At 44.2% G+C, this 115,343-nt stretch carries 98 protein-coding genes, 1 other RNA gene and 1 pseudogene (2 of these 100 running past the window's edge); 67 read left to right on the top strand and 33 right to left on the bottom strand.

Features of this window, described 5'->3' with window-relative positions; all coding sequences use genetic code 11:
- The 3 genes from ppk2 to CBX98_RS19620 form a co-directional block, all read right to left on the bottom strand.
- Nucleotides 1-538: the 5' portion of a polyphosphate kinase 2 gene (gene ppk2 / locus CBX98_RS19630; RefSeq protein ID WP_109170046.1), read on the bottom strand. 239 nt of this gene lie to the left of the window's left edge; only the first 538 of its 777 coding nucleotides appear in the window; its start codon is at nt 536-538; the stop codon falls past the left edge of the window.
- Between the two features lie 70 nt (nt 539-608).
- A complete protein-coding gene (locus CBX98_RS19625) occupies nt 609-1,358 on the bottom strand; it encodes a copper homeostasis protein CutC (protein WP_172606002.1) in 750 nt (249 codons plus the stop codon).
- A 277-nt stretch (nt 1,359-1,635) separates the two neighbouring features.
- Nucleotides 1,636-2,247, bottom strand: coding sequence for a peroxiredoxin C (locus CBX98_RS19620; protein WP_005381738.1), 612 nt, complete (start codon nt 2,245-2,247; stop codon nt 1,636-1,638).
- 199 nt (nt 2,248-2,446) lie between these two features.
- On the opposite strand from CBX98_RS19620, the gene CBX98_RS19615 reads away from it, so the two are divergent.
- The 3 genes from CBX98_RS19615 (at nt 2,447) to aceA (ending at nt 7,022) form a co-directional block, all read left to right on the top strand.
- The gene (locus CBX98_RS19615) at nt 2,447-3,352 is read left to right on the top strand and encodes a hydrogen peroxide-inducible genes activator (RefSeq protein WP_005383681.1); all 906 of its coding nucleotides are present in this window, start codon (nt 2,447-2,449) and stop codon (nt 3,350-3,352) included.
- Between the two features lie 607 nt (nt 3,353-3,959).
- Complete coding sequence (gene aceB, locus CBX98_RS19610) at nt 3,960-5,588, top strand: malate synthase A (RefSeq protein WP_172606001.1); 1,629 nt, start codon at nt 3,960-3,962, stop codon at nt 5,586-5,588.
- A gap of 120 nt (nt 5,589-5,708) precedes the next feature.
- Nucleotides 5,709-7,022, top strand: coding sequence for an isocitrate lyase (gene aceA / locus CBX98_RS19605; RefSeq protein WP_005391585.1), 1,314 nt, complete (start codon nt 5,709-5,711; stop codon nt 7,020-7,022).
- Between the two features lie 124 nt (nt 7,023-7,146).
- Here aceA and CBX98_RS19600 read toward each other — a convergent pair whose 3' ends face one another.
- Nucleotides 7,147-7,596: a CBS domain-containing protein gene (locus CBX98_RS19600; protein ID WP_109170052.1), complete on the bottom strand. Its 450-nt coding sequence runs from the start codon at nt 7,594-7,596 to the stop codon at nt 7,147-7,149.
- 323 nt (nt 7,597-7,919) lie between these two features.
- On the opposite strand from CBX98_RS19600, the gene CBX98_RS19590 reads away from it, so the two are divergent.
- From CBX98_RS19590 to secF, 6 genes are all read left to right on the top strand, one after another.
- A complete protein-coding gene (locus CBX98_RS19590) occupies nt 7,920-9,086 on the top strand; it encodes a serine protease (protein ID WP_109170043.1) in 1,167 nt (388 codons plus the stop codon).
- Between the two features lie 270 nt (nt 9,087-9,356).
- Complete coding sequence (queA, locus tag CBX98_RS19585; protein WP_046874341.1) at nt 9,357-10,409, top strand: tRNA preQ1(34) S-adenosylmethionine ribosyltransferase-isomerase QueA; 1,053 nt, start codon at nt 9,357-9,359, stop codon at nt 10,407-10,409.
- 150 nt (nt 10,410-10,559) lie between these two features.
- On the top strand, nt 10,560-11,708 hold the full coding sequence (gene tgt, locus CBX98_RS19580) for a tRNA guanosine(34) transglycosylase Tgt (protein WP_005391577.1): 1,149 nt from the start codon (nt 10,560-10,562) through the stop codon (nt 11,706-11,708).
- A 166-nt stretch (nt 11,709-11,874) separates the two neighbouring features.
- On the top strand, nt 11,875-12,204 hold the full coding sequence (gene yajC / locus CBX98_RS19575; protein ID WP_005381725.1) for a preprotein translocase subunit YajC: 330 nt from the start codon (nt 11,875-11,877) through the stop codon (nt 12,202-12,204).
- A 21-nt stretch (nt 12,205-12,225) separates the two neighbouring features.
- On the top strand, nt 12,226-14,082 hold the full coding sequence (gene secD / locus CBX98_RS19570; RefSeq protein ID WP_006741889.1) for a protein translocase subunit SecD: 1,857 nt from the start codon (nt 12,226-12,228) through the stop codon (nt 14,080-14,082).
- Nucleotides 14,083-14,096: 14 nt separating this feature from the next.
- Nucleotides 14,097-15,044 carry a protein translocase subunit SecF gene (gene secF / locus CBX98_RS19565; RefSeq protein ID WP_005391572.1) on the top strand — a complete coding sequence of 316 codons (948 nt, stop codon included), beginning with the start codon at nt 14,097-14,099 and terminating at the stop codon, nt 15,042-15,044.
- A 196-nt stretch (nt 15,045-15,240) separates the two neighbouring features.
- Here secF and suhB read toward each other — a convergent pair whose 3' ends face one another.
- Nucleotides 15,241-16,044, bottom strand: a complete 804-nt coding sequence (suhB, locus tag CBX98_RS19560; RefSeq protein ID WP_012842115.1) for an inositol-1-monophosphatase — start codon at nt 16,042-16,044, stop codon at nt 15,241-15,243.
- A 231-nt stretch (nt 16,045-16,275) separates the two neighbouring features.
- Here suhB and trmJ point away from each other — a divergent pair, with 231 nt between their 5' ends.
- The 20 genes from trmJ to CBX98_RS19455 all read left to right on the top strand — a co-directional run bounded on the left by trmJ (nt 16,276) and on the right by CBX98_RS19455 (nt 35,060).
- Nucleotides 16,276-16,995, top strand: a complete 720-nt coding sequence (trmJ, locus tag CBX98_RS19555; RefSeq protein ID WP_109170042.1) for a tRNA (cytosine(32)/uridine(32)-2'-O)-methyltransferase TrmJ — start codon at nt 16,276-16,278, stop codon at nt 16,993-16,995.
- 125 nt (nt 16,996-17,120) lie between these two features.
- The gene (gene iscR, locus CBX98_RS19550; protein ID WP_005381720.1) at nt 17,121-17,627 is read left to right on the top strand and encodes a Fe-S cluster assembly transcriptional regulator IscR; all 507 of its coding nucleotides are present in this window, start codon (nt 17,121-17,123) and stop codon (nt 17,625-17,627) included.
- Nucleotides 17,628-17,655: 28 nt separating this feature from the next.
- Nucleotides 17,656-18,870 carry an IscS subfamily cysteine desulfurase gene (locus CBX98_RS19545; RefSeq protein ID WP_109170041.1) on the top strand — a complete coding sequence of 405 codons (1,215 nt, stop codon included), beginning with the start codon at nt 17,656-17,658 and terminating at the stop codon, nt 18,868-18,870.
- A gap of 38 nt (nt 18,871-18,908) precedes the next feature.
- On the top strand, nt 18,909-19,292 hold the full coding sequence (gene iscU, locus CBX98_RS19540) for a Fe-S cluster assembly scaffold IscU (RefSeq protein WP_005381718.1): 384 nt from the start codon (nt 18,909-18,911) through the stop codon (nt 19,290-19,292).
- 70 nt (nt 19,293-19,362) lie between these two features.
- On the top strand, nt 19,363-19,686 hold the full coding sequence (iscA, locus tag CBX98_RS19535; protein WP_005391554.1) for an iron-sulfur cluster assembly protein IscA: 324 nt from the start codon (nt 19,363-19,365) through the stop codon (nt 19,684-19,686).
- A 55-nt stretch (nt 19,687-19,741) separates the two neighbouring features.
- Nucleotides 19,742-20,257 carry a co-chaperone HscB gene (gene hscB / locus CBX98_RS19530; protein ID WP_109170040.1) on the top strand — a complete coding sequence of 172 codons (516 nt, stop codon included), beginning with the start codon at nt 19,742-19,744 and terminating at the stop codon, nt 20,255-20,257.
- A 21-nt stretch (nt 20,258-20,278) separates the two neighbouring features.
- Entirely contained in the window at nt 20,279-22,132 is a 1,854-nt protein-coding gene (hscA, locus tag CBX98_RS19525; protein ID WP_109170039.1) for a Fe-S protein assembly chaperone HscA, read from the top strand.
- Between the two features lie 13 nt (nt 22,133-22,145).
- Nucleotides 22,146-22,484, top strand: a complete 339-nt coding sequence (gene fdx, locus CBX98_RS19520; protein ID WP_005391548.1) for an ISC system 2Fe-2S type ferredoxin — start codon at nt 22,146-22,148, stop codon at nt 22,482-22,484.
- A 44-nt stretch (nt 22,485-22,528) separates the two neighbouring features.
- Entirely contained in the window at nt 22,529-22,723 is a 195-nt protein-coding gene (iscX, locus tag CBX98_RS19515) for a Fe-S cluster assembly protein IscX (RefSeq protein ID WP_005391546.1), read from the top strand.
- Between the two features lie 161 nt (nt 22,724-22,884).
- The gene (gene pepB, locus CBX98_RS19510) at nt 22,885-24,183 is read left to right on the top strand and encodes an aminopeptidase PepB (protein ID WP_005391544.1); all 1,299 of its coding nucleotides are present in this window, start codon (nt 22,885-22,887) and stop codon (nt 24,181-24,183) included.
- A gap of 94 nt (nt 24,184-24,277) precedes the next feature.
- Nucleotides 24,278-24,703, top strand: a complete 426-nt coding sequence (ndk, locus tag CBX98_RS19505; protein WP_005391542.1) for a nucleoside-diphosphate kinase — start codon at nt 24,278-24,280, stop codon at nt 24,701-24,703.
- Between the two features lie 376 nt (nt 24,704-25,079).
- Nucleotides 25,080-26,207, top strand: coding sequence for a bifunctional tRNA (adenosine(37)-C2)-methyltransferase TrmG/ribosomal RNA large subunit methyltransferase RlmN (locus CBX98_RS19500; RefSeq protein ID WP_005391540.1), 1,128 nt, complete (start codon nt 25,080-25,082; stop codon nt 26,205-26,207).
- A 435-nt stretch (nt 26,208-26,642) separates the two neighbouring features.
- The gene (rodZ, locus tag CBX98_RS19490) at nt 26,643-27,593 is read left to right on the top strand and encodes a cytoskeleton protein RodZ (protein ID WP_046874337.1); all 951 of its coding nucleotides are present in this window, start codon (nt 26,643-26,645) and stop codon (nt 27,591-27,593) included.
- A gap of 6 nt (nt 27,594-27,599) precedes the next feature.
- Nucleotides 27,600-28,718: a flavodoxin-dependent (E)-4-hydroxy-3-methylbut-2-enyl-diphosphate synthase gene (gene ispG / locus CBX98_RS19485; RefSeq protein WP_005391537.1), complete on the top strand. Its 1,119-nt coding sequence runs from the start codon at nt 27,600-27,602 to the stop codon at nt 28,716-28,718.
- A gap of 26 nt (nt 28,719-28,744) precedes the next feature.
- On the top strand, nt 28,745-30,013 hold the full coding sequence (gene hisS / locus CBX98_RS19480) for a histidine--tRNA ligase (protein WP_046874336.1): 1,269 nt from the start codon (nt 28,745-28,747) through the stop codon (nt 30,011-30,013).
- A gap of 126 nt (nt 30,014-30,139) precedes the next feature.
- Nucleotides 30,140-30,754 (top strand): YfgM family protein, encoded by a 615-nt coding sequence (locus CBX98_RS19475; protein ID WP_005391529.1) that lies wholly within the window; start codon nt 30,140-30,142, stop codon nt 30,752-30,754.
- A gap of 12 nt (nt 30,755-30,766) precedes the next feature.
- Nucleotides 30,767-31,927, top strand: coding sequence for an outer membrane protein assembly factor BamB (gene bamB, locus CBX98_RS19470; protein WP_005391528.1), 1,161 nt, complete (start codon nt 30,767-30,769; stop codon nt 31,925-31,927).
- 167 nt (nt 31,928-32,094) lie between these two features.
- Nucleotides 32,095-33,591 carry a ribosome biogenesis GTPase Der gene (gene der, locus CBX98_RS19465; protein WP_005391527.1) on the top strand — a complete coding sequence of 499 codons (1,497 nt, stop codon included), beginning with the start codon at nt 32,095-32,097 and terminating at the stop codon, nt 33,589-33,591.
- 59 nt (nt 33,592-33,650) lie between these two features.
- The gene (locus CBX98_RS19460) at nt 33,651-34,526 is read left to right on the top strand and encodes a metal-dependent hydrolase (RefSeq protein ID WP_046874358.1); all 876 of its coding nucleotides are present in this window, start codon (nt 33,651-33,653) and stop codon (nt 34,524-34,526) included.
- Between the two features lie 309 nt (nt 34,527-34,835).
- Nucleotides 34,836-35,060: a zinc ribbon domain-containing protein gene (locus CBX98_RS19455; RefSeq protein WP_047010185.1), complete on the top strand. Its 225-nt coding sequence runs from the start codon at nt 34,836-34,838 to the stop codon at nt 35,058-35,060.
- Nucleotides 35,061-35,073: 13 nt separating this feature from the next.
- Here CBX98_RS19455 and xseA read toward each other — a convergent pair whose 3' ends face one another.
- Complete coding sequence (xseA, locus tag CBX98_RS19450; protein ID WP_109170038.1) at nt 35,074-36,405, bottom strand: exodeoxyribonuclease VII large subunit; 1,332 nt, start codon at nt 36,403-36,405, stop codon at nt 35,074-35,076.
- Between the two features lie 231 nt (nt 36,406-36,636).
- On the opposite strand from xseA, the gene guaB reads away from it, so the two are divergent.
- The 5 genes from guaB (at nt 36,637) to CBX98_RS19425 (ending at nt 44,134) form a co-directional block, all read left to right on the top strand.
- Nucleotides 36,637-38,103: an IMP dehydrogenase gene (gene guaB / locus CBX98_RS19445; RefSeq protein ID WP_005391524.1), complete on the top strand. Its 1,467-nt coding sequence runs from the start codon at nt 36,637-36,639 to the stop codon at nt 38,101-38,103.
- 99 nt (nt 38,104-38,202) lie between these two features.
- Nucleotides 38,203-39,756: a glutamine-hydrolyzing GMP synthase gene (gene guaA, locus CBX98_RS19440; protein WP_005391523.1), complete on the top strand. Its 1,554-nt coding sequence runs from the start codon at nt 38,203-38,205 to the stop codon at nt 39,754-39,756.
- A gap of 165 nt (nt 39,757-39,921) precedes the next feature.
- A complete protein-coding gene (locus CBX98_RS19435; protein ID WP_109170037.1) occupies nt 39,922-41,445 on the top strand; it encodes a Na+/H+ antiporter NhaC family protein in 1,524 nt (507 codons plus the stop codon).
- Between the two features lie 212 nt (nt 41,446-41,657).
- Nucleotides 41,658-43,361: a chitinase gene (locus CBX98_RS19430; protein ID WP_109170036.1), complete on the top strand. Its 1,704-nt coding sequence runs from the start codon at nt 41,658-41,660 to the stop codon at nt 43,359-43,361.
- A gap of 182 nt (nt 43,362-43,543) precedes the next feature.
- A complete protein-coding gene (locus CBX98_RS19425; protein ID WP_005391518.1) occupies nt 43,544-44,134 on the top strand; it encodes a GPR1/FUN34/YaaH family transporter in 591 nt (196 codons plus the stop codon).
- Between the two features lie 99 nt (nt 44,135-44,233).
- Here CBX98_RS19425 and CBX98_RS19420 read toward each other — a convergent pair whose 3' ends face one another.
- On the bottom strand, nt 44,234-45,781 hold the full coding sequence (locus CBX98_RS19420; protein ID WP_012842106.1) for an alanine/glycine:cation symporter family protein: 1,548 nt from the start codon (nt 45,779-45,781) through the stop codon (nt 44,234-44,236).
- 307 nt (nt 45,782-46,088) lie between these two features.
- The gene (locus CBX98_RS19415) at nt 46,089-47,345 is read right to left on the bottom strand and encodes a D-amino acid dehydrogenase (RefSeq protein ID WP_109170035.1); all 1,257 of its coding nucleotides are present in this window, start codon (nt 47,343-47,345) and stop codon (nt 46,089-46,091) included.
- A 106-nt stretch (nt 47,346-47,451) separates the two neighbouring features.
- Between CBX98_RS19415 and CBX98_RS19410 the strand changes: the two genes are divergently transcribed.
- Nucleotides 47,452-48,369: a LysR substrate-binding domain-containing protein gene (locus CBX98_RS19410; protein ID WP_085343021.1), complete on the top strand. Its 918-nt coding sequence runs from the start codon at nt 47,452-47,454 to the stop codon at nt 48,367-48,369.
- A gap of 63 nt (nt 48,370-48,432) precedes the next feature.
- Here the strand turns inward: CBX98_RS19410 and CBX98_RS19405 are convergent, their stop codons facing one another.
- Nucleotides 48,433-50,178, bottom strand: coding sequence for an amidohydrolase (locus tag CBX98_RS19405; RefSeq protein WP_109170034.1), 1,746 nt, complete (start codon nt 50,176-50,178; stop codon nt 48,433-48,435).
- A 289-nt stretch (nt 50,179-50,467) separates the two neighbouring features.
- Between CBX98_RS19405 and CBX98_RS19400 the strand changes: the two genes are divergently transcribed.
- The 3 genes from CBX98_RS19400 (at nt 50,468) to CBX98_RS19390 (ending at nt 54,105) form a co-directional block, all read left to right on the top strand.
- Nucleotides 50,468-51,736, top strand: coding sequence for an O-acetylhomoserine aminocarboxypropyltransferase/cysteine synthase (locus CBX98_RS19400; RefSeq protein ID WP_109170033.1), 1,269 nt, complete (start codon nt 50,468-50,470; stop codon nt 51,734-51,736).
- A gap of 207 nt (nt 51,737-51,943) precedes the next feature.
- Nucleotides 51,944-53,275 (top strand): aspartate aminotransferase family protein, encoded by a 1,332-nt coding sequence (locus tag CBX98_RS19395; RefSeq protein WP_109170032.1) that lies wholly within the window; start codon nt 51,944-51,946, stop codon nt 53,273-53,275.
- Nucleotides 53,266-54,105, top strand: coding sequence for a 3-keto-5-aminohexanoate cleavage protein (locus tag CBX98_RS19390; RefSeq protein WP_109170031.1), 840 nt, complete (start codon nt 53,266-53,268; stop codon nt 54,103-54,105). Before CBX98_RS19395 ends, CBX98_RS19390 begins: the two co-directional genes overlap by 10 nt.
- Nucleotides 54,106-54,175: 70 nt before the next feature.
- On the opposite strand, the gene CBX98_RS19385 is transcribed toward CBX98_RS19390, so the two are convergent.
- The 4 genes from CBX98_RS19385 to CBX98_RS19370 form a co-directional block, all read right to left on the bottom strand.
- Nucleotides 54,176-55,543, bottom strand: a complete 1,368-nt coding sequence (locus CBX98_RS19385; protein WP_172605999.1) for a Na+/H+ antiporter NhaC family protein — start codon at nt 55,541-55,543, stop codon at nt 54,176-54,178.
- Between the two features lie 180 nt (nt 55,544-55,723).
- A complete protein-coding gene (locus CBX98_RS19380) occupies nt 55,724-56,311 on the bottom strand; it encodes a DedA family protein (protein ID WP_005391489.1) in 588 nt (195 codons plus the stop codon).
- Between the two features lie 204 nt (nt 56,312-56,515).
- Nucleotides 56,516-58,051, bottom strand: a complete 1,536-nt coding sequence (locus tag CBX98_RS19375) for a bifunctional GNAT family N-acetyltransferase/carbon-nitrogen hydrolase family protein (RefSeq protein WP_005391488.1) — start codon at nt 58,049-58,051, stop codon at nt 56,516-56,518.
- 120 nt (nt 58,052-58,171) lie between these two features.
- Nucleotides 58,172-59,053, bottom strand: coding sequence for a LysR family transcriptional regulator (locus CBX98_RS19370; protein ID WP_109170029.1), 882 nt, complete (start codon nt 59,051-59,053; stop codon nt 58,172-58,174).
- A 424-nt stretch (nt 59,054-59,477) separates the two neighbouring features.
- Here CBX98_RS19370 and CBX98_RS19365 point away from each other — a divergent pair, with 424 nt between their 5' ends.
- The gene (locus CBX98_RS19365) at nt 59,478-60,041 is read left to right on the top strand and encodes a porin family protein (protein WP_109170028.1); all 564 of its coding nucleotides are present in this window, start codon (nt 59,478-59,480) and stop codon (nt 60,039-60,041) included.
- Between the two features lie 541 nt (nt 60,042-60,582).
- On the top strand, nt 60,583-60,774 hold the full coding sequence (locus tag CBX98_RS19360; RefSeq protein ID WP_109170027.1) for an AlpA family transcriptional regulator: 192 nt from the start codon (nt 60,583-60,585) through the stop codon (nt 60,772-60,774).
- A gap of 34 nt (nt 60,775-60,808) precedes the next feature.
- On the opposite strand, the gene CBX98_RS19355 is transcribed toward CBX98_RS19360, so the two are convergent.
- Together CBX98_RS19355 and CBX98_RS19350 are read right to left on the bottom strand one after the other, a co-directional pair.
- Nucleotides 60,809-61,399, bottom strand: coding sequence for a hypothetical protein (locus tag CBX98_RS19355; RefSeq protein ID WP_109170026.1), 591 nt, complete (start codon nt 61,397-61,399; stop codon nt 60,809-60,811).
- A gap of 37 nt (nt 61,400-61,436) precedes the next feature.
- Nucleotides 61,437-61,769: a hypothetical protein gene (locus CBX98_RS19350; protein WP_109170025.1), complete on the bottom strand. Its 333-nt coding sequence runs from the start codon at nt 61,767-61,769 to the stop codon at nt 61,437-61,439.
- Between the two features lie 497 nt (nt 61,770-62,266).
- On the opposite strand from CBX98_RS19350, the gene CBX98_RS19345 reads away from it, so the two are divergent.
- Entirely contained in the window at nt 62,267-62,911 is a 645-nt protein-coding gene (locus CBX98_RS19345; protein WP_109170024.1) for an inovirus Gp2 family protein, read from the top strand.
- Between the two features lie 61 nt (nt 62,912-62,972).
- On the opposite strand, the gene CBX98_RS19340 is transcribed toward CBX98_RS19345, so the two are convergent.
- Entirely contained in the window at nt 62,973-63,419 is a 447-nt protein-coding gene (locus CBX98_RS19340; protein ID WP_109170023.1) for a hypothetical protein, read from the bottom strand.
- A 228-nt stretch (nt 63,420-63,647) separates the two neighbouring features.
- Nucleotides 63,648-64,640, bottom strand: coding sequence for a GTPase (locus CBX98_RS19335; protein ID WP_109170022.1), 993 nt, complete (start codon nt 64,638-64,640; stop codon nt 63,648-63,650).
- 98 nt (nt 64,641-64,738) lie between these two features.
- Between CBX98_RS19335 and CBX98_RS19330 the strand changes: the two genes are divergently transcribed.
- Nucleotides 64,739-64,969, top strand: a complete 231-nt coding sequence (locus CBX98_RS19330; RefSeq protein WP_109170021.1) for an AlpA family transcriptional regulator — start codon at nt 64,739-64,741, stop codon at nt 64,967-64,969.
- 93 nt (nt 64,970-65,062) lie between these two features.
- On the opposite strand, the gene CBX98_RS19325 is transcribed toward CBX98_RS19330, so the two are convergent.
- Genes CBX98_RS19325 through radC form a run of 3 tightly spaced genes read right to left on the bottom strand, consistent with a single transcriptional unit; the run spans nt 65,063 to nt 66,446 of the window.
- Nucleotides 65,063-65,500 carry a DUF2787 domain-containing protein gene (locus tag CBX98_RS19325; protein WP_109170020.1) on the bottom strand — a complete coding sequence of 146 codons (438 nt, stop codon included), beginning with the start codon at nt 65,498-65,500 and terminating at the stop codon, nt 65,063-65,065.
- A gap of 11 nt (nt 65,501-65,511) precedes the next feature.
- Nucleotides 65,512-65,982 (bottom strand): DUF2787 family protein, encoded by a 471-nt coding sequence (locus tag CBX98_RS19320; protein WP_109170019.1) that lies wholly within the window; start codon nt 65,980-65,982, stop codon nt 65,512-65,514.
- Nucleotides 65,979-66,446 carry a DNA repair protein RadC gene (gene radC / locus CBX98_RS19315; RefSeq protein ID WP_109170018.1) on the bottom strand — a complete coding sequence of 156 codons (468 nt, stop codon included), beginning with the start codon at nt 66,444-66,446 and terminating at the stop codon, nt 65,979-65,981. Before radC ends, CBX98_RS19320 begins: the two co-directional genes overlap by 4 nt.
- Nucleotides 66,447-66,685: 239 nt before the next feature.
- On the opposite strand from radC, the gene CBX98_RS19310 reads away from it, so the two are divergent.
- From CBX98_RS19310 to CBX98_RS19285, 6 genes are all read left to right on the top strand, one after another.
- Complete coding sequence (locus CBX98_RS19310) at nt 66,686-66,925, top strand: transcription factor (RefSeq protein WP_109170017.1); 240 nt, start codon at nt 66,686-66,688, stop codon at nt 66,923-66,925.
- A 39-nt stretch (nt 66,926-66,964) separates the two neighbouring features.
- Nucleotides 66,965-69,703 (top strand): type I restriction-modification system subunit M, encoded by a 2,739-nt coding sequence (locus CBX98_RS19305; RefSeq protein WP_109170016.1) that lies wholly within the window; start codon nt 66,965-66,967, stop codon nt 69,701-69,703.
- Complete coding sequence (locus CBX98_RS19300; protein ID WP_109170015.1) at nt 69,700-70,854, top strand: restriction endonuclease subunit S; 1,155 nt, start codon at nt 69,700-69,702, stop codon at nt 70,852-70,854. The genes CBX98_RS19305 and CBX98_RS19300 overlap by 4 nt, the downstream gene beginning before the upstream one ends.
- Nucleotides 70,847-73,966 (top strand): type I restriction endonuclease subunit R, encoded by a 3,120-nt coding sequence (locus CBX98_RS19295; protein WP_109170014.1) that lies wholly within the window; start codon nt 70,847-70,849, stop codon nt 73,964-73,966. The genes CBX98_RS19300 and CBX98_RS19295 overlap by 8 nt, the downstream gene beginning before the upstream one ends.
- Nucleotides 73,966-74,673, top strand: a complete 708-nt coding sequence (locus tag CBX98_RS19290) for a SprT family zinc-dependent metalloprotease (RefSeq protein ID WP_109170013.1) — start codon at nt 73,966-73,968, stop codon at nt 74,671-74,673. Before CBX98_RS19295 ends, CBX98_RS19290 begins: the two co-directional genes overlap by 1 nt.
- 314 nt (nt 74,674-74,987) lie before the next feature.
- On the top strand, nt 74,988-76,532 hold the full coding sequence (locus tag CBX98_RS19285; protein WP_109170012.1) for a hypothetical protein: 1,545 nt from the start codon (nt 74,988-74,990) through the stop codon (nt 76,530-76,532).
- 160 nt (nt 76,533-76,692) lie between these two features.
- Here CBX98_RS19285 and CBX98_RS19280 read toward each other — a convergent pair.
- The 3 genes and pseudogenes from CBX98_RS19280 to smpB form a co-directional block, all read right to left on the bottom strand.
- A pseudogene (locus CBX98_RS19280) lies at nt 76,693-77,940 on the bottom strand (integrase domain-containing protein).
- A 159-nt stretch (nt 77,941-78,099) separates the two neighbouring features.
- Nucleotides 78,100-78,467, bottom strand: a transfer-messenger RNA (tmRNA) gene (gene ssrA / locus CBX98_RS19275).
- Nucleotides 78,468-78,533: 66 nt separating this feature from the next.
- A complete protein-coding gene (gene smpB / locus CBX98_RS19270) occupies nt 78,534-79,019 on the bottom strand; it encodes an SsrA-binding protein SmpB (protein WP_109170011.1) in 486 nt (161 codons plus the stop codon).
- Between the two features lie 118 nt (nt 79,020-79,137).
- Between smpB and CBX98_RS19265 the strand changes: the two genes are divergently transcribed.
- Nucleotides 79,138-79,581, top strand: a complete 444-nt coding sequence (locus tag CBX98_RS19265; RefSeq protein ID WP_104974428.1) for an SRPBCC family protein — start codon at nt 79,138-79,140, stop codon at nt 79,579-79,581.
- On the top strand, nt 79,571-79,924 hold the full coding sequence (locus CBX98_RS19260; RefSeq protein WP_005391471.1) for an RnfH family protein: 354 nt from the start codon (nt 79,571-79,573) through the stop codon (nt 79,922-79,924). The genes CBX98_RS19265 and CBX98_RS19260 overlap by 11 nt, the downstream gene beginning before the upstream one ends.
- Before the next feature lie 105 nt (nt 79,925-80,029).
- On the opposite strand, the gene bamE is transcribed toward CBX98_RS19260, so the two are convergent.
- The 4 genes from bamE to nadK form a co-directional block, all read right to left on the bottom strand.
- Complete coding sequence (gene bamE, locus CBX98_RS19255) at nt 80,030-80,389, bottom strand: outer membrane protein assembly factor BamE (protein ID WP_005391468.1); 360 nt, start codon at nt 80,387-80,389, stop codon at nt 80,030-80,032.
- 330 nt (nt 80,390-80,719) lie between these two features.
- Nucleotides 80,720-82,384, bottom strand: coding sequence for a DNA repair protein RecN (gene recN / locus CBX98_RS19250; protein ID WP_109170010.1), 1,665 nt, complete (start codon nt 82,382-82,384; stop codon nt 80,720-80,722).
- A 166-nt stretch (nt 82,385-82,550) separates the two neighbouring features.
- Nucleotides 82,551-83,741, bottom strand: a complete 1,191-nt coding sequence (locus tag CBX98_RS19245; RefSeq protein WP_005391464.1) for a DUF3103 domain-containing protein — start codon at nt 83,739-83,741, stop codon at nt 82,551-82,553.
- A 265-nt stretch (nt 83,742-84,006) separates the two neighbouring features.
- A complete protein-coding gene (gene nadK / locus CBX98_RS19240) occupies nt 84,007-84,891 on the bottom strand; it encodes an NAD(+) kinase (protein ID WP_005391462.1) in 885 nt (294 codons plus the stop codon).
- Nucleotides 84,892-85,037: 146 nt separating this feature from the next.
- Here nadK and grpE point away from each other — a divergent pair, with 146 nt between their 5' ends.
- The 4 genes from grpE (at nt 85,038) to dnaJ (ending at nt 90,940) form a co-directional block, all read left to right on the top strand.
- Nucleotides 85,038-85,634, top strand: a complete 597-nt coding sequence (gene grpE / locus CBX98_RS19235) for a nucleotide exchange factor GrpE (RefSeq protein WP_012842091.1) — start codon at nt 85,038-85,040, stop codon at nt 85,632-85,634.
- Nucleotides 85,635-86,051: 417 nt separating this feature from the next.
- Nucleotides 86,052-87,326 carry a dicarboxylate/amino acid:cation symporter gene (locus tag CBX98_RS19230; protein ID WP_012842090.1) on the top strand — a complete coding sequence of 425 codons (1,275 nt, stop codon included), beginning with the start codon at nt 86,052-86,054 and terminating at the stop codon, nt 87,324-87,326.
- A 347-nt stretch (nt 87,327-87,673) separates the two neighbouring features.
- Nucleotides 87,674-89,587: a molecular chaperone DnaK gene (dnaK, locus tag CBX98_RS19225; protein ID WP_048626076.1), complete on the top strand. Its 1,914-nt coding sequence runs from the start codon at nt 87,674-87,676 to the stop codon at nt 89,585-89,587.
- A 204-nt stretch (nt 89,588-89,791) separates the two neighbouring features.
- On the top strand, nt 89,792-90,940 hold the full coding sequence (gene dnaJ / locus CBX98_RS19220; RefSeq protein ID WP_005391453.1) for a molecular chaperone DnaJ: 1,149 nt from the start codon (nt 89,792-89,794) through the stop codon (nt 90,938-90,940).
- 68 nt (nt 90,941-91,008) lie between these two features.
- On the opposite strand, the gene CBX98_RS19215 is transcribed toward dnaJ, so the two are convergent.
- Nucleotides 91,009-91,440 carry a type IV pilin protein gene (locus CBX98_RS19215; RefSeq protein ID WP_109170009.1) on the bottom strand — a complete coding sequence of 144 codons (432 nt, stop codon included), beginning with the start codon at nt 91,438-91,440 and terminating at the stop codon, nt 91,009-91,011.
- A 103-nt stretch (nt 91,441-91,543) separates the two neighbouring features.
- On the opposite strand from CBX98_RS19215, the gene CBX98_RS19210 reads away from it, so the two are divergent.
- The 6 genes from CBX98_RS19210 (at nt 91,544) to tadA (ending at nt 97,056) form a co-directional block, all read left to right on the top strand.
- The gene (locus tag CBX98_RS19210; protein WP_109170008.1) at nt 91,544-92,050 is read left to right on the top strand and encodes a GspH/FimT family pseudopilin; all 507 of its coding nucleotides are present in this window, start codon (nt 91,544-91,546) and stop codon (nt 92,048-92,050) included.
- Entirely contained in the window at nt 92,031-92,621 is a 591-nt protein-coding gene (locus CBX98_RS19205; RefSeq protein WP_005391448.1) for a hypothetical protein, read from the top strand. Before CBX98_RS19210 ends, CBX98_RS19205 begins: the two co-directional genes overlap by 20 nt.
- Nucleotides 92,618-93,928 carry a hypothetical protein gene (locus tag CBX98_RS19200; protein ID WP_109170007.1) on the top strand — a complete coding sequence of 437 codons (1,311 nt, stop codon included), beginning with the start codon at nt 92,618-92,620 and terminating at the stop codon, nt 93,926-93,928. Before CBX98_RS19205 ends, CBX98_RS19200 begins: the two co-directional genes overlap by 4 nt.
- Complete coding sequence (locus CBX98_RS19195) at nt 93,918-94,331, top strand: prepilin-type N-terminal cleavage/methylation domain-containing protein (protein WP_012842085.1); 414 nt, start codon at nt 93,918-93,920, stop codon at nt 94,329-94,331. The genes CBX98_RS19200 and CBX98_RS19195 overlap by 11 nt, the downstream gene beginning before the upstream one ends.
- A gap of 401 nt (nt 94,332-94,732) precedes the next feature.
- Nucleotides 94,733-96,292 carry an AbgT family transporter gene (locus tag CBX98_RS19185; RefSeq protein WP_005383758.1) on the top strand — a complete coding sequence of 520 codons (1,560 nt, stop codon included), beginning with the start codon at nt 94,733-94,735 and terminating at the stop codon, nt 96,290-96,292.
- Between the two features lie 215 nt (nt 96,293-96,507).
- Entirely contained in the window at nt 96,508-97,056 is a 549-nt protein-coding gene (gene tadA, locus CBX98_RS19180) for a tRNA adenosine(34) deaminase TadA (RefSeq protein WP_085343000.1), read from the top strand.
- Nucleotides 97,057-97,626: 570 nt separating this feature from the next.
- Here the strand turns inward: tadA and mltF are convergent.
- Nucleotides 97,627-99,204 carry a membrane-bound lytic murein transglycosylase MltF gene (gene mltF / locus CBX98_RS19170; protein WP_012842083.1) on the bottom strand — a complete coding sequence of 526 codons (1,578 nt, stop codon included), beginning with the start codon at nt 99,202-99,204 and terminating at the stop codon, nt 97,627-97,629.
- A 299-nt stretch (nt 99,205-99,503) separates the two neighbouring features.
- On the opposite strand from mltF, the gene purL reads away from it, so the two are divergent.
- Both purL and CBX98_RS19160 read left to right on the top strand, forming a co-directional pair.
- Entirely contained in the window at nt 99,504-103,397 is a 3,894-nt protein-coding gene (gene purL / locus CBX98_RS19165; protein ID WP_109170005.1) for a phosphoribosylformylglycinamidine synthase, read from the top strand.
- A 294-nt stretch (nt 103,398-103,691) separates the two neighbouring features.
- Nucleotides 103,692-104,000: a DUF3622 domain-containing protein gene (locus CBX98_RS19160; RefSeq protein ID WP_005391432.1), complete on the top strand. Its 309-nt coding sequence runs from the start codon at nt 103,692-103,694 to the stop codon at nt 103,998-104,000.
- A 90-nt stretch (nt 104,001-104,090) separates the two neighbouring features.
- On the opposite strand, the gene CBX98_RS19155 is transcribed toward CBX98_RS19160, so the two are convergent.
- The 3 genes from CBX98_RS19155 to CBX98_RS19145 form a co-directional block, all read right to left on the bottom strand.
- Nucleotides 104,091-104,534 (bottom strand): DNA-directed RNA polymerase subunit beta, encoded by a 444-nt coding sequence (locus tag CBX98_RS19155; RefSeq protein ID WP_109170004.1) that lies wholly within the window; start codon nt 104,532-104,534, stop codon nt 104,091-104,093.
- Nucleotides 104,535-104,652: 118 nt separating this feature from the next.
- Nucleotides 104,653-106,839: a TonB-dependent receptor gene (locus tag CBX98_RS19150; RefSeq protein WP_109170003.1), complete on the bottom strand. Its 2,187-nt coding sequence runs from the start codon at nt 106,837-106,839 to the stop codon at nt 104,653-104,655.
- Nucleotides 106,840-107,103: 264 nt separating this feature from the next.
- Complete coding sequence (locus CBX98_RS19145; protein WP_005391426.1) at nt 107,104-108,171, bottom strand: succinylglutamate desuccinylase/aspartoacylase family protein; 1,068 nt, start codon at nt 108,169-108,171, stop codon at nt 107,104-107,106.
- A gap of 329 nt (nt 108,172-108,500) precedes the next feature.
- On the opposite strand from CBX98_RS19145, the gene CBX98_RS19140 reads away from it, so the two are divergent.
- Nucleotides 108,501-109,040: a DUF3332 domain-containing protein gene (locus CBX98_RS19140; RefSeq protein WP_047010162.1), complete on the top strand. Its 540-nt coding sequence runs from the start codon at nt 108,501-108,503 to the stop codon at nt 109,038-109,040.
- Between the two features lie 62 nt (nt 109,041-109,102).
- On the opposite strand, the gene CBX98_RS19135 is transcribed toward CBX98_RS19140, so the two are convergent.
- A complete protein-coding gene (locus tag CBX98_RS19135; RefSeq protein ID WP_109170002.1) occupies nt 109,103-110,575 on the bottom strand; it encodes an aminoacyl-histidine dipeptidase in 1,473 nt (490 codons plus the stop codon).
- A gap of 1,025 nt (nt 110,576-111,600) precedes the next feature.
- Between CBX98_RS19135 and CBX98_RS19130 the strand changes: the two genes are divergently transcribed.
- The 4 genes from CBX98_RS19130 to crl all read left to right on the top strand — a co-directional run.
- A complete protein-coding gene (locus CBX98_RS19130; protein ID WP_006741838.1) occupies nt 111,601-112,890 on the top strand; it encodes an NCS2 family permease in 1,290 nt (429 codons plus the stop codon).
- Between the two features lie 264 nt (nt 112,891-113,154).
- Entirely contained in the window at nt 113,155-113,619 is a 465-nt protein-coding gene (tet(34), locus tag CBX98_RS19125) for an oxytetracycline resistance phosphoribosyltransferase domain-containing protein Tet(34) (RefSeq protein WP_005391418.1), read from the top strand.
- A gap of 91 nt (nt 113,620-113,710) precedes the next feature.
- Nucleotides 113,711-114,958 (top strand): esterase FrsA, encoded by a 1,248-nt coding sequence (gene frsA, locus CBX98_RS19120; protein ID WP_109170001.1) that lies wholly within the window; start codon nt 113,711-113,713, stop codon nt 114,956-114,958.
- 115 nt (nt 114,959-115,073) lie between these two features.
- A protein-coding gene (gene crl, locus CBX98_RS19115) for a sigma factor-binding protein Crl (protein WP_005391414.1) crosses the window boundary here: on the top strand, nt 115,074-115,343 show its 5' portion. The gene runs 120 nt beyond the window's last position; only the first 270 of its 390 coding nucleotides appear in the window; it begins with the start codon at nt 115,074-115,076; the stop codon falls past the right edge of the window.

Raw genomic sequence — 115,343 nt, 5'->3', positions numbered from 1 at the left:
CCCAGCGATGACGTGACTCTAAATCCATTGGGCTGAATTTCCAACGTTTGATCGGCGTATTAATTCGACCTAGAAAACGTTTTTCCTGCTCTTCGTCTGAAACCGAAAACCAATACTTAATCAGAATAATCCCAGAGCGTTGCAACATTCTCTCGAATTCAGGGCAAGAGCGTAAAAACTCCTCGTATTCGTCTGGAGTACAGAACCCCATGACTTTTTCGACACCCGCTCGGTTATACCAACTTCGGTCAAATAAAACGATTTCACCAGCAGATGGCAAATGAGCGACGTAACGTTGGAAGTACCATTGCGTTTTTTCTTTTTCTGTCGGTGCAGGCAGAGCCACTACGCGACAAACACGCGGGTTTAGCTTTTCTGTAATTCGCTTTATCACCCCGCCTTTGCCCGCAGCATCACGGCCTTCAAACAGAACCACCACTTTTAACCCTTTGTGTTTGACCCACTCTTGAAGTTTTACGAGCTCAACTTGAAGGTTTTTGAGCTCCTTTTCGTATTCCTTTTTCTTCAATTTAGACATACATCTTTCCTCACTCCTTGATAAACAATATGTTAGCACTCAAAAGCTATGCGTGTGAGGTTGCGGTGGTCTATTTGAGAGTTGCTACGACATCGGTAATGGCTTGTGTACTTGTGATGGGGATTAAGAAATCATCGACATCAGTTGCGCCCATTTTGCTTTGTTCAGCAATAAAGGTCATTTTACTCGGTCGAGTCGTTTTGCCTGACAAATGGATTTCAGGAACCTGAGTGTCTTCTACTAATGCACGTACGTTACTCGCATTAACGCCAGCACCCGCCATGATTGCAATGCGTCCTTGGGCTTGTTCAACAAGAGATTTAAGTACTTTCTGGCCTGCTGGCGCAGAAGGTGCGAGCCCTGAAGTGAGAATGCGTTCGCAGCCCAAACTGATGACCTCTTCCAATGCTGATTGAGCGTTTCTACATTGATCAAAAGCACGATGGAACGTTATGCCCAGCCCTAATTCCTGTGCGAATTCGCACAGTGCTGTTGCAAAGGGCATGTGAATATCCCCCTCTTGAGTGAGTACACCTAAAACCACACCATCCAAGCCCGATTGGTGAGCCGCTTCAATATCCCACCGCATCATTTCGATCTCTTCTTCATTGTAGAAGAAGTCACCTTGGCGTGGGCGGATCATGGCATAAACTGGAACACTAGAAAGCTTAGCCGCTTGCTGCATAAAGCCATAACTGGGTGTTAGTCCGCCTAAAGCCAAAGAGGAGCAAAGCTCAATCCGAGTGGCGCCGCCAGCAATGGCGTAGTGCAGAGATTCAATATTATCGATACAGACTTCTAGGTGAGTAACCACGTTCATTTATCCTGCTAACGTTACAAATAAGTGTTGTGGCTAAGATATTAACAGGGCCAGTAAGCAGAATCTGTATGGAGGGCATGAGAAATAGAGGTAAAGTTTACGCTGCAGCGTTACCTCATTTTGGCGGTTTATCTGAAGGTAAAAGAAAGCCCAGAGCATTTGCTCTGGGCTTTGATAGGACTTTACTTAGACTGATTGGCGTTTGCGGTTTTCCGCATTAGCTTTTTGCTTTATATACATCCAACCATCACACCCGTTGAGCTAGGGTGAAGGTCTATTATTTTTTGCCTAGGTCAGCTGCGTGCTCAGATAGGAACGCTGCAACACCTTTTGGAGATGCGTCCATACCTGCTTTACCTTCTTCCCATTGTGCAGGACATACTTCGCCGTGCTTCTGGTGGAAGTTAAGAGCGTCAACCATGCGTAGCATTTCGTCGATGTTACGGCCTAGAGGTAGGTCGTTAACTACTTGGTGACGTACAACGCCTTCTTCGTCGATTAGGAAAGAACCACGGAAAGCAACGCCTGCTTCTGGGTGCTCAACGTCGTAAGCTTTACAGATTTCGTGCTTAACGTCAGCAACTAGTGGGTACTTAACTTGACCGATACCGCCATCTTCGATAGCAGTGTTACGCCATGCGTTGTGAGAGAACTGAGAATCGATAGAAACACCGATTACTTCAACACCTTTAGCTTGGAAATCAGCTAGACGGTTGTCGAATGCGATTAGCTCAGATGGGCAAACGAAAGTGAAATCTAGTGGGTAGAAGAATACTACTGCTTTCTTACCTTTAGTGAACTCTGCAAAGTTGAAGTTTTCAACGATTTCACCGTTACCTAGAACAGCTGCTGCAGTAAAATCAGGGGCTTGACGACCTACTAGTACCATTTTTTTGCTCCTAAAAAGTATGGTTAGTTCCAAACCGAATTCAGTTGTGTCGGTTTGGTCCGTGTTTGTACGAGACAAACTATAGTACAGATTGTAGTATTGAAAAAAGCGAAATAAATAGATTGAGTTAATCGAAAAAAACGATAATAGCAAAACTCTAAACTCGATCACTGGAACGGCGGTAGATACAAATACAATTATGAATAAATGGCCCAGTTTGAAGCAGTTGCACTACTTAGTCACACTGCATGAAACAAGACATTTTAGTGACGCTGCAGAGCGTTGTTTTGTCAGTCAGTCGACTTTAAGTAAAGGTATTCAAAACTTAGAGGAATTGATTGGTTGTCCATTATATGAAAAGAAAGACAAGAAAAGTCCACTGGTTTTTACCCAAACGGGAGAAATGGTAGTAAAGCAGGGGCGAGAGCTGTTAGCAAAAGGGCAAGATTTGGTCGAGCTTGGACGTATGTGCCAAGGCGACGATATGCAAGGCCAGCTAAAAGTGGGATGCATACCAACAATTGCTCCGTTTTTACTGTGTGATTTGGTGCAAGAGGTTAACTACCGTTTCCCACAACTGAATCTTTTATTAAGAGAAGACACGACAACAAACTTACTTCAAGCGCTTAGACACGGTGAGTTGGATGTGCTCATTTTAGCGTTGCCAGTGGAAATTGACGGTATGGAAAGTCGAGTGGTGGGTAAGGATCCGTTTCGAATGGTTATTAGTGCGAATCAAGCCCAATCGGTGCCTGTGCCGATTCGTTACGCAGATTTACCTGACGAATCCGTCTTTTTATTAGAGAAAGAGCATTGCTTAACGGAACACGCGGTATCAGCGTGTAAATTAACAGATAAAGAAAAAATTAATCCGTTTACAGCAACCAGCCTTCATACTTTGGTGCAAATGGTTGCGAATGGTTTGGGAACAACGTTCATTCCTCAAATGGCTATCGACCACGGCCTGCTGCATAACCAGAATTTAGTCGTGATCGATCCCCCAGGAAAGCAAGCCTATCGCGAAATTGGCTTAGTTTGGCGTCCGAGTTCATCAAGAACTAAAACATTTAATCAGCTTGCAGAAGTCGTTTCCGAACTGCTTTAGCTATTAGTATTAGCCTCTACATCTCCATTATTTATCTAAAAGCGCACTGAAAACAGTGCGCTTTCTAGTATTTTATTCTGTTGGTGAACTTTGACTTGTAAAATTTTACAGCTCTTCTTTGATGAAGCTTTCATAAAATAGTGAAATTTCACAATGTTAATTTTACACAAAACCTTGTATGCCTTGTTTGACCCTTGTTTGAATCCACCTTGCCAGCCCTTGTGAATACAAGGCGTTTGTTTACCAGTCTATATTCATACACTCGTTTGAAATGATAAATCGACCTTAAAATTGATGTAATTTAATTACGTAATAAATTACAAAAATAGGTGTTCGATAGGCGGTTTTTACCCTGCCGAATAAAACTTCGAATTTTCTGTTTTGTTTATCTTGGGGGTTTCGTTAAACCCTTTGTTGAGATAGCTTATTTAAAAGGCCGATAAGACTTATGTCTAGATTGAAAATACACATAACATTACGCAATCTATCGACATGGCTAGACGAGTTGAACACAAAGTTAAAGGATGTAATTTGTTGTTCATAACTTACAAATGTAGCTTTACGCTGACTGCCCAAGATGGATAAAGCACGTTAAGGATGAATGATTATGCTTGCTCAGACAGAACAAAAAACACAACAACTAAAGCAAACCCAAGGCATGCTTGAGGTGAATGGAGTCGTTGCTCCAGAACATCAAGCAATTTTCCCTGTTGAAGCCCAAACCTTTTTATCTCTACTGTGTGAAAAATTTGCTGGACGTGTTGAGCAGTTGATGGAAGCACGAGAAGAGAAGCAAGCGCGTATCGATGCAGGTGAGCTGCCAGACTTTTTACCAGAGACACAAGACATCCGTGAAGGAAGCTGGAAGATCCTGGGAATCCCACAAGATCTGCAAGATCGCCGTGTGGAGATTACCGGACCAACTGATCGCAAGATGGTGATTAACGCACTGAATTCGAATGTAAAAGTGTTCATGGCAGACTTCGAAGATTCAATGTCTCCAGCATGGAGTAAAGTGCTGGATGGGCAAGTGAATTTACGCGATGCCGTGAATGGCACCATCAGTTACACCAACCCTGGCAATGGCAAGCATTATCAGCTGGAAGATGACCCAGCGGTGTTGATCTGCCGTGTTCGCGGCCTTCATTTAAAAGAAAAACACGTTACGTGGCACGGTCAGATCATTCCAGGTGCGCTATTCGATTTCGCTCTGTACTTCTATAACAACTACAAAGCGTTACTTCAAAAAGGCAGCGGCCCTTATTTCTACATTCCAAAACTGCAATCGCATCACGAAGCGAAGTGGTGGAGCGAAGTGTTCCATTTCACGGAAGACTATTTCGGTCTTGATACAGGCACCATCAAAGCGACTGTGCTGATTGAAACCTTACCAGCCGTATTCGAAATGGATGAGATTCTGTTCTCACTAAAAGAACACATCGTTGGTTTGAACTGTGGTCGCTGGGATTACATCTTTAGCTACATCAAAACCTTGAAGAAGCACCCTGAACGCGTACTGCCAGATCGCCAAGTGGTCACTATGGACAAGCCATTCTTGAATGCTTACTCGCGATTATTGGTGCGTACTTGTCATAAACGAGGTGCTTTCGCGATGGGAGGAATGGCCGCCTTTATCCCAGCGAAAGACCCGCAAGAGAATCAAAAAGTATTAGACAAGATCCAGACTGACAAATCGCTAGAAGCAAACAACGGTCATGACGGTACTTGGGTAGCTCATCCAGGTTTGGCTGACACCGCGATGGAAGTTTTTAGTGCTGTACTGGGCGAGCGCACCAATCAATTGGATGTGAGTCGTTCAGAGGATGCACCTATTACAGCGGCTGAACTACTCGAGCCTTGTGAAGGCGAGCGTACAGAAGCCGGAATGCGCCACAATATTCGTGTTGCGCTGCAATACATCGAAGCTTGGATTTCTGGTAATGGTTGTGTACCGATTTATGGCTTGATGGAAGATGCGGCGACAGCTGAAATCTCTCGCGCTTCTATCTGGCAATGGATTCAACACGGCAAGTCGCTCGACAACGGATTGAAGGTCACTAAGGATCTGTTCGAGCTCTATCTAAAAGAAGAGATTGAAGTCGTGAAACAAGAAATTGGCGAGCAGCGCTACCAAGCGGGTCGATTTGAAGAAGCGGCAGACTTGATGGCAAGGCTCACTACGAGCGATGAGCTGACCAACTTTTTAACAGTTCCTGGTTATGACTACCTGGATTAATAAAGAATAACTGTAACACCAATAACGTGAAGGATTTTCAAGGCAGATAGGGAAGTACTGCCTGAGAACGGAAACTCAACGCACACGCATAAAGTGCAAATTATAAAGAGGGATAGACCAATGACTAACTTAACTCGCCGCCAACAAATTGAAGCTCTGGAAAAAGACTGGGCAACTAACCCGCGCTGGAAAAATGTAAAGCGTACATACACTGCTGAGGAAGTGGTGGAACTGCGTGGCTCTATGGTACCAGCTAACACAATTGCACAACGTGGTGCAGACAAACTTTGGTCACTGGTCAACGGTAGCGCGAAAAAAGGTTACGTAAACTGTCTTGGTGCGTTAACTGGCGGCCAAGCTGTTCAACAAGCTAAAGCTGGTATTGAAGCGATTTACCTATCTGGTTGGCAGGTAGCGGCGGACAACAACACCGCTTCGACGATGTATCCTGACCAGTCTCTATACCCAGTAGATTCTGTACCGTCAGTAGTAAAACGCATCAATAACTCGTTCCGTCGTGCAGACCAAATCCAATGGTCAGCAGGTAAATCGCCTGAAGATGAAGGTGGTATTGATTACTTCCTACCTATCGTAGCGGATGCTGAAGCAGGCTTTGGTGGTGTGCTTAACGCTTACGAGCTCATGAAATCGATGATCGAGGCAGGCGCAGCGGGCGTTCACTTTGAAGACCAGCTAGCATCGGTGAAGAAGTGTGGCCACATGGGCGGCAAGGTATTAGTTCCAACGCAAGAAGCGGTGCAAAAACTGGTTGCTGCTCGTTTGGCTGCTGATGTGGCGGGTACAACAACCTTGGTTATTGCTCGTACTGATGCGAATGCGGCAGATCTCATTACTTCAGATTGCGACCCATACGATAAAGACTTTATTGAAGGTGAGCGTACTCAAGAAGGTTTCTACCGCGTTCGCGCTGGGATCGACCAAGCCATCTCTCGCGGCCTAGCTTACGCACCGTATGCAGATTTGATCTGGTGTGAAACAGCGACGCCATGTTTGGAAGAAGCACGTAAGTTTGCAGAAGCGATTCACGCTGAATACCCAGATCAACTGTTGGCGTACAACTGTTCGCCGTCCTTCAACTGGGAGAAGAACCTAGATGCAGAAACCATTGCTAAGTTCCAACAAGAGTTGGCAGACATGGGCTACAAGTACCAATTCATCACGCTAGCAGGTATCCATAACATGTGGTTCAACATGTTCGAACTGGCACACGCTTACGCTCAAGGTGAAGGTATGCGTCATTATGTTGAGAAAGTTCAGCGTCCTGAATTCCAGGCGGCAGAAAAAGGCTATACATTTGTTGCACACCAACAAGAAGTAGGTACAGGTTACTTCGATAGAATGACCAATACTATCCAAGGTGGTAACTCTTCAGTGACCGCATTGACAGGTTCGACCGAAGAAGACCAATTCTAATTGGCAGAGAAACACTTCCTTAATCAGCGTCAGTAATGGCATTTTGAGCGGCAACCCTGCCGCTCTTTTTTCGTTTAAAACGTTTAAGAAACGAAATTTACACCCAAGATAACGCGTTTGCGTATTATTCTTCTGGCTCGATTTCTTCGGGTTCCACTTCTTCTTGCAGTTCCAATAAGTTAATCGCAATGGTCACAAAGTCACTGTCAGTAATGATGCCTACCAATCGACCCTTAGTGACAACAGGTAAACAGCCAACTTTGTGCTTTTGCATGTAGATAGCGCTCTCTTTAAGCCCCGCGATGGGTTCGGCCGTCATGATGTTAGTGTGTATCATTTCGTAGAGCGGTGTATCTAGAGTAAAAGATTGTTCAGCCTCATCTGGGTGCAAGCTCGATTCTTGAGCAGCAAGAATGTCGCGTTGAGTCACCAAGCCTTGTAAGTGGTTATTGGCATCAACAACCGGAATATGTCGAATATCAAGCGCATCCATCATGCTTTTTGCATCACGCAAGGTGTGCGTGCGCAGTAAGGTATGAGGATTACGAGTCATCATGTCTTCAACCTTGATCATAGAGACCTCCAGCGGCATTGTCCTTCTCTTAAATATAGAGAATATTTTTCTGTATATCTGGGAGCTAACTCGTTTTTCATCAATTAAATAGCACAATACACTTGCTCTTCTTTTTGTCTGCGTAATCTGTGTCTTATCGACGTTTTTATTAATTTGAATAAGTAGGTTTGTGTGCGAGTCAGTTGGCATTTTGGGTTGATATTGAATGGACCGCTAAGGTAATCCAATGAATTGAATCGCACATTTTTATTCGCTGGATTTTCCAAGATTCGTCTCTCGAAGAAGATACGTTCAGGCTTACCAAATTGAAGACAGCAACCTAAATGAAAAGAACAACGTGTAACAAACTCATTGCGCTGGCAGTGGCGGCATTCAGTGTGCAATCAGCACAGGCGATTGTGTTAGGAGATGAACTAACCGACTCTGTTGATCGTGTTACTTTACGAGCAAGTAATATGGCAGAGTTCCCACTGTGTGGCGGCACCATGCTGACGGAGCAGTGGGTGTTGACTGCGGCACACTGCGTGGTAATGGGGCAGGGAACGAACGAAGCAAGCTACTATGTGACCCCGCCGGGCGAGTTGTCGGTGAATGCGAATGTGCATGAACTTAATTCAGCAGGGCTTGATAACTTCTATCCGGTGTCTCACGTTGTGGTTCACCCTGATTACACGCGGATTTCAAAAGCTGAGACCGACAGTAATGGTAACGTGAAACCTATACAAACCGGTTTAGACTCAGACATCGCGTTGCTGTATCTCACGCGCCCAGTGGCAAATGCGAGCTTTGCTGATTTAGCAAACAAAGCCGACATGGAGAGTATCGAAGCGCGGTTGGCTGCGGATTGGAACGATAATTACCTGACCAATCAACGTGTCGAAAATGTGCAAGTGTTTGGGTGGGGGACCACTCAGCCGGATGCTTCTGAACCTTCCAATACGCTCAAAACCACCATTAGTACATTTTTACCCATCGACAAATGTTATGAGCGTTTAGAAATTGGCAGCAGTTTTCCGGGGATCATCGACTCAAGAGAAAACCAAACCAAAATTTGTACGCTACCAACGAAAAACCGAGTATTAGAGCCGGATAGCCACACCCAATATGGCAACTCTGCATGTAAAGGTGACAGTGGGGGGCCGCTGGTCGATGTGGCGACGGGAAAACAGATTGGTATTGTTAGCGGTGGACCTCTCATTCTTCCGACTTGTGGCTCTTTGACTATTCCAAGCTTCTACACCAAGGTGAGCCAATATTACGACTGGGTACAGTCTTACATTACTGCCGATGCGCCACCAAGTAGCTACATCATTGCACCGAACTTTATTAAAGAGGCTAATAACGAAGTCGGCGGAGATAAAGAGTGTCACGACGGTATTGCAACCAATAACTGTGATTTCAAAGGGTCAGATGATGATGGTGGCAGTCTGGGTCTGTGGCTATTGGGTCTATTCGTACCCTTGGCGTGGTGGCGAAGGCGTGAGGCTTGATAGGGCGATTTGAATACCAAACGAGTAAGCAGCGTTATGCGCTGCTTTGCTTTTTAATGTTCCATTTCTGTCGGCTTAAACTGAAAAACAATGCCAAGTGATCGCGGTTTTTCACGTTTTATTACACTCTTCATCATGGCTTTTACAGTGATATTCTGGGGATTTGCTTGCTATTGCAGCATGTAAACATATACTAGTCTGCTGCGAAAAACTCGTCGCAATTTTATCGTCGTCCTAGACGTGATTTGACCAATATATAAGACAAGTAACATGCAAGTATCAGATTTCCATTTCGACCTTCCAGATGAACTTATCGCTCGTTACCCTCAGCCAGAGCGTACCGCTAGCCGACTATTACAAATGGACGGCAATACCGGAGAGCTAATTGATGGCACATTTACTGATGTATTGGGCCAAGTTCAACCCGGTGATCTCGTGGTGTTTAATAATACTCGTGTTATACCTGCTCGTCTTTTTGGTCGTAAAGAGTCGGGTGGTAAGCTAGAGGTGCTGGTGGAGCGCATGCTTGACGAGAAAAGCATCCTCGCGCACGTTCGCTGCTCTAAATCTCCAAAACCAGGTACAACCATCATTGTTGGCGAGAATGATGAATACTCAGCAGAAATGGTGGCGCGTCATGACGCTCTATTTGAACTGAAATTTAACGCTGATAAGACGGTATTAGAAATTTTGGAAGAAATCGGCCACATGCCACTTCCTCCTTACATTGACCGCCCAGATGAAGATGCAGATAAAGAGCGTTACCAAACCGTATATAACCAGAAGCCAGGCGCAGTAGCGGCGCCGACAGCGGGTCTTCATTTTGATGATGTTCTACTAGAGAAAATCAAAGCGAAAGGCGCAGAGTTTGCTTACGTCACTTTGCACGTTGGTGCTGGTACATTCCAGCCAGTAAAAGTAGAAAACATCAACGATCACCATATGCACGCTGAGTACGTAGAAGTACCGCAAGAAGTCGTCGAAGCAATTAAAGCGACGAAAGCGCGCGGTGGACGAATTATTGCTGTTGGTACTACATCGGTACGCTCACTTGAAAGCGCAGCGCAAGACGCATTGAAAAAAGGGACTGAGTTGGTCCCATTCTTTGGTGATACAGAAATCTTTATTTTTCCTGGCTACGAATATCAGCTTGTGGATTGCTTGATTACCAATTTCCACCTGCCAGAATCCACACTGATCATGTTGGTGAGTGCATTTGCAGGTTATGAGAACACCATGAATGCTTACAAGCATGCGGTAGAAAACAAATATCGCTTTTTCTCATATGGTGATTCAATGTTCATCAAGAAGAAAACGATTTAGTAAAAAATAAGATTTACGAGTGCTAGCAGTAAGCTAGGAAATAGAGCAGAACCTCTGCTTTATCTCTCGCAAGGAAAAGCGACCGCTCCTTAAAGTAGGGTAGAGCCCTAAACACTCAGTCAGACTGTTTCTCTGACACCCGGAGGCATCGTGAAATTAAAATTCGATCTTAAGAAGAAAAACGGCAATGCGCGTCGTGGTCAACTGACTTTCGAACGTGGCACTGTTCAAACCCCAGCGTTTATGCCAGTTGGTACTTACGGTACGGTTAAAGGCATGACGCCAGAAGAAGTGAAAGGTACGGGCGCAGAAATCCTACTAGGTAACACGTTCCACCTTTGGCTGCGTCCAGGTCAAGAAGTCATGAAAATGCACGGCGACTTGCATGATTTTATGAACTGGCACGGTCCTATTCTTACTGATTCAGGCGGTTTCCAAGTATTCAGCCTTGGCAAGATGCGTACTATTACCGAAGAGGGTGTGCACTTCCGTAACCCAGTTAATGGTGACAAGATTTTCATGGACGCAGAAAAGTCGATGGAAATTCAAAAAGACCTAGGTTCTGACATCGTAATGATTTTTGACGAGTGTACGCCATACCCAGCGACACACGATGAAGCGAAGAAATCGATGGAAATGTCACTACGTTGGGCACAGCGCTCACGTGATCACTTCGAGAAGCTAGAAAACCCGAACAACCTGTTTGGTATTGTTCAAGGTGGTGTTTACGAAGATCTACGTGATGTGTCGGTAAAAGGTCTAACGGAAATCGGTTTTGACGGTTACGCGGTTGGTGGCTTGGCAGTAGGCGAGCCTAAAGAAGACATGCACCGTATTCTTGAGCACACTTGTCCGCAGCTTCCAGAAGACAAACCTCGCTACCTAATGGGCGTGGGTAAACCAGAAGACTTGGTTGAAGGTGTTCGCCGCGGTATCGACATGTTTGACTGTGTAATGCCAACGCGTAACGCGCGTAATGGTCACCTGTTTGTGACTGGTGGTGTGATCAAGATCCGTAATGCGAAACATAAAACGGATACAACCCCGCTGGATCCGCACTGTGACTGTTACACTTGTCAAAACTACAGTAAATCGTACCTTCATCACTTAGAGCGTTGTAATGAAATTCTGGGTGCTCGTCTGAATACGATCCACAACCTACGCTACTACCAGCGTCTGATGGAAAGTATTCGTAAAGCGATTGATGAAGATCGTTTTGATGAGTTTGTTACCGAGTTCTATGAGCGTCGTGGCCGTGAAGTGCCACCACTAGCAAAAGAACAGTCATTGACGGACTAAAAAGAATTAAAGCCTTTGGCATGTCGCCAGAGGCTTTTGCTAATAAAGTAGGCTAACGCACGTTATTTTTGAGAGAGTGATCGCTATTAGTTACTCTCAGACTTGAATCTAAAATGCGAAAGCCCAACTTGTTGGATTATCAATAAAATATAATGAGGATGTTTTAATGTTTATTTCTCAGGCTCACGCAGCAGCAGAAGGGGCGCCAGCAGGCGGTGGTTTTGAAATGCTAATCATGCTTGGCATGTTCGCAGTGATCTTTTACTTCATGATTTACCGCCCACAAGCGAAACGTGTAAAAGAGCACAAGAACCTAATGGCTTCTATGGGCAAAGGCGACGAAGTTCTAACTAGCGGTGGCCTAGTGGGTAAAATCACTAAGATTGCTGAAGACAATGACTACATTTCAATCGAGCTTAACGCGAACAATGAAGTGGTAATCAAGAAAGACTTCATCACTGCAGTGTTGCCAAAAGGTACGCTTAAGTCTCTATAAAACAGCTAAAGGATCCTCGCTGTGCTAAACCGTTATCCATTATGGAAGTACTTGATGGTATTTTTTGCCATCATCACCGCTGCGTTATACGCACTTCCAAATATCTACGGTGAAGATCCGGCTATTCAAGTTACAGGGGCGCGTGGCGCCTCTGTAGATATGTCAACGCTGGATGCTGTCACTACTGCTCTTGATAAAGAGCAACTCTCTCATAAATCCATTGCTCTCGAGAATGGATCAATTCTTGTTCGTTTTAACGACACTGACACGCAAATCAGTGCTCGTGATGTCATCAGCGAAGCGCTTGGCAAAGACACAATTGTTGCACTTAACCTTGCTCCTTCTACACCCGATTGGCTAGAAGCGATTGGCGCGTCACCATTAAAGCTGGGTCTTGACCTTCGTGGTGGTGTCCACTTCTTAATGGAAGTAGACATGGACGCTGCGATGGAAAAGCTCGTTGGTCAGCAAGAAGAAGCTTTCCGTAGCGAACTTCGTGAGGCAAAAATTCGTTATCGTGCTATCCGCCCTTCTGGCAAAGAAGCGGTAGAGGTTCTGCTACGTAACGAAGAGCAATTAGCAGAAGCGAAAGCAATGCTAGAAAAGAATCACCCGGACATGCTCTTTGTCGAATCTGATTCAAATGGCCGTTACGCTCTTACTGCGACCTTTACCGAGCAACGTTTACAAGAGATCCGTAACTACGCTGTTGAGCAAAACATTACGATTTTACGTAACCGTGTAAACGAGCTAGGTGTTGCAGAGCCTCTCGTTCAACGTCAAGGTGCAAGTCGAATTGTTGTTGAGCTTCCTGGTGTTCAAGATACTGCTCGTGCAAAAGAGATTCTAGGTGCGACTGCAACGCTAGAATTCCGTGAAGTTGACGATAAAGCTGACCTATCAGCGGCGGCAAATGGTCGTGCGCCAGCAGGCAGTGAAATCAAAATGGACCGAGACGGTCGTCCGGTTGTGCTTAAGAAGCGTGTTATTCTTGGTGGTCAAAGCATTACGGATGCAAGCTCAAGTGTCGATGAATACGGTCGTCCACAAGTTAACATCTCGCTAGACAGCGAAGGTGGTAACAAGATGTCAGCGTTCTCTAAGAAGAACATCGGTAAGCTAATGGCTACCGTGTTTGCTGAGTACAAAGACAGTGGTCGTCGTACGCCAGAAGGCAAAGTCATCCTAGATAAGCATGAAGAAGTCATCAACCAAGCGACGATTCAATCGGCTCTTGGACGTAACTTCCGTATCACGGGTATAGACTCCGCAGCTGAAGCGCACAACCTTGCACTTCTATTACGTGCTGGTGCACTGATCGCACCTATCTCTATCGTTGAAGAGCGTACTATTGGTCCATCAATGGGCCAGCAAAACATCGATATGGGTATCCAAGCGTGTATCTGGGGTATGGTTGCCGTAATGCTGTTTACGCTGCTTTACTACCGTGGCTTTGGCTTGATTGCCAACATCGCTCTAATGGCTAACTTAGTGTTGATCATTGGTGTTATGTCGATGATTCCAGGCGCTACCATGACGCTTCCGGGGATTGCCGGTATCGTGTTAACGGTCGGTATGGCGGTTGATGCGAACGTACTGATCTTCGAGCGTATCCGTGAAGAGCTTCGTGATGGGCGTAGTCCACAACAAGCTATTCACCAAGGTTACGCGAATGCATTCAGTACGATTGCCGATGCGAACATCACGACACTGATTACTGCAATTATCCTATTTGCAGTCGGTACTGGTGCAGTGAAAGGTTTCGCGGTTACTCTATCTATCGGTATCTTAACTTCAATGTTCACCGCCATTATTGGTACACGTTGTATCGTGAACCTGATTTACGGTGGCAAACGCGTTGATAAATTGTCGATCTAAGGCTGGGAATTAATATGTTTCAAATTCTAAAAGCAGAGAAGACGATCGGCTTTATGCGTTGGTCGAAAGTAGCATTCGTTTTTTCAATCTTTATGATTGCTGCTTCTATCTTCACTTTGTCAACTAAGTGGCTAAATTGGGGCCTAGACTTCACTGGCGGTACGCTAATTGAAGTTGGCTTTGAAAAACCTGCGAACCTTGAAAAAATCCGAACCGCTTTAGATGCGAAAGGTTTTGGTGATGCGACAGTACAAAACTTCGGTAGTGCTCGTGAAGTAATGGTTCGTCTTCGTCCACGTGATGACGTTTCTGGTGAAACGCTGGGCAACCAAATCATTGGTGCTATCAAAGATGGTACTGGCGAAAGCGTAGAAATGCGTCGTATTGAATTCGTAGGTCCTAACGTTGGTGATGAGCTAACAGAAGCTGGCGGTCTAGCGATCCTCGTGTCGCTGATCTGTATCCTGCTTTATGTCTCGATGCGATTTGAATGGCGTCTAGCGGCTGGTGCGGTTATGGCATTGGCTCACGATATCATTATCACGTTAGGTGTTTTCTCATTCCTACAAATAGAAGTTGACCTAACCATCGTCGCGGCATTATTAACGGTAGTCGGTTACTCGCTCAACGATACCATCGTTGTGTTTGACCGTATCCGTGAAAACTTCCGTAAGATGCGTAAAGGTGAGCCAGCCGATATCATGGACGCTTCAATCACCCAAACGTTGAGCCGTACGTTGATTACCTCGGGTACAACATTGTTCGTGGTAATTGCACTGTTCATGCAGGGTGGTGCGATGATTCACGGCTTCGCAACCGCACTTCTACTTGGTATCACTGTAGGTACTTACTCTTCTATCTACGTAGCATCAGCACTAGCGCTAAAACTGGGCATCCAGAAAGAGCACTTGATGCCACCTCAAGTAGAAAAAGAAGGCGCAGAGTTCGACGAAATGCCATAAGGCAGGTTGAGAGTCGAAAACAAAAACCGCTGAGCAATCAGCGGTTTTTTTGTATCTGAATCGAGTTTTGTGCTTGCAGAGCCTCACGGTATGAAGAGCCTTACATTGCAGCTAAGTAGATACAAAAAAAGCCCCGCTCATTGAGCGGGGCTTTTTAAAGTCATCAGCGTGACGGGCTAAATATGACTTTCAAATCTTACTTAAGGATCGCGCTGTTACCGTTTTCGCGGATGTGCTTAAGGATAGATTTTACGCCACGAGCGCTTGAAGCAACAATGTTACCAGACTTCATGTACTCAGTGCCGCCAGCAAAGTCAGTTAGGATTGCGCCAGCTTCACGAGCAATAAGCTCACCTGCTGCCATATCCCAAGGTTTTAGACCTAGCTCGAAGTAACCATCAACACGGCCAGCAGCCACGTAACATAGGTCAAGAGCAGCAGAGCCGCTACGACGGAAATCAGCACATTCAGTGAATAGCGCACCAACGATCTTGATGTAAGACTCAGCGTGTTGTTTCTGTTTGAATGGGAAACCAGTAGCTAGAACAGTACCTTGAAGGTCTTTTAGTTGAGCAACACGGATACGCGCACTGTTTAGTTGAGCGCCTGCACCACGTTGTGCAGTGAATAGCTCGTTTTGCATTGGATCGTAAACACAAGCAACTTCAGTTTTGCCTTTGATACGAACAGCGATAGAAACCGCGAAGTGTGGGTAACCTTTTACAAAGTTAGTGGTGCCATCCAGTGGGTCGATGATCCATTGTACGTCTTTATCTTTACCTTCGATAAGACCTTGTTCTTCAGCAACGATACAGTGCTCAGGGTAAGACTGCTTGATAGTATCGATGATGATGTATTCTGCTTCTTTATCTACATTAGTGACAAAGTCATTAGTGCCTTTAAGAGTAGATTCTACTTTATCAGTGTTTTCTAATGATTTAGCAATATGATTGCCTGCCTTTCGCGCAGCGCGAATAGCAATGTTTAGCATTGGATGCATACGAATTTCCCAACGGATGTTAAAGAACAAATGAAAGCGGCGGCGAGTATACCAGAGATCAGTAAAAAGGGAAGTGGTTATTTTTTGTTCTAAAGTCAGTGGTTTTATTGTATTTAGCTTGAGGCGAACGAGAACAATGACCAAGAATGAGAAGAGAGGCCTGCTTCGCCCTAGGGTGTGTTAAAAAACTATGGTAACATTCTGCGGTTTTAATTTAGGTAGCAAACACAGATGTTGGATCAAGTAAAAATTGTACTCGTAGGTACCTCTCATTCAGGCAATATTGGCTCAGCAGCTCGAGCTATGAAAGTGATGGGTTTAAGCCAACTAGTATTAGTCGATCCACAATGTGAAGTGGATGAACAAACTCTTGCTTTGGCTGCGGGTGCTGGTGATATTGCTCAAAATGCAAAGGTTGTCAGTACACTAGAAGAAGCGGTTGAAGATTGCAGCCTTGTGGTGGGCTCCAGTGCTCGCTCTCGTACATTAGAATGGCCAATGCTTGAGCCACGTGAATGTGGTGAGAAATTTGCGGTTGAGGGTAGAAAACATCCTGTCGCGCTCGTGTTTGGTCGTGAAAGAACTGGTCTAACAAACGAAGAGCTGCAAAGGTGTCACTACCATGTTTGCATTCCTGCTAACCCTGAATATAGCTCGCTTAACCTAGCGATGGCTGTACAAACTCTGAGTTACGAAGTACGAGTTGCGCATTTGGACTTAGAGCAAAGCCAGTTTGCCCCAAATGAGCCGGAAGAGTACCCACGTCATAGAGAGCTCGAAATGTTCTTCGAGCATCTTGAAAAGGTGATGGTTGAGACCCAGTTTATCAATAAAGAGCAACCAGGGCAGGTGATGAATAAATTGCGTCGCTTGTTCTCTCGTGCTCGGCCAGAAACCCAGGAGCTCAATATTCTACGCGGCATTTTGACCTCGATAGAAAAAAAGCTCTGAGTAAAGAATAACCACTTTAGGTGTAAGGATGAATACCTGAGTAAAATGGTCAAATAAATACTTGACCAAATTACTCAGGTATGGAAAAATCTTAACCATTACAAACCATGTGGATACGGTGTGGTATGAAACTTACATCTAAAGGAAGATATGCGGTGACAGCCATGCTGGATGTGGCACTGCATTCGCAACAAAACCCTGTACCTCTTGCTGACATCTCAGAGCGTCAGGGGATCTCGCTCTCTTACTTAGAGCAGCTATTTTCAAAATTGCGTAAAGCAGGTCTCGTTGCCAGCGTTCGTGGTCCTGGTGGTGGTTACCGACTTGGTGCCGACGCACACAGTATCGCTATTGGTACCGTGATTGCAGCCGTTGATGAGTCAGTCGATGCAACCAAATGCCAGGGCAAAGGAGATTGCCAAGGCGGAACACGTTGCCTTACTCACACGCTATGGCGCGACTTAAGCTCTCGCATTAGTGACTTCTTGAATAACATCACTCTTGGTGAGTTGATGACAGACAATGAAGTCCTCGAAATTTCTGATCGTCAGGACATTGATCTGGCGGTAACCCATGGGCTATCAAACAAAAATACAACCGCCGCGCCCATCGGTGTAAACGTCCGCTCTTAGCGGTCAGCTTTTTACATTGGAGTAGAGAATGAAACTGCCGATTTATCTTGATTATTCCGCTACATGTCCAGTTGATCCACGTGTTGCTGAAAAAATGGTTCAGTACATGACAATGGATGGCACATTTGGCAACCCAGCGTCGCGTTCGCACCGTTACGGCTGGCAGGCAGAAGAAGCGGTCGATACTGCTCGTGAGCAAATTGCTGACCTTCTAAATGCAGATCCTCGCGAAATCGTATTTACATCTGGTGCGACAGAATCAGACAACCTTGCTATTAAAGGTGCAGCGCACTTTTACTCGAAGAAAGGCAAGCACGTAATCACTTGTAAAACAGAGCACAAAGCCGTTCTTGACCCATGTCGTCAACTTGAGCGTGAAGGCTTTGAAGTGACTTACCTTGAGCCAGAATCAAATGGCTTGCTCGATCTAGAGAAGCTTAAAGCGGCAATGCGTGATGACACAGTGCTTGTGTCTATTATGCACGTAAACAACGAGATTGGTGTGGTTCAAGACATTACTGCGATCGGCGAATTGTGTCGTGAGCGTAAAATTGTTTTCCACGTGGATGCAGCGCAATCTGCAGGTAAATTACCAATCGACGTTCAAGAGATGAAAGTTGACCTAATTTCGCTTTCTGCTCACAAAGTTTATGGCCCTAAAGGCATCGGTGCACTTTACGTTCGTCGTAAGCCTCGTATTCGTCTTGAAGCGCAAATGCACGGTGGCGGCCATGAGCGTGGTTTCCGTTCTGGTACACTTCCTACTCACCAAATCGTTGGTATGGGTGAAGCATTCCGCATTGCAAAAGAAGACATGCAAAAAGATTACGATCACGCTTTAGCGCTTCGTAACCGTCTTTTTGATGGCGTGAAAGACTTAGAAGCAGTGACGGTAAACGGTGACCTTGAGCAACGTGTACCACACAACCTAAACATCAGCTTCGCATTCGTAGAAGGTGAATCACTACTAATGTCGCTTAAAGATCTAGCGGTATCTTCTGGTAGTGCTTGTACGTCTGCAAGCCTTGAGCCTTCTTACGTTCTTCGTGCCCTAGGCATGGATGATGAATTGGCTCACAGCTCGGTTCGTTTCTCGTTTGGTCGTTTCACGACTGAAGAAGAAATTGATTACGCAATTGAACAAATCCGCGTTGCAGTGACTAAGCTACGCGACATGTCTCCTCTATGGGATATGTACAAAGAAGGGATTGATTTGAGCACTGTTGAATGGGCTCACCATTAATCTCAGGGATTGAAATAGAGGATTCGAGGTAATTTATCATGGCATACAGCGAAAAAGTAATTGATCACTACGAGAACCCACGTAACGTTGGTTCATTCGATAAAGAAGACCCATCAGTAGGTAGCGGCATGGTTGGCGCTCCAGCTTGTGGTGACGTAATGAAGCTTCAAATCAAAGTGACACCGGAAGGTATCATCGAAGATGCGAAGTTCAAAACATACGGTTGTGGTAGTGCAATCGCATCAAGCTCACTAGTAACTGAGTGGGTAAAAGGCAAGTCAGTTGATGAAGCAGCAGCAATTAAAAACTCTGAAATTGCTGAAGAGCTAGAGCTTCCACCAGTGAAAGTTCACTGTTCAATTCTTGCTGAAGATGCAATCAAAGCAGCGGTTGCAGACTACAAGAAAAAACACCAAGAATAATTATTCCGTAATATAATGGGAGCTTTGACGCTCCCATTCCAATCGAAATTTAGACAGACTAAGGTGCAGTATGGCCATCACAATGACAGAATCAGCGGCAAGTCGCGTAAGAGCATTCCTAGATAACCGAGGCAAAGGTATCGGTTTACGTCTTGGAGTGAAGACGACTGGTTGTTCAGGCATGGCATATGTACTTGAGTTTGTTGATGAGCTTAACGAAGAAGATGAAGTTTTTGAACTCTCTGGAGTGAAAATCATCATCGACAAAAAAAGCTTAGTGTACCTAGACGGTACCGAATTGGATTACGTGAAAGAAGGGTTGAATGAAGGTTTTGAATTCAACAACCCTAACGCGAAAAGTGAATGTGGTTGTGGTGAAAGCTTCAACGTCTAATTGATTGTCCTTCTGGGCAAGCGAGTCCGGAAGGCTTTACTAGGACCCGAACTTAATGAATCACTTTGAATTATTTGGGCTACCAAGTCAGTTTAAGCTGGATGGTAGCCTTCTTTCTTCTCAGTTCCGAGAACTACAAAAACGCTTCCACCCGGATAACTTTGCAACGGGATCTGAACGTGACCGTTTGATGGCGGTGCAAAAGGCAGCGCAAATCAACGATGCCTATCAAGTTCTGAAAAATCCTATCTCCCGTGCCGAGTACATACTCGCAGAGCAGGGAGTTGAGATCCGAGGTGAACAGCAGACAATGCAAGATCCAATGTTCTTAATGGAGCAAATGGAGCTGCGCGAAGAACTGGAAGAAATTGCTGACAGCACCGATCCTGAATCGGCGCTTTTTGACTTCGATTCTAAGGTCAGCAAAATATACAAACAGCATCTGGCAAGCGTCGAGCAAGAGCTTGATGATGGTCTTTGGGCTGAAGCCGCAGACCGAGTTCGTAAGCTAAAATTCATTGCCAAACTAAAGAACGAAATTGAACTAGTCGAAGACAAACTCCTCGGCTAGTTAGCGTGACAAGGACCTATCATGGCACTACTTCAAATCGCAGAACCGGGCCAAAGCTCGGCACCTCATGAGCATAAGTTAGCAGCGGGTATCGACTTAGGTACTACCAACTCTTTGGTTGCTTCTGTACGTAGCGGCGATGCAACTCCACTTGCGGACGAGCAGGGCCGTACTATTTTACCTTCAGTCGTTAATTACGCTGAGGAAACGTTAACGGTCGGCCACGAAGCCAAAGCTAAAGCAGAGTTTGAACCAGAGAACACGATTATCTCTGTAAAACGTTTGATTGGTCGTTCATTAAAGGACATTCAGTCCCGTTACTCTTCACTTCCTTATCGTTTTAGAGAGAGTGAAAATGGTCTTCCAATCCTGCAAACGCCTCAAGGTGACAAAAACCCGATTGAAGTATCTGCGGACATTCTAAAAGCGCTAGGTAAGCGAGCAGAAGAAACGTTAGGTGGTGAGTTAGCGGGTGTTGTGATCACTGTTCCTGCTTACTTTGATGATGCTCAGCGTGCAGGTACGAAAGACGCCGCGAAATTAGCAGGTCTTCATGTTCTCCGTCTGCTTAACGAACCAACCGCCGCGGCAATTGCTTATGGCCTAGACTCAGGCCAAGAAGGTGTGATTGCGGTTTACGATCTAGGTGGCGGTACATTTGATATCTCTATTCTACGTTTGTCGAAAGGCGTATTTGAAGTATTAGCAACAGGTGGTGACTCTGCGTTAGGCGGTGATGACTTTGACCATCTGTTAGCGGATTACCTAATGGAGCAAGCGGGTCTCGAAGCCCCACTTTCTGCTGAAAAAAACCGTACGCTACTGAACATTGCTACTGCGACTAAGATTGCTTTCTCTGAGCAAGACAGCGTTGATGTTGACGTGTTTGGCTGGAAGGGCACCGTTACTCGTGAGCAGTTCGAAGATCTGATTCGCCCATTAGTGAAGAAAACACTAATGTCTTGTCGTCGTGCATTAAAAGATGCTGATGTTAACGCAGACGAAGTACTCGAAGTTGTCATGGTTGGTGGTTCAACACGCACATTGCTGGTTCGTGAAATGGTAGGCGAGTTTTTTGGCCGCACACCGCTAACAAGCATTAATCCTGATGAAGTTGTCGCAATCGGCGCGGGTATCCAAGCCGACATTCTAGCGGGTAACAAGCCTGATTCAGAAATGTTACTTCTTGACGTGATCCCACTGTCGCTTGGTATTGAAACCATGGGTGGTTTGGTTGAGAAGATCATCCCTCGCAATACCACGATTCCTGTTGCGCGTGCGCAAGAATTTACCACATTCAAAGATGGCCAAACGGCCATGAGTGTTCATGTGGTACAAGGTGAACGTGAAATGGTTGATGATTGTCGTTCACTGGCTCGTTTCTCATTGAAAGGCATTCCACCGATGGCGGCGGGTGCGGCACATATTCGTGTGACTTACCAAGTTGACGCTGACGGTCTTCTTTCTGTTACGGCAATGGAAAAGAGCACCGGTGTTCAGTCAGAGATTCAAGTAAAACCTTCTTACGGGTTAAGCGATAATGAAGTGGCGGATATGCTGCGTGATTCAATGACTCACGCTAAAGAAGACATGCAAGCTCGTGCGCTAGCTGAGCAGCGTGTTGAGGCCGACCGTGTGATAGAAGGCTTGATTGCAGCCATGCAAGCTGATGGTGACGAACTACTATCAGAACAAGAGAAACAAGACCTGATAAAAGCCATCGAAGCCTTGATTGAGCTGCGTAATGGTGATGATGCAGATGCGATTGAGCAAGGCATTAAAGATACCGATAAAGCGAGCCAAGATTTCGCATCGCGCCGTATGGATAAATCGATTCGAGCTGCGCTGTCAGGTCAATCAGTAGACGATATATAAGAGATAAGTAGTTATGCCTAAGATTATTGTATTACCACACGACGATTTGTGCCCAGAAGGCGCAGTGTTGGAAGCAAACACTGGTGAAACCGTTCTGGACGTAGCGCTAAAAAATGGTATCGGTATTGAACATGCGTGTGAAAAATCATGTGCTTGTACCACCTGCCACGTGATCATCCGTGAAGGTTTTGATTCGCTAGAAGAAAGTGAAGAGCTGGAAGACGACATGCTGGATAAAGCGTGGGGTCTAGAGCCTGAATCACGTCTAGGGTGTCAGGCGAAAATTGCGGATGAAGACTTAGTAGTAGAAATTCCTAAGTACACGCTAAACCACGCTTCAGAAGATCACTAAAACTATCTTCCCAATATAGGGAAGAAGCAAAAGGAAGATGAGCAATGAAATGGACAGATTCTCGCGATATCGCGATTGAACTTTGTGACAAGTTTCCAGATGTTGATCCGCAAACGGTGCGTTTTACCGATCTTCATCAATGGATCATGGAGTTAGATGAGTTTGAAGATGACCCAAACCATTGTAACGAAAAGATTCTGGAAGCTGTTATCATGTGCTGGATGGATGAAGCAGACTAAGTCTGTAAAACACAGCCTAGTTAACAATTCTTACTAAAAAAAGCGGACCTTTAGGTCCGTTTTTTTATCCAATTGACATTTTTGCCCTACATAATGCTAACATCCGTGAGTTATTAAAAAGAAGCAGCGTAGGCAACGCTGCTATAAGACAAGGAGAAACCATGTCTACACAGATGTCTGTATTTTTAAGTCAAGAGTCGGCAGCACCACATTGGGGCGAAAAAGCACTGCTTTCATTCGCTGAAAACGGCGCAACCATTCATTTAGGTGAAGGTCACGATCTTGGTGCAATTCAACGTGCAGCTCGTCAGCTAGATGGCCAAGGAATTCGTTCTATTTTTCTTTCCGGTGATAACTGGGATTTAGAGAGCGTTTGGGCTTTCCACCAAGGTTACCGTAACCCAAAAAAACATGGCTCAGTTGAGTGGTCTGCATTGTCTGAAGAAGATCAAGCAGAGCTTCAAGCGCGTATTACTGCGACTGATTTTACCCGCGATATCATCAATAAAACCGCAGAAGAAGTTGCCCCTCGTCAGCTAGCGACAATGGCCGCTGAATTCATCAAATCTGTTGCGCCTAAAGGCACAGTGACAGCTCGTATCGTCAAAGACAAAGACTTGTTGGCAGAAGGTTGGGAAGGCATTTACGCCGTAGGCCGTGGTTCTGAGCGCACTTCTGCGATGCTCCAGCTAGACTACAACCCGACAGGTGACGAGAACGCACCAATATTCGCGTGTCTTGTCGGTAAAGGTATCACCTTTGATTCGGGTGGTTACAGCTTGAAGCCTTCTAACTTCATGAGCGCAATGAAAGCAGACATGGGTGGCTCAGGCACCATCACCGGTGGTCTTGCACTGGCGATTCTTCGTGGTTTGAACAAGCGTGTAAAACTGATCCTTTGTTGTGCAGAGAACATGGTTTCTGGTCGCGCACTCAAGCTTGGCGACATCATCACCTACAAAAACGGTAAAACCGTTGAAATCATGAACACCGATGCAGAAGGTCGTTTAGTGCTTGCTGATGGCCTTATCTACGCTAGTGAGCAAAAACCTGAGTTAATCATTGATTGTGCAACACTAACAGGTGCGGCGAAGAATGCGTTGGGTAATGATTACCACGCACTAATGAGTTTCGATGACGAGTTATCGCATCAAGCGCTCACTGCGGCAAACCAAGAAAAAGAAGGTTTATGGCCGCTACCACTTGCTGACTTCCACCGTGGAATGCTGCCGTCAAACTTTGCTGACCTATCGAATATCAGTTCTGGCGATTACTCTCCGGGTGCAAGCACAGCAGCAGCATTCTTGTCTTACTTCGTAGAAGACTACAAAAAAGGCTGGTTGCACTTCGACTGTGCGGGTACATACCGTAAAGCCGCGTCTGATAAATGGGCTGCGGGAGCTACGGGTATGGGCGTTCGTACACTTGCTCGTTTCCTCAATGAGCAAGCTGGTAAATAAGATTGATTTCAGCACTCCTTGTTTGAGTGCTGCTCTTACCCAGTAAGTCACTTTAAAAACACAACTATTATTACAAGTACAGAAAGGAAATTTTATGGCTCTAGAAAGAACATTTTCAATCATTAAGCCGGATGCGGTAGAGCGAAACCTGATTGGTGAAATCTATAACCGTATTGAAAAGGCTGGCCTACGTATTGTCGCTGCTAAAATGGTTCACCTGACTGAAGATCAGGCAAGCGGTTTTTATGCAGAGCATGAAGGCAAAGAGTTTTTCCCTCCACTAAAAGAGTTCATGACATCTGGTCCTATTATGGTTCAGGTACTGGAAGGTGAAAATGCGATTGCACGTTACCGTGAGCTGATGGGTAAAACTAACCCAGAGGAAGCGGCATGCGGCACTTTGCGTGCTGATTACGCACTTAGCATGCGTCACAATTCAGTTCATGGTTCCGATAGCCCTGAATCTGCAGCGCGTGAAATTGAGTTTTTCTTCCCTGAGTCAGAGGTTTTCTCTCGCTAATTAGGCGTGATACTTCACTTGTTAGTGATGCTCTGATACAGAAAAGCCTCGGAACTTTCCGAGGCTTTTTCATTTCATATACCTAAGTTGAGGGCAATGTTGACTGCATAAGTGATCTCTTACACGCTAACTAGTCTGACTATATAATGGGCTTTAAAGCCCAGTAACGTGAGTTATTTTTAGTCTTTTCCCTTTACGATTTCTACGCTTTTACTTTTGATAGTGTAATAGCCACTTATAGCACAAGGGGTGCTTAAAATTTAATCATTTTGATTTTAATGCCTTAGCAAACTCAGGGTTTTACACCCCTTGTTGTAGCTGCATAAAGGCTGTACAATTCGCGCCCTTATTCTTGTTTCAGTCATTGAGAGGCAACATGACCACTGAAAAAATCAATCTACTCGACTTTGATCGCAAAGGCATGCGTCAGTTTTTCGCAGAAGAACTCGGCGAGAAAGCGTTTCGTGCCGATCAGGTTATGAAGTGGATCTACCATTTCGGTGTAGATGACTTCGAAAAAATGACAAACATTAACAAGAAGCTGCGCGAAAAGCTTTTACACAAGTGCGAAATCAAGGCACCAACAGTCGCAGAAGCTCAGCACTCTTCTGATGGTACAATCAAGTGGGCGATGAACGTTGGTGATCAGGATGTGGAGACGGTTTACATTCCAGAAGATGACCGTGCAACGCTTTGTGTGTCTTCTCAAGTAGGTTGTGCGTTGGAATGTAAGTTCTGCTCAACCGCACAGCAAGGCTTTAACCGTAACTTGAAAGTTTCAGAGATCATCGGTCAGGTGTGGCGCGCTGCACGTGAAATTGGTCTTGAGAAAGAAACAGGTCGCCGCCCAATTACTAACGTCGTGATGATGGGGATGGGTGAACCGCTTCTAAACATGAAGAACTTGATCCCGGCATTAGAGCTAATGCTGGACGACCTTGGCTTTGGTTTGTCAAAACGTCGTGTGACTGTATCTACATCAGGTGTGGTTTCTGGTCTTGATCAGATGACAGGCAAAATCGATGTCGCGTTGGCAATTTCCCTTCATGCGCCAAACGATAAGTTGCGTAGTGAAATCATGCCAATTAACGATCGTTGGGATATTCAAGATTTCCTAGCATCAGTTCGTCGTTACATCGCTTCATCGAATGCAAACCGCGGTAAGGTAACGGTTGAGTACGTACTTCTTGATCATGTGAATGATGACATGGACCATGCTCGTGAACTGGCTGAGCTGATGAAAGACACACCATGTAAGATTAACTTGATTCCGTTTAACCCGTATCCAGGTTCACCTTACAAGAAACCAAGTAACTCACGTATTGATCGCTTCCAAAAAACATTGATGCAATATGAGCATACAGTAACGGTTCGTAAGACTCGTGGCGATGACATTGATGCAGCGTGTGGTCAGTTAGTCGGTGATGTGATTGACCGAACTAAACGTACTGCAATGTTAAAAGCGTCGCGCGGTGCTGATACCATTGAAGTAAAAGCGGTATAAACGACCGGAATTCAAAAATAGCCAGAGCCATTTGCTCTGGCTATTTTGTTTATCGATAAGAGCATTTCTGCCAAGATTTATGACGACAACTCTCCAACTCGAGGTTATTTGGGTATAATTTCGAATTCCTTTGTCAAAGTTTGGACAAAAGCTTGAGCTATCTGTTAGTTTGAGTGTAAAGAGTTTTTGTCTTCGTTACACATTCGCTTATCATGATATGTGACATTAACGATGACACCGATAATTCTCAGCATTTTCTCACATACGCTTTGCTGATTTTTGCAAAACGGGTATTCACACTCAAATCGCTGAGAGTTTCTTAAAATTATTATTTTGGTTAACGCGTTTAGGCTAGCTATCTTTTAAAGAGGCTTAAGAACAATAACGAAAATACATAACCACGTTAGCCACTAAAACAGATTAAATACCACCATTATGACAGAACACGAAAATACGAATGAAGTGCCACTTTCTATTGAAGCTGGCACATTACTGAAAAACAAACGCGAATCTCTTGGGATGAGTCAAAAGCAAGTTGCTGATCGCCTGAGGCTTCGCGTTTCTGTTATTGAAGATATTGAAAATAACCGATTTGAGTCTCAACAAGTTGCGACATTTACGCGTGGTTACTTGCGTTCTTACGCGAAGTTCGTGGGCCTTGATGAGAAGATGGTTTTGACTGCGTTAGAGCAGACAGCAGATGTACAGCCGCAAGAGCAAGAAATTGAAATGCAGAGCTTCTCTCGCAAAACAAAAGATGAGAAGCACAATAGCCGTATCATGCTCCTGACTTGGGTTATCGGGTTGGTCATTATTGGTATTTCTGCAGCTTGGTGGTGGCAAAACCAGCAAGAGAATAGCCTAACGAAGGAAGTTACGGATTCAAGTGTTGAAGCGCCGAAGCCCACAGCGCAAGAGTTAGCTGATATCGATTTAATGACGGCTGAGGAGTTAATCGCAAGTACTCCTGAAGAAGTTGTTTCAACAAGTAATGATGTTGTTGAAACGAGTGAAGTACCAGTCGAGCAGGGTAGCGATCCTCTGCTTGCTGAAACTGAAAATACAACAAGCGTAGATTCTGAAGAACCTGTTGCCGTGATTGAAACTGCGGAAGAGGAACAGCCTGCGCCAGTCGTACCTGAAGGCATGACACTTCTTACTATGAAGTTTAAAGCGGACTGTTGGATTCAAGTAAAAGACACCAATGGTAAAACGCTGGTAAGTGGTACTCATAAACCAGGACAAGATGTAGAACTTACCGGAAAAGCGCCGTTTAAAGTGATATTAGGCGCACCGGAAGGGGTTACAATGACATTTGCAAGTGAACCTGTCGACCTTTCTGGGTATACTTCAGGCAAAGTAGCTAGATTCACTCTACCGTTATAAAAAATTATGCAACACGAATCTCCAATTATTCGTCGTAAATCGACGCGTATTTATGTGGGTGATGTGCCAATTGGTGATGGTGCGCCAATTGCCGTACAGTCAATGACTAACACTCGCACGACTGACGTAGAAGCGACAGTCGCTCAAATCCGAGCACTAGAAAAAGTCGGTGCAGATATCGTTCGAGTTTCTGTACCTACTATGGACGCAGCAGAAGCTTTCAAACTGATTAAACAGCAAGTTTCTGTACCATTAGTGGCTGATATTCATTTCGACTATCGTATCGCGCTGAAAGTGGCGGAGTACGGTGTTGACTGTTTACGTATCAACCCAGGTAACATCGGCAATGAAGAGCGCATTCGCGCTGTTGTTGACTGTGCTCGCGATAAAAACATCCCAATCCGTATTGGTGTCAACGGTGGATCTTTGGAAAAAGATTTACAGATGAAATACGGTGAACCAACGCCGGAAGCTTTGGTTGAATCGGCGATGCGTCACGTAGATCATCTCGATCGTCTTAACTTTGACCAATTTAAAGTTAGCGTGAAAGCTTCAGACGTTTTTCTTGCGGTGGATTCATACCGTCTACTAGCAAAGAAAATCGATCAGCCGCTTCACTTGGGTATTACAGAAGCGGGCGGTGCTCGCGCTGGCGCTGTTAAGTCATCTGTTGGCTTAGGTATGCTGTTGTCTGAAGGGATCGGCGATACGCTGCGTATCTCTTTGGCTGCCGATCCAGTTGAAGAAATCAAAGTCGGTTTCGACATTCTTAAATCTCTGCGCATTCGCTCTCGAGGCATCAACTTTATTGCTTGCCCAAGTTGCTCGCGCCAAGAATTTGATGTAATTGGCACGGTGAACGCACTTGAGCAGCGTTTAGAAGACATCATCACGCCAATGGATGTGTCTATCATCGGTTGTGTGGTAAACGGCCCTGGTGAAGCAGAAGTTTCTCACTTAGGTCTAGCTGGTAGTAACAAGAAGAGCGCATTCTACGAAGATGGTAAACGCCAGAAAGAACGCTTTGATAACGATGACCTTGTGAATCAGCTAGAAGCTAAGATCCGTGCGAAAGCAGCCATGATGAATGGCGAAAACCGCATCGAAGTTAAAGTACAAGATTAATCTCAACGAGAATTACGGTAAGTATTGTGGCAAAAACAATTCAAGCAATTCGAGGCATGAACGATTGCCTCCCAACTCAGTCGCCACTGTGGCAAAAACTAGAAAACACAGTGAAAAATGTAATTAGCGCATACGGTTATAACGAAGTGCGCATGCCAATCGTTGAAGAAACAAACCTATTCAGCCGCGCTGTTGGTGAAGAAACAGACGTCGTTTCAAAAGAAATGTACACCTTTGATGACCGTAACGGCGACAGCCTAACACTTCGCCCTGAAGGTACGGCGGGTTGTGTACGTTCATGTATTCAAAATAGCCTTATCAACCGTGATGAACAGCGTCTGTGGTACATGGGGCCTATGTTCCGCCATGAACGTCCGCAGAAAGGTCGTTACCGTCAATTCCACCAGTGTGGTGTTGAGGTGTTTGGTCTAAATGGTCCAGATGTTGATGCAGAGCTTATCATGATGACGGCGCGTCTATGGCGTGAGCTAGGTATCAATGAACATGTTCGTCTTGAGCTGAACTCTATCGGTTCTCAAGAAGACCGCGCAGACTACCGTACTGCACTGGTTGCGTTCCTTGAGCAACATATTGATGTGCTAGACGAAGATTGTAAGCGTCGCATGCACACGAACCCACTGCGTGTTCTGGATACGAAGAACCCTGACGTTCAAGCTATTTTAGGTGATGCACCTCGCCTTTCAGATTACTTAGGTGAAGAATCTAAAGCACACTTCGCAGGTCTATGTGAACTTTTAGACGCCGCAGGTATCGAATACACAGTTAACGAACGTCTAGTTCGTGGTCTGGATTACTACAACCGCACGGTATTTGAATGGATCACTGAAAGCCTAGGTGCTCAAGGCACCGTTTGTGGCGGTGGACGTTACGATGGTCTTGTAGAGCAATTAGGTGGTAAACCAACACCAGCAGTTGGCTTTGCAATGGGCCTAGAGCGTCTTGTTCTGATGCTAGAAACACTAGAACTAACAGACGTTCGTCGCAGTGTGGATGTTTACGTAGTAACAGCAGGCGAAGGCACCATGATGGCAGGAATGAAGCTAGCAGAGCAGCTTCGTGAGTCTATTCCTGGCGTTCGTGTGATGAATCACTTCGGTGGTGGTAACTTCAAGAAACAGTTTAAACGCGCAGACAAAGTTGGTGCTGTTGTAGCATTAGTTCTGGGTGAAAACGAAGTTGCGGATAATACCGTAGTACTGAAAGATTTGGCCGGTGGTGAGCAAGAGACTTACAACCAAGCAGAAGTTGCAGAAAAGATCGCAGCACTGATTTAAGTCTTTTAGTAATCTAACAAAATTACATCCTAGTTCGTAAGCTAAGGCTCCCAAATGTGGAGCCTTTAAACGAAATAGGAACAATGGCATCTAAGCTGCCATTTACATGTTTTAAGAGGACAGGAAGTGGAACTTTACGATACTGAAGAACAACAAGTTGAAGCCATTAAAGACTGGTGGAAGGAAAACGGCAAAGCCGTCATCATCGGTGCGGTTGTTGGCTTAGGTGGTCTATTTGGCTGGCGTTACTACCAGGATTCTGTGATTCAGGCGAGTGAAGCAGCTTCTCAAAGCTACACGACAGCAATGAATGCTTTGCAAGACAAAGGCACTGATGCTCAAGCTGACGTGAAAGCTTTCATTGAGTCAAATGAAGTAAAAGAATATTCAGTATTGGCTGCGCTACAACTTGCTAAAGCACAAGTTGAAGCTCAAGATCTTTCTGCTGCATTAGAGCAATTGAAGTGGGCGCAAAGCAACACTCAAGATGCTGCGCTGTTACCATTGATTAGTTACCGCATTGCGCGCATTGAAACGGAAATGGGTAACTTTGACGCTGCAACGGCTGAACTAAGTAACGTCACTGATGCTGCATGGACAGGTCGTATTGCTGAACTTCGTGGCGATATTGCGATTCGCCAAGGTGACAAAGATGCCGCATATGCTGCTTATACTGAAGCTCAGCAAGCGGCAGACGCAAGCCCGACGCTACAAATGAAATTGGACGATCTGGCGAAATAAGGACCGCATTGGATGAAAAGAGTCTTTAACAAAGCCTTGTTAGGGGCGTTAACAATGGGAATTCTTGCCGGTTGTGCTGGTGAGAAAGATACCATTGTAATGGCGCCGCTACCTCAGGTAGACAGTGAGTTTACAACCAGTAGTGAGTGGAGTACATCGGTTGGCGATGGTGTTGGTCATTACTTTTCAAAGCTATCCCCTGTATTTGCGAATGATACATTGTTCGTGGCAAGTCGCGATGGCTTAGTAAAAGCGCTGGATCCTGAAAACGGTAAACAACGTTGGCAAACGGACCTAGAAGAAGATGTAATTGCTCGTCTCTCTGGTGGTATCACAGCAGCATACGGAAACCTTTACATTGGCTCTGAGAATGGTGAAGTCATCTCTCTTGACCAAGAAACAGGTGAAATTGTTTGGCGTGTAAAAGTTGGTGGTGAGGTACTGGCGAAGCCAGTTGCAGACTCAGGCCTTATTATCATCAATACTAGCCGAGGCATGTTGATTGCCCTTAATGAGAGTACTGGTGAGCAACGCTGGGCATTGAGTACAGAAGTGCCTAACCTAACTTTACGTGGCGACAGTACTCCGACTGCAATTGGCGGCGGTGTATTTTGGGGAACGGCAAATGGCCGACTCGCAGCTGCTATCGTTGAGCGTGGTCAGCTGATTTGGCAACAGCCTGTTGGTACGCCAAAAGGCGCGACAGAAATTGATCGTTTGGTTGATGTTGATTCATCGCCAATTGTGTTAGGCGGTACTCTTTTCACCATTGGATACAATGGTCAACTTATCGCCATTGATTTGCGTTCAGCGAACCCGATTTGGAAGCGTAATTACTCATCTGCAACAGACATTTCTACAGATGGTAGCCGCATCTTTGTGATAACGGAAAAAGATCATGTTGTTGCCGTTGATTCACGAAGTGGGACTGAGTTGTGGGAAAACAGCTTGCTTGAGCACCGACAACTTACAGCGCCAGTTATTGTCGGCAATTATCTCGTTGTCGGTGACACGCTTGGTTACCTTCACTGGATGGATCGTTCAACAGGCGAATTTGTTGCGCAGCAGTTTATCGATGATAGCGGCTTGGCCGTTGGCCCGACGTTATTATCGGATGGTTATGTGATTACAACTCGCAACGGCGATGTAAAGAAACTAACCATTAACGAATAATATCGTGATATAATTCACATTCGGCTCCTGGCTGGTGACAGCTAGGAGCCGTTTTGTTGTTTGAATTTATTAACCCTGACGTGGTTATAGGTAAAAAGCTGGTTTGATTTGGCATCGAGCAAGTCGTTACCTATAACTACAGAAGAAAGATTATTGTAGAGGTTGTTATGGTACCTGTTGTAGCTCTAGTAGGGCGTCCGAACGTAGGTAAATCTACACTATTTAACCGATTGACTCGCACTCGTGACGCGTTGGTTGCGGACTTTCCAGGCCTAACGCGAGACCGTAAGTATGGCCAGGCGAGACTTGGTGAAGAGCACGAATTCATTGTGATTGATACCGGCGGTATTGATGGCACAGAAGAAGGCGTGGAAACAAAGATGGCAGAACAGTCATTAGCCGCGATTGATGAGGCTGATGTTGTATTGTTCCTTGTTGACGGTCGTGCTGGTCTGACACCTTCAGATGCAGCAATTGCTGCGCATCTGCGTAAAATTGAAAAGCCAGCGATGCTGGTGGTAAACAAAATAGATGGTATTGATGCCGATGCAGCGTGTGCTGATTTTTGGCAGCTCGGTGTGGATGATATGTATCAGATTGCGGCCGCTCATGGCCGTGGTGTGACCGCTTTGCTTGAGCGTGCTTTATCTCCATTCTTTGATGATCTATTAACAAGTGAATCTGAAGAAGGTGAAATTGAAGACCTGACTGGATTCGAAGACGAAGAGCCTCTTGTTGAAGATTACACTGAAGAAGACGCAGAAGCTGAATTCAAGCGCCTTCAAGAGCAGCCGATTAAGTTGGCGATCATCGGTCGTCCGAACGTAGGTAAATCGACACTGACTAACCGTATTCTGGGTGAAGAACGTGTAGTTGTATACGATATGCCTGGTACAACGCGTGATTCTATCTACATCCCGATGGAACGTGATGGACGCGAATACGTACTAATTGATACCGCAGGTGTTCGTCGTCGTGGTCGTATCAATGAAACGGTTGAAAAGTTCTCTGTTGTTAAAACGCTGAAAGCGGTAGAAGATGCAAACGTCGTTCTACTGGTGATTGATGCACGTGAAAATATTTCAGACCAAGACCTAAGCTTGCTTGGTTTTGCACTGAATGCTGGCCGCTCAATTGTCATCGCCGTTAACAAGTGGGATGGTCTAGACAGTGACGTGAAAGAAAGCGTGAAGAAAGAACTGGACCGCCGTCTAGGATTCGTCGATTTCGCGCGTATCCACTTTATCTCTGCGCTGCACGGTACTGGCGTTGGTCACTTGTTTGAATCTATCCAAGAAGCATATAACTCGGCGACAACGCGTGTGGGTACGTCAGTACTGACGCGTATCATGAAGATGGCAGTGGATGATCACCAACCGCCAATGGTTCGTGGTCGTCGTATCAAACTCAAATACGCACACGCAGGTGGTTACAACCCACCGATCGTTGTTATCCACGGTAACATGGTTCGTGAATTGCCAGATTCGTATAAACGTTATCTGATGAACTACTTCCGTAAGTCTCTGGAAATTATGGGAACACCGATTCGCATTAACTTCCACAACAGTGATAACCCATACGAGAATCGTACGAATAAGCTTACGCTATCACAAGAGCGTAAACGTAAGCGTATGATGTCGATGGTGAAAAACCGCAATAAATAATGAAATTCGAATACCCAAGTTTCTACTTGGGTATTTTTTTATCAAAAGTAATCGTAAAAATGACTATCACAGCAACAAAGACTCGTTTTTGTCATCAAATATGGCAATTAGAAGCACAAATACAGCTCGTTCAATCTACGGAAGAAGTGACTTACGTTATTACAGATGTCACGCCGTTCCATCCCGTTAGTCACATATGGCCGGATCACCCTGCAGACAAAGGAACGTTGAAGGTGAATGGGGCTGAGCATGACGTGGTAGATTGCCAAGTTGGAGCAGTGGAGCAGGAAAGTGGTGCTCTGTATGTGGGTAGTGACATTCCTGTAAAGCGTGATGCTGAAGGTTGGGTGTTTGTCGTCGTCCATGTTTTATCACGTACGGAATCACTTGCAATTAATGACTTGGTGACATTAGCGGTAGATAAAGACTATCAAAATGCTTTGAGCCGAGGCCACACTGCAGGACACTTAGCGTATTTGGCGTTGAATAAAGTACTAGCGGAAGACTATTGGCGAAAAGACGCAGACCGCAAAGACCCACATGGTTATTATGACTTTAATAGCTATGCGCAAGTTACGAGTTATGTCACTCCAGACAAGTGCCTCGATACGTACCGTTTAGGCAAAACACTCCGTAAAAGAGGATTAAACAGTGCAGATATGCTGAATGACCTCCAGGCGATTGCAGAAAAAGTGAATGGCCAACTGGTTGAATGGCTTCAAAGAGATACGATGATCACCATGGAATGCCACGGCGACAGATTAACGGATTCTCGCTATTGGAAGTGCGATTTAGGAGAAGGTCAATTAGCGGTAATCCCTTGTGGTGGAACGCATGCGAGCCATTTAAATGAGTTTGCTTTTATCCAAGTTAAACTCGTTGAGCTCGACGCTCAAACTATCGAAATGCACACCAATGTAAATGCTGCTTTCTGAATAAGATCTTTTTATTAAATTCTGATTTTGTGTTTAATTAAATCAGCTTAAGGATTTTTATTCTGCACTAAATCGGAATGCAGAATATGTAACTTATGCTTTCGGTGTGTGGTTATATAAATATTCTTTTAAGGGGTGATCGCTGATCAAGGAGTAAATATCAGACGATCAGTATAAGATCCTACGTATCAAGTATGGTTAGCGCCTCGTGAAACTTGTTGGGGCGGTGATGAAGATCAACATACTTGTTCGTTATTTTGAGTAGCATGCGTTACTCGAAATTGCTTAGTTTAGAGAGAGGAACGGGATATGCAGCAGAACATTTGCCCGACTTGCAATGTCGAACTGGAATGGACAGGACAATATCATTGCGCACAGTGTGAATCGGATTTTAAAAAAGTAGGTTTTTGCCCTGATTGTGAGGCGGAGCTGGAGAAGCTGCAAGCATGCGGTGCTGCGAGTTACTTTTGTAATGTGTGTAATGAACTCAAATCAAAATCACGTGTCCGATTTGAGTTCCAGAAAGTCACTTAACCAGAGTTTGTATTCAGTTAACGGTAGAACGAACGTCGCCTTCGGCTAATCGAGTAATCAATACATCTCCCGATTTTACATCTGAAGATTGAGTAATCACTTTACCTTGCTCAGTTTGAGTAATTGAGTAACCTCGTTTCAATGTCGCTAGCGGGCTGACGGTGTCTAACTTCTCTGCAGCAATCGCGAGTTGATGGCGCATAGTCAGTAACTTGCGATCCATTGCATCCATGAGCTTTTGCTCAACACGTTCTAGCTTCGACTTCTGCTCGCTAAGGCGTGTTACAGGAGAGTTCAATTGCAGCCGATAATGTTGACGCTCGATTCGCTGTTGACGCAAGGCAATAAAACGACTCATCGCTCGCTGTAAGCGCATGTCCAACTCATCTAACTGTTGCGTCTGACGTTGCAAGCGATAGCTTGGGTGCTGTCTCTCTAGACGGTGCACTAATTGCGCAGATTGCTGCTTTTGTTGTGCTAGGTAGTAACGCATCGCGCTCGCTAACTTATGCTGGCGGGTAACTAAAGCTTGATCTTTGTGGCTGTTATCACGGCTTACTAGCTCAGCTGCTGCTGATGGAGTAGGCGCGCGTACGTCGGCGACAAAATCAGCTATTGTCACGTCGACTTCATGTCCAACGGCGCTAATAATAGGAATTTGGCTTGCTGCAATCGTGCGAGCTAATATCTCGTTGTTAAAGCACCATAAGTCTTCCAATGAACCACCACCTCGGCCCACAATTAGCACATCACATTCATCACGGCCGTTAGCGCGACCAATGGCTTGTGCGATTTGAATGGCTGCATCTTCACCTTGTACCACTGTCGGATAAATCACAACGGGTAGGGAAGGATCACGACGTTTCAATACGTCTAAGATATCGTAAAGCGCGGCACCAGTTTTCGATGTGATGACGCCAACACGTTTTGGGTGTTCAGGCAAAGGTTGCTTATTGGTTTGAGCGAACAACCCTTCTGCGGCAAGCTTCATTTTCAGCTCTTCAAACTCTTGCTGAAGACGGCCGTCACCTTCCGGTTGCATGCTTTCGATGATCAATTGGTAGTCACCGCGAGGCTCATAAAGAGAAAGACGAGCTTTTACTAGGACTTGATTACCGTTAGCGGGCTTGAAAGTAACGCGGCGATTGTTACCACGAAACATGGCACATTTAACTTGAGCGCGAGAGTCTTTAAGAGTGAGGTACCAGTGACCAGAGACAGGAGCTGAAAAGTTGGATATCTCTCCGACGAGCCAAACGATCCCCATTTCGTTTTCAAGGAGTAAACGAACTTCTGCGTTGAGACGAGAAACAGTAAAGATGTTTTGATTGGTCTTGGAGAGCACAGCTAATCTCTTAGACGTGAGTATGGAAATTAGCGGCAATATAATACATAGCAAGGGGGTAATTGCAAGAAAAAAATTAAAAAATTTGTGGTCAAGCGATTGCGTTAACCGTATAATCCCTCCGCAATATCTAATCCAAATGTAGCTTGTTGCTAACACAGGTTACCCTCATTATGCGAAACGATGAGATTGGATTGTTCTTTTTACTCCTCTAATTGTGAGATATTGCAAATGCTAAGAATTGCCAAAGAAGCGCTGACATTCGATGACGTACTACTTGTGCCAGCACACTCCACCGTTCTCCCAAACACAGCTGATCTTCGCACTCAGCTAACTAAGAACATCACCCTAAACATCCCAATGATTTCAGCGTCTATGGACACTGTTACTGAAGCTCGTCTAGCGATCGCGCTAGCGCAAGAGGGTGGCATTGGCTTTATCCACAAGAACATGTCTATTGAGCAGCAGGCAGCCGAAGTTCGTAAAGTTAAGAAGTTCGAAGCTGGTATGGTAACTGACGCGGTTACTGTAAACCCTGACGCGACCATCGCTGATGTTGTTGCGCTCACTGAAAAGCATGGTTTTGCAGGTTTCCCTGTTGTCACTGAGAGCAATGAGCTTGTTGGTATTATCACTGGTCGTGACGTTCGTTTTGTGACGGACCTTTCTAAGAAAGTATCTTCAGTAATGACGCCAAAAGAGAAGTTGGCAGCGGTTAAAGAAGGTGCAACACGAGAAGAAGTGCAAGAGAAAATGCACGAAGCTCGCGTAGAGAAAGTATTGGTTGTGAATGATGAGTTCCAACTAACCGGTATGATTACTGCGAAAGACTTCCACAAAGCAGAACGTAAACCAAACGCATGTAAAGATGAGCGTGGTCGCCTACGTGTTGGCGCAGCAGTTGGTGCTGGTGCTGGTAACGAAGAGCGAGTTGCTGCACTAGTTGAAGCTGGCGTTGACGTTCTACTTATCGACTCTTCACACGGTCATTCTGAAGGTGTTCTAAGCCGCATTCGTGAAACACGTGCTGCTTACCCAGATCTAGACATCATCGGTGGTAACGTAGCAACAGGTGCTGGTGCTAAAGCGCTAATCGAAGCTGGCGTAAGCGCAGTGAAAGTTGGTATCGGCCCTGGTTCTATCTGTACAACTCGTATTGTAACGGGTGTGGGGGTTCCACAAATCACTGCAATCGCAGATGCGGCAGAAGTGGCTAATGATTATGGTATTCCAGTTATCGCAGACGGTGGTATCCGTTTCTCTGGTGATATCTGTAAAGCAATCGTAGCGGGCGCATCATGTGTGATGGTTGGTTCTATGTTTGCAGGTACTGAAGAAGCGCCGGGTGAAGTGATTCTATACAACGGCCGTTCTTACAAGTCTTACCGTGGCATGGGTTCTCTTGGTGCAATGTCTCAAGGTTCTTCTGACCGTTACTTCCAGTCTGACAACGCAGCGGACAAGCTAGTACCAGAAGGTATCGAAGGTCGTATCGCATACAAAGGCCGTCTAAAAGAGATCGTACACCAACAAATGGGTGGTCTACGTTCAAGCATGGGTCTAACTGGTTCTGCAACTATCGAAGATATGCGTACGAAAGCTGAATTTGTACGTATCTCTGGTGCTGGTATGCAAGAGTCTCATGTACACGATGTTCAAATTACTAAGGAAGCACCGAACTACCGTCTAGGGAACTAATTACCTAAGGGAAACGTTTGCTTTTTCCTTGAAGCATTAAGAAGAGGCGAGTACACTCGCCTCGGTTTTAATCACTTAGCCTTAAAAAGACTGCTCAAAATGACTAAAAATATCCATGACCAACGTATTCTGATCTTGGACTTCGGTTCTCAGTACACTCAATTAGTAGCACGCCGCGTACGTGAAATCGGCGTTTACTGTGAACTATGGAGCTGGGATGTAGAAGAAGCGGATATTCGCGAATTCAACCCAGATGGCATTATCCTATCTGGTGGTCCAGAAAGCGTAACGGAAGAGAACTCTCCACGCGCGCCTCAATATGTGTTTGATTCTGGTGTTCCTTTACTTGGCGTATGTTACGGCATGCAAACTATGGCGGAACAACTAGGTGGCAAAGTAGCAGGCTCTAACGAACGTGAGTTTGGCTACGCTCAGGTTAAAGTTTCTGGTGAATGTGCCTTATTTAAAGATCTTGAAGCTACTCAAGACGTTTGGATGAGCCACGGCGACAAAGTAGTAGAGATCCCAGCCGATTTCGTAAAAGTTGGTGAGACAGACACTTGTCCTTACGCTGCGATGGCGAACGAAGAGAAGAAATACTACGGCGTTCAGTTCCACCCAGAAGTGACACACACAAAAGGTGGCTTACAAATGCTTGAGAACTTTGTTCTTGGCGTATGTGGCTGTGAGCGTCTATGGACATCGGAATCTATCATCGAAGACGCGGTTGCTCGCATTAAAGAGCAAGTGGGTGACGACGAAGTTATCCTAGGCTTATCTGGTGGTGTGGATTCATCTGTTGTTGCGATGCTGGTGCACCGCGCAATTGGCGACAAGCTAACGTGTGTATTTGTCGATAACGGTCTACTTCGTTTAAACGAAGGCCAACAAGTGATGGATATGTTTGGCGATAAGTTCGGCCTAAACATCATCAAAGTTGATGCAGAAGATCGTTTCCTTGAAGCTCTGAAAGGCAAGTCTGACCCAGAAGAGAAGCGTAAGACTATCGGTCACGTATTCGTAGATGTATTCGATGAAGAGTCTAAGAAGCTGAAAAACGCGAAATGGCTAGCTCAAGGTACGATTTACCCTGATGTAATCGAGTCTGCGGCATCTAAGACTGGTAAAGCGCACGTGATCAAATCACACCACAATGTGGGCGGTTTACCAGATGAAATGGAAATGGGTCTTGTTGAGCCACTACGTGAGCTGTTCAAAGATGAAGTACGTAAGATTGGTCTAGAGCTAGGCCTGCCTTATAACATGCTTTACCGCCACCCATTCCCAGGTCCAGGTCTAGGTGTTCGTGTTCTTGGTGAAATCAAGAAAGAATACTGTGACTTGCTACGTCGTGCTGATGCTATATTCATTGAAGAGCTTCACGCTGCAGACCTTTATGACAAAGTATCTCAAGCGTTCACGGTATTCCTACCTGTTCGCTCTGTAGGTGTAATGGGTGATGGCCGTAAATACGACTGGGTTGTATCACTGCGTGCAGTAGAAACCATCGACTTTATGACGGCACACTGGGCGCATCTACCATACGACTTCCTAGGTAAGGTATCTAACCGTATTATCAACGAAGTTGATGGCATCTCACGTGTTGTTTACGATATTTCAGGTAAGCCACCAGCGACAATCGAGTGGGAATAATTTTCCTCTAGATTGTTGAGTTTATAAGAACCAGCCTCCGGGCTGGTTTTTTTGTGCTTCAAATTTGTGAATAGGAGACTCAACTTTTTTACAGGGGATATATACATGCGTTAAAATTAAATATATATTCACTTTAATTGTTTGAATATTATAAATGGTATTGCTATGGAACAGGCTGAAGTTACCTCTCTCATTCCCATCCTTATTACTCTTTTCCTCGCGCTGACCACGAGAAATGTCGTTGTTGGTTTGTTCGCCGGTGTGGTTAGTGGTGTCGCCATGCTTGAAGGCACCTTTGTCGAAAAAGGGCCGCTAGAATCGTTTAGTGCATTGATGAAAAGTTACCTGCTTCCGCAACTTACCGATAGCTATAACGCTGGTGTGATTTTATTATTAGTGTTCATCGGTGGTTTTGTTGCTCTTATGGAAAAGTCAGGCGGTGGTGTTGCCTTTGCTAAAAAGGTCACTCAGTGGGTGGCGAGTAAATGCCAAGCTCAGATCTCTGCATGGTTTGGCGGTGTTGTTATCTTCTTCTCAGACCTTGGTACACCCTTGATTGTTGGCCCGGTGTTCCGGCCTTTATTTGATAAGCTAAAAGTATCACGTCAAAAATTAGCTTTTATTATCGATTCCACATCTTCTCCCGTCGCAATCTTGATCCCTTTTATCGGGTGGGGCGTTTACATCATGGGTTTGATTCAAAAGGAGTTTACGGCTCTAAATGTCACGATGAGTGATTGGGATGCTTTCATTGGTGCCATTCCGTACCAGTTTTACGCCTTTCTAGCGATTGCGATTGTACCGATTGTCTCTTTCTTCAAATTAGATTTCGGACCGATGGCGAAGGCTGAACAACTAGCAGAGCAGGGTTCCGACTTTGGGAAAGTGCAGGAGTCCATGAATGTGTTTGCGCATAAAAATGCAAAATCTAGTTTTGTATGGGCACCTTTGCTCGTTATGCTGGTGGTTTTATGTACCATCCTCGTACCACACGGTTTTCCATTTCAAAAAGTAGCAGGCTCAACGTTCAGGGCTGCACTTTCTTCGGCATATTTCTTCGCAGCCTTTACTTTGATTGCGCTGATGGCGTTTTATGGCGTAAGAAAACTCTCTGATGGCATTCAGGTTTACCTAAAAGGGATGTCGAACATGATGTCTGTAGCCGTGATTTTGGTATTGGCTTGGGCACTTAGCTCGGTTGGGAAAGAATTAGGTGCAGCTGCATACATTGCTGAACAAGCTCAAGCCGGTTTCCCGTATTGGCTATTGCCAGCAGTCGCCTTTTTGCTTGCTGGTATTATTTCGTTCGCTACGGGATCATCTTGGGGGACATTTGCCATCATGATGCCACTAGTGATCCCAACGGCCGTCGCGATTGATGCTCCATTGTTAGTTTGTATTGGTGCGGTGTTATCTGGTGGCCTGTTTGGCGATCACTGTTCTCCAATCTCTGAAACCACGATTCTGTCGTCGACAGGGGCAGGGTGTGAGCAGTATGAGCACTTCCGAACTCAGTTACCTTACGCATTACTCAATGGAATGATTGCATTAGGGTGTTTCCTTTTAGCTGGAATCAACGCCTCGCCAGTGATTGTGCTTGCCGCCATTGTTGCCCAGTGTGTGGTTTATTTTGTGTTGTCTAAACAAAAATCAACCGCGCAGCTAGACGTGGTTTCGGCAGAACAATAAAGATAGAAATATCATAAAGCGGAGGCTCATTGGGTCTCCGCTTTTCTTTTGAGTCAAGGTAACATTTTTCTTGTGACAAAATGTGTGCGAGGACTTATTTATTCATTTTGTCTCGCAGAATCAACGCACTTAGCTCGGCGTTTTGTATATATGATCCACTATATGTCTAGTTATTCCTTGTATATTGTATTGTTAAAATCCGGAGACTAGACATGTTTGCACTCAAACATCTTCCTCTTGCATTGAGTTGTGTCCTAGCTACACAAGCGAATGCGAGTATGAATATCCAGCCCGATCCGCAGAATCCAAACGGTTATGTCATTGCTCGTGGTGACGTTCAAGCCGTAGAGCAAAGCAAAACCTCTGACCCTATGTATGCCATTTGGTCACAAGCATTAGAGACGCGCCCGAACTCAGTGGTGGAGGCGATTGTTCCTGGAGCGGCAACCAATCCAGAAAACGTGAAGCGTGTAGAGCGTGTGTTCCCTGAAAGTGAGTGGGACTTCCTGACTCAAATGGCGGCACCTGAATACACTTACACGCGTTTCCTACGTGCAATTGGTAAGTTCCCAGCATTCTGTGGTGAGTACACGGATGGTCGAGATTCGGATGCGATTTGTAAAAAATCGATCGTGACTGCCTTTGCTCACTTTGCGCAGGAAACTGGTGGTCATATTTCGATTGATAACGTATCGGATAACCCTCTTGGATTGGAAGAGTGGCAGCAAGCTTTGGTTCATGTGCGTGAAATGGGCTGGTCAGAAGGTCAAGAAGGTTACACGACAGGTTGTGGTCAGAATGACTGGCAAAATAAGCGTTGGCCATGTGAACCAGGACAAGGTTACTTTGGACGTGGTGCTAAACAGCTTTCTTACCATTTTAACTATGGCGCGTTCTCTGAAGTGATGTTTGATGGTGATGCATCTGTATTGCTAAAAAATCCAGGCTTGGTTGCGGATTCATGGCTGAACTTGGCATCGGCTATCTGGTTCTTCCTAACTCCACAAGCACCGAAACCTGCAATGCTGCATGTGATTGACCGTACTTGGGTGCCTTCACAGCGTGAGCTTGATGCTGGCATTGGTTACGGCTTTGGTACCACCATCAACGTGATCAATGGTGGTATTGAGTGTGGTGAGCAAAACAAGGATAAAGGTCAACCTGTTAACCGTATTCGTTATTGGGAAGGTCTTGCCGCCCATTATCAAATTCCAATTGAAGCTGATGAAACAAACACTTGTTGGCAGCAGACGCCTTACGGCAGTCTGAACCTAAATGGTGCGACAGACGTGCTTTACACCAACTGGGATGGTAACTGGAAATACTACTCAGATCGTCCGGGAGGTCACTCATTTGAATGTGAGCTGGTTGGTTTCCAAACTGCTTACTCTGCGCTAGTTGCGGGTGATTATGAGAAGTGTTTAACTAACTTTTACCAATCTCATGCGGGGTGGCCAGAAGTTCGTGTGGTTGAAAAACTAGACCCTGTTGATCCGGTCGATCCACCTGTAGGTGGCGTGGCGGCTTGGGATGCAGGTAAAGTGTATAACACAGGTGATCAAGTCTCTTACCAAGGTGCTGTTTATGAAGCGAAATGGTGGTCACAAGGTAATGAACCCACGCAAGGTGACCCGTGGAAGTTGGTCTCAGGCACTCCGACAGAGCCGCCAACAACGGAACCTGAACCGCCGGTGACTGAGCCAGAACCGCCCGTCACAGAACCTGAGCCACCAGTAACCGAGCCAGAACCACCAGTGACAGGTAATTTTATTCAGTGGGAGCCGGGCGTAACGCAAGTCGCTAACGGCGATAAAGTGACGTACCAAAACAAATGTTTTGTTGCGAAAAATGGTCCAGGTGTGTGGGAAAGCCCAACGCAAAGTAACTGGTTCTGGGACGAGATCTCTTGCCTGTAGTTGATTGAAAAATAGTCTAACCATCTATAAAGACTCTGCTTTTTAGCGGGGTCTTTTTTTATTTGAGCGGTTGCTTATTTATGGAATCTAAGTTTTCAATAACAGTTTTTCTCTTTTGTTCTGGCGCCCATTAAAATTCGCGCGCATTTTTTATCAACATTTTTGAAAAAAGGTATTTGTACATGTCGACAAAATTGGCTAACCCAGCACCGCTAGGTCTAATGGGTTTCGGTATGACCACTATTCTGCTTAATATTCATAATGCAGGATTTTTCCCAATTGACTCTATGATTCTAGCGATGGGCATCTTTTACGGTGGCCTTAGCCAAGTAATCGTTGGCATCATGTGCTTTAAACGCGGTGACACGTTCGGCACAACTGCGTTTACTTCTTACGGTCTATTTTGGCTAACATTGGTTGGTCTAATCGTAATGCCTCACATGGGTCTTCCTGCAAGCCCTGCAAGCTTTATGGGTTGGTACCTAGCGCTTTGGGGCATCTTCACTGGTTTCATGTTCATTGGTTCTCTATGCTACCCAACAGCGAAGCAAGTGGTATTTGGTTCTCTAACTATCCTGTTCTTCTTGCTTGCTGCTCGTGATTTCACTGGTAGCGAAGTGATCGGTGCTATCGCTGGCTTCGAAGGTATCTTCTGTGGCGCAAGTGCAATTTACTTCGCAATGGCGCAGGTACTAAACAACGAATTTGGTCGTGAAGTTCTACCTGTAGGTAAAGCAAAAATCGCTCGTAAAGTTGAAGCTGTCGCTGCTTAATCCTTTACACATAATGCAGAAAAGGGGATTAACCAATGGTTAATCCCCTTTTTTATGCCCTTAAACGGACCACTGCTTTTTCTTGTTTATGCGTTAAGGCTATGTTGATGGTTGTTCTACAGTTTCTGTAGTACTGTTGTCTGCCGTTGGTGCCTTACCCGTTTTACGCTTGTACTTATCTTCCCAGTAATCTGCGCCTTTAATGCCTAGCGCTACAGGGTTGAATGTAAAGTCGGTCACACCACGTTTTTGTTGTTCTTCGTAATCGTTCAATGCTTTGAGAGCTGGTTTCGACATAAAGAAGATGATCAAAATACCGACGATGTTAAGCCATGCCATTAGACCTACACCTACATCACCCATCGCCCAGGCTAAGTTGGCGGTTTTCACGGTTCCGTAGAACACGGATGAAATAATAATGACTTTCAGAATAAACATCAGCCCATTTACTTTGAATGTACGACGAATGTAAGCAATGTTCGTTTCTGCAATGTAGTAGTAAGCCAGAATGGTTGTAAACGCAAAGAAGAAAAGTGCGATTGCGATGAATGGTTTACCCACGCCAGGTAGTGCACTTTCGATCGCCATTTGCGTAAATACAGGACCATTAGCACCAATATCAGCTGGGAGGTTTTGAATTAGGAACGTGCCTTCAACTGCACCATTTACGTTGTACGCGCCAGTGATAAGAATCATAAACGCGGTTGCTGAACACACAAGTAGTGTATCGATGTAAATAGAGAAAGATTGAACAAGACCTTGCTGAGCTGGGTGATCAACACTCGCTGCAGCTGCAGCGTGAGGACCTGTACCTTGACCTGCTTCGTTGGAGTAAACGCCACGTTTTACACCCCAACCGATTGCCGCACCAACACCTGCCATTGGTGTGAACGCGTCACCAATGATCATGCCGAAAATGCGTGGAACCTCACCAATGTTTAGTAGGATGATGACAAATGCAGTGATGATGTAAGCCAGCGCCATAAATGGCACAACGATTTGGGTAAAGTTTGCAATACGTTTTACGCCACCGAAGATGATGAAGGCCAGAATGACACAGACAACCGTACCAGTGAAAATTTTAGCAAAACTGAAGGTACCAATAGCGGTTTCAATCATGTCACCTGAGCCAAATGCTGCTTCTACTGCGTTACCGATGCTGTTCGATTGAACGCCAGGAAGTAGAACACCACATGCAAAGATGGTCGCGATAGCGAAGATCCAAGCGTACCATTTTTGTCCCATTGCTTTTTCAATGTAGTAAGCAGGACCACCACGGAATTCACCTTCGTCTTCTTCTTTATAGATTTGCGCAAGTGTCGACTCTGCGTATGCGGTTGCCGCGCCAAAGAAGGCAACGACCCACATCCAGAATACGGCGCCTGGGCCACCGAAACCGATAGCGGCAGCAACACCAGCAATGTTACCTGTACCTACACGGCCAGATAGTGAAACGGCAAGTGCCTGAAATGACGATATCCCTTTTGTTGAACTCTTCCCTGAAAGTAATAAGCGCCACATCTCAAAGAAGTGACGAATTTGTACAAAACGCGTCATGATTGAATAGAACAAACCTGCGCCAAGGCACAGATAGATCAGTACCGGGCTCCAAATAATTCCATTCAGAAAATCAACTAATGACTGCATGAGTATTTTCCCTGTTAGTTGTGTTTGTGGTTGTTTTTCACACAATACATTACCCTTTATGTAATGCAAATGTTAACTTTTTTGGCTATAAATCCTTTGTAGCGTGATGGTGAACACAGAATGGAGAGTGATTGTTAAAATTTAGTTCTTGTTGCTTATTTACTCCTTTGAGGTAGAAGATTTGTCTGATGATTAAATATGCAGCACATTGTCATTAAAATGTGCTGCATATTTGATGAGTTAAAAATGCCAAATAATATGCGTTTTGTGGAGTAAAGGCCTGTTTGTTTTTTATGCAGATATGTCCTTATGCATAACGGCAAAGGTTAAGCTCTGTGTCATCCATCACTTTCGCTTTTTCACCAGCCATAATGCTCGCTAGTAATTGACCAGAACCACAAGCCATAGTCCAACCCAGAGTGCCGTGTCCGGTGTTAGTAAAAAGGTTATCGTATTTAGTTGCACCAATAATCGGTGTGCCATCAGGCGTCATTGGTCTAAAGCCACTCCAAAACTCGGCTTGGCTAAAGTCGCCGCAGCGAGGGAAAAGATCATGGATGACCATTTCGATGGTGTTTTTTCGTTTTTGCGGAAGGGAGGCATCAAACCCTGCTAATTCTGCGGTGCCCGCTACGCGAATTCTGTCATCAAACCGAGTCATGGCGACTTTATAGGTTTCATCCATCACAGTAGAGCGAGGAGAGAAGTGCTCATCTTCCATTGGGATGGTGAGCGAATAGCCTTTTACTGGATAGACAGGAATCTCAATGTCGATTTGCTTGAGTAGCGCTGTAGAATAGCTGCCAGAGGCAACTACATATTGGTCCGCTTTAAACTGTCCTCGATTCGTTTGGACACCTATGATCTTTTTGCCTACTGTAACCCAATTGCTTACTTCGGTGTCGAACTCGAACCTCACGCCATGGGCCTTAGCGAGCTCTGTTAGTTGTTGGCAAAACTGATAGCAATCGCCTGTTTCGTCATCTGGCAGGTGCAAGCCACCAACCAGTTTATCTTTCACAAGATCCAGTCCAGGTTCTTGTTCAATGCAGCGTTCTACGTCCATCAACTCAAACCGAGTCCCGCTTTGCTCTAGAAGCTGCATATCCTTTTCAATGGCTTGCAGCTGTTGAGGCGTTCGAAATACTTGCAAGGTGCCGAACTGGCGACCTTGATATTCAATGGCATGTTCTTGACGTAATTGTTCCAGACACATACGGCTGTGGTTAGCGATAGAAAGCATGCGAGCTTTGTTGACTTGATAGCGAGACAGGGTGCAATTGGCCACCATCTTACTTGCCCAACTGATCATATCGGCATTGAGGGTTGGCTTGATTTTGAGTGGAGCATGCTCTTCCATTAACCACTTTATGGCTTTAACAGGAACACCAGGCGCAGCCCAAGGCGAAGAATAGCCATACGAGATCTGCCCAGCATTAGCGAAACTTGTTTCCATTGCACTGCTTGGTTGACGGTCAATAACGGTAACTTGATAGCCTGCTTGAGATAAATACCAAGCAGAGGTTAAGCCGATGACGCCGCTGCCTAATACGATGACTTCCATTGATGTACTCCACACATTTATCTGAGTGGTTAGTTTCTTTTCTTTACCTTTTGTTAACAATCGATATAAATTACATACAGCGTTTAGAAAAACTATAGGCTCAAGGATGAGAAGTAATTTAATAAGTGGCTTGTGTCTGTTTAGCCAAGTCGCGGAACACAGCAGCTTTACTGGCGCGGCTAAGTTTTTGCACCTCACTACGGGAGCCGTGAGCCAACAAATTATTCATTTGGAAGCGTTATTAGGTTTTACTTTATTTGAACGCCATTCCCGCGGTATTCGTTTAACCGCTAAAGGCACTCAGTTACACCAAGCGACGCAGTTTCACTTTTCCGAGCTGAGCAAACTGCTTGATGAGCTCAAAGTAGAAAAGCACACCAATGAGATTCGCTTAAAATTAACGCCTTCTTTTGCTTTTAAATGGTTAGTCCCAAAGCTGGAAAGTTTTCATCACGAGAACCCGGATATCCAAGTGCAAATCTTCGCGGAAGGGGCGTTAGTGAATAGTGAGATAAAAGATTATGACGTCGCGATAGACTATGGTCTTCATCCTTACCGAAATGCTAACGCGGAGTTGATTTTGGATGAGCAACTGCTGCCCGTAATGAGTCCGAAGTACCTTGAGGATCATGGTTGGCTAAAAGTGCCTTTTGATGAACAAGAATCCTCAATGTCAGTGAAGAAATGGCAGGAGGCGACGCTACTACACGATGCGATGCCATGGGAAAAAGCGACGCGTGACTATGAGTGGCTATATTGGGCGTCAGCAATGGGATTAGACTTTAAAACCGATGTTGGACACTTTTTCAATAGAACGGATATGGCGATGTCTGCGGCGGAAGCAGGAGTTGGGATTGCGATGGCACGAATGGCACTGATTGAGGATGAATTGACGACAGAGCGTTTAGTTTCTCCCTTTCAGCCGGTTCCAGCCAATGCAGGGTACTACTTGATCATGAACACACGAAGCCAGTCCACAAACAAGTTTCGTACTTGGTTATTACAGCAGGTGGAGAGTAAATAGATATAGTGCTTGGTGAGTCAGATAGAAAACACCGCCTCGATGACGGCGGTGTTTTATTTTGGATTACTGTCGTTGATAAACCGACTCGCCTCGGCTGATAGTTTCTTCCACGTTTAGGTCTTTTAGCGCCTTAGGTTCAATCTTCATCGGGTTGTTATCGAGGATGATTAAATCCGCATTCTTACCCACCTCGATAGAACCTTTATACGACTCCTCAAAGTGTTGGTAAGCCGGCCAAATGGTCATGGCTTGCAGCGCGGTGTACGTGTCAACGCGCTGATCTGGCCCCAGTACTTTATCGGTTCTGGTGGTGCGATTGACGGTCGCATCCAATACTCGGAATGAACTTGGCAGCGCCACAGGTGCGTCATGGTGTGTACTGAATTTTAACCCCGCCTTTCTCACCGCTTGGGTTGGTGAAATGAAATCGGCACGAGGATGGCCGAGTACCGAGTCCACATGCCAGTCACCCCAATAGAAAGTATGCATTGGGAATAGAGAAGGGAAGATGCCTTGCGCAGCTAAGCGATCCACTTGGTCTTGGCGCATGGTTTGGCCGTGAATGAGTACAGGTCGGCGGTCTTGCTTTCCTAGCTTTTCATTTGCTTTGGTTACCGCATTGATAAATTGCTCGATCGCCGCGTCACCATTGGCATGCGTCAGCACTTGCCATTCATTTTTAAAGGCTGTTTCTACGTAATCGTAAGCTTGTTGATCTTCGAAAGTTGGGTAGCCAGCGTAGTCTTTATCTTGTCCATGTGGTGGGTGGAAGTAAGGCTGACTTAGCCATGCCGTTTTACCTTGTGGAGAGCCATCAAAGTTCAGCTTTACGCCACCGATGCGGAAATGGTTGGTGTACTCTGGCGTGTTGTATTCCGAGTCCATAAAATCACTGCTCGATACCATATCGGCGTAAGCAACCAAGTCGATCATCAGCTTGTCGTTTTTCGACGCGCGTTTCATCGCTTCATAACCTTCTGATGTTGCTCGTCCTTCTTGAGCCGTGGTATAGCCATATTTCGCGTACATACCTTGCGAGGCTTCTAACATGCGATCTTGAAGTTCTGAATCAATCAACTTATTGAGGTTGAACAGCATTGCAAAGTGCGCGTTTTCTTCTAGAACACCATTTGGCTCTTGGCTGTTTTCCATTCGGCGGATAATGCCACCTTTTGGATCGTCCGATTCTGCCGTGATACCTGCTAGCTCTAACGCTTTACAGTTTGCGACACTCAAATGCCCCGAAGTGTGGATGATTAATACAGGCTTATCTGTGCTGACTTTATCGAGATCCGCTTTGGTAGGGTAGTAATCCAGTTGGGCGTCGTCGTAACCAAAACCTAAAATCCAACCCGTTTTCTCAATGAATAGGCGTTGCGTATTATTGTTCGCGGCATTTTTCAGAGTTTCTATGATTTTCGCAACGGTATCGGCTTCGCCATCAGGAGATGGCAGCACGTTTGCGACCATGGCTTGCAGACCAACACCATACACATGACTGTGCGGATCAACAAAGCCAGGCAACATAGTTTTGCCTTTTAAGTCGACCAACTGTGTTTTACCGAACTTGTGTTCCATCGCTCCATCTTTGCTGCCGACATAAATGATTTTCTCGCCTAATGTCGCGACGGCTTCGGCGTACTCTGGTTTATCGCCTGCCATGGTTAGGATGTCGCCACCATAATAAATTTTGTCTGCGGCGGTTACTTTGAGTGGCTCGGCGACGGCTTCTACTTCTTTCGCTTCTTCAGAAAAACACCCCGTTAAAGCAAGCCCAGATAGGGCAATGGGGATCCAGTTTTTGTTCATCGGTCATCTCCATACAGAGTAAGTTTTTTGCCTATTGCTCCCATCTCAATGAGTTTGAGAACTCAATAGGTCAAATTCACTTTAGTTCATATTGAAGGAGGATTATCAACAAGATTAAAGACTTTCAATCAAGCGCAAGTTATACCTATCGATGAATATCAAAAATGTTACCTTTTCCCATTTCATAAACGTTTCTGGACTTGGGCAATGTGACCCATAACGAGGTTCTGTGGTTAAAAAGTCGGCATGATAAGTCCACGATTTATCTCGATGACGCTCAAGGAAGAACATGAAAGACGAAACGCTATCCATCCATTTTGGTTACGAAACTGACCCTACCACTAAATCTGTCGCGACACCGATTTATCAAACGGTCGCGTACGAGTTTGATAACGCGCAGCACGGCGCTGATCTGTTTAACTTGGAAGTGCCGGGGAATATCTACACTCGCATCATGAATCCGACTAACGATGTTCTGGAAAAACGCATGGCGGCGTTAGAAGGCGGCATTGCCGGGTTGGTCGTGAGTGCGGGGAGTGCAGCGATTAACTATGCGATTCTGACGTTAGCACAAGCGGGTGATAACATCGTCTCTACGCCGCAACTTTATGGCGGTACTTACACCTTGTTTGCGCACATGTTGCCAAATCAGGGGCTTCAGGTGAAGTTTGCCAAAGATGACAAACCAGAAAGTTTGGCTGAGTTAATTGATGAAAATACCAAAGCGGTGTACTGCGAGAGCATTGGTAACCCAGCCGGTAATATCATTGACTTAGAACGCGTAGCGGAGCTTGCTCACGCACAAGGCGTACCTGTGATTGTGGATAACACCGTCGCGACGCCAGTGCTGTGCAAACCCATCGAGTTCGGTGCGGATATCGTCGTTCACTCCCTCACTAAGTACGTTGGTGGGCATGGCACCACATTGGGTGGCGTGATTGTGGATTCCGGTAAATTCCCTTGGGCAAAGCACAAAGACCGCTTTCCTGTTTTCAACCAACCAGAACCTTCTTACCACGGCGTGGTGTATACCGAAGCGTTTGGTGAGGCGGCATTTATCGGGCGCGCGCGTACCGTACCATTGCGTAATACCGGTTCGGCATTATCACCGATGAATGCATTTATGCTTATGCAAGGGCTAGAAACGTTACCGCTGCGAATGGAACGCCATACTGAGAATGCACTCAAAGTGGCTGAATTCTTGGAACAGAATGACAAAGTCAGTTGGGTGAGTTATGCCGGCTTGCCAAGTTCTGAACACTTCCATCTCGCCGAAAAATACATGAAAGGTAAGCCTTCTGCGATTTTGTCGTTTGGTTTAAAAGACGGTTATGACGCAGGTGTGCGCTTTTATGATGCTCTGAAAATCTTTAAGCGTTTGGTGAACATTGGCGATGCAAAATCATTGGCTTGCCATCCAGCATCGACGACTCATCGTCAGTTGAGCGAAGCAGAACAAAAACAAGCTGGTGTGTCACCAGAGATGATTCGTTTATCGGTGGGTATTGAGCATATTGACGATATCCTAGCCGATTTAGAACAGGCACTAAACGCGTAAACGATTCTTTTTTTAGCTTTTGGTTACCCATAGGCCAGCCTTTAAAAAGGCTGGCCTGTTTTTATTTTATTATTTAAATATCAAAGGCTTTGGTGCTTTTGGTTTGTGGTATTCCAAAAGCTCATAGAGGGTGAAATTTATTCCCTTGTAACGTTTGGGGTTGTTCCTGATGATGTGTGCAAATATTACACATTGGAAGGGACTCAAATGTCTTACGTATTTCACCGTCATTGCCATGCCACGCTACCAATCATCGATAGAGGTGAAGGTGTTTATCTATTCGATAAACAAGGAAAACAGTACCTCGATGCTTGTGGCGGCGCTGCGGTATCAAACCTTGGCCATAGCCATCAAGCCGTTAAAAAAGCCATGCTGGAACAGCTTGATCGAGTGCCGTTTGCTCATACTGGATTTTTTACTAGTGACAGCAGTGAGCGCCTAGCGGAATTGATTTGTCAGTACATGCCTGAGCAGTTCAACCATGTGTATTTAGTCAGTGGCGGGTCAGAAGCGGTAGAGTCGGCACTAAAAATGGCGCGGCAGCATTTTGTGGAATCAGGTAAGCCAGAGAAGAAGCAATTCATCGCGCGTCAGCAAAGTTATCACGGCAATACGTTGGGAGCTCTGGCGGTCGGTGGTAATGAATGGCGACGTGAACCGTTCAAGCCTATCTTGCATCCTAGCCATCACATTGCCCCTTGCTATGCTTATCGTTATCAGCAGAGTCATGAGTCGGAATTGGATTACTCATTGCGAATGGCGAATGAACTTGAGGCAAAAATTCTTGAGTTGGGGGCTGAGAATGTAATGGCTTTTGTCGCCGAGCCTATTGTGGGAGCCACCGCTGGAGCTGTGCCAGCGACTCAAGGTTACTTCAAACGTATTCGCGAAATATGCGACCAATACGATGTGTTATTGATCTTGGATGAAGTCATGTGTGGCGTTGGGCGAAGTGGCAGTTTTTTTGCGTTTGAGCAAGAAGAGGCAGAGCCCGATCTGGTTTGTATGGCTAAAGGGCTTGGTGCGGGTTATCAACCTATTGGCGCGGTGGTTGCGAATGATCGAGTCTATCAAGCTATTGCTGATGGAAGCGGTTTTTTCCAACACGGTCATACCTTTATGGCGCACCCTGTGGCGTGCGCTGCTGCAGTGGCAACAATTGAAACCATCTTCCAAGATGATTTATTAACAGCGGTGAATCAGCAAAGTGTTTTGCTGCGTAAAGAGCTTACTTCTGCATTGGCCCATTTACCATACATTGGCGACATTCGTGGTAAAGGCTTGTTTTTGGGCATTGAGCTGGTGGCGGATAAAGAAAGCAAGGCGCCTCTGAGTCAAGCCACATTGGCAGACAAACGCATCAAACAGCGAGCAATGGAAAATGGCTTAATGTGCTATCCAATGGGCGGAACGATTGATGGCGTTAATGGGCACCATATTTTGCTCGCACCGCCATTCATTATTCAGTCTCATCATATTGATGAACTAGTCGGTAAACTCTCACTGACATTAAAAGAGGTGGCGGAGACATGGAAGTAGCAAACCAATATTTGCGAGAACCTATCGCTATTATCGTGGCTCCAAACGGCGCAAGAAAAACCAAGCACGATCACGTCAACTTACCCATGACAACAGACGAACTGGTTGCAGAGGCTATTGCTTGTCAAACGGCAGGGGCTGCCATGATCCATTTGCATGCTAGAGACGCCAACGGACGTCATTCATTAGACATCGACGACAACATGGAAATTTACCATGCCGTGAAAGAAGCGGTGGGAGAAACCATGATGGTTCAGCTCACCACAGAGGCGGTGGGCTTGTATTCTCCGGCACAACAGATGGCGTTAGTTAAAGCAGTGAAACCAGAAGCGGCTTCTTTCGCATTGAGGGAGTTAATCCCCGATCGCGCAAGTGAGAAAGAAGGGCATGCCTTTTTCCATTGGTTGGCAGAGAACAGCATCGTGAGCCAAATTATTCTCTACGATGCAACCGACATTGAACGTTATCTTCAACTGCGTGATGCGGGCGTGTTACCTAAAACGTATCAGCATGCATTAGTGGTGTTAGGGCGTTATCACCAAGCTCAACAGTCGTCGCCATGGGATTTACGAGGCTTGAATTTGGCGCGTTTTGTCGAGGAAGAAATTCGATGTGCCATTTGTGCTTTTGGCGCGCGAGAGCAAGACTGTTTAGCGAGTGCGATGTTACTTGGATTCGATGTGAGAGTTGGTTTTGAGAACAACCACTTCGATGTGACAGGCGAGTTAGCAATCAGTAACGCGGCTCAGGTGGAAGCTCTACGCGATGTGGCTAGGCACTTCGCGATTCCTTTACACAGTGCGCAAAGTTTGCGTTCAGTTTTGAAGTAAATCTGTTCGCGGCAAGGAAAATAAAGAAGAAAGTAAAAAGGCTCCATCGGAGCCTTTTCGGTATTTGTCGTTAGTTTTCGGTTTGCACTGCGGGTTGGCGTGCTGGGTGTTTGATAAACACCGCAACAACAGCCGCTATCGCTAATGCAAAGCAGTAGTAAGAATTAGCAACTACTTCAAGTGGCGATAGGTTGAATACGGAACCTAGCAGCAGTACTTGAGCACCGTAAGGCAACACGCCTTGCACCACGCATGAGAAAATGTCTAACAAGCTTGCTGAGCGGCGAGGAGAGACATTATTCTCTTCCGCCAGTTGGCGAGCAACGCTGCCCGATACAATGATGGCTACGGTGTTGTTCGCCGTACAGCCATTGACTATCGACACCAAGCCTGCGATACCTAGCTCACTCGCGCGGCTGTTGGCATGCTTAGAGTGGCTAGAGCCAAACGCGTGGATAAGGCTGCTAACGAAATTGGTTAGGAAAGCAAGACCGCCTTGACGACGCATCAGTTCACTCAAACCACCAATTAGCATGGACAACAAGAAGATCTCTTGCATGTTACCAAAGCCTTTATAAACGTCTTGGGCTAGATTAGTCAGTCCGTAATTGTCAATCGATGCCAAGCTCACGCCGCCAGTCAAAAGGATACCAATCGAAAGAACCACAAACACATTCACACCGGATACCGCTAGGATCAAAATAGTGATGTACGGCAAGACTTTTAGCCACTCAATATCGCCAGTTGCAGGCACTTGAGTCGCTGTACTGTTGAAAGCGAACACTGCAATCGCGATCAACGCCGCAGGCAAAGCAATACGAATGTTCTCTTTAAACTTGTCTTTCATCTCACAACCTTGAGAGCGTGTCGCCGCGATGGTGGTGTCAGAGATGATAGAAAGGTTATCACCAAACATAGCGCCGCTCAGCACAACGCCTGCGGTTAACGGTAAGCTCATTCCTGCTGATTCAGCAATCCCCAACGCTACGGGGGCAACGGCTGCGATAGTACCCATCGAAGTGCCCATCGCTGTTGCGATAAAAGCAGAAATCAGAAAAATGCCCGGCAAAATCATGTTGGTTGGAATTGCGGATAAACCAAGGTTCACCGTTGCATCAACACCGCCAGAGGCTTTTGCTACCGCAGCAAAAGCACCAGCAAGCAGATAGATCATACACATTGCGATGATGTCTGGGTGGCCAACACCACGCATGAAGTGTTCGATTGAGCGGTTAAGTTTCTCTTTACTTAAAAGAAACGCAATGATGATGGCTGGTAATACCGCGATGGGTGCAGGCAGCTGGTAGAAGGCAAATTCAACGCCTTGCAAAGATAAGTAAGTGCCTACGCCAATAAACAGCGCAAGGAATACAATCAATGGGATCAGTGCGACCGCAGAAGGTGCAACTGTTTTAGTTGTTTGTTGGGAACCGGACATGTAAACGACAATGTTAATAATAAGAGAGAAGAGCAGACTAATATCACATTTACGCATTGTCAACGTCTAGACGTCTAAATGGCCGTTTAAATTTTGCACGTAAAGAAAAAGATAAAAGCTCGTATTACGTATCTCACTGATACCACGAGCTTTAGTTATGCGCTAATGAAGAGACTGTCGTTATTGCATTGATTTGGCTTTTTTGCGTTTAACAATACCTAAAACCATCCACGTAAATAAGACAGCAGCAAATGCCCATACCAGATATTTGTATTCGGTGTACAGGTTGCTCAACACGCTTAAATGTTCAAATGCAAAGTGAGTTAACAAGCTGAATACCAATACCCAAACCGTCGCCGCGAGGGCGTTACCGAGCAAAAACTCTCTACGTGGCATTTTCGCGATACCGCACGCAAGAGGCATAAATTGCTTCATTCCTTCAATAAAGCGACTGACGACCAAGCACGTAGGGCCGTATTTCTGGATAGTCAGTTGAAGTGTTTGCATCTTCGGGCCAGAGATATAGCCTTTTTTATCCAACCAGCCTTCAAAGTAATAACCGATTAGGTAACCACAGGTATTCCCAAAAAAGCAGCTTAGCCACGATACCATCATAACCATACTTAGGTTCATGACTTGTTCTGAAGAGAGCAAAGATGCCGCGATCATCAGCGATTGACCAGGCATCGGTACACCTATCCCTTCTAGAAATATACTGACAATCAGCGCCAAGTAGCCGTATTGCTCGAGCAAAGGCTTCATTGACATGAGAAGTTCGTTAATGTGTTCCAAAAGCTTTCCCCTAATAAAAGCGGAACGAAGTTGGAGTGATACTCCGAATGTCCTACTGGGTCAATTCTTGTTTCTCACCGCTGAGAAAAACTGACATGCCTCTGATTATTGTGCGGAATCAATCTGCTGCTTGTTTTATTCGCCGCCACGCTCCCGTGTGGCGGCGAATAAGGCACACCATTATGACTCTTTAGCTTTAGTAAATGCGCCATACAAATCAAGACGTCGGTGACGTAAGTTGGTTACTGAGCCCTCGGTATTAAGTTGCTTCAACTTAGTCAAATCAACATCGGCGAAGATCATCATTTCGGTGTTGGCGCTTGCTTCTGTCAAGGTCGCATCGTGCGGGAAGTAGATATCCGACGGTGAGAATACGGCAGATTGTGCGTACTGGATGTCCACGTTATCAACACGAGGTAAGTTACCAACACTGCCACCGATTGCAACATAGCATTCGTTTTCAATGGCACGCGATTGGGAACAAATTCGTACTCGTTGATAGCCATTTTTTGTGTCCGTCCAGAAAGGAACGAATACAATTTGTGCGCCTTGTTCTGCTAACATTCTTCCCAACTCTGGGAATTCGCTGTCATAACAAATCAGTATGCCGACTTTGCCCGCATCGGTTTCGAACACTTGAACATTGTCACCACCGTCGATCACCCAGTCTCTTTGTTCATGAGGCGTGATGTGGATTTTATATTGAGCGTTAATTTCACCATCTCGTTGCAGCAAGTAGGCCACATTATACAGTTTGCCATCTTCGATAACGGGCATACTGCCTGCAATAATGTTGATGTTGTAGGTGACCGCCATCTGCGAGAAACGGTTTTTGATCTCTTCTGTAAAGCTAGCCAAAAAGCGGATTGCTTCAACGGAATTTTTGTCGTTTTGCAAGCCCATCAGCGGTGCGTTAAAGAACTCAGGGAATAGGGCGAAATCGGCTTTATAGTTCGCAAGAGAAGAGATGAAGAACTCAGCCTGATCGAGCAAATCCTCCAGGTCATTCATCGCGCGCATTTGCCACTGTACGACACCAATCCGAATCAGCGTTTTTTCTACATCGTGTACGGATTGAATATCCTCTTCGTAGAAAAAGTTATCCCACTCCAGCAGTGTCGCGTAACCTTTAGAAGCGCTATCCTCTGGCAAGTAGCCGCGCATGATTCGTTTTACATCGAAGTCGTTAGCAAGCTGAAAAGACAAAATAGGGTCATGAAGCTCACGGCGTTTTACTTTGTCGATGTACTCTGCAACGCTCAGTTCATCTGCGTATTGGTGGTAATTAGGAATGCGACCACCGGCTAAAATGGCTTTGAAGTTCTTACTACGGCAAAGCTCTTTACGCGCATCATATAAACGGCGACCTAAACGTAGCCCTCGATAGTCTGGGTGGACAAATACATCGAGACCATACATTGCATCACCGGTTACTTGATTCTGTATGACGTTGTTTTCGGTAATGATGTCGGTATACAGGTGAGGAAGAGAGAAGCGGTTGTAGTCCACTTTAATGGTTAATGCTGCACCGACTATTTTGCCGTTATCCTCAATACAGATTTGGCCATCAGGAAACTGATGAATGAGATCCATAATCGTCAGCCGTGGCCATGAGCCGCCAACATCAGGAAACACTAAGTCCATTAGTTCTGCAAGCTCAGGGTAATCCGTTGGCTCAATGGTACGTAATGAGAGTTTGGGCGAATTGCTGTCCATATCTTTCAATCCATTTATCCTTTTGAAACAGTGTTAATGAGAATGCCACAATTTGGAGTAGACAGATACTGAAGTCTTTGAGTTGTTTTGGTTTACCAAAAGCATTTCAAGAAAACAATATTAGCTTAGTTTGCTCTTCAACCATTCGTAAAACGCCGCCACTTTCTTAGCCGATAGGCGATAATTAGGGATCATCACGTAATAACCATAACCACTCTGTAAAGATAGGTTGAGAATACGTTGGATATCCCCTCTTAAAATGGAATTCTGCGCCATAAAATCAGGAAGTAAGGCGAGTCCTTTTCCCATTTTGACGGCTTCGTAAGCTAGGTAAAAATGTTCAAAGCCTACAGAGTGATAGGTAACGGTTGATTCTACTGCATGTGCAGCCTTAAATTGCTCCCACAACTGAGGACGAGTGATTTGAGGTATCAGCGGATAGTCGCTAACAGCGTGCACATTCTTGAGTGCAGGAGCGTTAGTACAACCGACTAATAGTAGTATTTCTTCGCATAGTAAGTGGCTGTATTCATAATGCGTGGACAATGGAAGACAACGAATATGCAAGTCGTTTTCACCGCTTGAACCTTTGACGTTCCCATCTCCGGTACAGATTCTGACACGGATATTGGGATGTCGCTGGTGGAAGTCATCAATATGAGGTACCAACCAAAGGCTAGCGAAAGAAGGAGTAACATCCACGGTGAGCAATTCTTGCTTTGAATCTGATTGGATTAAGTTAGCGGTTGCATTCTGAATAAGTTCTAGTGCTTCTGTGACTTGCGGTAGGTAGCGTTTTCCTTCCTCAGTTAACTCAATACCATTCGAGCCTCTTTGTATTAAAGGTAAGCCCACTAGTTGTTCAAGCGCGGCGATTTGTTTGCTTACTGCGCTTTGTGTAATGCATAGGGCATCCGCCGCTTTAGAGAAGCTGAGGTAATTTGCAACCGCGACAAACGTCCTTAATGCTCGGATAGAAGGGTACTCACTGCCTTTTAACATACTTCAGTCCCATGGAGATAGCCTCTTCACAGAGTAGGAGATTTACCTATTGAAGCAAAGAGAGAAAAAGCCGATGTGTGATTACCTTCCTTACTCGTTCATAAAGAATCCAGACCAAAAATTAAGAATCCTAAATATAATGGGTATGTAAATAATTGATGATTGGGGTTTGTTTATTGATTTCTCATATCTTTTGAAAAAACTACAAATAAAATAGAATGTTTTACATCATTAGTATTTACACAAATCTAATATTGTTTTCTCAAGGTAAATAAAACGGTATAACTTTTATTTTTGTTGTTTTAATTTCAAAATAATGTCAATTTTTTATAAAGTAGAAAATGTTTTTCATTAAATTAAAATTGGCATTGCATTTGCTTTGTATAATTCGAACTTTCAATGGCACTTATATTAGGAGAACGAAATGAAAAGCAATGTTGTTACTTTGATTGGCCTTTTTTCTTTAGCAACGTTTAGTACTTTATCTCACGCAGCGGACTCCAAAGATCATGGTGTTTATGTCGGCGCCAACTATGGTTACTTAAAAGTTGATGGACAAGATGACTTTGATGATGACAGCTATGCTATTCAAGGTTTGGTTGGTTACCGTTTTAACCCTTACTTAGCGTTAGAGGGCGGTTACATTGACTTTGGTAGCTATGGTAATAACCTAGCAAATGCCGAAACGGACGGTTACACCGCAGCACTAAAAGTTACAGCCCCTATTGCTGATCGTGTCGATCTTTACGCAAAAGGCGGTCAAATGTGGTACTCGACGGATTACAACGTTGCGGGCTTCCAAGGCAACAAAGATGACGAAGGTGTATTCGCTGGTGCCGGTGTTGGTTTTAAAGTTACTGATAACTTCTTAGTTAACGCAGAATATATGTGGTACGACGTAGAACTGAATGCAGAGAACGTCGCGAATGGTGCAAGCACAAAAACTGATTTTAACCAAGCATCGCTAGGTGTGGAATATCGCTTCTAATATTGTTAACCATGTTAAACCCAATAAAAATGCGAAGCTAAATGGCTTCGCATTTTTATTTTTTAAGAGATTTAATTATCTGCATAAAATTACTAATGAATAAAATATTTATAAAGTTGGAAGTGTTGATTATTAGAGATCGTCTGCTTATTTTTCTATAGGCTATAAAAGAAGCCGTGCACTAATAGAAAGTAACATCGTAAAAGTAGATCGTGTACTGTTGCAACATAAGTACGGATAGCAGATACAAAAAAGGCCACCCGAAGGTGGCCTTTTCCAAACGTTTGGTGGGCTGGCGTCATCTGAAATGGCTACTTAATAGTATGATTTTAAAGGAGTTGTAGTTTGTTCAGATTTTTAAGTACTACTACTGGTACTACTAAGAGATTGTGTTGGTCCATGTGACAACTGAATTCCACCAGCTCTATTCAGAATGGATAAATTATTCTTCATCGTGTGCAGGCGAGCTAGAAGTCAATTCAAAAATCACATAGGCATATATTACCGAACTGAACATATCAATCAGCCGCGAGGTAATGACATGCAAAACGAACCAATAAGGCTTATCACTCTACGTGAGGTTATTGAACTAACAAGTCTATCAAGATCTTCTATTTATAAATACATAAGTGAGAATAAATTCCCTCAACGGATCTCTGTTGGCGAACGATCAGTAAGATGGGTCGAAAGTGAAGTTCAAGAATGGATTAATAGCAGGGTAGCTTTGCGTTAAGATTTAGGGAGGATATATCTCTCCCTAAAACTAACTATTGGGAAATGATTTCTTTATATTTCTCGTCAATTATATGCTCTATCGTTTTAGTATGGCTTTTGGAAATATTTTTAGATATAAGCTCAAGCTTTTTCAAAGTAGCATTGTTTAAGTTGAAGTTTTCGATTTTTAAACTATCTCGATATAGTTTCTGCTTCCATGACTTCTTCATTTTTGCAATTAGAGATTTTTTATCTATGTTATAAATTATAGATTTATCATGTTCACTCCATAAATCTAGTGCACTTATAATAACGTGATACATTTGACATTTGTTAGTGTGCACAGGTATGAAGTCTATTGATATTGTGCTTTTATATAGATAATCAATTATCCATTGTAGCTGCTCTAGATTATTTTCATTAATCCAATTGTACTTTTCTTTTTTTGCTATATCAGACCAAATAAGATAAATATTACTTATAAGTTTTTCTTTTTCATCGATAGTAAGGTTAACGTCATCGATATAATTAATTATTAATGTATGTATTTCATTTATATTACAAGGGTTGTTGTGTGGCTTTAATTTCGCATAGACTAATTCTTCATTAAAAAAATTAACTCCAAAAATTGTTGAGAAACTCATTAAAGAGTTTGATTTTTTATCTGAAAAAATGCTTGGATTATATTCGATTGTTTGTTTGTTTGATTTTATCTTTATTATCTAACCTGAAAAAAGACCAGATAAAATAACATAATCTTTTATTTTCTTTTTCTATCCAGCTCAATTTATTATCTGGTATAAGGTTTGTTTCTGCTTCCCTCTTTAATGATAGTAAGTCTTGTTTAATGTCTTGATTCTCTTTCTCCATAATCTTTGTTAGGAGGTTGTTTATATTATCTAGTCTGAAATCTATATCCGCATTGTCATAGCTTTTGCTCTCTCCATTTACAAAATATGAGAACTTTTTTTCATAGTATCGGAGTTTTCTTAGGTTAGCGGTTTTTATTTTCATGATTCAATTTACTGTCTTTTTGGGTATCCTTTTTGTAGTAATTGTGTAGTAAATTGATAGTTTTTGTATGTGATTACTGTAGAAAAATAGAGTAAAAAATGTAAGGTTTAAGTGTTGTTTTTCAATGAATGACTGGTGTGTAGGCTTTCTTAATGGAAAAATCTCTTGGTTTTCTTATTGGCTTGTAAGTAAGACGATAAATGTTACAGCGTGATTTTTTTCCGGAGTGGAGTGGTTGGTGTTGAGATAGTAGAAGGCAGTAGATATATAACTCTGGACTGTTCACTCGTAACGTAATGTGATTGGTATAGTAATATATAGATCTACTAATATATAGATCTACTAATTATATATAGATCTACTAATTATATATAGATCTACTAATATATAGATCTACTAATATATAGATCTACTAATTATAGGTTAGGTAAGTTTAACTAATTAAAAATTACAGTAGTAGATACCTCTATGAAGAGAAACTAACTATAGAGGTTAACATGCATAAAAGACTATTCACTAATACCAATCTATCATTGTTTGAGGATGAGTATTATAAAAATATTCCAGTGCTAACGAATTCTGGCCCTTTATCTGAACCATATTTAGAAAAGATAAAATCTGTATTTGATAAGACTCTAGAAGAGTATTCTAGAGTGTATGTATTAAGGTTTGACTTACGTTTTCCTCAGGGATGCTTTACGTTTGATTCTGACCATATATCGAAATTCATTGAGTCAATAAAAGCAAAGATGGATGCTGACTTGAATAGAAAAAATAAGAAAGGAATGTGTCATCTAAGATATGTATGGGCTAAAGAGCAAGACACCTCGGACAATCCACATTATCATGTTGCCATATTTTTAAATAAGGATGTGTATTTTGTTCATGGAGAACTAAGTGCTCATGAAGGAAACCTATCAGCAATGATAAGACAAGCTTGGGCTAGTTCATTAGGTTTGTCATTTCATGAGATTGTTGGATGTGTTCACTTTCCTAAACACTGTGGCTACTGGGTAGATAAAAATAGTATGTTTTTTATTGGGCAGTATAATGATTGCTTTCAAAGATTGAGTTATTTGGCTAAGGTTGAGACAAAGATATTTCAATGTGGACTGAAAAATTTTGGCAGTAGTAGGAGATAACTTCGGCATATCCGATTCGAAGAAAAAAGAAAGGTCAGTCCGGCCTTTCCTTTTTATTCCTTTAATTTGATATATATCGATAAACCCCATTGCTGGATGATATAACGATTTCATGGACTCGACATTTGGTGGTCGTAACATACCCTGTAGATTGGCCATATTGTAACCCTACCGGTTCATAAGCGTGCCAAACAACACCATTGAACTTCGACTTTACCTGTGTCTTTTTGTAATGAGGATTACTTAAGTTCTTAAGTAACTCGTCGGATTGATTGTATTTATTTTTACGGGTACTTATTTTTGGCATCTCAGGCCAAGCAAGTTGACAGTTACCGCGGTTAACATCAACTTTGTAGATTGTTGTGGAATCGAACAATGAAGTAATAAATAACTTTGTCTTTGTACCCCATTGCGTATTGATGTCTTTGAATTCGACTTTAAAACCTTCCGCATTTGCTGTATTTGTGAATAACAGGAGAGCAGCAGAGGCCATGATGAATTTTCGCATGTGTATGTCCTATTTATCTGATTTTAAATAACAATGATTGTCGAGCGCCGTTTATCATTTATGGCATCGATAGTACAAATCCATGTGTTAACTTGTGTCGTACCGACATCGATTGTTGGGCTATGGAAATATTGGGAATGGTATGTGTGACATGGTGGGCATAGGCGCACTGTATAAGCCTTAGTGCGCATTAGATGTCAATGTGAATAACTAGCATTGCTTTAACCTTCAGAAGCCAAATAGGTACTTTAGCCCTCCAGATAGAGCACCAACCATGCCGCCGACAAATCTCCCTACTTTTTCACCAGCAGTGCCGAACAGCATGCCTACTTCTTCACCGATATCTGCACCTTTGGTTGTGGAATCAACGATTGCTTCCCAAAAACTCTCGCGTGTTTTGTTGTTGTAGTCGATATGCTTATCGTCATCGCACCAATGGGTTTTCTCCGTCGATAGGGTCCTATCTGCGAGGATTACTCTTTTATTTTTTGGTAAATGTTCAACAATTAAAAACAGTAACTTGGAGAGGTTGTATGGACGCTGTTTCTCTTGGCCATCGGTATAGCCAGCAACGTAATAGATAGGGGCAATATTGACGCCTGTGGCTTCTTTGATGCGCGCTTGTACTGATGACACCTTTTCATCAAGAAAGCGTTCAGCTTGTGGTGTGGGGCGGTTGTGCTGGTGATCCCAAGCATGAGGCCCTTTGAGTGCTACGTCGGCTTGATTAATGGCAACAAGTAACCGTTGTTCTGGGTGTTGGCCAAGATTAGGAATAACCACATCATTAATGAGTTTGGTTGCCGTCCCTAAATCTCTTGTACTGCCATCGATAATGACGAGAACCAAATCAATCACTAGATCGCCTGCTAAGTTCGTCTCCTGTAATTTGTGCTTAATCGCGGATGCATGTTGGCGATCTTGTTTTATCCCATCGCCTAATCCGGGACTGTCCCAAAGCACCATGTTGTTCAAAGTGTAATTTGAGATTACTGATGTTTGAGGATCGCATCCGGTTCCTACTTTAGCCATCGACATATCGAACAAAGCGTTAATCGTGCTGCTTTTACCAGCTCCTGTAGCACCAGTGATTAATAGGTTGAGTTGTGTGTTTTTGAGGTGATCCAGGTTACGCAGCAGTACTGTGCGTGCTTGGTTACTCAGGGAGGCCTGTTCAACGGCTTGAGCGATGATGTGTAATAGGTTGTCATGCTGGTTCATGTGGTTTTCCTTAGGGGGAATGTATGGCTTTGGAATTGAGTGCGTAAAAATTACAGATAGCGACTCCCTTATGAAGAAGAACTCATGAGGAATGAAAAATGAAACTAATTCGACAAAAAGAAGTAACTGAGATGACTGGTGTTAGCCGTGCAAGCGTGTACAAATTAATGGCTGTTGGTCGCTTCCCTAAATCGGTTTCGTTAGGCGAGCGAGCTGTTGCATGGGTTGAGAGTGAAGTGCAGGAGTGGATTTTAGAGAGAATTGCTGAGCGCGATGAACAGCAATCAGGTTATGCGAGTTCATCTAGCTCAGACAGTATTGTTTGCTAGTCTTTCTGTCAGGAATCTGGATTGGTGAGCAAGTGTCTTAGTGAGATAAGAGGAGTTGTTGCAAATTATCAAGAAAGGAATGATTGACGGGAGTTACTGAGGACTTATTTGTACTTCATCAAAGGCTCCCATGTTCACATAACTGATAAAGTTACGCTCCCACAATTGGTATAGGTCATCTATACCGGGTGACTGGATGCTTTGCCAACCGGTTGCAACGGTAAACGCGACTTGATTGCCAAAGTCGAAATCCAGACTACGTTCCAGCTCAGGATAATAGTTACCCATAAAGGCAAAATCGGTGATATAGAGAATATCAAAATGACCATCGCCGTTCCTTTGTAGACCGATCTCGACAGGATGAAAGCCACCATTCTCAGCACTATAGCTTGAATCTCTAAAATTCAAGGTAATGTGTGAGCTGGTGGCTGTTCCTTCTTTAGTTAGCTCTTGAGTAATCAGTGTATGTAGCTTTTCTGAAACGGATAGGGCGCAGGGGGTGAACTCAATAACTGGATTTATAGCGGCCATGGATTATCTCCTTACGGTTTAATACAAAGTGCGTTATCTGTGGTGTCTATGTGGTACTTCATGATGGTGAGGTTGATTTCATCGAATTGATGGTTATTGAGATGAGAAAGGAAAGCGCTTTGCCAGGCTTGAAAGAGCAGTTGGACTTTTGGTTGCTCTATCTCACAGTAGCCAATATCAGGTTGGTAGAATTGCCTCTTGATACTGTCGAATAACAGCTCAACATCAAGGTTGCTTGATGTCGGCTCTTCATAAGCAAAGCTTGCGATTAAGCATAAGTGCCAGAGATTGTCTTTCGGTTTTCGTTCCAGTTGAATTTCTGATGGATGAGGCCCCAAACGGGTATGAAAATAGTCTTGGTGATTGAAGATAATAGCAAGCTTGGTGGTTATATGGTCGGCGCGATTAAGTTGGCGTGTAAGCACTGAAGAAAGTTCTGGTGCAATTATTAGATGTGGTGGCTGGAGTAATTGAGGGGTCATAGATACCCCCGCTCAGCAAATGAAATCGGCTCTTTTCCCACAACAATATGATCTAAAACGCGAACATCAATCAGAGCGAGTGCATCTTGTAAGCGTTTCGTGATCTGTCGATCTGCCTGTGAAGGTTCGGCATCACCGGAAGGGTGATTATGAGTAAAAATTACGGCTGCGGCGTTGGCATTTAATACGGCTTTGACGACTTCTCTAGGGTAAACACTGGCTGAATCAATCGTACCCCAAAACAGCTCTTTGAAGTCCAGCATATGGTGTTGATTGTCTAGTAACATTACTGCAAAAACCTCTCGCTCATAGCTACCTAATTTGCAAGACAAGAAGTCTTTTGTCGCATTCGGATTACAATATTGATCACCTCTGAAGCCGCGTGCTGCAAGGATTTCTGCGGCCGCGTCGAGCACCCTGTCTGCTGTCACAGGACCTTCAAAAAAGTAGTTGTTTTTATGCATAGTGAGCTCCTAGAAATGAATTGATTAGGGTATGCATGAAGGTGATATATATCTGAATTTATTTATGGGAATGGTGTTAAGCTGGCTACAGCTTATAGGAGTAACGTTAGTGTTCTGATTGTTTGATTTTGAGTCTTTTGTCCTATGCTTGTCGAACGAATTACTACATTACACTTGCAACCCTTAAGCCACTTAGCTAATTTAGCTAAATTTTCTAATCTCAATCTGAGTAAGATGCCTTGAACGAGCAAAAAATCTACGATTGCATCAAGCTGGCTCTTAAAGAAGCTCCGCGCAACCAATACACCGCAGAACTGCACTTACAGATGATCAAATATGCCGATGAACTTAAGCACATCACCGCTAAAGAGTTTTGCGATGAGGTAGGTCTTCGCCAGAGCTTTGGTACGGAGTTCAGCAAGATGCGAAACCTCACTAAACGGCTGAAAGCTGCTGGGCTTGATACCAACCAGCTCTAACAAAATTGAAAAACAGAAGACGTATTAACGGAAGCCCTTATGGCCATTAAAAAAACAGAACTATATTCTTCTCTCTGGGCAAGCTGTGACGAGCTGCGTGGAGGAATGGACGCCAGCCAGTATAAAGACTACGTCCTTTTCATGCTGTTTATTAAGTACATCAGTGACAAGTATGCAGATTCAGATGACTTTGCTCCACCGGTAATAATACCTAAAGGAGCTAGTTTTAAAGATATGTTAGCACTTCGTGGTAAAGATGATATCGGTGATAAAATTAATACCCAAATCATCCAGTCTCTCATTAATGCTAACGCACGACTTGCAAGAAGTGATTTCCCTGATTTTAATGATCCTAATAAGCTTGGGGAGGGAAATGCTAAAGTAGAGCGTCTGACTAACCTGATTAATACTTTTAACGATCCCAAGCTCGATTTCTCTAAAAATCGAGCCGATCATGATGATATCTTGGGCGATGCCTATGAATACTTGATGCGTCATTTCGCTCAAGACAGCGGTAAAAGTAAAGGACAGTTTTATACACCTTCCGAAGTCAGCCGAGTGCTTGCTAAGGTTTTAGGTCTCAACCCTAAAAACGCAGTAGCAGCAACGACGGTCTATGACCCAACGTGTGGTTCAGGCTCACTGCTGCTAAAAGTTGCAGCAGAAGCAGGTAAACACATCACTCTGGAAGGCCAGGAAAAAGATGTAACGACGGCCGGTTTGGCACGTATGAACATGATTCTCCATAATTTCCCGACGGCGAACATTCAGACAGGCGATACCCTAGCATCACCGAAGTTTAAGGAAGGAGAAAGACTGCGCACTTACGATTATGTTGTCGCTAATCCTCCATTCTCGGATAAAAAGTGGAGCACTGGACTTACGCCATCTAACGATCCGTATCAGCGTTTTGAATGGGGCGAACCACCTGCCAAGCAAGGTGATTTCGCATATTTGCTGCATATCATTCGTTCTATGAATAATAGTAAAGGAAAAGCTGCGTGTATTTTGCCTCATGGCGTTTTATTCCGTGGGAATGCAGAAGCTACGATTCGCAAAGAACTTATTCGTTCAGGGATACTTAAAGGCATTATCGGTTTACCTGTAAACTTGTTCTACGGCACAGGTATCCCTGCCTGTATTTTAGTGCTTGATAAAGAGAACGCGGCAGCACGAAAAGGCATTTTCATTATTGACGCTTCAAAAGGCTTTATTAAAGATGGCAATAAAAATCGCCTGCGCGAGCAAGACATCCACAAAATAGTCGATACTTTCCGGAAAGGCGAAAAGGTTAATGGTTATGCGCGAATGGTACCATTGGAAGAAATTGCCAATGAAAAGAATAACTACAACCTGAATCTACCACGATACATTGATAGCGCTGATTCCGAGGATATTCAGGATATTGATGGTCATCTACGTGGCGGTATTCCTCAAAGGGATATTGACGCACTACAGTCGTATTGGAAGGAAATGCCAGGACTACGCCATAACCTATTTGAAAGTGCTGGGCGTAATGGTTACTTACAACTCCAAATGCCAATCGCAGATATCAAGTCTACAATTTTAGATCACACAGAATTCACCGCATTAAAACAAACTATTGCTGCTCGCCTGGTTTCCTGGTCTCAAAGCAACATTAGTAGGCTAAAGCACTTCGATAAAGATGAACAGCCTAAAGAGCTGATCGATACGGTGTCTGAAGAGTTATTAAGCTCTTTCCGCGGAGCTCCACTGTTAGACTGTTATGATATCTATCAGCACCTTATGGACCTGTGGGCAAACAGTATGCAGGATGACTGTTATATCATTGCTGCTGATGGCTGGAAGGCAGAACCTCGACGCATTGTTGAAGAAGTAAAAAGTGGTAAAAAGAAAGGTGAAATACAGGATAAAGGGTGGACCTGTGATCTTATCCCTAAACCTTATATCGTAGCGCGCTATTTTGCTAAAGAGCTGGCAGAAATTAACAGTTTGCAGGCGAAGTTAGATGAAATCACCGTTAGTTTAGAGGCATTACAGGAAGAACATGGTGTTGATGATGGAGTGCTGAAAGATGTTTCTAGCAAAGGAGATGCACAAGAAGCTTACATTTCTGCCTTGACAGCCGTTTGGAGTGAAGATGATAAGCAGGCCTTTAGCCGTTATAGCAGCTTGGTAGAACAAGCTGCAGCACATTCGGCTGAGCTGTTAACCTTGACTGATCATCACTTGATATCAGTTCTTAAAAATAAAAAAGGCAAATTAACGCTAAAAGCCGTTAAAGACCAGCTATCTGTCGCTTATGATGCAGAAGAAATACAAGTACTACAGTCTTTCCTCGCTGCAGACCAAGCACAAAAGCAAAAAAGCAAGCAGGCTAATACATTACTTAAGCAAGTAGAAGGTGGCTACTTAACGCTGCTAAAACAACAGCCTGACGCTGCAAAACTAGTGGATTTACAAGTCGCCATTCAGTATATAGCGTTACTGGATAAGCAAAGCAGCCTTAAGAGTCAAATTAAAGTGTTAGAGGCAGAGCTGGACGATAAGGCATATGCCCAGTATTCGAAACTTACTGTTGATGAAATTAAAACCTTAGTCGTTGACGATAAGTGGATAGCAACTTTGACACAAAATATAGATGCGGAAATCGAAAATGTGTCACAGCGCTTGATGATCCGTATCCGTCAATTAGCTCAACGTTATGCGAATCCTCTGCCAAAACTTGTTGAAACAGTAAGGCTATTCTCGGACGTCGTTGAAAAGCACCTTTCTAACATGGGGGTTGTAAAATGACCCAATGGAAAACGGCCCCACTTGGGGAAATAATCACTTTCCAGCGTGGGTATGACTTACCTCAACGGCTTCGACAAAATGGAGAAATACCAATCATTAGTTCGGCAGGTGTCATTGATTATCACTGTAAGGCTATGGTTGATGCTCCTGGAGTTGTTACAGGTCGATATGGCACGATTGGTGAGTTATTTTTTATTAATGAGCCTTTTTGGCCATTAAATACGACGTTATTTATTCGTGATTTTAAGGGCAATGATCCTAAATTTATTTACTACTTACTTCATCAATTTGATTTCCAATCATTTAGTGGGAAAAGCGGTGTACCTGGTGTAAATCGAAATGATTTACACGAAGAAATTGTCAGCATACCAAGTAGTGTTGTCGAACAGCGGGCCATCGCTAAGGTCTTATCCGATGTAGACGGCCTTATCACAAGTTTGGGTGAGCTAATAACTAAGAAAAAAGATCTTAAGCAATCGGCTATGCAGGAGTTGCTTACAGGAAAAAATCGATTACCTGAATTTGAGGGAGAATGGCGTACAGTAGAGCTGGGCGAAATCATTAATCACTGCTCTAGTGGTGCTACTCCGTATCGCGGTAGATCTGAATTTTATGATGGTGATGTGAAATGGATTACTAGTGGTGAGCTTAACTATAACGTCATATATGACACTATTGAGCATATATCGCACGAAGCTACCATTAAAACGAATTTGAAAATTCACCCTGTAGGTACATTTTTGATGGCTATCACTGGCTTAGAAGCGGCTGGTACAAGGGGAGCGTGCGGGATTGTTGGCTCGCCCGCGACCACAAACCAGTCATGTATGGCCATTTACCCATCTGATGAACTGAAAGTTGAGTATCTCTATTACTACTATGTGTATCGTGGTAATGAACTCGCTATTAAATATTGTCAAGGCACTAAGCAACAAAGTTATACTGCTAAGTTAGTTAAAAAATTACCTATTGAGATACCTCCAACGGTAGAAGAACAAGGCGCTATTGCAGCTATTCTTTCTGATATGGACTCTGAAATTGAGACTCTTGAACAACGCCGCAATAAAACCTTAGAGCTAAAACAAGGTGTGATGCAAGAGCTGCTGACTGGTAAAACACGCTTGGACAACAAGGAGATTATTGGTGTTTGATAAACCACATCTGGAACGTGTAACTCAAGAGCGTGTTATTGCCCTTTTCTGCGACAAAAACTGTCCGGACTACTTAGGATATGAGTTTCTCGGTAACTGGTCAAAACGCGCCAATAACCGAAGTATCGAAACTGAATTAGTAAAAGCCAACCTGAAGAAGCGCGGTTATTCTGAAGATTTAATTGCCGCAACATTACAAAGACTCGAAGTGGCAGCTGACGGTACTGGGGTTACCCCCTACCAGGCCAACATGCGCACCTATAACTTACTGCGCTATCCTATTCAGGTTCAGGTTGCGGCCGGTCAACCTCACCAAGATGTCAAACTTATCGATTGGGAAAAACCAGATGATAACGATTTTGCCATTGCAGAAGAAGTCACGTTAAAGGGCGGTTATGAACGCCGCCCTGATCTTGTTCTCTACATTAATGGTATTGCGGTTGCCGTTATTGAACTCAAAAGAAGCTCTGTCGATATTGCTGATGGCGTACGCCAGCTGATTACCAATCAGGAAGCCATTTTTAATCAACACTTCTTTACCACGATACAATTGGTGTTGGCAGGTAATGACTCCCAAGGACTTAAGTATGGCACCACGGGGACGCCTGAAAAGTTTTTTGTCCAGTGGAAAGATGAAAATCGTGATAGTGAACTACCTGACGAAGTCGCCCATAAGGCTATCCAGTCGGGAGAATATTTGGATAAGCCTTTGGCACAGATGTGCAGTAAGGGCCGTTTACTCGATTTAATTCGCAACTTTGTTATCTTTGATGCGGGGCAAAAAAAAGTACCAAGGCAACATCAGTACTTCGGGGTAAAAGCAGCACAGGTCCGTATTTGTCAACGTGAAGGTGGGGTAATTTGGCACACTCAAGGAAGTGGTAAAAGCATTCTGATGGTACTGTTAGCCAAGTGGCTAATGGAGTTTGATCCAGACGCACGAATTCTTATCGTAACTGACCGAGATGAACTTGATAAGCAAATCGTCGGGGTAATGCGTAATGCAGGTGTGATTTCTGAAGATTCACCCTCCCCAAGAATTACAAAGCGCTCTCAATTCAAAGAGAAACTAAAAGCATCCACTCCACGTCTTTTATGTGCGCTTATACATAAGTTTGATACTACTGATTTGAAAGGTAAGGTGCCACCTATCAGTGGACGTTTCTATGTTTTTGTTGATGAGTGCCATCGTACACAAGGTGGCGATATGAACAAACAGATGAAGCGCTGGATGCAGAATGCCATATTTATCGGGTTTACTGGCACTCCTTTGTTACGAAAAGACAAAAAGACAACTCGCCAGGTGTTTGGTACTTATATTCATACATATAAATTCCACCAAGCTGTGGCAGACAAAGTCGTGCTGGATCTTAAATATGAAGCTCGTGATGTTCCGCAACGCCTTACAACACAAAAGGCTATCGATAATTGGTTTGATGAGAAAACAAAACATTTAAATAATTATCAAAAGGCAATTATTCGAAAAAAGTGGGCGACACTGGAAAAACTTATGAGTGCGGGAGAGCGTAAACAACGTATTATTGCCAGCATCATTGAAGACTTTAGCTTACGCCCAAGGCTGAATAATGATCGTGGAACTGCTATTTTAGTAGCAGCTTCTATCTACGATGCTTGCCATTATTATCGACTCTTTCAGAATTCAACTTTTGGTCAATACTGTGGCATCATTACATCCTATGAGCCCAACCACAATAAGATTTCTCGTGAGCCTCCGCACAGTGACGAGCGCTATAAATTCGATACCTACACAAAGTATGTACTTAATAATGCTCAAACAACAACTCAATATGAAGAAGAGATTAAGCGCCGCTTTATAAAGGAGCCAGCCAATTGCAAGCTACTAATTGTGGTTAGTAAGCTGTTGACTGGTTTCGATGCGCCTTCATGTACTTATATTTATTTAGATAATGAATTGCACGACCATAATTTATTTCAGGCTATCTGTCGAACCAATCGCCTGGATGGAGATGATAAAGATTATGGTTACATCGTTGATTTCAAAGAGCTATTTGGTGATGTGCAACATGCTATCTCTGTATACAGTTCAGATGAGCTGGACCTGGATGACGGTGGAGATATCGAGAATAACGTACAGATCAAAAACTGGCACGAAGAAGGTAAGAAGAAGCTCGAAGCCGCACGAGAAACGCTGAAGTATCTGTGTGAACCTGTTGTAGCACCGCGCGGCCTTGAACAGCATATTCTTTACTTTTGTGGAGATGCAAACAATCCAGATGCTTTAACCGAAACCGAACCTTTGCGTATTGCATTCTATAAATCGGTCACTAAGTTTGTACGCGCTTTTGCCGAGGTTTCCCAGGATCTGCAAGAAATTGGCTACAGTGAAAAACAAACTAAAGAGCTTAATCAAGATGTTGAGTTCTATGCCGACATCAGGGAAGCGATAAAACGTTACTCCGGTGAAGAGTTAGATATAAAACCTTATGAGTCAGATATGCGTCATCTCTTGAATACATACATTCAAGCTGAGCCAGTAGATCCATTAGGGGAAATCGACAAATATTCACTTGTAGAGCTCATTATTCAAACTGGCATTCATGATGCGATTGCCAAAAAACTGAACCAAAAAGGCAAGCTATCTAAAAATACAACAGCTGAAGGTGTTATTAACAATATACGTAGCATACTTGTGCGTAATCAGCTGACAGATCCTAAGTTTTACTCGGAGATGTCTGAGCTTCTGGATGAGCTGCTACAACAGAAGCGTGATGATACTGAGTCTTATGAAGAGTTTCTGCGTAAAGCTGAAGAATTAGTGAAGAAGCTTGCAAGTAAAGGAAATAACCATGATTATCCGATTATTCTTCATGGTCATGCTGGTGCGATTGCTATTTACAACAACTTGAACGACATTGAATCAGAAACTTTCGTTTGTCCAGATAATGAATTAGGAAGAGCAAATTTAGTATTAGAAATTAACAAGGCAATGCGAGAGCAAGCCCCAGCTGGATGGAAAGGAGATGATGCACGAGAAGCTCAAGTATTGAATGCTCTTTTCCCTTTAATGCAACGTGACCGGAAGGCGACTATCGCCATCTTCGAGATTATCAAAAAGCAGGAATGTTATTGATGTCGGAAGTCATTGCGCTGGGCGATATCCTAATTCAAGTGACTCGCAAAGATATTAAGAATGTGCATCTTACGGTGCACCCGCCTAATGGTCGAGTAACTCTGGTCGCACCAACTAACTCCCGTCTTGACATTGTTCGAGCTTACGCAATATCAAAACTTGGATGGATAAAGCAGCAGCAAGAGCAGTTTCAAGGTCAAGCCAGAGAGGCACCTCGTAAGTTTATAGAGCGAGAAACACATTATGTGTGGGGGATGCATCGTCTTCTGACTATTGTAGAAGACGACGTAAAGCCGTATGTCACTCTTGATCATAAAAGGATCATTTTGCATCTTCGTCCAGGTAGTAGTATGGAAAAGCGAGCAAAGCTCATTCATGAATGGCATAAGAGTTTGTTACATGATCTAATCCCTCAGCTTATTGCTAAATGGGAACCCAAGCTTGGGGTAAAAGTATCTGCTTACTACCTACAGAAGATGAAGACTAAATGGGGTAGTTGTAACCATGAATTGGGAAACATTCGCCTTAATACTGAATTGGTGAAAAAACCTAAAGACCTAGTTGAATATGTGGTAGTACATGAAATGATTCATTTACTAGAGCCTACCCACAATGAAAGATTTGTTTCTTTGATCTCAGAATATTACCCTTCTTGGAGGGAAGCACGGGTGGAGCTTAACGAATTGCCGTTATCTTCAGAGGTATAAATAAATCAGTGTAACTCTTCAAAAAACATTGGATTTTATGTCATAAAATCCTACTAATTTGTTGAAGAATGGCGATTGTCTATAGACTATCGCCATTTTTTATTTGGTTTATTTGTACCGCTTAAGACGAAGTCGTTTGGGCCCTTACTCTTTTACAGTATTGATTGAAATTTCAGGTTTTGGCCAGGTGTTTACCCTGTGTGTGGTTATTCTCAGTTATGTAATTTTATCAATGCTTATGGTTGAATATGGAAGCTATCACCCCCAATTAGATGTAGTAGCTTAAACATCTGATACTCGTGAGGGATATGTGCATGAAATTTGGTTTTTTCTTTGGAGCTGGGGCCGAGGTTGGGTACGGGTTGCCAATTGGTGGAAAGTTCGCGATTGACTTATTTCGGCAGGATGTTAGTGATCATAAGCAGGCTCTTAGGCAACAGTTACGTGATCTCGATCCATATACCCCTTACGTAACTGGATGGCTACCTGAAAAATATGCCACCCAGAGAATTCATGCATTTGGTAAAAACGAATTTACAAACCTTATAGAATCTTCGATCGAGTATCGTAAATCTGAGATCGTACGTAGACTGAATGATTTTGACGCTGAAGCTGAACGAGCGTTAGCTGACTTGGGTATCGAAAAACAAACGCTGATTGAAAAGTTTAATGAACAAATGGGCACAGCATTTGGAGAACACCTTTTCTCTACAGCTGTGCAAATGAATCCATTACTTGCAGACGAAGTCCGTCTTTTTAGTAGTGAAATGTATTCAGCTATATTAAGTGTATTGCGAACAAGGGAAGATGTTGCTGATCTTCAACGTTATGCAGGAGCTTTTCTGCAACTTTTGGTCGGAGCACACGGTCAAGAATTGGTACAACGATTAAATCAAGAACTTTTTGAGTCTGCGCCTGATGATATTCCTATTTTTGATGACGTGTCGGGCATGTTTAAAGTTGAGTTCAGTCAAGCTGGACTCAGTGCGCTGGAGCTTTTAATGGAGTCAAAGCGCCAGTATGATGTAGAAAATGGTTCAATTAGTGAGCTGTTGTCGGCTTTGTCACAGCAATTGCTAGAAAATATATTTACCACTGTCTTGGATTATCAGTCGTTGATAGACAGTCATTTTCGCTACCTATACTCTCCTCGCACCGAGTGGGCCAAGTTTTCAAAGATGGTGATTTTTCTTTGGGCTACTAGGAAATACATAAAAAATCAGTTAGAACAGGCTGGTGATTTACCCGAGAGTGGCTATTATCATGACTTACAAAGGTGCACTGAACTTGGAGTAGAGATAGCTGCAGTTGGCACCGCTAACTATAATAATTTGATTGAAACAGTTTCAACTCAATTAGGCTTTGCTATACCTGAAATTCATCACCTGAATGGTGGCGTTTGTGATTATTATAACCCTTATAAAAACTCGGTAATTTCTTGTGATGATGACGATGAAGTACCGACTGACCAAATCCATGTTCCTTTCATCCTCACCCAGAGTGGTTTAAAACCTCTTACTTCAGTTGATATGTCCCGGCGCTATGTAAGCTTATACGACAACTATTCAAACTGTGATGCAATAGTTGTTGTGGGATATGGCTTTAATATTGATGATAGCCATATCAATGGATTGTTTAGACAGCTAATTGAAGATGAAAGTAAACCTTTATATTGGGTATGCTTAAATATTGACGGAACGGCAGAAGAGCAAAAAAGAAAGCTTGTTCAGAAGCTTCGTATTAGTGCTGTGAATCGGAATAAGGTCCATGTGGTACCAGTGAGTCCAGATGTAAGATTATATACAGATGAGATTAACTGGTTGCAGTTCATCCACCACTCAGTTCAACAATCAATGTAGCAGCTAACTTATACAATTAGTTATTATTGTCTACTTAAACAAGTTATTGGGGAGCATATCCTATTTATGCTCCGCTTTAGCTGGTTGATGAAGAGTAAGGTTCTTACGCGAGTTGTTTCTTGGATGAATACTCAACAGCTGATGCGTTATCTATGTTAGCTTAACAGTCATTTACAACGCTTAAGTGTTTATTTATAGAGGATAAGCCAAAATTCCCAGTAGCTGCAGTATCAATGTGGTTACTCCACCATTCCATTATTTTTTTTTCGCCTTTCTAGATAGTTTGCACGGTTGTAGGCGCGACGTACTTCATTTCTGTCGCTGTGGGCCAATGCAGCTTCGATCACATCGGGATCGTGACCTTGCTCATTGAGAGTGGTACTGGCTAGTGCTCTAAGTCCGTGAGATACAAGGCGGCCACCAAAGCCCATGCGCTTTAGTGCCATGTTAGCGGTTTGGTCATGGGTATGTGTTTGTGGGTTTCTATCTGATGGGAAGATGAATTCGCGATGAAAGCTAATCGGCTTCATTACATCCAAAAGAGCCAATGTCTGTTGAGTTAATGGTACGATATGCTCTTTACGTTTTTTCATTCTACTCGCAGGGATAATCCATATAGCATTCTCGAAATCTATTTCTTTCCAACGAGCACCTGACGCTTCACTTGGGCGAACCATAGTGTGAAGCTGCCATTCAATGAGGCAACGAGTTGTGCGTTTTATGCTGGCATTGTTGATGGCCATCATAAGGTCAGGAAGTTCCTCTGGCCTCAGTGTTGGCATATGTTTTTTCTTAGGAGCTTCAAAAGCGGCTTTAATGCTTATCAAACGGTTAGCATCTACCAAGCCAGTATTAACGGCATAAGTCATAATTTCGTTTAAACGCTGTGATAACCGTTTAATGGTCTCTAAGTTGCCTTTGTGAGCTAAAGGCTTCATGGCATCAATAGCGTGATGTGGGCGTAAATCATGAATTGGGATGGTCCCCAGAGAAGGGAAGATATGCAGTTTTAATGAGTTCCAGATGTCGTCCGCATAGTCGGGCGTCACTTTTTTTTAAGCACAAACCAGTCTTTGGCAACAACTTCAAGCGTTGTTCTACTCTTTGCTGCTTGAGCGGTGGCTTTCTCGATTTTATATTCCTTGGGATCAATGTTTTGAGTGAGCAGTTTACGAGCTTCATCTCGTTGGGCTCTAGCTTCTGCGAGAGAGAGCGTAGGGTATACACCAAAACTCAGGCTGGTACGTTTTTTGGTGTGAGGACGGTAGTAATCAAATAGCCATAGCTTGGAGCCGTTAGGTTTTACTCGCAATGCAAGTCCTTGCCCATCGGAAAGGTTATAAACTTTTTCTCTAGGTTTGGCCTGTTTGATTTCAGTGTTGGTCAGTGGTTTAGTCGTCCTTGCCATAGTAGTACCAATCTGCTCACTTTTTGTCGGTACTACTAAGCGTACTACTAAAAATTGGAGCTGTCGATGACATCAAGAGACGTTAGGAGACGGGTAAACTATTGATTTTGATATTGCAGAAAATAAAAAAGACGTCCTGAGACGTCTTTTTCTTTGATTTGGTGGAGCTGGCGGGAGTTGAACCCGCGTCCGAAAACCGTTCATCATTGGTACTACATGCTTAGTCGATCTTTAATTTCGCCGCCCACCTGCGAACCGACACGCTAATGAATGACTAGCCTGAATTAAAATTCGCCGTTCATCTCTCAGGCGGGAGAATCCGGGCTAGCGCGTTTGGGTTTGATCCCTCGTTATTCCCCGTCTTACGTGCGGAAGCTAGGGCGAGAGAGCTCTGAGCAGGTTATTAAGCTGCTAGTGCGTAGTTTTCGTCGTTTGCGACTATTTTTTTGCGGTTTGTTAACGAGGCCTACCGCACCTCGGCATGCACCTCAGACTTCTGAATTCCCGTCGAATCCTAAATCAGCCCCAGGTAATATTCGCATAGTAACAGAAAAGCATTGGCTGTCCAGTACTATGCGTTTAAGTGGTCAAGATTAACGCAGTGTACTCTTCATGACGCGTGCTTTCTCTCTTGCCCAGTCTTTTTCTTTTAAATCCGTACGTTTATCGTGCAGCTTTTTACCTTTTGCTACGCCAATTTTTAGTTTCACCCAAGAGCGAGACCAGTACAGAGAAAGGGCCGTTAATGTCATACCTTCACGGTTCACACGTCCGAATAGGTTGTCTAGTTCACGACGACTCATTAGTAGTTTACGCACACGTGTGGGGTTCGCCACAACGTGTGTCGATGCCTGATTTAAAGGAGTGATTGTCATGCCACTCACAAAGGCTTCACCGTCACGCATAAATACGTAACTTTCAGAAATATTGGCTTTACCTTGGCGAAGGGCTTTCACTTCCCAACCTTGGAGCTCCAAGCCAGCTTCGATTTCATCATCGATGAAATACTCGTGGCGAGCTTTTTTATTCAGCGCGATAGTATTGCTACCCGCTTTTTGTTTCATTTTTTTCTTTGCCATAATAGCGACATTATACGGGTTGGATATCGGATAGGAAATCCTTTTATTTGCGCAATCGTGGAATAAAAGTAAAATTGGCAGGAGCTTTAAACCTGTACATGTATCGATAGGAGTATGTATGAAGCAAGTCAGCCGTTCTGCGCTTGTGTCTTTTAGTGCTGAACAGATGTTCAATCTGGTTAACGATGTTGCTAAATACCCTGAGTTTCTGCCTGGTTGCTCGGGCTCTAGAATCATTGAGTCTTCGGGTAATGGTATGGTGGCTTCTGTCGATGTGGCGAAGGCTGGTATCAGCAAAACGTTTACTACTGCAAATGAGCTGATCCCAGGCCAAGCAATTATGATGAACTTGGTGGATGGCCCGTTTAAGACGTTGCGTGGTGGTTGGATTTTTACCGCGCTAGATGAGCAAGCTTGCAAGGTTGAGCTAAAGCTTGAGTTTGAATTCTCAAGTAAAATGATTGAGATGGCCTTCGGTAAGGTTTTTAACGAGCTTACCAGTAACATGGTTAATGCATTCACTAAACGCGCAAAACAGGTCTACGAGTGCTATGAGTATTGAGTCAGATATGATTCACGTAGAGGTTGTCTATGCTCTTCCTCATGAACAACGTGTATTTAATTTAGTGGTGAATAATCACGCAACGGTAGAAGAGATCATTCGACAATCTGGCGTGTTAGAGTTATACCCTGAAATTGATTTATCTAAGAATAAAGTGGGTGTGTTTAGTCGTAATGTGAAGTTAGATGCGACCGTTCGAGATCGAGATCGAATAGAGATATATCGTCCGTTACTCGCAGACCCGAAAGAGATTCGTCGTAAACGGGCGGAGCAGGCTAAAGCCGAGGGGAATGCAGACCCAGTCACCGGTGGTAAGCCTAGCTCTGTACGTAAGAATAAGTAGACTTAATATCAGTCTCAATGGATGGCGTCATTGATTCAAAGTGTGATTGCGCGATATCTAGATAATAAAAAACCTCTCATGTGAGAGGTTTTTTGCAAAAGTCGTTTACTGAATCTGTTCGTAAAAAGCGTCACTTTTTGGGAAGTCACCACTGATATCTGCGAGTGTGCCTTGATCGTTAAAGTTAACGATCAGGTCTTTTTGCACTGGATCACCGTGACCAGGAGTATGGTGATAAATATAGTACCAAGTGTTCGGGTAGCCGTTTTCAATAAGCATTGGTGACCCTAGTACGAAGCGAACCTGTGCTTTAGTCATCCCAAACTTTAATTTATCTACCGCACTTTGTTCTACATAGTTGCCTTGGTTGATATCAATGCGATAAACCAGTTTTTCCAATACCGAACATCCTGTCAGCAATGTCATTGCTAATGGTACGGCAACTAACCACTTCTTTAATTGCATAATAATTTCTTAGTAACCTTTAAAATACTGCGCTGATAATAAACAAGCTCGACGCAGATGTAAAAAGCTATGCGTCGTATGATAGGAAATCTGACAACGAATTTTGAGTTGAGTTGCATTTATTGATTCTCTCACATGTATGTTTATGTCGATGAGCGATTTTCTATCCAGTTTAAGCGGTAACTAATGACAAATAGCCAAGTTATTGAGCTATGGGGTGGCACTGACCATTATTTCGAAAGGGAATCAGAACCCAAGCACTTTGATATGGTGATGGGGGAGGTAGAGTCACGGAGTAGTGTTCGTGACTCTATCTTTGAAAGAGCATGGCTAAGCGGCGATGAGGAGCTCTTTGGCGTTTGCAAGGGTAGAATCTGTAATTTGGCTACCTCCAAGTAGGCGAGCTAATTCTGCCACACGTTGTTGTTCATCTAATGCGTGCATTTGTGTTTCGGTTTGGCCAGCTTTTGTTTGTTTAGCCACGAACATTTGTTGATGGCCACAACCCGCAACTTGAGGGAGGTGAGTGACACACAATACCTGAGTAGACTCGCCAAGCTTGCGTAGCATTTTGCCGACGACTGCTGCTGTTGGACCACTAATACCGACATCCACCTCATCGAAGATCAAGCTTGGTGTATCCACTTTCTGAGCGGTAATCACTTGAATAGCTAATGAGATGCGTGATAGCTCACCGCCTGACGCAACTTTTGCTATAGGTTGCAATGGTTGCCCTGGGTTGGTCGATACTAAGAAGCACACACTGTCCATGCCAAGTGGTGATGGGTGCGTGTTTTCATTGCTGACTTCGATATTGAATACCGCTTTTTCCATGCTCAATTCGTGCATGCTTTGTGTGATCAGTTTGTTCAGTTCTTTTGCGTAACGGCTGCGTGATTTGTGTAGTTTTTCTGCTTGGTTTAGGAAGCTTTGGTACTTTTGTTCCACTTCTTGCGCGAGTTCATCTAAACGTTCATCAGAGCAATCTAACGCTTCTACTTGGGCCAGAAGATCTTGGTGATGTTGATATAGTTCCTCTGGCATTACGTGGTGTTTGCGAGCAACAGACATCACTTTAGAAAAACGTTCTTCTACATAAGCCATACGAACAGGATCCACATCGACGCCATCTAAATAACTGCGTAATTCGTTCTTCGTTTCTTCCAGTTGAATCATCGCTTCTGACAACATGTTGGGTAGCTCAGATAGCTTTTCATCTAACTCAGCTAGTTGAATTAGGGAGTGATTGGCCGATTGCAAAATACCAAGCGCATTGACTTCTTCACCTTCGTAAATAAGTTCGATGGCTTGCTGACAGGTAGTGGCGAGTTCACCACTATTGGATAGTCGTTTGTGCTCTTGCTCGAGCTCTGCAAATTCTTCTTCACCTAGCGATAACTCATTTAGTTCTTTGATTTGGTATTCAAGCAACTGTTTTTGCGCCTGGTTTTGCTGGCTATTTTCTTTTAGTTGCTTGAGGTTATTGTCTGCCTGACGCCAATGCTGGTAAGCACTTCGTGTGCTTTTTAGTAGGTTTAGATGACCTGCATATTGGTCGAGCATAGCCATTTGGTGTTCGCTTTTCATCAATTGATGATGAGCGTGTTGCCCATGGATATTGATCAGCAGTTGCCCTAGAGATTTGAGTTGTGATAGTGGGACAGGACTGCCATTAATGAAGGCTCTTGAGCGACCTTCTTTTGTGATGATGCGACGCAAAATACATTCACTGCCATCAAGCAGATCGTTATCTTCTAGCCAACGCGTTGCATGTAGGTTGTTGTCCAGTAAAAAAGCGGCACTAACTTCGGTTTTTTCTTCACCTTGTCGAACCATGCCAGCTTCGGCTCGTCCGCCTAAGCAGAGCCCAAGTGCATCGATAGCAATGGATTTACCCGCGCCTGTTTCACCTGTGATGGTGGTCATGCCCTTAGACAGCTCGAGTTGTAAAGACTTAACAATCGCAAAATTATTAACACTTAGATGAGCCAGCATTTTTATTTACCTGTATAACTGAACAATACTGTATAAGAGAACAGTATATACTGTTTCTTTATACAGTAAAGACAGGTGAGAAAAAATTTCTGTGTGGGGTGCTTTTTTGTGATGAAGTGGGAAAATGAGCCGAAGTGATTACAACGACTCATTAAAATTGAACAGGTTACGGACGAGTTGGGTTAATCGTGAGCGGCTCTAATGTGACTACTGCATTCACACCAGCACCTGGATGATCCACGTATGATGTGTCTTGCATTAGTGTGTAGTAAACGTCAACGAAGTCATCATCATTCGTTAGGACGCCGTCAGGGATCGTGTCGATGATCTTATTCGTGATTTGCGGAATAATCGCGTAAGCCTGAACTTCTGGATCTGGAATCGCTTTCAGCACTTCTCCAGCAACTTGAACAAGGAGTTTTGCCAACTGTTTATAGTCTGTACCATCATCTTGTTCCATGAGCACGATGTCCGCAGCGCCCCAACGGTAACGAGACCAGTGAATAATGATCTGATTTGGGTAGTAATCTTGGTTATCGTAGTCTAAGTATGGAAGCTCTACTAAATCGAGAGTAGGTTCATCACGACTTGGATTGACGCCCGTTACGATAGCGTAGATTTCTGCCTTGCCAGAGATCCAAGGTTCTTTGTCATCGGCTAGACGGATCTTTTTCAACTGCGTTGTTTGAATTGGAGCCGCTTCGCCCACTGTGCTACTTGACAATAGCGGTGCATTTTGGCGTTGTTCATCAGCAATATATGGTTGAACTAAAGCTGGCTGACCGAGTTTTTTCATCTCAGCTTGCATAGCTTGCAAGCCTGCTTTTAGCTCTGCAGAGCTGTTGTTATCAACAACGAGTACAGGTACCTCAGGGAGTTGGTAAACATCGAGTTGATGGATGTTGCCATACACATCAAATGCTTCGATATATTGCCAATTCTCATCATCACCACTTGGTTCAAATGCAAATAATGGCTCGACCTCGCCACTTTGCCATGCTGTTATCATGCTCTCATTCGCTAAACGAACTTCCAGCAACTGATCTGAGTATTCAGAAATACCTTTCCAGCTACGAATTTGAGTGTCAGCTTGTACAAGCTGACGGCTAAACTCGGAGTTGGGGTTTTGTTGAACAAATGCTGATACAGAGACGCTAGTCTGTTGTGGAGTAATATCTCTTCTCAACATGGGTTCAATGGCAGCATAGTTCTCACTCAATTGTTGAGCGAGGGCACGCTTCGTCTTAGTGATATCTTCCGCTTTTGCGTTGGATACACTGTTGACTTGCGTTTCCTCTGATTGGCAGCCAATAAGTGCTAATGTACTGAGAACAGACAGAATGATGGTTTTCTTCATAATATGTCCTTTATTGATTTTATGAAATAGAGTTAATACTCTATTCATGGTGAGAATATCACCGGACATAGATCATTGAATTTGCTTTTCTATCTTTTGTGTAAACTTTGCCCACAGGATCAAAATTTATAAACTTCTCTTTAATGACAGCAAATATCGTGTCGCCTCACTACTTTGTGTCTATTTCTTGTCTAAGAAAGCCAAAAGCCAGTGGCAATTAAGCTACTGGCTTTTTTATTGAAGTCATTTCCCTGAGTAACAAGTGTTAGAACAATTTACTAGACCAACCAAGCTTGTTACGTAAAACGTGATAGTAGCTGTAGTCTTTGGGATGGATGAGTTTGAGCACATTTGGACTTTGATAGATGTGGATTTCGTCTCCTGGAGAAACAGGGAGAGACACTTGTCCATCACAGCTAACTTCTTGTGTTCCTCGGTTCTCTGGTGACACCACCAATTTAATTCGACGCTTTCCATCAACCACCAAAGGTCGACTCGACAAGGTATGAGGAAACATTGGCACGAGTGAAATGGCATTCAAGCTAGGCGAAAGAATTGGACCACCGCCAGAAAGCGAATATGCGGTCGAGCCCGTTGGTGTGGAGACAATCAAACCATCGGCTCGTAAAGAGAAGGCGAAGCTTTCATCAATGTACACTTCAAATTCAATCATATGGGCAATTTGCCCTGGGTGAAGTACAGCTTCATTTAGCGCAGCGTTGTGGCTTTTAATTTGCCCGTGACGGTGTACTTCCGCTTCTAAGAGAAAGCGCTCTTCTTCAATATACTCACCGTCGAGTACCGCTTGCAGAGACGCTTGGAACTCGTCTGGGTTTAAGTCAGTTAAGAAGCCCAGGTTTCCACGGTTCACCCCTATGACTGGTACATCAAATCGGGATAAAATTCTTGCCGCGCCTAGCATGTTGCCATCCCCACCAACCACAATGGCTAGATCGGCATTTTTTCCTAGTTCAACTAAACTGGCAAATTGACTCTGCGGGATATCATCCAGTATTGCGGCAAGGCGATCGTCAATAAATACTTTATAGCCTTCAGAGGTCAGCCATTGGTACAACTCTTTATGAGTTTGAATTGCTTGTTGATCTCTTGGTTTTCCGATAATCGCGATCACGTTACATGGATTTTTCATAGCATTTCCGCATTAAAGAGGCTTGAATCAGGAATCTTCATCCCCATAATAATGGCAAGTCACCTAAATATGCGAATTTTTATGTGGTTAAAGCCCGCAAAAACGCGCATGGCTTTAAGGGCATTATGTTGAATTCTGGAGATATCATGAGCAACGAAGAAAACAAAGTTACAGAAGAAGAGCTTGATCAAATCATCGAAGAGGCTGAAAAAGTAGAAGCTGAAGCACAAGAAGTAGAAGCTGAGCTTGAAGAAATTGGTGATGAGACAGACGCTAAGATTGCTCAACTAGAAGCGGCACTATTGTCTAGCGAGGCAAAAGTAAAAGAGCAGCAAGATGCGGTGTTGCGTTCTAAAGCTGAAGTAGAAAACATGCGTCGTCGTACCGAGCAAGAGATCGATAAAGCACGTAAGTTTGCGTTGAACAAGTTTGCCGAAGAGTTGCTTCCTGTTATTGATAACCTAGAGCGTGCAATTCAAGCGGCAGATACAGAGAATGAAACGGTTAAGCCGTTCCTAGAAGGTGTTGAGTTAACACACAAAACGTTTGTCGACGTTGTGGCGAAATTTGGCTTGAAAGCAATCAACCCTGAAGGTGAAGCATTCAACCCAGAGTTCCATCAAGCGATGTCGATTCAGGAAAGCCCAGATCATGAATCAAACACAGTTATGTTTGTTATGCAAAAAGGTTACGAACTAAACGGCCGTGTGATTCGTCCGGCAATGGTAATGGTTGCTAAATAACCTTAACTGCCTGTTTTCAAGTATAAAGCGCCCATCATTTTTTGATGGGCGCTTTTTTGTTTTAAACGTAAGTTGTTGTAATGAGCTTCATTGTATATCGATAAAATGGAAGTTTGATCCCCTTCATATTTTTTCTTATTGGTTAATTATTTTCCTATAGGAGATTTCTTCTCATCTCACTGCGTGTTTATGAACGAAGAGGGCTATAAGTAATTGTAATTATTCGTTGTGTGAATGTTTGTCCTGCATAGGAATGTAAAGATAGTCATTTTTTCTACAATAGTTTCGTTAACAAAAATGTAAATTATCACTTTATTTTGTAACCTTCGTGTGTATGATTTGCGACTAATGCTTTAAAAGTAAGCATATATAACTACAAAGATGTAAATAGCAAACACAACATATCGGAGATTTATAATGGATAAATCGCTTTCTAGTAAGATTTTTATAGGCTTGTTTGCCGGCCTTGTGCTCGGAACAGCAATTCAGTACTTATTTAGCGGTATTGCGATTTTTGATACATACCTACTTGGAGCAGCAGAAGGCGTTGGCGGCATGTTTGTCTCGCTGATCAAATTGCTTGTTGTTCCTTTAGTTTACGTTTCAATCGTATGCGGCATTGTTGACTTGAAAGACATCAGTGCATTTGGTCGTCTTGGTGGAAAAACTTTTACCCTCTACATTCTTAACACCATCATTGCGATTACGGCGGCTTTGACTGTTGGTTTGATTTTCCAGCCAGGAGCTGGTGCTAATCTGGCAGGAACGGTATCTGAGGCCGTACAGCTGACGACGACAGAAACGCCGGACATTTTCTCTCTAGTTGTTAACATTGTTCCTAGCAACCCAGTACAAGCGTTTGCTAACGGCGACATGCTGCAAATCATCTTCATGGCAATTCTGACAGGTCTTGCAATTCAAGCTTTGGATTCTCGTGGTGGTCCTGCCATCCGCACGTTCAAAATGGCAAATGAAATCATGATGAAACTGGTTGGGTTAGTGATGAGTCTTGCGCCATATGGTGTGTTCGCACTAATGATTCAATTGGGTGCAACGCTAAACGCCAATACATTGATGTCCGTGGCTGGTTATGTGGCCTTGGTGGTTGCGATGTTGGTGTTCTGGATCTTCTTCTTCTATCCAATGGCAGTAAGTCTTGCGACAGGGACCTCTCCAAAGACTTTCCTACGTGCAACTCGTGAGCAGATTCTGTTCTCTCTATCTACCGCGAGCTCAAACGCGACTATCCCGGTAACGATGCGTACACTGACAGAAAAGCTTCAGGTCTCTAAATCGGTTGCTGGCTTCGGTGTACCACTGGGCGCAACGATGAACATGTCTGGTGTGTCTATCTATATTGCTCTAGCAACGATGTTTGTTGCGAACGCTTTTGGCCAGCCAATTAACACCGCAGACATCTTCACGCTTGGTTTAACTATTCTTCTATTATCTATTGGTGCTGGTGGCGTTCCTGGAGGCGGCGTGGTAATGGTAGGCGTTTTGCTTCACCAACTAGGCTTACCACCTGAAGGCTTGGCAATTATTGCTGCGGTTGACCGTATTAATGACATGTTCTGTACGTCTTCAAATGTTGTGGGCGACACGGCGGTAAACACCATTGTTGCAAAAACAGAAGGTGAGATTGGTAAAGAAGAAGGCGTTGACGCTGAGCCTGCTCAAGCGAACGCATAATGTCTTGAATTATTTATTTTAACCCTAATATTGAAGCGAGCTCTTATGAGCTCGTTTTTTGTTTAGGAAGAGTCGGGCATAAATAAATTCATCTGGGAAATGGCGTTTTGTTGCGCTACAGCAGTGTGACGAGTTCCCAACTAATCAGAAAGAAACACATAAATTTCGAAAAAAGACGCTTTTTTTTAATTCTGCCCTTGAAAAGCATTTTGCCGCCCTTATCTATGTGGCATAGAGAAGCAAACATTGATTATTTTTGTTTGTGAGCAAGGGTTGAAACCCGATTCTCCTCCCCCCACATTGGGGTTATAACCAAACGAAAATAGAATTTATTCGGAGATAGCCAGATGGGTAAAATCATTGGTATTGACTTAGGTACTACTAACTCATGTGTTGCTGTATTAGACGGCGACAAACCACGTGTAATTGAAAACGCAGAGGGCGAACGTACTACTGCATCGGTTATTGCTTACACTGACGGTGAGACGCTAGTAGGTCAACCTGCGAAACGTCAAGCAGTAACTAACCCAGAAAACACGCTATTTGCAATTAAGCGTCTAATCGGTCGTCGTTTTGAAGACGAAGAAGTTCAGCGTGACATCCAAATCATGCCTTACAAAATTGTTAAGGCTGACAATGGTGACGCTTGGGTAGAAGCAAAAGGCCAAAAAATGGCGGCTCCTCAGGTTTCTGCTGAAGTTCTTAAGAAAATGAAGAAAACTGCTGAAGATTTCCTTGGTGAGGAAGTAACTGGCGCAGTTATCACAGTACCTGCTTACTTTAACGATGCTCAGCGTCAAGCTACAAAAGATGCTGGCCGTATCGCAGGTCTAGAAGTTAAACGTATCATCAACGAACCAACAGCAGCAGCGCTAGCTTACGGTCTTGATAAGAAAGGCGGCGATCGCACTATCGCGGTATACGACCTTGGTGGTGGTACATTCGATATCTCTATCATCGAAATCGATGAAGTTGAAGGCGAGAAAACATTCGAAGTTCTAGCGACTAACGGTGATACTCACCTTGGTGGTGAAGACTTTGATAACCGCCTAATCAACTACTTAGTAGACGAGTTTAAGAAAGAGCAAGGTATCGATCTTAAGAACGATCCACTAGCAATGCAGCGTGTTAAAGAAGCAGCAGAAAAAGCGAAAATCGAGCTTTCTTCTACTTCTCAAACTGACGTAAACCTACCTTACGTTACTGCAGATGCAACTGGTCCTAAGCACATGAACATTAAAGTGACTCGTGCAAAACTAGAATCTCTAGTTGAAGACCTAGTACAACGCTCTCTTGAGCCACTAAAAGTAGCTCTAGCTGACGCTGATCTATCAGTAAACGACATCACTGACGTAATCCTAGTTGGTGGTCAGACTCGTATGCCAATGGTTCAAGCGAAAGTTGCTGAGTTCTTTGGTAAAGAAGCGCGCCGTGACGTAAACCCTGACGAAGCAGTAGCAATGGGTGCTGCAGTTCAAGGTGGTGTACTTGCTGGTGACGTTAAAGACGTACTACTACTAGACGTAACTCCACTGTCTCTAGGTATCGAGACAATGGGTGGCGTGATGACTAAGTTAGTTGAGAAGAACACAACTATCCCAACTAAAGCGAACCAAGTTTTCTCTACAGCGGAAGACAACCAGAGCGCGGTAACTATCCACGTTCTACAAGGTGAGCGTAAGCAAGCGATGTACAACAAGTCTCTAGGCCAATTTAACCTAGAAGGCATCCAGCCTGCACCACGTGGTATGCCACAAATCGAGGTTACTTTTGACCTTGATGCGGATGGTATCCTACACGTGTCTGCGAAAGACAAGCAGACTGGTAAAGAGCAGAAGATCACTATCCAAGCTTCTGGCGGTCTAAGCGATGAAGACATCGAGAAAATGGTTCAAGAAGCAGAAGCTAACAAAGAAGCGGACAAGAAGTTCGAAGAGCTAGCGACTGCACGTAACCAAGCTGACCAAATGATTCACGGTACTCGTAAGCAAGTAGAAGAAGCTGGTGAAGCGCTACCTGCAGAAGAGAAAGAGAAGATTGAAGCAGCAATTTCTGAGCTAGAAACAGCACGTAAAGGCGAAGACAAAGAAGCTATCGATGCTAAAGTTCAAGCACTAATGACTGCTTCTCAAAAGCTGATGGAAATCGCTCAACAACAAGCTCAAGCGCAGCAAGCACAAGGTGCTGACGCAGGTGCACAGTCTAAAGAAGACGACGTTGTAGATGCTGAGTTCGAAGAAGTTAAAGACGACAAGAAATAATATTTCTTAACCAGATGGCTGCATAGCCATCTGGGGTCGATAAGACTTCGTGTGCGGGCGTTTGGGGCAACTCTTACGCCCGTCTGTTTGTAAACGCTGTCTTTCTAGTTAAGTATGTTGCAGACAAGTGCACTTACCTAGAACGATACAAACACCAAGCGGTGAATCGATGCCGTTTGTAGTAATTAACTGGTGACGAAGAACATGTCAAAACGTGATTTTTACGAAGTATTAGGCGTAAGCCGTGATGCCTCAGAGCGCGATATCAAAAAGGCGTACAAGCGTCTAGCGATGAAATTCCACCCAGACCGAAACCAGGGTGATGAGTCTGCGGCGGACAAGTTTAAAGAAGTAAAAGAAGCGTACGAAGTTCTGACCGACCCTCAAAAGAAAGCGGCGTACGACCAGTACGGTCATGCTGCTTTTGAACAAGGCGGCGGTGGTTTCGGTGGCGGCGGCTTTGGTGGCGGCGGTGCTGATTTCGGCGACATCTTTGGTGATGTATTCGGCGACATCTTTGGTGGTGGTCGTCGTGGCGGTGGCGGTCACCGTGCTCAACGTGGTGCGGACTTACGTTACAACATGGAACTGACGCTAGAAGAGGCGGTTCGTGGTGTAACGAAAGAGATCGAAGTGCCAACACTAGTACACTGTGATACCTGTGATGGTAGTGGTGCGAAGAAAGGTTCATCTGCTGAAACATGTGGTACCTGTCATGGTCATGGTCAAGTACAGATGCGCCAAGGCTTCTTCGCGGTGCAACAAACCTGTCCAACCTGTCACGGTAAAGGCAAGATCATTAAAGACCCTTGTAATGAGTGTCATGGTCAAGGTCGTAAACAGAAAACCAAAACACTTAACGTTAAGATCCCAGCAGGTGTTGATACTGGCGACCGTATTCGTCTATCTGGCGAAGGTGAAGCGGGAGAGATGGGAGCTCCAGCGGGTGACTTGTATGTACAAGTGCACGTGAAAGAGCACCATATCTTCGAACGTGATGGTAACAACCTATACTGTGAAGTGCCTGTAAGCTTTGCGATGGCGGCTCTAGGTGGTGAAGTTGAAGTACCAACTCTAGATGGTCGCGTAAGCCTAAAAGTGCCTTCAGAAACGCAAACAGGTCGTATGTTCCGCATGCGTGGTAAAGGTGTGAAAGGCGTTCGCGGTGGCGGTATCGGTGACTTGATTGTTAAGTTGGTTGTTGAAACACCAGTAAACCTAAGCTCACGCCAAAAAGAACTGCTCAAAGAGTTTGAAGAGTCTTGTGGTGGTGAAGCGGCGACAAAGCACAAGCCTAAATCAGAAGGCTTTTTCAACGGTGTGAAAAAGTTCTTTGATGATTTAACCAGCTAGACGTTAGTGAAAAGCACAAATACAAAGGCCTGCTAAAATGCAGGCCTTTTTGCATCTCGGTGTTCTTTCTAATTCCAGCAATCACTTGGTTCTTCGACATTTGTTGACGTTAAAGTAATCATTTTAGCGCCAGTCAAGCACTCGTCGTCGTCTTGTCCCAGAGCCGATTTTGCTGTTGCTGTAATGGTATAGGCCGAACTTGCAGAGCTCGCAATATTGAAAGAAAATCTATCTGTGTCTGAATCACATAGAGTGCATGTGCCTCCAGAGATAATATGACTCCAGTCGTACCCACCATCATAAGATGTCTCTAGCTCTAGCTGAATTCGACTAAGATCGCTCAAGGCAACCGTCCTATGAGACTTGATTACATGATTGGTGTAAGAAGGGTAGGCGACAGCCGCAATGATCCCGACAATCACTACGGCTATCAGTAATTCGATCAATGTCATCCCCCCCAATCTTTTTTTGTAGCTGTTACAGCGAGAAATTCGAATCATCACGAGTAGTTTCCTTTTCACTTTTCCGCCTATTTTTGGCAGGTGATAGCATCTGTGCAAGATGAATTACGGCCCTTTTGCCGTTTACATAGGAATTTGGGAAATGCCTCGCGGGTTTACGTTGTTGGAGCTTCTTATTACTGTGGCTGTCTTGTCAGTACTACTACTTTTTGTCGCCCCAAGTTTTTCAAAAGTTAGCCAACACATGAAAATAGTGAATTTAGCCAACGAATTACAGGGTTTTTTGATCCAAGCGAAATCGGAATCGGTGATGAGAAATCAAGATTTGTGGATTCATATTCAAGACTTGCCTTCATCCACTGGAAGCTGGAAGCTCACACTCTCGAGTGTATCGAATGTCACTGACATTACTTCAATGAATACTGTTGCTGAGCTGCAAGGTCATCTATATCGGGGTCTGGTGGTGTCGAGTAATATAACTAGCGTCAAGTTTGATCGTGTTATGGGGAATCCCAAAAATGCGGGAAGTATTCACCTAAAGAAATCTCAAGCGGATACCAGTCCGATAAAAGTAACTGTTCATAACGGAGCAGGGCGAGTAAAAGTGTGCGCTATGAATGAGGCAAAATATGGCTTTGAACAATGCTAAACAGCAAGGTAGTACACTTGTTGAGTTTATGATTGCTGCGTTGTTAGGAGTTGTCGCTTTGGGCATTGTTGGCGCAGTGTTTCTTTCTAACCAAAAAACAGCTGTGCAGCGAAGCAAGGAAATAATGCTACTTCAGCAGATGAGTAGTGTAATTCAACAAGTGAAAGAGGATATTCAGCGAGCAGGATTTGATGGTATTACGACAAAATCAATGATGCTTTCCGGTTCTCCTAGCGTTCTATATCAACAATCCGAAAAAATCGGTTATGTTTATCGAAATACAGCAAGCTCTGTGAGTAATACGATATATCGGTTAAAGGATAATATGTTGGAATATTGCCAGGATGATTCACCATCACCTTTAAGTGTCGTGTCTGCTGCTAGTGGATGTTTTGATCTTTTTGATCCAAAGCAAATTAAAGTAACTCAATTTGATGTTAGTCGAATATTACTATCAGGTTCGTCAATAGATAGTGCGTTTATTTCTATTTCAATGGCCGCTGAATTAAAAAATGATCCGGCAATTTCTCACGCCATTTTATTACAAGTTCAGCAAAGGAATTGGCAATGATACGTAAGCATCAACAAGGAGTGGCCACGTTACTTATTACTTCCATACTGCTCTCTGTCGCTTTGGTTGTGACGTTAGGCTCATATAAGAATCTATTTTATCAAATTAAGCGTGCGCAGAATGAAGTTAGTTCTCGGCAACAGCACTGGGAAGCGGAAGGAGGGCTTGAGTGTCTATTTGCTTATGTCACAGATGATGTATCCATAGTAAACGAGCTCATCCCAATTAATCACAATAATTTAAATACCTTATGTAAGAGGGAATTAAACCTTAGCCAGCTGAACGTTACGGATATAGGGGCAGGAGTCTATCGTATTAATTCTATATCTCACAATGGTTGGGCCCAGCTCAATAAAACTTTCAGTACACTAAGTAATCGTGGAAAAGGAGCGATACAAACCACATCCAAGTTAACTACTTATGGTGATTTAAAGGTTCATCCAGATGCGAAAGGTGATCTTAATTCTGACAATTTGTATGAATGCATATCACTGACTTATCGGTATAGTTATACCATGGAAGGCGGAAGCACAGGATCAAAATATAACACTGCATCAATAAGAGCGAATAGCTTATATGATGGTTCTCCTGCTGGAGGGTGTACCGCTGCAACGACAACCAGTGTTACAGTAAAAGCTGGGAATGCAATTACGAAAACTAATAAACCTGAAACTTCTGATCCGCAGCTAAAAGGCGACTTTGTTTATGACTCGGAAGTCGATCCATTCCAAACCTTTTTTGATTACAAAAAAACACCGGAAAATATTGATAAAGTCAAAGCTTCATTTCCGAAAGCTGGGAAAATCAATTTGTCAAATGCGACACATTGTAAATCAGCTATCGAAAATGCTTTTAAGGAAGTAGATAAGGTTTGGATTACTGGTGACTGCGCCATTCACGGGAATTTAGCACTTCAAGGCAACCATGAGAAATATACGTTAGTTATTCAAGATGGTATTTTTATCAATACTGGTTCAACAACATTTCAGGGTTCGCTTTTTCATTTAGTCGATAAAACTAAACCACAGTTTGCTCCTGATGAGTTAAAAAGCTATTGGGAAAGTTTGTTCTCGAATGCTGATGGCTCACCGACTAATTTTACCATTGGTAAACAATATACTGATCTTACACAAACTGTTTATGTTGATGCAGGGGCATTTCACGCAACGGGTGGTTATGGTTTTGATACTGATGGGTTAAAAACCTCAATTGCGGGCTCAATGGAGTTACTATTTGATTCCAGCAAAAGACCTACAACAAGGAGAAATGATGTTCGTTGGCAAGAGGGAAGTTGGAATGCCAAGTAAACAACATGGTTTTAGTTTAATTGAAATAATGATTTCTTTTATTTTAATTGGTGTCGGTGCTCTTGGATTGGTTAAGTTGCAAGCTTACATTGAGCTGCGGGCAGATTACGCGATGCATAGCATTGAAGCGCTAAATCTTGCTGAGCAGAAATTAGAGTGGTTTCGTACGCGTGGGGCTCTTTCTGCAGTCCCCTCGATGCCCGCCGCTAATTTTGATACAAATATTGTCTCTGGGGAAGATACTACGCACCCCTTGTATACTTTATCTTGGTCTGTGCCAACGGCAACTCTGTCGGGCGCACTTAAAACGATACATATGGAAGCTCTATGGCAAGATCGCCACGGTAAAATACAATCGGTAGAGCTGAAAACCATGATCTCTAAACATAGCGAATTTGATTAAATAGTCTAGGTTCCTGTTTTACGCCGATTCAATCAAAACCGATTGGAGTTCTTTGGATAAGGTGTTCACTGTCCGCGTTGCCCTTTTTATATTGAAGAGAATTATTTCTTGCTTCTCATCACGTATAGTTTCTTTTCTTAAAACTATCTATTCATCTCATCGCTCTATGCAACCTCTGTTTTTGCCAGCTCGTTTACTAAATGTATATGCTGATTTTTCCATAATGTTTCAGGCTTGTATCTTTGGTTTTGTTTTTTTGCAAAATATGTCTCCAATTATGAAAAAAAATATAGAACCTTGTGCTTTCTCCATTAGTGTTTACTAGAATACTCGTTGGATAGTAGGCCGTCATAATTACTCAAATAGGCCTTGGCACCAACATCATTCACTATGGAGTTACCATGAGTAACCAAGCTGTAAATAAGGCACCATCATCGAAGCCGAGCGGGATGGAGCGCTTTTTAAACTTTATCGAGAGGACAGGTAACAAAATTCCTGATCCTGCGATTTTGTTCTTCTGGGCATTGATCATTACTTGGGCGGCGTCAGCACTTTTATCGAATGTATCATTCGATCTTCCAAACCCTCGAACGGGCGAAGCTCTTACCATCACTAATTTACTTACGGGCGAAGCGCTAGCAAGTTTCCTTGCTAACATGGTGACGACGTTTACTGGCTTTGCGCCACTGGGTATCGTACTTGTCGCAATGCTAGGTGTGGGTGTTGCAGATTCTTCGGGCTTTATTACGACGGGTCTTAAGAAGATGCTGAACTTCACGCCAGCTAAGCTTCTTACTCCAATGCTGATTTTGGTTGCTATTGTGTCGCATACTGCGGCAGATGCAGGCTATGTTCTGGTTATTCCTCTGGGCGGTATTATCTTCCATGCGGCAGGTCGTCACCCTCTAGCGGGTATTGCGGCAGCATTTGCAGGTGTATCTGGTGGCTTCTCTGCAAACTTTATCCCTTCTGGTATCGATCCACTACTTGCAGGCTTTACGCAAACCGCGGCGCAGGTTCTTGATCCTGAATACGTGGTTAACCCATTAGCGAACATCTTCTTTACTGGCCTATCTTCCATCATTATTGTAGCGATTGGTTGGTACGTGACAGAAAAAATCATTGAGCCTCGTTTGTCAAAAATGCCAATTGATGACGATGCGGAAACTGCGCCAAACCTAGGCTCATTTACTGAACTGGAATCAAAAGCATTTCGTTATGCTGGTTGGGCAATGATGGCGGGTATTGCCTTACTTGTTGCAGCATTAATTCCAGAAACATCAGCGCTACGCTCGCCTGAAGGTGAAATTACGGCCTTCTCAGCACCGATCATGAAGTCTATCGTTCCGCTGATCTTTATTCTGTTTATCATTCCTGGTTACGTTTACGGTAAAGTGTCAGGTACGTTCAAGACCAGCAACGACATTATCAAAGCGATGGCTGATACTATGTCGACCATGGGCGCATACATTGTCATGTCATTCTTCTGTGCCCAATTCTTGTCTGCGTTTGCTCAATCGAACATTGGGACGATGCTGGCGCTATATGGTGCAGAAGGTCTGAAAGCGATGAACTTACCTGGTGAAGTGACCATCATTGGTATGATCCTTCTAACTGCGTCTGTAAACCTACTTATTGGTTCTGCATCGGCAAAATGGGCTTTAATTGGTCCAATCTTAGTGCCAATGTTAATGGCGGTTGGTATCTCGCCTGAGCTCTCTCAAGCGGCTTACCGTGTGGGTGACTCAGTATCGAACATCATTTCACCTCTAATGGTATTTTTCCCTCTTGTAGTGGTTTACTGTCAGCGTTATGTGAAGTCGGCTGGTATCGGTACGCTTGCGTCACTAATGATGCCATTCTCGATCGCAATGCTGATCGGTTGGTCTATCTTCCTAGTTGCTTATTGGATGGTTGGTATCCCGCTAGGCATTCAAGCTCCTTACACTTACACAATGTAAAAACGTTTAGGGTGTGAAAGCCGCTAATTGGCAGCCGAAAAGCGCAGGTCTTCGATCTGCGCTTTTTTGTTCTCGTAAAACGAACATCGATAGGTCTTGTAACTAGGTTTTTTTTGGAGTTGCAAACTTTGTCCCGTGATGTGTTGCTGTAGTGAAACCGAAGTTGGTGATAAAATTCCTGACTTCAATCGTTTTTTGTTTCTTTGGAGCTTCCTTTGTCTAACCATCCGTTTTCCCCTCAAGATGAATTGTTTATGCGCAGAGCGATGATGCTTGCTGAGCAAGCAGAAGCTGAGGGGGAAGTACCTGTCGGCGCAGTGCTTGTCAAAGATGGTGAAATTATCGCTGAGGGGTGGAATCGCTCTATTGGTACTAATGACGCTACCGCACATGCTGAGATCCAAACACTGCGTAAAGCCGGCCAAAAGCTAGAAAATTACCGCCTTCTGGATACGACTTTGTATGTAACACTTGAGCCATGTCCAATGTGTGCCGGAGCCTTATTGCATAGCCGCGTTAAGCGGGTCGTTTTTGGAGCGCCAGACTTAAAAGCGGGAGCAGCAGGAACAGTGCTTAATTTGTTTGAAAGCCAAGCTGCTTACCATTACGCCTTAGTTGAAAAGGGGCTGCTAGAAGATGAGTGCCGCACTCAGCTACAAGCGTTTTTTAAGCGTCGCCGTAAGGAAATTAAAGCGAAGAAACAAGCACAAAAAGCATTAGAAAATGGAGAGAGTGGACAAAATTATGGAAATAGTGAGAGTTAGCAAACATCTACAACCGGGTAGATGTTTGCCTGAACGTACTAGTGATTGACTAAGTGTACAAAAACACGATTACGTGAACTTACTTTCTTTTTCATACATGTCAGTTTACGTTTACGTCGGATAGCAGCTACTGTGTTATTTAAACGCTTTGACTGCACTCTACGTCTTCTCATATTCAAAACCTCCTGCAGACAAGACTTATACCAGTAAATAGCGGTTCATCGATGCTTTACAATAGGCTCGATAATCGCACTAAACATTTGATGGTTTAAACGTTCTTCATTTGACTCCTGCATTGCACAGAGCCAGCAAATAATTTCAATACGATGCTTAATAATAGGAGTGACGTTATTTCGGCAGAGCGTAGCCGATAGCGCCGCTTCATCAGTGAGCTAAACCATGTGGTTACAAAGCAATCAGTTTAACTAACGGTGAAAAAAGGCGACCAACCAAAGGAATGGTTGAGTGTGGTTGGTGTCACTCAGAGTCTTGGATTCTAGATAAGTTTTCGCTAGGACTCAACAAAAATGACGAGCTCATGGGCTCGTCATTTTTTAGTTTACAGCGGGTCTATTCTTCAAGGCTTTCTTGTTCGGTGTCTTCTTCAACCGTGACGTCAGAAGCGCCAGATATTTGCTCTACAACGGTCTCTACTGCTCCTGATATCAAAATGTCAGGGTTGAGCGGCGGGATAACTTGCAAGTCATCGCTATTCTCATCAATCGCTGGTCTTTGGCTGACATGACCAATGATGGATTGATAATAACGTCGAATATTTTCTACGTAATTACGCGCTTCATCACCTCTGGCGTACCCATAGCGAGTTTGACTGTAGTAACGCTTCTGACGCAGTAAAGGCAATCTGTCTTTTACATCTGCCCAAGCGTTTGGATCGCCACCTTGCGCTTTAGTAAGTCGCCGTGCGTCCATCATGTGGCCGTAGCCAATGTTGTATGAAGCCAGGGCAAACCATATTTTTTCATGCTCGTTGATGCTATCAGGCACGCGACCTACAATGCGACGTAAGTACTCGACACCACCACGAACAGATTGCTCAGGGTCTAAACGATTTGTTACCCCGACGCTTTTCGCTGTTGGCAGAGTAAGCATCATCATCCCTCTAACACCTGTTGGCGATTTTGCCGCTGGCTTCCAGTGTGATTCTTGATACGCCAATGCTGCAATTAAGCGCCAGTCGAACTCTTCGCTGTACTTTTGGAATAAAGGTGCCCACTTAGGCAATTTGTCATCCAGAGCTCGAATGAATGCGCGAGTATCAACGTAGTCAAATGCTTCAATATGACCAATGTACTTCTCTTCGAGAGTGGACAGTTCTCCTGATTGTTTAATGTTACCGAAAAATTCTATCAGCATCGCATACAAACTTTCGTCTTCAGAGCGTCGAGTAAACCACGATACTGGTTGATCTTCTGTAAGTTCAAACGCGAGCGCAAGATCGGGGTAAAGGCGCTGAGCTAGGGAAAGCTCCACAGAGTCAGTCACAGTAAAACGCAACTCACCAGTGGATACATATTTAAGTAAGTCTCTCGTGTCAGCATCGCCAACAATTTCAAACTGCAGCTCTGGGTATTGCTTCTTTAATGCGGTTAGGGTCGGAACATATTGCGATTGTTCGACGATCTTTAATGTTTGCGCGCCAGCATTTGTATCTTCGTCTGATTCGCTGTCTTTCGATGCTTGGTATTCAATCAGCTGTTCGATATCACGTGGTCGAAGTTGCCCCTTTTTATACACAACTTGTTGGCTTACATAATAATAAGCAGGGCCCGGTCTAAAGCGTTTTACCGCTTGTGACGTTTGATTTAAGCCCGTAGCGATGAGATCAATATCTCCTTTCTTAAGAGCAGGAAAAAGCTCGGCTTGGCGAAAGGCAGGTTTAATCTCGAGCTTGACGCCGAGCTGCTCCGCAAACTGACGCGCCAATTCGTAATCCAACCCAGCGGGACCATCGGGACCAATATAATAGGAAAGCTGATTGTTTAGCGTGCCAACACGAAGCACGCCACGTTCCTGAATTTTTTCGAATTCACTTTTGGGTTCCGACTCAATCTGGCAGGCAGAGAGTAGTAGCACAGAAACAAAAATTAGGGCGCTGCGCTTGAGTCGGTTGAGCTGGCTTATTTGCATTAATAGGTACATCTTAGGAAATTTCTATTTGCCTTTATATCAAAGCGAGCTCATGGGGCAAAGTGAATCACACACTTATAGCGTGACATTGTGTGTTTTATCGACATTTTAGTCGTAATTCAAATTTGACAAAAAAAATGACGCAAACGGTTGCTTTTGATGTTACATCACAAAAACAATTGCTATATAATGCGCTCGCAATGACGAGGTGGAATCGGCATAGGTTCGACAGGGCTTATTTTAAGTGTCTGAATTTATTCCAATATCACCTTAATCAATTGCATAAGAGACCTAAGCACATGAGAATTTTGCGTGGCTCCCCAGCTCTTTCTGAGTTTCGTGTTAATAAACTACTGGAACTTTGTCGTGAACAAGATCTGCCTGTAACTGGCATTTATGCCGAGTTTATGCACTTTGCCGATCTAAAGTCTGACCTTGATGACCAAGAGTTAGAAAAACTTGAAAAGTTACTAACTTACGGCCCAACCATCGAAGAGCATGAGCCAGAAGGTCTTTTACTTCTTGTTACGCCTCGTCCAGGCACTATCTCGCCTTGGTCTTCTAAATCTACCGATATCGCTGTTAACTGTGGCTTGGATAAAGTGAAACGTCTAGAGCGCGGTACGGCTTATTATGTCGAATCTTCAGTTGTTCTATCAGAAGCTCAAGTTGACGCTGTCAAAGCGTTAATTCATGACCGCATGATGGAAACGGTATTTACAGAATTTGAAGCTGCGTCAGCGCTGTTTACAGTCGCAGAGCCTAAGCCTGTGGCGCATGTTGATATCTTAGCGGGCGGTCGTCTTGCGCTTGAAGAAGCAAACGTTTCCCTTGGCTTGGCACTCGCAGAAGATGAAATTGATTACTTGGTAGAGAACTTTACTAAGCTTGGGCGTAACCCAAACGACATTGAATTGATGATGTTTGCTCAGGCGAACTCAGAGCACTGTCGCCACAAAATTTTTAACGCAGATTGGACTATCGACGGAGTAGATCAACCTAAGTCTTTGTTCAAAATGATCAAAAACACGTTCGAAACGACACCTGACTATGTGCTGTCTGCATATAAAGACAACGCGGCCGTTATGACGGGTTCTAAAGCGGGTCGTTTCTTCCCAGACCCTAAATCTCGTCAATACACTTACCACCATGAAGATGCGCACATCTTGATGAAGGTAGAGACGCACAACCACCCAACAGCAATCTCTCCATGGCCGGGCGCATCGACTGGTTCAGGCGGTGAGATCCGTGACGAAGGTGCGACGGGTATCGGCGGTAAGCCAAAAGCGGGTCTGGTTGGTTTTACAACCTCTAACTTACGTATTCCTGGTTTTGAACAGCCGTGGGAAACCGACTTCGGCAAGCCTGGTCGTATTGTAAATGCGCTAGACATCATGCTTGAAGGTCCTCTAGGCGGCGCGGCATTCAACAACGAATTTGGTCGTCCAAATCTATTGGGTTACTTCCGTACTTACGAAGAAAAAGTCACTTCTCATGCGGGTGAAGAAATTCGTGGTTACCACAAACCAATCATGATTGCTGGTGGTATGGGTAACATTCGTGACGAACACGTGCAGAAGAAAGAAATTCCAGTGGGTGCGAGCTTAATCGTACTTGGTGGTCCGGCAATGAACATCGGTCTTGGTGGTGGTGCGGCATCTTCCATGGCATCTGGTCAGTCAGCAGAAGATCTGGACTTCGCGTCAGTACAGCGTGAAAACCCAGAGATGGAACGTCGCTGTCAGGAAGTGATCGACCGTTGTTGGCAGTTAGGCGACGACAACCCAATCGCATTTATCCACGATGTGGGTGCAGGCGGTATCTCTAACGCATTGCCTGAACTTGTCGACGACGGTGAGCGTGGCGGTAAGTTCCAATTACGCGATGTACCAAACGATGAGCCGGGCATGAGCCCACTGGAAATCTGGTGTAACGAATCACAGGAACGTTACGTTCTAGCGGTAGCGCCAGAAAACATGGAAGCATTCGACGCAATCTGTAAGCGTGAACGCGCACCGTATGCAGTGGTGGGTGTGGCGACAGAAGAGCGTCATCTAACGTTAGAAGATTCTCACTTCGACAATACGCCAATCGATATGCCAATGGATATCCTACTTGGTAAGCCACCGAAGATGCACCGTGACGCAACCACACTAAAAGTGGAAAGCCCTGCCATTGTTCGTGATGGTATTGAGCTTAATGAAGCGGTGGATCGCGTACTTCGTCTTCCAGCGGTTGCAGAAAAAACATTCCTAATTACTATCGGTGACCGAACAGTAACGGGTCTGGTTGCTCGTGATCAAATGGTTGGCCCTTGGCAGGTACCAGTAGCAAACTGTGCAGTAACAGCGGCAAGCTATGACACTTACCACGGCGAAGCAATGTCGATGGGTGAGCGCACGCCAGTGGCATTACTAGACTTTGGTGCATCGGCTCGCCTAGCGGTTGGTGAGTCACTAACGAACATTGCGGCAACAGACATCGGTGATATTAAACACATTAAACTGTCTGCGAACTGGATGTCGCCAGCGGGTCACCCAGGTGAAGATGCCGGTCTTTATGAAGCAGTCAAAGCGGTAGGTGAAGAGCTCTGTCCTGCATTAGGTTTGACGATCCCAGTTGGTAAAGACTCCATGTCGATGAAAACCAAGTGGGAAGAGAACGGCGAGAGTAAAGAAGTCACTTCTCCACTGTCTCTAGTTATCACGGCATTTGGTCGTGTGGAAGACGTACGTAAGACCGTGACTCCACAACTACGCACTGACAAAGGCGATACTTCTCTAGTTCTTGTTGACTTGGGTAACGGCAAAAACCGCTTAGGTGCGACAGCATTGGCACAAGTATACAAACAACTGGGTGACAAACCTGCTGACGTAGATAACGCTGAGCAGCTAAAAGGCTTCTTTGATGCAATGCAAGCGTTAGTACGTGATGACAAGCTAGTGGCTTACCACGATAAAGGCGACGGCGGTCTGTTTGTTACACTGGCTGAGATGGCGTTCGCGGGCCATTGTGGCGTAAAAGCGAACATAGCAGAGCTGGGTGATGATGCGCTAGCCGTTCTATTTAACGAAGAGCTAGGTGCGGTTGTTCAAGTTAAGAATGATGATCTGGATTCAGTTCTATCTACTCTGGCGGCAAACGGTTTAGAGGCATGTTCACATGTGATTGGTTCAGTTAACGCTTCAGACGACTTTATTATCACTTCTGGTGATGCAGTTGTGCTTGAACGTTCACGTACCGAACTACGTGTTATCTGGGCTGAAACAACGCATAAGATGCAAGGCCTACGTGATAACCCAGCATGTGCAGACCAAGAGCACGAAGCGAAGAAAGACAACTCTGACCCGGGTCTAAACGTTAAGCTCAGCTTCGACGTAAATGAAGACGTTGCAGCGCCTTACATTGCAAAAGGTGCGAAGCCTAAGATGGCGATTCTACGTGAGCAGGGTGTTAACTCCCACGTTGAAATGGCAGCAGCGTTTGACCGCGCAGGCTTTGAGGCAACCGACATCCATATGAGCGATATCCTAACGGGTCAAGCGGTACTGGATGAATACCATGGCCTAGTAGCTTGTGGTGGCTTCTCTTACGGCGACGTACTAGGTGCGGGTGAAGGCTGGGCTAAGTCTATCCTGTTTAACGCACAAGCTCGTGAACAGTTCCAAGCGTTCTTCAACCGTAAAGAGACGTTCTCTTTAGGTGTATGTAACGGTTGTCAGATGCTTTCTAACCTGAAAGAACTTATCCCGGGTGCAGACTTGTGGCCACGTTTTGTTCGTAACGAATCTGAGCGTTTTGAAGCGCGCTTTAGCCTAGTTGAAGTTCAGAAATCTGATTCTGTATTCTTCGACGGTATGGCAGGTTCGCGCATGCCAATCGCGGTTTCCCACGGAGAAGGGCGTGTAGAAGTACGTGATGCTGAGCACCTAGCAGCGATTGAAGCATCAGGTACGGTTGCGGTTCGTTACGTGGATAACCTCGGTAACCCGACGCAACAATATCCGAACAACCCGAACGGTTCGCCAAACGCGATTACTGGCTTAACAACAGCAGACGGTCGCGTGACAATCATGATGCCTCACCCAGAGCGTGTATTCCGCACAGTTGCAAACTCTTGGGCTCCGGAAGGTTGGGGTGAAAATGGTGCTTGGATGCGTATGTTCCAAAATGCCCGTAAGAATATCGGTTAATTAACCAAAGGTTAATCTAGCTTAAGTAAAGCGTTGGTTGAGAGACCAGCGCTTTCTTTTTCTTATCATTCTTTTTTCTTCGCCGCTCTTTCTAGTGACTGGGCGAAACGTTGCTTTGTTCTGCCTCTTCTTTGTCATCTATTATCTCGCATAAAAAACTTGCAGCGTTTAGATTACTTTTATGCTCTAATACCGCGCTTACCAAGGGATGGTGTTAAACAGCTCAGCTTAGATGGAGTTATCAAGTTGACCGAATCCCTGATTGATCCCTAAATCCCTTAGGAAATGAAAGAAATGTCTAAGAATCCAAAATTTGCTATCCGCGTCACTGAAAAACGTAACGGCTGGAGCGCAGAAATCACTCGCCAAGTGACATCTCGTAAGACTGTAGTATCAAAGCGTGAAACTGGCTTTGACAGCGAAGAGAAAGCACAAGCTTGGGCTGAACAAGAACTGGCTGGTTTTATCCAAAACCAAGTGGTTCGTAACGAGCGTAAAGCAGCGCAACGTCAAGAGCGTGAAGCAGAACAACTAGCGGCAAAAGTTCGTAAAGAAGAAGCCCGCAAAGCACGTGACGCTGAAGTAGACGCTGACGAAGAATAGATTCAAGTCGGTGAGATGGTGACGTCACCCATCAAACAAAAAGTGAAAATGCCCTGAGCTTTGTCTCAGGGTATTTTTTATTGTATCGACTTAAAAACAATCCGAAGATACGGACAGGCTAAACGTACCGTCTTCAGGGGCTGCAAATTGTTTATTGCCAGGAAGAAGGTGAGGGTTATTAGCATAAGTGCGATGTGTTGACTTGCCCTTTGCCGAGTGCCTCTCTGGTAAATCAAAGTGTTGCAATCCGTCAGATAGATCGTTTGCTTCACCGTAGTCGAAATGTGTTGTGACGTCTTTGGGCTGCTTGGCGTAACGACAGTGATCCGGCTTTTCTTCTTCATGCCAAGTTAACGCGTTTGCTTTGGCGTCTAGATTCAGATTATTTGTTGTTGGTTGTGCGTAATGATCCTCAATAACTTGGTGCTGACTCTGCTCTTGTAAGTAGTCAGCAATGCTCTCAGAAGTCTGTGCCAGGTTTTGACTTGCTGGAACGAAGCAAGCAAGAAGAAACAGTGTTTTTAAGTTGTTCATAGTGTGTATGCAAGCAAAAAGAAATGATAGTACTGGTAAATAAAACGGCGTGCAATTATGTCCGTTGGACACGATATAGCAGGGCAGTTAATGTCTGCCCTGCATCTTTTAGGTATGGTTAGTATTGATAAGTGAGGTGCAGTTTGACTTCGCGACCAGGCGAAGGCACGCCATTAGATAGGTATGCTTCGTAGTAACGATCGGTTAAGTTTTTCACAACCGCGCCAACACTCAAGCCTTCGACTTGTTGTATTTCCCAAACCACGTAAGCGTTTTGTAGCGTGTATTGCTCACTTGGCGATTTCACTTTTAAATTGTTACCGCTTGCCTTGGTTTTGGTTTGCGCATCATACCAACGGACTTCCCAGCCAGTGCGTAAACCTGGAATCCATTCGTAACCTAAACCTAAGTTGATATTTAATGGTGGCACATCAGGGTGATCATCATCTGAACCTGTCGAGTCAGATAGGCTACCTTTGTTTTTGCCGCGAATGTAACTTGCTGAGAAATTACTGTAGAAATCTTCAATCCGGTATTGTGAAATTAGCTCAAAGCCGTAGTTTTTAAAGCCATCTAGGTTTGTATTCCAGCTTTGTAACTCAGTAGTATTTTTGTCGAGGTTTTCGCCCGTTCGTATATCAACTGTGTCGCTAACATCGTTATAGAACAAAGTTAACTCTGTTGCGAGGTTATCGCGAGAGTTCACCAGCCCTTCCGTTAAGTTGATAACGCTTGCTTGATAAGCATGGATACGAGACACGTCCAGATTCAAAGCAGTAGCCGTAGCGGTAGCTCGCGCATATTGCACTGAGTAGATGTTATCAACGGTTGGTGCTTTTAAAGCGTAGGCGTAGGAGGCGTTTAAACGCGTATTATTGGTCACATCAAAGTCGATATCCAAACGTGGGCTAAAGCCTTTATGCGTCGTTTCACCGTAGTCATGTCCGGCGGCTGGATCATTATAATCTGGCGCGGCGTTCCCTTTTCCTTCACTCTTGATGTATTCGTAACGCAGAGAAGGTGTGATGGTTAGACGGTCTGTTGCTTGATAGTGATCAGCAATGTAAGCCGCATAAATTGACTGAGTGCCAGATGGTTCGTAGTAAGGGGTATACCAACCGTAGTTTTTGGCTTCATTACTGTCGTATGATGCGTTGAATACTAATGAGTCTCTATCGGTTTTTTGATATTGAAGCCCTGTCACTAGAGTGTGGTCTCCGAACTGCGCTTGGTTAAACACATCAGCATAGTCACGCTCGTAACTTAACCAAGACTCGTGACCGTAACTGCCAACAGAAACGAACATTTTCTCGAATGCCACGTCTGGGCGAACCCAGTGACGATCGTTTTCAGAACGTGCCATTTTGATATTGAAATCAATATACGGGTTAGTCGGCATGTAGTGGTAAGAGATGGTCGTGGTGTTATCCGTGTATTTATTATCGACGGTGTATGCGTATTTGGCTTTTTCTAATGATCCGTATTTCTTGATGTTGTACTCAGTGATGTTAGGCATTTTTCCGCGGCGGTTAGCCCAAGGTTTACGACCTTCATCTTTGTAGCGAGTGTGGCTAATTTCAAACTCGTGATCGTTGTTTTCATAACCGACTTTTACGAGCATGTTTTCTTGCTCATAACCTGAGTAATCCAGCGTTTCACCACCACCAACTTTAATGTCATCAGAATCTTTTACAGAGCCATTCGCTAGAAAATAAAAACCAGCATCGTTTTTACCATAGAGTGTTAGCGTGTAGGCATTCTCATCGCCGTTGGTGTTATATGCACTTGAGATGCGAGCACCAAAGTTTCTATTGCCGTACAGTAGGTCATCGACACTCTTGGTTTTAATACGAATTGAGCCACCAAACTTTCCGTTGAGTGCTCGATAGTCGTGCGCGCCCTTGATAATTTCTGCTTCACCAATCAAGAACGGATCAAAAAAGAAAGTTCCGTAGCGGTATTGTTGAAAGCCAATGGGAGCGCCATCGACAAATACGGCGATATCGCTTGGATCATCAAAACCACGAATATTAATACGTTCGCCGCCGGAACGGCCGCCGCCATCTAATGATGCGCCCGGAACGGCATCGATCATTGAGGCAAAATTGGAGTACTGTTGCTCTTCAATCTCTGACCAATCAATGGTGGTTTGCGCAGGCTCAGCAACGGTGATGGGTTTGGCATAACGCACACCGATGACTTCGAGCTCTTCATTTGGCGTTGTCTCGGCATATGAATAAAGAGGGAAGAGCAAAGTCAGTGAAATGAGATTTACTTTGAATGGATGACTTTTTAATCGTTTCATATTGATGATTTATAGTGTTCTTATGAAGCTCGGATTATAAGAACATTATTACGATTAATAAATGATAATGAGATTAATTATCAAATGTGTTTTTGCTATGGCTTGTAAAGTTTTTTATCCATTCTTGGAAACTACGATGAGTATCGTTAGCTTACAGAAAACAAAAAGCCCAGCATCATGGACGCTGAGCTCATTGGCTTTTAAACAAGAGGACGCGCTCACTATTACTCCTGTTGAGCTAATGAAGTGCACTCTTGGTAGGTATTACTGAGTTTCTAACGGGATCTGTCCGGTAGTCAGTGGCTCGACATCGAACTCGGTCAGTCCTTCAATGTAACTTTCAACGGCTTGTTCTACCGAATCATCACCTTGGTTGAAGTAAGCAAGGTGGAAGATCGCATCGCCTTCATTAACCAGTGGCAAAGTTTGTTGACCGATCACCAAGCCACGCTTAGGCGCTTTGAGCTCTACCTCATCATGTCCAAGAGGAGAGCTGATATAGGCGAGCGTTTCACCTTGTTCTACTTTGTCTCCCAGATTAACGACAGTACGCAAAATACCGTTACCTGACGCACGAACCCAGCTGGTGGACTTCGCTATGATAGGCTCAGGCAGCTTTTTTCGGCTAGCGCGCAACATGCCAATGGCTTGCATTACGCGCCGAACCCCGAGTACACCAGCGCTGATTGACAGTGGATCAAAACGCAATGCTTCGCCAGCCTCGTAGGTGAGCACGGGGATATCACATTTTTCTGCCTCACTGCGTAAAGAGCCATCACGCAATGCTGAATCAACAATCACTGGCGTCGCAAACGCCTGAGCAATACGCAGAGTTTCTGGGTTGCTTAAGTTTGCGCGAATCTGTGGCAGGTTCGTGCGGTGAATGGCCCCAGTGTGCAGATCCAAGATGTAGTCACAACGCTTGGCTATGTTGTTAAAGAACCCGTGTGCCATTCGAGACGCAAGCGCGCCTTTTTCACTGCCAGGAAAGCAACGGTTGAGATCTCGTCGATCGGGCAAGTACCGTGATTTATGGATGAAACCAAAAACGTTAACGATAGGTACTGCAATGACAGTGCCTTTCAGTTTTTGTGGATCCAGTTGGTTAATGATCTGACGAACGATTTCCACGCCATTAAGCTCATCACCATGGATAGCAGCATTCACCATTAACACAGGCCCTTCTTGTTTCCCATGGATGATTTCCACAGGAATAGATAAAGGCGAATGTGTGTATAGCTTCGCTGCTTCAAATTCGATCTCTAATCGTTGTCCTGGTTGTATTTGGTGCCCTAAGAGCTCAAACACTTTGCTTTTTTTACTTCTGGCCATAAACCATCTCTGTCAAATGCGTTATCAGCAATGTAACAATTGCTGCAAAATCGCACTAATCATTCTCATTAAGGACACGACAAATTACTTTAATCGTCATGCGCGAAATCTCAGCATGTGTGAAGTTTTTGTTTTCAATATGATCTTTTCTATCAGTTTAATACATAACGAGAGGTACAGAAGGAAGAGCAATCATAGCCTTAAAAAATGTGACTGTATTAAAAATAATACTGATAATGAGGGACAAAAAAACGAACTTTTAACCCTACTTTTTATCCGATAATATCCGCGCCGAATTTGAGGTCTAACATTTCTAACTAGAGGTTTTGATGAAAAAGGCAATTGCTAAAATTGGTGCATTGACTGCTGTAGCAGTTTCACTTTCAGGTTGCGTTGGCAGTAATGCCGTGACAGGTTATGTCATGGGGTTTAACTTGAAAGCTGTAGATAACCGTTACGCTCGAGGTGGTCTAAACATGCTTTTAGCACCTGTTTATGGTGTCGCAATCGCAGCGGACTACATCGTATTTAACTCTCTAGAGTTTTGGACGGGTAAGAACCCTTTAAATGGTAAGCCACATATCTTCGATACAAAGATGGATACTTACATCGATGTAAACCACCAGTTAGATAAATCGTTAACGACGGCGCCAATTGCACCGTTAGCGAATAACCGTGTTATTGAGCAGGGTCGAATGCAGCAAATCGATGAGAATACTGTTCAAATGGATATTACTTACAATAACGGCGAGAAGGCGACACTCATGGGTGTGCGCGATGGTGAGTTTGTCACTTACTACATTGATGGCGAGGTCGTTGCACAAACCTCAATGGATGAGCTAGCTGCTTATACGCAAAATCGCGTGTAAATTGGTCCAGCCAAACAAAAAAGGGTGCCGTAAAGCACCCTTTGTTGTATTTCGTGATTGAATTACGCTTTCTCTGGAATTGCCTCTAGAAGCGCTACCATCTGATCCCAGTACAACTGAACAGTATCAATCTTCACTTTCTCATCTGGTGAGTGAGGGAATTTTATTGTTGGACCGAAAGAAACCATATCCATGTGTGGGTATGGTTCTTTAAATAGGCCACACTCAAGACCAGCATGGATGACCATGATGTTCGGCTTATGACCGTAAATGCCTTCATACATATCACGGAAAATTGCCATGATCTCGGAATCTGCATCTGGCTTCCAGCCAGGGTAAGCACCTGAGAACTGAATTTGTGCGCCTGCTAATTCAGCAATTGAACGTAGCATACTCTCAACTTGGCTGCGGCCAGAGTCAATCAAAGAGCGAATCAGACACAAAACTGTCACTTTATTTTCTTCAGTAGTGATCACGCCAACGTTCAGTGACGTTTCGACCACACCTTCAATTTCGTCGCTCATGCGCATGACACCATTTGGACAAGCGTTAAGTGCGGCAATGAAGCGTTGCTGATCGGCGATTGAAAATACTTGTACGTCACTAGCAAGCAATTCATTAAAGGTTACGATACCTGTTTCGATTTTACCCAGCTCAGTTTTAAGCAGATCAGTGTAGTGGTTGAACAGCTCAGCAAGCTTGTCTTGGTTTTCGACAGGAAGCGCGACAGTAACAAACGCTTCGCGAGGGATTGCATTACGTAAGCTACCACCACGGAATTCGACTAAACGTAAATCAAGCTCTTGCGCATGACCCGCGAGGAAACGACCAAGTAATTTGTTGGCATTACCGCGACCTGTGTGAATGTCACAACCTGAGTGACCACCTTTTAGGCCTTTCAGCGTCAGTTGGCGTGTTACGAAACCTGCAGGTGTTGCTTCTCGAGAAATATCGAAAGTCATGGTGCCATCAACACCACCGGCGCAACCCATGTAGACTTCGCCTTCTTGTTCAGAGTCTGTGTTTAGAAGGATCTCACCTTCTAACCAACCAGCCTCAAGACCAAATGCGCCAGTCATGCCTGCTTCTTCATCAATCGTAAGCAGAACTTCGATTGGGCCGTGCTTAATGTCTTTAGATGCCAATACAGCAAGGCAAGAAGCCATACCAATCCCGTTATCTGCACCAAGTGTCGTGCCTTTCGCCGTTACCCATTCGCCATCGATGTAAGGTTGGATTGGATCTTTGGTGAAGTCGTGTTCGGTGTCTTCGTTTTTCTGCGGCACCATGTCGATGTGTGCTTGAAGTACAACAGCCTTCTTATTTTCCATTCCAGGTGTCGCGGGCTTTTTGATGAACACGTTACCGGTTGGATCACGGCGAACGTCAAAGCCTTGCTCTGTTGCCCAGTTGATAATGTACTGTGCTAATGCTTCTTCATGTTTAGATGGGTGAGGGATAGAACAAATCTTATCGAAAAACTGCCAAAGTGGAGCAGGTGATAAGGTACTGATCTCAGAATGGAACTCAGACACGGAGGACTCCTTTTGATGTGCTTTGCCAAATATATACCGTAAAAATATTGTCGAGACAGCATTAAATGCTAGACGATTTGGCATTCAAATTGCCGTTTAGCATACCACCAGATAAGGAGTACGAGTAGTCGCGTGCACAAGGATTTCTCTCAGAACTGTCACAGTTTGTGAACACAATAACAGGCACTATGTGTTCTTTATCATACATTCTGAAAGTGGCTTTATTTTTTAATTCACAAAACTGTAATTTAATTACATTTAAACTTTGATGAAAGTCAATTTATACATTTTTTGTGATTTTAATCACTAAAATGCTTGTAATTAAATTTCTTGGTGGTATATTTGTAACCAGCTTCTGAGAGAAGAATGAAATGCTCAAAGGATGAGTCCGTTTTATCGCCTCCAAGGAACCGAGAAATCAACGAATGTTTAATTGATTTAAAAGGTGATAGTTATGAAAGGTTTACCAAGTACAATGTTCTGGAATAGCAAGTCTGTTTACACCGGCAACTTTGTATACCCAACAAGCTTTGGCTACTAAGTGAAGTCAACGCATGTGACTCGAACAGTTTGTTCACCCCTATAAATTGGAATTTTTTTTCAGTGATAGTGCTGACATGATTCGCCGCCACCCAAATTGGGTGGCGTTTTTTTATCTCCACTTTCTCTTTCTGACACATTTTCTGCCATCAAGGCTGGATTCTATTCTCCGTTCTTCAGTTTTATCGACTTCCCCGTCAAATCCACCTAGATATGACGCTTAAAACGCCCAGTTTCTATTTGAAAGTTTAGTACATTGTTCAGTTTTTATTCTGTTGTTGGGTTCTGAACGATAATTGTTAATTGTTGTTTTATAAGAATATATTTCCTGTTTTGCTTTTAAGAATTAGCGAATGGGTTTCATATCCAAAGAAAAAAATCGCATTAGAGTGAAGATTCTATCTAGAATTTGCTATTTGATAACTTTATAATTCCCGCCAATCGATTACGCAACCGTTTACTTTTTACCTTTACAGGATTCGATCATGCTCGAGAGGCTTTTTAAGCTCAGTGACAATGGCACAAATGTGCGCACTGAGATCATTGCAGGTGTTACCACCTTCCTAACTATGGCTTACATTATTTTTGTAAACCCAGCGATCCTGTCGGATACCGGTATGGACCGTGGTGCCATTTTTGTTGCAACTTGTCTTGCGGCCGCTATCGGCTGTTTCATCATGGGATTTGTTGCCAACTACCCAATTGCACAAGCACCAGGAATGGGGCTGAACGCATTTTTCACTTACTCTGTAGTGTTGGGAATGGGCTATACGTGGCAAGTTGCGTTAGCGGCGGTGTTTGTTTCAGGCCTGCTGTTTATTCTTTTGAGTATATTTAAGATCCGTGAGTGGATTATTAACTCGATCCCGCATTCTCTTCGAACTGGTATTTCAGCCGGTATCGGTCTTTTCTTAGCATTTATCGCATTAAAAAATGCAGGCATCGTCGTTGATAACCCTGCGACATTAGTTTCTATGGGAGACATCACATCATTGCCATCTGTATTGGCTGCGATTGGTTTCTTCCTTACTATCGCGCTTGTTCACCGTGGTGTGAAAGGTGCGGTGATGATCGCCATTCTTGGTGTTACAGCGCTTGGCCTTCTATTTGGTGATGTGCAGTGGAGCGGCATTATGTCAACGCCACCAAGCATTGCACCAACTTTCATGCAACTGGATTTCTCTGGTTTGTTTGAAGTTGGCATGATTTCCGTTGTGTTTGCTTTCCTATTTGTCGATTTGTTTGATACCGCAGGTACGCTAGTTGGCGTTTCTCAAAAAGCAGGCCTCACGGATGAGAATGGCAACATCCCGCGTTTAAACAAAGCGTTACTTGCAGACTCAACGGCAACGTCAGTAGGTGCACTACTTGGTACCTCAAACACCACATCTTACATTGAGAGTGTTTCTGGTGTGGCGGCTGGTGGTCGTACTGGTCTAACAGCCGTGGTTGTTGGTGTACTCTTCCTACTTGCTCTATTGTTCTCACCACTAGCAGGAATGATCCCAGCTTACGCAACATCGGGCGCTCTGTTCTATGTCGCGATTTTGATGTTGTCTGGGCTAGTAAGCATTGATTGGCGTGACCTAACGGAAGCATCACCAGTTGTTGTGACTTGTTTGGTGATGCCATTAACGTTCTCGATTGCAGAGGGTATTACGTTAGGCTTTATCGCGTACTCGGCGATCAAATTATTCAGCGGCAAGGGCCGTGAAGTGTCGATGAGTGTGTGGGTGATGTCTGCCATCTTCATCGTCAAATACCTCGTCGGTTAATTTCTCGAGCAAAAAGCCAGTGTGGATTTATTCACGCTGGCTTTTTCTTTTTTCACGTTGTTCACTTCAGACGGTTTTTCTGCGGAATAGGCAGAGAATTTTGATATCACCGTTGGTATTAACGGTGTGTTTCGGTAGAATAATCGTTTGCGCAGCTTGAAATCCTCATCTCCATACGTTTTGGAGAGGTCAGTGAGCATTCCGCTTTTGAGTGAGTTCGCTAGATTTTGAGGATGCATATTTTCAAATTATTAGGTTATTACAATGAGTAAAAAATTCATTATCACTTGGGATGCAATGCAGACTTACTGCCGTGAACTGGCTGAAAAACAAATGCCAGCTGAGCAATGGAAAGGAATTTGGGCGGTAAGCCGCGGTGGTTTGGTTCCTGGCGCTATCTTGGCTCGTGAACTGGGTATTCGTTACGTTGATACAATCTGTATTTCAAGCTACGACCATGATCATCAGCGCGATATGACGGTACTAAAAGCACCTGAAGGCGATGGTGAAGGTTACCTAATCGTTGAAGACCTAGTAGACAGTGGTGATACGGCGCGCAAACTACGTGAGATGTATCCAAAAGCGAAGATGATCGCTGTGTGTGCAAAACCTTCAGGCAAAGCGTTGCTAGATGATTATGTGGTAGATATCGCGCAAGACACTTGGATTGAACAACCTTGGGATATGTCAATCCAGTACGCTGAGCCTGTAAACCGCAAGCAAAAATAAACGCTATTAAAGAATATTGAGAAATGCCCCTGTATAGGGGCTTTTTTTTTATTATTATAATAACTCATGCTAATAGCCTAAGGTTCTTCCTATGTCTGAAGACGTCAGTAAAAATCTTTCCGAAACTTTGTTCGTGAAACATAAGCAAGCAAAAGAAACCTCTGCGCTTACCCAGTACATGCCGACCAGTCAAAAAATACTTGATGATCGAGAGGCGCAGGGTGATCGTGCTTGGTATCGTCATTTGCGCCGCTTGCAATGGGCTTGGCAAGGGTTGTCTCCGATAGAGATGGAAGGTGTGCTTTCTAAAATCGCTTCTTCTTCCCACTCTCGAACCAATGATGATTGGTTAGACACCGTAATGGGATACCACAACGGCAACTGGACATTTGAGTGGATTAAGCTCGGCATGGAGCATCAGAAGCGTTCAAATGAAATGCAAGGTGAGGAGGCCGCCGATGAACTCTTCACTGCATCTCTATGTTTTAGTATCGCAGGCTACCCACATCTGAAGAATGATAATTTGGCCTTGCAGGCTCAAGTGCTGGCAAACAAAGCGTACTCTGACGGCGCAGAGAAGACCAAGTACACCATCAAGCAAATTGAAGTGCCTTACCAAAATCGCAAAATCATCGCGAACCTTCATTTGCCAAGAACCGACAAACAACTGCCTGTGGTGATGGTGAGCGCTGGTCTCGATACGTTACAAACCGACATGTGGCGTTTGTTCCGCAATCATCTTGCACCACGAGATATTGCAATGTTGACGGTCGACATGCCTTCGGTGGGGCACAGTTCTCACTGGCCTTTGACTGAGAACTCAAGCTGCCTGCACCAAGCGGTACTAAATGAGCTGTATTCATTGCCTTGGGTGGATCATCACAAAGTGGGGTTAGTTGGATTTCGTTTTGGTGGTAATGCCATGATCCGACTCTCTTTTGTTGAGCAAGAGAAGATCAAAGCTTGTGTAGCCCTCGGCGCACCCGTACATGATATTTTTACTTCCCCTGAGAAGCTGCAAAAAATGCCGAAGATGTATCTGGATCTGTTGGCTTCTCGCTTAGGGAAAAGCGCGGTTGATATTAATAGCATGGCGGGCCAGATGATGGCCTGGTCATTGAAGGTTCAGGGCTTCTTGAGCAGTAGAAAAACTAAAGTACCTATTTTAGCTTTGAGCCTTGAAGGCGATCCGGTGTCTCCACACAGTGATAACCAACTCGTCGCGCTGTTTAGCCAGTATGGCAGAGCGAAAAAAATCAGTTCCAAAACGATTACAAAAGGATATGAGCAATCCCTCGATTTAGCCATAAAGTGGCTAGAAGATGAATTATTAGGGTGACAATTCTCCTAAATTAGTTAAAAGTGATATATCTGAGCAAAAAATAAGCTCATGATAATTAAAAATAATAATCATTCTTGGGTGTTTACTTTTAACTATGAAAACGGAGATTCATATGTCAGAGACGACTCAGGGCCCGACTCACTTTCGCTTGATGTCAAAGTTGAAGGCGATAGGGCCTTACCTGCGCGAACCACAATCGCAAGAAGGGCGCTATTATTTTGATTGTCTATCTGTTTGTGTAGACGACAAAAAATCGCCTGAGAAGCGTGAATTTTGGGGCTGGTGGATGGATTTAGAATCCATCGAAGGAGGCTTTACTGCCAAATATCATATCGGCAAGTACAACAAAGAAGGGCAATGGGTATCTGAAGCCCTGCCTAAA

Origin of the sequence: Vibrio sp. T9 (assembly GCF_003123985.1) — a bacterium.
GTDB lineage: Bacteria > Pseudomonadota > Gammaproteobacteria > Enterobacterales > Vibrionaceae > Vibrio > Vibrio diabolicus.
This window is presented reverse-complemented; position numbering and strand designations above follow the sequence as displayed.

Coding starts and splice junctions, on each gene's coding strand:
- CBX98_RS19625 (WP_172606002.1), bottom strand. CDS start 1,358: ATGAACGTGGTTACTCACCTAGAAGTCTGTATCGATAATATTGAATCT.
- CBX98_RS19620 (WP_005381738.1), bottom strand. CDS start 2,247: ATGGTACTAGTAGGTCGTCAAGCCCCTGATTTTACTGCAGCAGCTGTT.
- CBX98_RS19615 (WP_005383681.1), top strand. CDS start 2,447: ATGAATAAATGGCCCAGTTTGAAGCAGTTGCACTACTTAGTCACACTG.
- aceB (WP_172606001.1), top strand. CDS start 3,960: ATGCTTGCTCAGACAGAACAAAAAACACAACAACTAAAGCAAACCCAA.
- aceA (WP_005391585.1), top strand. CDS start 5,709: ATGACTAACTTAACTCGCCGCCAACAAATTGAAGCTCTGGAAAAAGAC.
- CBX98_RS19600 (WP_109170052.1), bottom strand. CDS start 7,596: ATGATCAAGGTTGAAGACATGATGACTCGTAATCCTCATACCTTACTG.
- CBX98_RS19590 (WP_109170043.1), top strand. CDS start 7,920: ATGAAAAGAACAACGTGTAACAAACTCATTGCGCTGGCAGTGGCGGCA.
- queA (WP_046874341.1), top strand. CDS start 9,357: ATGCAAGTATCAGATTTCCATTTCGACCTTCCAGATGAACTTATCGCT.
- yajC (WP_005381725.1), top strand. CDS start 11,875: ATGTTTATTTCTCAGGCTCACGCAGCAGCAGAAGGGGCGCCAGCAGGC.
- secF (WP_005391572.1), top strand. CDS start 14,097: ATGTTTCAAATTCTAAAAGCAGAGAAGACGATCGGCTTTATGCGTTGG.
- suhB (WP_012842115.1), bottom strand. CDS start 16,044: ATGCATCCAATGCTAAACATTGCTATTCGCGCTGCGCGAAAGGCAGGC.
- trmJ (WP_109170042.1), top strand. CDS start 16,276: ATGTTGGATCAAGTAAAAATTGTACTCGTAGGTACCTCTCATTCAGGC.
- iscR (WP_005381720.1), top strand. CDS start 17,121: ATGAAACTTACATCTAAAGGAAGATATGCGGTGACAGCCATGCTGGAT.
- CBX98_RS19545 (WP_109170041.1), top strand. CDS start 17,656: ATGAAACTGCCGATTTATCTTGATTATTCCGCTACATGTCCAGTTGAT.
- iscU (WP_005381718.1), top strand. CDS start 18,909: ATGGCATACAGCGAAAAAGTAATTGATCACTACGAGAACCCACGTAAC.
- iscA (WP_005391554.1), top strand. CDS start 19,363: ATGGCCATCACAATGACAGAATCAGCGGCAAGTCGCGTAAGAGCATTC.
- hscB (WP_109170040.1), top strand. CDS start 19,742: ATGAATCACTTTGAATTATTTGGGCTACCAAGTCAGTTTAAGCTGGAT.
- hscA (WP_109170039.1), top strand. CDS start 20,279: ATGGCACTACTTCAAATCGCAGAACCGGGCCAAAGCTCGGCACCTCAT.
- fdx (WP_005391548.1), top strand. CDS start 22,146: ATGCCTAAGATTATTGTATTACCACACGACGATTTGTGCCCAGAAGGC.
- iscX (WP_005391546.1), top strand. CDS start 22,529: ATGAAATGGACAGATTCTCGCGATATCGCGATTGAACTTTGTGACAAG.
- pepB (WP_005391544.1), top strand. CDS start 22,885: ATGTCTACACAGATGTCTGTATTTTTAAGTCAAGAGTCGGCAGCACCA.
- ndk (WP_005391542.1), top strand. CDS start 24,278: ATGGCTCTAGAAAGAACATTTTCAATCATTAAGCCGGATGCGGTAGAG.
- CBX98_RS19500 (WP_005391540.1), top strand. CDS start 25,080: ATGACCACTGAAAAAATCAATCTACTCGACTTTGATCGCAAAGGCATG.
- rodZ (WP_046874337.1), top strand. CDS start 26,643: ATGACAGAACACGAAAATACGAATGAAGTGCCACTTTCTATTGAAGCT.
- ispG (WP_005391537.1), top strand. CDS start 27,600: ATGCAACACGAATCTCCAATTATTCGTCGTAAATCGACGCGTATTTAT.
- bamB (WP_005391528.1), top strand. CDS start 30,767: ATGAAAAGAGTCTTTAACAAAGCCTTGTTAGGGGCGTTAACAATGGGA.
- der (WP_005391527.1), top strand. CDS start 32,095: ATGGTACCTGTTGTAGCTCTAGTAGGGCGTCCGAACGTAGGTAAATCT.
- CBX98_RS19460 (WP_046874358.1), top strand. CDS start 33,651: ATGACTATCACAGCAACAAAGACTCGTTTTTGTCATCAAATATGGCAA.
- CBX98_RS19455 (WP_047010185.1), top strand. CDS start 34,836: ATGCAGCAGAACATTTGCCCGACTTGCAATGTCGAACTGGAATGGACA.
- guaB (WP_005391524.1), top strand. CDS start 36,637: ATGCTAAGAATTGCCAAAGAAGCGCTGACATTCGATGACGTACTACTT.
- guaA (WP_005391523.1), top strand. CDS start 38,203: ATGACTAAAAATATCCATGACCAACGTATTCTGATCTTGGACTTCGGT.
- CBX98_RS19435 (WP_109170037.1), top strand. CDS start 39,922: ATGGAACAGGCTGAAGTTACCTCTCTCATTCCCATCCTTATTACTCTT.
- CBX98_RS19430 (WP_109170036.1), top strand. CDS start 41,658: ATGTTTGCACTCAAACATCTTCCTCTTGCATTGAGTTGTGTCCTAGCT.
- CBX98_RS19425 (WP_005391518.1), top strand. CDS start 43,544: ATGTCGACAAAATTGGCTAACCCAGCACCGCTAGGTCTAATGGGTTTC.
- CBX98_RS19420 (WP_012842106.1), bottom strand. CDS start 45,781: ATGCAGTCATTAGTTGATTTTCTGAATGGAATTATTTGGAGCCCGGTA.
- CBX98_RS19415 (WP_109170035.1), bottom strand. CDS start 47,345: ATGGAAGTCATCGTATTAGGCAGCGGCGTCATCGGCTTAACCTCTGCT.
- CBX98_RS19410 (WP_085343021.1), top strand. CDS start 47,452: ATGAGAAGTAATTTAATAAGTGGCTTGTGTCTGTTTAGCCAAGTCGCG.
- CBX98_RS19405 (WP_109170034.1), bottom strand. CDS start 50,178: ATGAACAAAAACTGGATCCCCATTGCCCTATCTGGGCTTGCTTTAACG.
- CBX98_RS19400 (WP_109170033.1), top strand. CDS start 50,468: ATGAAAGACGAAACGCTATCCATCCATTTTGGTTACGAAACTGACCCT.
- CBX98_RS19395 (WP_109170032.1), top strand. CDS start 51,944: ATGTCTTACGTATTTCACCGTCATTGCCATGCCACGCTACCAATCATC.
- CBX98_RS19390 (WP_109170031.1), top strand. CDS start 53,266: ATGGAAGTAGCAAACCAATATTTGCGAGAACCTATCGCTATTATCGTG.
- CBX98_RS19385 (WP_172605999.1), bottom strand. CDS start 55,543: ATGTCCGGTTCCCAACAAACAACTAAAACAGTTGCACCTTCTGCGGTC.
- CBX98_RS19380 (WP_005391489.1), bottom strand. CDS start 56,311: ATGTCAATGAAGCCTTTGCTCGAGCAATACGGCTACTTGGCGCTGATT.
- CBX98_RS19375 (WP_005391488.1), bottom strand. CDS start 58,051: ATGGACAGCAATTCGCCCAAACTCTCATTACGTACCATTGAGCCAACG.
- CBX98_RS19370 (WP_109170029.1), bottom strand. CDS start 59,053: ATGTTAAAAGGCAGTGAGTACCCTTCTATCCGAGCATTAAGGACGTTT.
- CBX98_RS19365 (WP_109170028.1), top strand. CDS start 59,478: ATGAAAAGCAATGTTGTTACTTTGATTGGCCTTTTTTCTTTAGCAACG.
- CBX98_RS19360 (WP_109170027.1), top strand. CDS start 60,583: ATGCAAAACGAACCAATAAGGCTTATCACTCTACGTGAGGTTATTGAA.
- CBX98_RS19355 (WP_109170026.1), bottom strand. CDS start 61,399: ATGAGTTTCTCAACAATTTTTGGAGTTAATTTTTTTAATGAAGAATTA.
- CBX98_RS19350 (WP_109170025.1), bottom strand. CDS start 61,769: ATGAAAATAAAAACCGCTAACCTAAGAAAACTCCGATACTATGAAAAA.
- CBX98_RS19345 (WP_109170024.1), top strand. CDS start 62,267: ATGCATAAAAGACTATTCACTAATACCAATCTATCATTGTTTGAGGAT.
- CBX98_RS19340 (WP_109170023.1), bottom strand. CDS start 63,419: ATGCGAAAATTCATCATGGCCTCTGCTGCTCTCCTGTTATTCACAAAT.
- CBX98_RS19335 (WP_109170022.1), bottom strand. CDS start 64,640: ATGAACCAGCATGACAACCTATTACACATCATCGCTCAAGCCGTTGAA.
- CBX98_RS19330 (WP_109170021.1), top strand. CDS start 64,739: ATGAAACTAATTCGACAAAAAGAAGTAACTGAGATGACTGGTGTTAGC.
- CBX98_RS19325 (WP_109170020.1), bottom strand. CDS start 65,500: ATGGCCGCTATAAATCCAGTTATTGAGTTCACCCCCTGCGCCCTATCC.
- CBX98_RS19320 (WP_109170019.1), bottom strand. CDS start 65,982: ATGACCCCTCAATTACTCCAGCCACCACATCTAATAATTGCACCAGAA.
- radC (WP_109170018.1), bottom strand. CDS start 66,446: ATGCATAAAAACAACTACTTTTTTGAAGGTCCTGTGACAGCAGACAGG.
- CBX98_RS19305 (WP_109170016.1), top strand. CDS start 66,965: ATGGCCATTAAAAAAACAGAACTATATTCTTCTCTCTGGGCAAGCTGT.
- CBX98_RS19300 (WP_109170015.1), top strand. CDS start 69,700: ATGACCCAATGGAAAACGGCCCCACTTGGGGAAATAATCACTTTCCAG.
- CBX98_RS19290 (WP_109170013.1), top strand. CDS start 73,966: ATGTCGGAAGTCATTGCGCTGGGCGATATCCTAATTCAAGTGACTCGC.
- CBX98_RS19285 (WP_109170012.1), top strand. CDS start 74,988: ATGAAATTTGGTTTTTTCTTTGGAGCTGGGGCCGAGGTTGGGTACGGG.
- smpB (WP_109170011.1), bottom strand. CDS start 79,019: ATGGCAAAGAAAAAAATGAAACAAAAAGCGGGTAGCAATACTATCGCG.
- CBX98_RS19265 (WP_104974428.1), top strand. CDS start 79,138: ATGAAGCAAGTCAGCCGTTCTGCGCTTGTGTCTTTTAGTGCTGAACAG.
- CBX98_RS19260 (WP_005391471.1), top strand. CDS start 79,571: ATGAGTATTGAGTCAGATATGATTCACGTAGAGGTTGTCTATGCTCTT.
- bamE (WP_005391468.1), bottom strand. CDS start 80,389: ATGCAATTAAAGAAGTGGTTAGTTGCCGTACCATTAGCAATGACATTG.
- recN (WP_109170010.1), bottom strand. CDS start 82,384: ATGCTGGCTCATCTAAGTGTTAATAATTTTGCGATTGTTAAGTCTTTA.
- CBX98_RS19245 (WP_005391464.1), bottom strand. CDS start 83,741: ATGAAGAAAACCATCATTCTGTCTGTTCTCAGTACATTAGCACTTATT.
- nadK (WP_005391462.1), bottom strand. CDS start 84,891: ATGAAAAATCCATGTAACGTGATCGCGATTATCGGAAAACCAAGAGAT.
- grpE (WP_012842091.1), top strand. CDS start 85,038: ATGAGCAACGAAGAAAACAAAGTTACAGAAGAAGAGCTTGATCAAATC.
- CBX98_RS19230 (WP_012842090.1), top strand. CDS start 86,052: ATGGATAAATCGCTTTCTAGTAAGATTTTTATAGGCTTGTTTGCCGGC.
- dnaK (WP_048626076.1), top strand. CDS start 87,674: ATGGGTAAAATCATTGGTATTGACTTAGGTACTACTAACTCATGTGTT.
- dnaJ (WP_005391453.1), top strand. CDS start 89,792: ATGTCAAAACGTGATTTTTACGAAGTATTAGGCGTAAGCCGTGATGCC.
- CBX98_RS19215 (WP_109170009.1), bottom strand. CDS start 91,440: ATGATTCGAATTTCTCGCTGTAACAGCTACAAAAAAAGATTGGGGGGG.
- CBX98_RS19210 (WP_109170008.1), top strand. CDS start 91,544: ATGCCTCGCGGGTTTACGTTGTTGGAGCTTCTTATTACTGTGGCTGTC.
- CBX98_RS19205 (WP_005391448.1), top strand. CDS start 92,031: ATGGCTTTGAACAATGCTAAACAGCAAGGTAGTACACTTGTTGAGTTT.
- CBX98_RS19200 (WP_109170007.1), top strand. CDS start 92,618: ATGATACGTAAGCATCAACAAGGAGTGGCCACGTTACTTATTACTTCC.
- CBX98_RS19195 (WP_012842085.1), top strand. CDS start 93,918: ATGCCAAGTAAACAACATGGTTTTAGTTTAATTGAAATAATGATTTCT.
- CBX98_RS19185 (WP_005383758.1), top strand. CDS start 94,733: ATGAGTAACCAAGCTGTAAATAAGGCACCATCATCGAAGCCGAGCGGG.
- mltF (WP_012842083.1), bottom strand. CDS start 99,204: ATGCAAATAAGCCAGCTCAACCGACTCAAGCGCAGCGCCCTAATTTTT.
- purL (WP_109170005.1), top strand. CDS start 99,504: ATGAGAATTTTGCGTGGCTCCCCAGCTCTTTCTGAGTTTCGTGTTAAT.
- CBX98_RS19160 (WP_005391432.1), top strand. CDS start 103,692: ATGTCTAAGAATCCAAAATTTGCTATCCGCGTCACTGAAAAACGTAAC.
- CBX98_RS19155 (WP_109170004.1), bottom strand. CDS start 104,534: ATGAACAACTTAAAAACACTGTTTCTTCTTGCTTGCTTCGTTCCAGCA.
- CBX98_RS19150 (WP_109170003.1), bottom strand. CDS start 106,839: ATGAAACGATTAAAAAGTCATCCATTCAAAGTAAATCTCATTTCACTG.
- CBX98_RS19145 (WP_005391426.1), bottom strand. CDS start 108,171: ATGGCCAGAAGTAAAAAAAGCAAAGTGTTTGAGCTCTTAGGGCACCAA.
- CBX98_RS19140 (WP_047010162.1), top strand. CDS start 108,501: ATGAAAAAGGCAATTGCTAAAATTGGTGCATTGACTGCTGTAGCAGTT.
- CBX98_RS19130 (WP_006741838.1), top strand. CDS start 111,601: ATGCTCGAGAGGCTTTTTAAGCTCAGTGACAATGGCACAAATGTGCGC.
- frsA (WP_109170001.1), top strand. CDS start 113,711: ATGTCTGAAGACGTCAGTAAAAATCTTTCCGAAACTTTGTTCGTGAAA.